The sequence below is a fragment of the Kangiella sediminilitoris genome (assembly GCF_001708405.1).
Taxonomy (GTDB): Bacteria; Pseudomonadota; Gammaproteobacteria; order Enterobacterales; family Kangiellaceae; genus Kangiella; species Kangiella sediminilitoris.
In genome coordinates this window covers 980,416-1,095,758 of record NZ_CP012418.1, presented here as the reverse complement: position 1 = coordinate 1,095,758, position 115,343 = coordinate 980,416, and the positions used below count along the sequence as shown (strand labels likewise).

At 43.0% G+C, this 115,343-nt stretch carries 96 protein-coding genes and 6 tRNA genes (2 of these 102 only partly in view); 39 read left to right on the top strand and 63 right to left on the bottom strand.

Annotated features, from left to right (window positions below):
* On the bottom strand, positions 1-155 hold the start of the coding sequence (gene gltX / locus KS2013_RS05135) for a glutamate--tRNA ligase (protein WP_068990699.1). The gene continues 1,264 nt to the left of window position 1, outside the view; 155 of the gene's 1,419 nt are visible here — the first part of the coding sequence; the start codon lies at positions 153-155; its stop codon lies beyond the left edge, outside the window.
* Positions 156-363: 208 nt separating this feature from the next.
* Between gltX and KS2013_RS05130 the strand changes: the two genes are divergently transcribed.
* The 3 genes from KS2013_RS05130 to KS2013_RS05120 all read left to right on the top strand — a co-directional run bounded on the left by KS2013_RS05130 (position 364) and on the right by KS2013_RS05120 (position 2,731).
* A tRNA-Val gene (locus tag KS2013_RS05130) sits at positions 364-439 on the top strand.
* Positions 440-602: 163 nt separating this feature from the next.
* Positions 603-1,997 (top strand): FAD-binding oxidoreductase, encoded by a 1,395-nt coding sequence (locus tag KS2013_RS05125; RefSeq protein ID WP_068990696.1) that lies wholly within the window; start codon positions 603-605, stop codon positions 1,995-1,997.
* Positions 1,997-2,731, top strand: coding sequence for a hypothetical protein (locus KS2013_RS05120; RefSeq protein WP_068990693.1), 735 nt, complete (start codon positions 1,997-1,999; stop codon positions 2,729-2,731). Before KS2013_RS05125 ends, KS2013_RS05120 begins: the two co-directional genes overlap by 1 nt.
* Here the strand turns inward: KS2013_RS05120 and KS2013_RS05115 are convergent.
* The 12 genes from KS2013_RS05115 to pepN all read right to left on the bottom strand — a co-directional run bounded on the left by KS2013_RS05115 (position 2,728) and on the right by pepN (position 19,518).
* Entirely contained in the window at positions 2,728-6,093 is a 3,366-nt protein-coding gene (locus KS2013_RS05115) for a ligand-binding sensor domain-containing diguanylate cyclase (RefSeq protein ID WP_228703746.1), read from the bottom strand. The genes KS2013_RS05120 and KS2013_RS05115 overlap by 4 nt on opposite strands.
* Complete coding sequence (locus tag KS2013_RS05110) at positions 6,056-6,625, bottom strand: lysophospholipid acyltransferase family protein (protein ID WP_068990690.1); 570 nt, start codon at positions 6,623-6,625, stop codon at positions 6,056-6,058. The genes KS2013_RS05115 and KS2013_RS05110 overlap by 38 nt, the downstream gene beginning before the upstream one ends.
* Positions 6,626-6,648: 23 nt before the next feature.
* Positions 6,649-8,169: an amidophosphoribosyltransferase gene (gene purF / locus KS2013_RS05105; RefSeq protein WP_068990687.1), complete on the bottom strand. Its 1,521-nt coding sequence runs from the start codon at positions 8,167-8,169 to the stop codon at positions 6,649-6,651.
* A gap of 1 nt (position 8,170) precedes the next feature.
* A complete protein-coding gene (locus tag KS2013_RS05100) occupies positions 8,171-8,821 on the bottom strand; it encodes a CvpA family protein (protein ID WP_083217793.1) in 651 nt (216 codons plus the stop codon).
* A gap of 94 nt (positions 8,822-8,915) precedes the next feature.
* Positions 8,916-9,665, bottom strand: a complete 750-nt coding sequence (locus tag KS2013_RS05095; protein ID WP_068990684.1) for an SPOR domain-containing protein — start codon at positions 9,663-9,665, stop codon at positions 8,916-8,918.
* On the bottom strand, positions 9,656-10,972 hold the full coding sequence (locus tag KS2013_RS05090; protein WP_083217792.1) for a bifunctional folylpolyglutamate synthase/dihydrofolate synthase: 1,317 nt from the start codon (positions 10,970-10,972) through the stop codon (positions 9,656-9,658). Before KS2013_RS05090 ends, KS2013_RS05095 begins: the two co-directional genes overlap by 10 nt.
* A 14-nt stretch (positions 10,973-10,986) precedes the next feature.
* Positions 10,987-11,850 (bottom strand): acetyl-CoA carboxylase, carboxyltransferase subunit beta, encoded by an 864-nt coding sequence (gene accD / locus KS2013_RS05085; RefSeq protein ID WP_068990679.1) that lies wholly within the window; start codon positions 11,848-11,850, stop codon positions 10,987-10,989.
* Between the two features lie 88 nt (positions 11,851-11,938).
* The gene (gene truA, locus KS2013_RS05080; RefSeq protein ID WP_068990677.1) at positions 11,939-12,727 is read right to left on the bottom strand and encodes a tRNA pseudouridine(38-40) synthase TruA; all 789 of its coding nucleotides are present in this window, start codon (positions 12,725-12,727) and stop codon (positions 11,939-11,941) included.
* An 87-nt stretch (positions 12,728-12,814) separates the two neighbouring features.
* Complete coding sequence (locus tag KS2013_RS05075; RefSeq protein WP_068990674.1) at positions 12,815-15,127, bottom strand: FimV/HubP family polar landmark protein; 2,313 nt, start codon at positions 15,125-15,127, stop codon at positions 12,815-12,817.
* Between the two features lie 263 nt (positions 15,128-15,390).
* Positions 15,391-16,410, bottom strand: a complete 1,020-nt coding sequence (locus tag KS2013_RS05070; protein ID WP_068990671.1) for an aspartate-semialdehyde dehydrogenase — start codon at positions 16,408-16,410, stop codon at positions 15,391-15,393.
* Between the two features lie 51 nt (positions 16,411-16,461).
* On the bottom strand, positions 16,462-16,785 hold the full coding sequence (locus tag KS2013_RS05065) for a zinc ribbon domain-containing protein (RefSeq protein ID WP_068990666.1): 324 nt from the start codon (positions 16,783-16,785) through the stop codon (positions 16,462-16,464).
* A 51-nt stretch (positions 16,786-16,836) separates the two neighbouring features.
* Positions 16,837-19,518, bottom strand: a complete 2,682-nt coding sequence (gene pepN / locus KS2013_RS05060; protein ID WP_228703742.1) for an aminopeptidase N — start codon at positions 19,516-19,518, stop codon at positions 16,837-16,839.
* 121 nt (positions 19,519-19,639) lie between these two features.
* Here pepN and KS2013_RS05055 point away from each other — a divergent pair, with 121 nt between their 5' ends.
* The 3 genes from KS2013_RS05055 (at position 19,640) to KS2013_RS05045 (ending at position 20,818) form a co-directional block, all read left to right on the top strand.
* Positions 19,640-19,999 carry a hypothetical protein gene (locus KS2013_RS05055; RefSeq protein ID WP_068990660.1) on the top strand — a complete coding sequence of 120 codons (360 nt, stop codon included), beginning with the start codon at positions 19,640-19,642 and terminating at the stop codon, positions 19,997-19,999.
* 14 nt (positions 20,000-20,013) lie between these two features.
* Positions 20,014-20,382: a metal-binding protein gene (locus tag KS2013_RS05050; protein ID WP_068990658.1), complete on the top strand. Its 369-nt coding sequence runs from the start codon at positions 20,014-20,016 to the stop codon at positions 20,380-20,382.
* Positions 20,383-20,509: 127 nt separating this feature from the next.
* The gene (locus tag KS2013_RS05045) at positions 20,510-20,818 is read left to right on the top strand and encodes a hypothetical protein (RefSeq protein ID WP_156768969.1); all 309 of its coding nucleotides are present in this window, start codon (positions 20,510-20,512) and stop codon (positions 20,816-20,818) included.
* Positions 20,819-21,297: 479 nt separating this feature from the next.
* Here KS2013_RS05045 and KS2013_RS05040 read toward each other — a convergent pair whose 3' ends face one another.
* Both KS2013_RS05040 and KS2013_RS05035 read right to left on the bottom strand, forming a co-directional pair.
* On the bottom strand, positions 21,298-21,972 hold the full coding sequence (locus KS2013_RS05040) for a MopE-related protein (RefSeq protein WP_068990652.1): 675 nt from the start codon (positions 21,970-21,972) through the stop codon (positions 21,298-21,300).
* A 12-nt stretch (positions 21,973-21,984) separates the two neighbouring features.
* Positions 21,985-22,587 carry a putative metal-binding motif-containing protein gene (locus KS2013_RS05035; RefSeq protein ID WP_068990650.1) on the bottom strand — a complete coding sequence of 201 codons (603 nt, stop codon included), beginning with the start codon at positions 22,585-22,587 and terminating at the stop codon, positions 21,985-21,987.
* Positions 22,588-22,972: 385 nt separating this feature from the next.
* On the opposite strand from KS2013_RS05035, the gene pdhA reads away from it, so the two are divergent.
* The 7 genes from pdhA to KS2013_RS05000 all read left to right on the top strand — a co-directional run bounded on the left by pdhA (position 22,973) and on the right by KS2013_RS05000 (position 32,644).
* A complete protein-coding gene (gene pdhA, locus KS2013_RS05030) occupies positions 22,973-24,049 on the top strand; it encodes a pyruvate dehydrogenase (acetyl-transferring) E1 component subunit alpha (protein ID WP_068990645.1) in 1,077 nt (358 codons plus the stop codon).
* The gene (locus KS2013_RS05025) at positions 24,049-25,029 is read left to right on the top strand and encodes an alpha-ketoacid dehydrogenase subunit beta (RefSeq protein WP_068990642.1); all 981 of its coding nucleotides are present in this window, start codon (positions 24,049-24,051) and stop codon (positions 25,027-25,029) included. The genes pdhA and KS2013_RS05025 overlap by 1 nt, the downstream gene beginning before the upstream one ends.
* On the top strand, positions 25,026-26,741 hold the full coding sequence (locus tag KS2013_RS05020) for a 2-oxo acid dehydrogenase subunit E2 (protein WP_068990637.1): 1,716 nt from the start codon (positions 25,026-25,028) through the stop codon (positions 26,739-26,741). The genes KS2013_RS05025 and KS2013_RS05020 overlap by 4 nt, the downstream gene beginning before the upstream one ends.
* A gap of 150 nt (positions 26,742-26,891) precedes the next feature.
* Positions 26,892-28,994, top strand: a complete 2,103-nt coding sequence (locus tag KS2013_RS05015; RefSeq protein ID WP_068990635.1) for a prolyl oligopeptidase family serine peptidase — start codon at positions 26,892-26,894, stop codon at positions 28,992-28,994.
* 321 nt (positions 28,995-29,315) lie between these two features.
* Positions 29,316-30,122, top strand: a complete 807-nt coding sequence (gene proB / locus KS2013_RS05010) for a glutamate 5-kinase (protein ID WP_068990633.1) — start codon at positions 29,316-29,318, stop codon at positions 30,120-30,122.
* Positions 30,123-30,527: 405 nt separating this feature from the next.
* Positions 30,528-31,337 (top strand): glutamate 5-kinase, encoded by an 810-nt coding sequence (proB, locus tag KS2013_RS05005; RefSeq protein WP_068990632.1) that lies wholly within the window; start codon positions 30,528-30,530, stop codon positions 31,335-31,337.
* A 20-nt stretch (positions 31,338-31,357) separates the two neighbouring features.
* Complete coding sequence (locus tag KS2013_RS05000; RefSeq protein ID WP_068990629.1) at positions 31,358-32,644, top strand: glutamate-5-semialdehyde dehydrogenase; 1,287 nt, start codon at positions 31,358-31,360, stop codon at positions 32,642-32,644.
* Between the two features lie 91 nt (positions 32,645-32,735).
* Here KS2013_RS05000 and KS2013_RS04995 read toward each other — a convergent pair whose 3' ends face one another.
* A complete protein-coding gene (locus KS2013_RS04995) occupies positions 32,736-33,476 on the bottom strand; it encodes a hypothetical protein (protein ID WP_068990626.1) in 741 nt (246 codons plus the stop codon).
* Between the two features lie 735 nt (positions 33,477-34,211).
* Here KS2013_RS04995 and KS2013_RS04990 point away from each other — a divergent pair.
* A complete protein-coding gene (locus KS2013_RS04990) occupies positions 34,212-34,919 on the top strand; it encodes a helix-turn-helix domain-containing protein (protein WP_068990622.1) in 708 nt (235 codons plus the stop codon).
* Positions 34,920-34,985: 66 nt separating this feature from the next.
* Here KS2013_RS04990 and KS2013_RS04985 read toward each other — a convergent pair.
* From KS2013_RS04985 to KS2013_RS04930, 12 genes are all read right to left on the bottom strand, one after another.
* A tRNA-Lys gene (locus tag KS2013_RS04985) sits at positions 34,986-35,061 on the bottom strand.
* 269 nt (positions 35,062-35,330) lie between these two features.
* Positions 35,331-35,406, bottom strand: a tRNA-Lys gene (locus KS2013_RS04980).
* Positions 35,407-35,529: 123 nt separating this feature from the next.
* Positions 35,530-35,730, bottom strand: coding sequence for a Fe-S cluster assembly protein IscX (iscX, locus tag KS2013_RS04975; protein ID WP_068990620.1), 201 nt, complete (start codon positions 35,728-35,730; stop codon positions 35,530-35,532).
* A gap of 9 nt (positions 35,731-35,739) precedes the next feature.
* Positions 35,740-36,078, bottom strand: coding sequence for an ISC system 2Fe-2S type ferredoxin (fdx, locus tag KS2013_RS04970; protein ID WP_068990617.1), 339 nt, complete (start codon positions 36,076-36,078; stop codon positions 35,740-35,742).
* A gap of 9 nt (positions 36,079-36,087) precedes the next feature.
* A complete protein-coding gene (gene hscA / locus KS2013_RS04965; protein WP_068990615.1) occupies positions 36,088-37,944 on the bottom strand; it encodes a Fe-S protein assembly chaperone HscA in 1,857 nt (618 codons plus the stop codon).
* A gap of 5 nt (positions 37,945-37,949) precedes the next feature.
* Complete coding sequence (gene hscB, locus KS2013_RS04960) at positions 37,950-38,483, bottom strand: Fe-S protein assembly co-chaperone HscB (RefSeq protein ID WP_068990612.1); 534 nt, start codon at positions 38,481-38,483, stop codon at positions 37,950-37,952.
* A gap of 176 nt (positions 38,484-38,659) precedes the next feature.
* Positions 38,660-38,983: an iron-sulfur cluster assembly protein IscA gene (gene iscA, locus KS2013_RS04955; protein ID WP_068990611.1), complete on the bottom strand. Its 324-nt coding sequence runs from the start codon at positions 38,981-38,983 to the stop codon at positions 38,660-38,662.
* A gap of 41 nt (positions 38,984-39,024) precedes the next feature.
* On the bottom strand, positions 39,025-39,408 hold the full coding sequence (gene iscU / locus KS2013_RS04950) for a Fe-S cluster assembly scaffold IscU (RefSeq protein WP_068990608.1): 384 nt from the start codon (positions 39,406-39,408) through the stop codon (positions 39,025-39,027).
* Positions 39,409-39,427: 19 nt separating this feature from the next.
* Positions 39,428-40,642, bottom strand: a complete 1,215-nt coding sequence (locus KS2013_RS04945; RefSeq protein WP_068990606.1) for an IscS subfamily cysteine desulfurase — start codon at positions 40,640-40,642, stop codon at positions 39,428-39,430.
* Positions 40,643-40,678: 36 nt separating this feature from the next.
* On the bottom strand, positions 40,679-41,146 hold the full coding sequence (locus KS2013_RS04940) for an Rrf2 family transcriptional regulator (RefSeq protein ID WP_068990600.1): 468 nt from the start codon (positions 41,144-41,146) through the stop codon (positions 40,679-40,681).
* Between the two features lie 234 nt (positions 41,147-41,380).
* A complete protein-coding gene (gene cysE / locus KS2013_RS04935; RefSeq protein ID WP_068990597.1) occupies positions 41,381-42,163 on the bottom strand; it encodes a serine O-acetyltransferase in 783 nt (260 codons plus the stop codon).
* Positions 42,163-42,936 (bottom strand): RNA methyltransferase, encoded by a 774-nt coding sequence (locus KS2013_RS04930; protein ID WP_068994410.1) that lies wholly within the window; start codon positions 42,934-42,936, stop codon positions 42,163-42,165. The genes cysE and KS2013_RS04930 overlap by 1 nt, the downstream gene beginning before the upstream one ends.
* 236 nt (positions 42,937-43,172) lie before the next feature.
* On the opposite strand from KS2013_RS04930, the gene KS2013_RS04925 reads away from it, so the two are divergent.
* Together KS2013_RS04925 and KS2013_RS04920 are read left to right on the top strand one after the other, a co-directional pair.
* On the top strand, positions 43,173-43,949 hold the full coding sequence (locus tag KS2013_RS04925; protein WP_068990594.1) for an inositol monophosphatase family protein: 777 nt from the start codon (positions 43,173-43,175) through the stop codon (positions 43,947-43,949).
* A gap of 114 nt (positions 43,950-44,063) precedes the next feature.
* Positions 44,064-44,873, top strand: a complete 810-nt coding sequence (locus KS2013_RS04920; RefSeq protein WP_068990590.1) for a DUF1338 domain-containing protein — start codon at positions 44,064-44,066, stop codon at positions 44,871-44,873.
* Between the two features lie 74 nt (positions 44,874-44,947).
* Here KS2013_RS04920 and KS2013_RS04915 read toward each other — a convergent pair whose 3' ends face one another.
* Both KS2013_RS04915 and KS2013_RS04910 read right to left on the bottom strand, forming a co-directional pair.
* Positions 44,948-45,877, bottom strand: coding sequence for an electron transfer flavoprotein subunit alpha/FixB family protein (locus KS2013_RS04915; protein ID WP_068990587.1), 930 nt, complete (start codon positions 45,875-45,877; stop codon positions 44,948-44,950).
* Entirely contained in the window at positions 45,878-46,627 is a 750-nt protein-coding gene (locus KS2013_RS04910) for an electron transfer flavoprotein subunit beta/FixA family protein (protein ID WP_068990579.1), read from the bottom strand.
* A 165-nt stretch (positions 46,628-46,792) separates the two neighbouring features.
* Between KS2013_RS04910 and KS2013_RS04905 the strand changes: the two genes are divergently transcribed.
* Positions 46,793-48,448, top strand: a complete 1,656-nt coding sequence (locus KS2013_RS04905; RefSeq protein ID WP_068990577.1) for an electron transfer flavoprotein-ubiquinone oxidoreductase — start codon at positions 46,793-46,795, stop codon at positions 48,446-48,448.
* Positions 48,449-48,503: 55 nt separating this feature from the next.
* Here the strand turns inward: KS2013_RS04905 and KS2013_RS04900 are convergent, their stop codons facing one another.
* The 6 genes from KS2013_RS04900 to phhA form a co-directional block, all read right to left on the bottom strand.
* Positions 48,504-49,757, bottom strand: a complete 1,254-nt coding sequence (locus KS2013_RS04900) for a DUF3466 family protein (RefSeq protein WP_068990572.1) — start codon at positions 49,755-49,757, stop codon at positions 48,504-48,506.
* A 38-nt stretch (positions 49,758-49,795) separates the two neighbouring features.
* Positions 49,796-50,446 carry a maleylacetoacetate isomerase gene (gene maiA / locus KS2013_RS04895; protein ID WP_068990571.1) on the bottom strand — a complete coding sequence of 217 codons (651 nt, stop codon included), beginning with the start codon at positions 50,444-50,446 and terminating at the stop codon, positions 49,796-49,798.
* Positions 50,447-50,471: 25 nt separating this feature from the next.
* On the bottom strand, positions 50,472-51,455 hold the full coding sequence (locus tag KS2013_RS04890) for a fumarylacetoacetate hydrolase family protein (protein ID WP_068990569.1): 984 nt from the start codon (positions 51,453-51,455) through the stop codon (positions 50,472-50,474).
* A gap of 233 nt (positions 51,456-51,688) precedes the next feature.
* Complete coding sequence (locus KS2013_RS04885) at positions 51,689-52,819, bottom strand: homogentisate 1,2-dioxygenase (RefSeq protein ID WP_068990566.1); 1,131 nt, start codon at positions 52,817-52,819, stop codon at positions 51,689-51,691.
* A gap of 1 nt (position 52,820) precedes the next feature.
* Positions 52,821-53,879: a 4-hydroxyphenylpyruvate dioxygenase gene (gene hppD, locus KS2013_RS04880; RefSeq protein ID WP_068990561.1), complete on the bottom strand. Its 1,059-nt coding sequence runs from the start codon at positions 53,877-53,879 to the stop codon at positions 52,821-52,823.
* Between the two features lie 339 nt (positions 53,880-54,218).
* Positions 54,219-55,022, bottom strand: a complete 804-nt coding sequence (gene phhA / locus KS2013_RS04875; protein ID WP_068990557.1) for a phenylalanine 4-monooxygenase — start codon at positions 55,020-55,022, stop codon at positions 54,219-54,221.
* 331 nt (positions 55,023-55,353) lie between these two features.
* Here phhA and KS2013_RS04870 point away from each other — a divergent pair, with 331 nt between their 5' ends.
* Entirely contained in the window at positions 55,354-57,339 is a 1,986-nt protein-coding gene (locus KS2013_RS04870) for a transglycosylase SLT domain-containing protein (RefSeq protein WP_156768967.1), read from the top strand.
* Positions 57,340-57,412: 73 nt separating this feature from the next.
* Here the strand turns inward: KS2013_RS04870 and KS2013_RS04865 are convergent, their stop codons facing one another.
* Positions 57,413-58,630 (bottom strand): HMG-box domain-containing protein, encoded by a 1,218-nt coding sequence (locus KS2013_RS04865; RefSeq protein ID WP_068990556.1) that lies wholly within the window; start codon positions 58,628-58,630, stop codon positions 57,413-57,415.
* A gap of 192 nt (positions 58,631-58,822) precedes the next feature.
* Between KS2013_RS04865 and KS2013_RS04860 the strand changes: the two genes are divergently transcribed.
* The gene (locus KS2013_RS04860; RefSeq protein WP_068994407.1) at positions 58,823-59,113 is read left to right on the top strand and encodes a DUF6763 family protein; all 291 of its coding nucleotides are present in this window, start codon (positions 58,823-58,825) and stop codon (positions 59,111-59,113) included.
* Positions 59,114-59,372: 259 nt separating this feature from the next.
* Complete coding sequence (locus tag KS2013_RS04855) at positions 59,373-61,118, top strand: response regulator (RefSeq protein ID WP_068994405.1); 1,746 nt, start codon at positions 59,373-59,375, stop codon at positions 61,116-61,118.
* On the opposite strand, the gene KS2013_RS04850 is transcribed toward KS2013_RS04855, so the two are convergent.
* Positions 61,104-62,504, bottom strand: coding sequence for a formimidoylglutamate deiminase (locus KS2013_RS04850; protein ID WP_068990555.1), 1,401 nt, complete (start codon positions 62,502-62,504; stop codon positions 61,104-61,106). The genes KS2013_RS04855 and KS2013_RS04850 overlap by 15 nt on opposite strands.
* 42 nt (positions 62,505-62,546) lie before the next feature.
* Here KS2013_RS04850 and hutI point away from each other — a divergent pair, with 42 nt between their 5' ends.
* Entirely contained in the window at positions 62,547-63,767 is a 1,221-nt protein-coding gene (gene hutI, locus KS2013_RS04845; RefSeq protein WP_068990552.1) for an imidazolonepropionase, read from the top strand.
* 48 nt (positions 63,768-63,815) lie between these two features.
* Here the strand turns inward: hutI and azu are convergent, their stop codons facing one another.
* Both azu and hutG read right to left on the bottom strand, forming a co-directional pair.
* Positions 63,816-64,241 carry an azurin gene (azu, locus tag KS2013_RS04840; protein WP_068990544.1) on the bottom strand — a complete coding sequence of 142 codons (426 nt, stop codon included), beginning with the start codon at positions 64,239-64,241 and terminating at the stop codon, positions 63,816-63,818.
* Positions 64,242-64,364: 123 nt separating this feature from the next.
* On the bottom strand, positions 64,365-65,570 hold the full coding sequence (gene hutG / locus KS2013_RS04835; protein WP_083217790.1) for an N-formylglutamate deformylase: 1,206 nt from the start codon (positions 65,568-65,570) through the stop codon (positions 64,365-64,367).
* 149 nt (positions 65,571-65,719) lie between these two features.
* On the opposite strand from hutG, the gene hutC reads away from it, so the two are divergent.
* Genes hutC through hutH form a run of 3 tightly spaced genes read left to right on the top strand, consistent with a single transcriptional unit; the run spans position 65,720 to position 69,725 of the window.
* The gene (gene hutC, locus KS2013_RS04830; RefSeq protein ID WP_068990541.1) at positions 65,720-66,451 is read left to right on the top strand and encodes a histidine utilization repressor; all 732 of its coding nucleotides are present in this window, start codon (positions 65,720-65,722) and stop codon (positions 66,449-66,451) included.
* A 36-nt stretch (positions 66,452-66,487) separates the two neighbouring features.
* Positions 66,488-68,173 carry a urocanate hydratase gene (gene hutU, locus KS2013_RS04825; protein WP_068990533.1) on the top strand — a complete coding sequence of 562 codons (1,686 nt, stop codon included), beginning with the start codon at positions 66,488-66,490 and terminating at the stop codon, positions 68,171-68,173.
* Positions 68,174-68,195: 22 nt separating this feature from the next.
* Positions 68,196-69,725, top strand: a complete 1,530-nt coding sequence (hutH, locus tag KS2013_RS04820) for a histidine ammonia-lyase (protein WP_068990530.1) — start codon at positions 68,196-68,198, stop codon at positions 69,723-69,725.
* A 54-nt stretch (positions 69,726-69,779) separates the two neighbouring features.
* Here hutH and KS2013_RS04815 read toward each other — a convergent pair whose 3' ends face one another.
* Together KS2013_RS04815 and KS2013_RS04810 are read right to left on the bottom strand one after the other, a co-directional pair.
* Complete coding sequence (locus KS2013_RS04815; protein ID WP_068990528.1) at positions 69,780-70,115, bottom strand: hypothetical protein; 336 nt, start codon at positions 70,113-70,115, stop codon at positions 69,780-69,782.
* 81 nt (positions 70,116-70,196) lie between these two features.
* A complete protein-coding gene (locus KS2013_RS04810; RefSeq protein WP_068990524.1) occupies positions 70,197-70,757 on the bottom strand; it encodes a YceI family protein in 561 nt (186 codons plus the stop codon).
* A 93-nt stretch (positions 70,758-70,850) separates the two neighbouring features.
* Between KS2013_RS04810 and KS2013_RS04805 the strand changes: the two genes are divergently transcribed.
* Positions 70,851-72,359, top strand: a complete 1,509-nt coding sequence (locus tag KS2013_RS04805) for a DUF4139 domain-containing protein (RefSeq protein ID WP_068990521.1) — start codon at positions 70,851-70,853, stop codon at positions 72,357-72,359.
* Positions 72,360-72,416: 57 nt separating this feature from the next.
* Here KS2013_RS04805 and KS2013_RS04800 read toward each other — a convergent pair whose 3' ends face one another.
* The 9 genes from KS2013_RS04800 to sdhC form a co-directional block, all read right to left on the bottom strand.
* Positions 72,417-75,155 carry a M16 family metallopeptidase gene (locus KS2013_RS04800; RefSeq protein ID WP_068990518.1) on the bottom strand — a complete coding sequence of 913 codons (2,739 nt, stop codon included), beginning with the start codon at positions 75,153-75,155 and terminating at the stop codon, positions 72,417-72,419.
* Positions 75,156-75,396: 241 nt separating this feature from the next.
* Positions 75,397-76,269, bottom strand: coding sequence for a succinate--CoA ligase subunit alpha (gene sucD, locus KS2013_RS04795; protein ID WP_068990515.1), 873 nt, complete (start codon positions 76,267-76,269; stop codon positions 75,397-75,399).
* Positions 76,269-77,435, bottom strand: a complete 1,167-nt coding sequence (gene sucC, locus KS2013_RS04790) for an ADP-forming succinate--CoA ligase subunit beta (protein WP_068990505.1) — start codon at positions 77,433-77,435, stop codon at positions 76,269-76,271. Before sucC ends, sucD begins: the two co-directional genes overlap by 1 nt.
* Before the next feature lie 78 nt (positions 77,436-77,513).
* Positions 77,514-78,746, bottom strand: coding sequence for a 2-oxoglutarate dehydrogenase complex dihydrolipoyllysine-residue succinyltransferase (gene odhB / locus KS2013_RS04785; protein WP_068990502.1), 1,233 nt, complete (start codon positions 78,744-78,746; stop codon positions 77,514-77,516).
* A gap of 53 nt (positions 78,747-78,799) precedes the next feature.
* Positions 78,800-81,619 (bottom strand): 2-oxoglutarate dehydrogenase E1 component, encoded by a 2,820-nt coding sequence (locus KS2013_RS04780; protein ID WP_068990498.1) that lies wholly within the window; start codon positions 81,617-81,619, stop codon positions 78,800-78,802.
* 182 nt (positions 81,620-81,801) lie between these two features.
* Entirely contained in the window at positions 81,802-82,500 is a 699-nt protein-coding gene (locus KS2013_RS04775) for a succinate dehydrogenase iron-sulfur subunit (RefSeq protein WP_068990494.1), read from the bottom strand.
* Between the two features lie 34 nt (positions 82,501-82,534).
* Entirely contained in the window at positions 82,535-84,298 is a 1,764-nt protein-coding gene (gene sdhA / locus KS2013_RS04770; RefSeq protein ID WP_068990491.1) for a succinate dehydrogenase flavoprotein subunit, read from the bottom strand.
* Between the two features lie 3 nt (positions 84,299-84,301).
* Entirely contained in the window at positions 84,302-84,649 is a 348-nt protein-coding gene (gene sdhD / locus KS2013_RS04765; RefSeq protein WP_068990488.1) for a succinate dehydrogenase, hydrophobic membrane anchor protein, read from the bottom strand.
* Positions 84,643-85,017 (bottom strand): succinate dehydrogenase, cytochrome b556 subunit, encoded by a 375-nt coding sequence (gene sdhC / locus KS2013_RS04760; protein WP_068990485.1) that lies wholly within the window; start codon positions 85,015-85,017, stop codon positions 84,643-84,645. The genes sdhD and sdhC overlap by 7 nt, the downstream gene beginning before the upstream one ends.
* Before the next feature lie 335 nt (positions 85,018-85,352).
* On the opposite strand from sdhC, the gene gltA reads away from it, so the two are divergent.
* From gltA to KS2013_RS04740, 4 genes are all read left to right on the top strand, one after another.
* Positions 85,353-86,648 carry a citrate synthase gene (gene gltA, locus KS2013_RS04755; protein WP_068990482.1) on the top strand — a complete coding sequence of 432 codons (1,296 nt, stop codon included), beginning with the start codon at positions 85,353-85,355 and terminating at the stop codon, positions 86,646-86,648.
* A gap of 253 nt (positions 86,649-86,901) precedes the next feature.
* Positions 86,902-87,987, top strand: a complete 1,086-nt coding sequence (locus tag KS2013_RS04750) for a tryptophan 2,3-dioxygenase family protein (protein WP_068990479.1) — start codon at positions 86,902-86,904, stop codon at positions 87,985-87,987.
* 267 nt (positions 87,988-88,254) lie between these two features.
* Positions 88,255-90,669, top strand: coding sequence for a sugar-transfer associated ATP-grasp domain-containing protein (locus KS2013_RS04745; protein ID WP_068990476.1), 2,415 nt, complete (start codon positions 88,255-88,257; stop codon positions 90,667-90,669).
* Positions 90,656-92,803: a tetratricopeptide repeat protein gene (locus KS2013_RS04740; protein ID WP_068990473.1), complete on the top strand. Its 2,148-nt coding sequence runs from the start codon at positions 90,656-90,658 to the stop codon at positions 92,801-92,803. Before KS2013_RS04745 ends, KS2013_RS04740 begins: the two co-directional genes overlap by 14 nt.
* 72 nt (positions 92,804-92,875) lie before the next feature.
* Here the strand turns inward: KS2013_RS04740 and KS2013_RS04735 are convergent, their stop codons facing one another.
* Positions 92,876-93,388, bottom strand: coding sequence for a GAF domain-containing protein (locus KS2013_RS04735; RefSeq protein ID WP_068990470.1), 513 nt, complete (start codon positions 93,386-93,388; stop codon positions 92,876-92,878).
* A 206-nt stretch (positions 93,389-93,594) separates the two neighbouring features.
* On the opposite strand from KS2013_RS04735, the gene KS2013_RS04730 reads away from it, so the two are divergent.
* The 4 genes from KS2013_RS04730 to KS2013_RS04715 all read left to right on the top strand — a co-directional run bounded on the left by KS2013_RS04730 (position 93,595) and on the right by KS2013_RS04715 (position 96,741).
* Positions 93,595-93,792, top strand: coding sequence for a DUF1289 domain-containing protein (locus KS2013_RS04730; protein WP_068990467.1), 198 nt, complete (start codon positions 93,595-93,597; stop codon positions 93,790-93,792).
* Between the two features lie 75 nt (positions 93,793-93,867).
* Positions 93,868-95,265: an asparagine--tRNA ligase gene (gene asnS / locus KS2013_RS04725; RefSeq protein ID WP_068990462.1), complete on the top strand. Its 1,398-nt coding sequence runs from the start codon at positions 93,868-93,870 to the stop codon at positions 95,263-95,265.
* Positions 95,266-95,369: 104 nt separating this feature from the next.
* Positions 95,370-95,582 carry a CBU_0585 family protein gene (locus KS2013_RS04720; RefSeq protein ID WP_068990458.1) on the top strand — a complete coding sequence of 71 codons (213 nt, stop codon included), beginning with the start codon at positions 95,370-95,372 and terminating at the stop codon, positions 95,580-95,582.
* Between the two features lie 4 nt (positions 95,583-95,586).
* The gene (locus tag KS2013_RS04715; protein ID WP_068990454.1) at positions 95,587-96,741 is read left to right on the top strand and encodes a C15 family peptidase; all 1,155 of its coding nucleotides are present in this window, start codon (positions 95,587-95,589) and stop codon (positions 96,739-96,741) included.
* Positions 96,742-96,756: 15 nt separating this feature from the next.
* Here the strand turns inward: KS2013_RS04715 and KS2013_RS04710 are convergent, their stop codons facing one another.
* The 4 genes from KS2013_RS04710 to KS2013_RS04695 all read right to left on the bottom strand — a co-directional run bounded on the left by KS2013_RS04710 (position 96,757) and on the right by KS2013_RS04695 (position 99,453).
* Complete coding sequence (locus KS2013_RS04710) at positions 96,757-97,308, bottom strand: nitroreductase family protein (RefSeq protein ID WP_068990451.1); 552 nt, start codon at positions 97,306-97,308, stop codon at positions 96,757-96,759.
* Positions 97,309-97,428: 120 nt separating this feature from the next.
* Positions 97,429-97,971, bottom strand: coding sequence for a hypothetical protein (locus tag KS2013_RS04705; RefSeq protein WP_068990447.1), 543 nt, complete (start codon positions 97,969-97,971; stop codon positions 97,429-97,431).
* 107 nt (positions 97,972-98,078) lie between these two features.
* Entirely contained in the window at positions 98,079-98,654 is a 576-nt protein-coding gene (locus tag KS2013_RS04700; protein WP_083217787.1) for a hypothetical protein, read from the bottom strand.
* A gap of 723 nt (positions 98,655-99,377) precedes the next feature.
* Positions 99,378-99,453 (bottom strand) — tRNA-Glu (locus tag KS2013_RS04695).
* 297 nt (positions 99,454-99,750) lie between these two features.
* Between KS2013_RS04695 and KS2013_RS04690 the strand changes: the two genes are divergently transcribed.
* Complete coding sequence (locus tag KS2013_RS04690) at positions 99,751-100,215, top strand: hypothetical protein (protein WP_068990444.1); 465 nt, start codon at positions 99,751-99,753, stop codon at positions 100,213-100,215.
* Positions 100,216-100,318: 103 nt separating this feature from the next.
* Here KS2013_RS04690 and KS2013_RS04685 read toward each other — a convergent pair.
* Positions 100,319-100,394: transfer RNA gene (locus tag KS2013_RS04685), tRNA-Glu, on the bottom strand.
* A gap of 103 nt (positions 100,395-100,497) precedes the next feature.
* Positions 100,498-100,573 (bottom strand) — tRNA-Ala (locus KS2013_RS04680).
* Positions 100,574-100,700: 127 nt separating this feature from the next.
* Here KS2013_RS04680 and KS2013_RS04675 point away from each other — a divergent pair.
* From KS2013_RS04675 to pyk, 4 genes are all read left to right on the top strand, one after another.
* Positions 100,701-102,746, top strand: a complete 2,046-nt coding sequence (locus KS2013_RS04675; RefSeq protein ID WP_068994400.1) for a S9 family peptidase — start codon at positions 100,701-100,703, stop codon at positions 102,744-102,746.
* A 188-nt stretch (positions 102,747-102,934) separates the two neighbouring features.
* Positions 102,935-104,143: an efflux RND transporter periplasmic adaptor subunit gene (locus tag KS2013_RS04670; RefSeq protein ID WP_068990440.1), complete on the top strand. Its 1,209-nt coding sequence runs from the start codon at positions 102,935-102,937 to the stop codon at positions 104,141-104,143.
* Positions 104,144-104,154: 11 nt separating this feature from the next.
* On the top strand, positions 104,155-107,343 hold the full coding sequence (locus KS2013_RS04665; RefSeq protein ID WP_068990438.1) for an efflux RND transporter permease subunit: 3,189 nt from the start codon (positions 104,155-104,157) through the stop codon (positions 107,341-107,343).
* A 144-nt stretch (positions 107,344-107,487) separates the two neighbouring features.
* Positions 107,488-108,933: a pyruvate kinase gene (gene pyk, locus KS2013_RS04660; protein ID WP_068990437.1), complete on the top strand. Its 1,446-nt coding sequence runs from the start codon at positions 107,488-107,490 to the stop codon at positions 108,931-108,933.
* Positions 108,934-108,972: 39 nt separating this feature from the next.
* On the opposite strand, the gene KS2013_RS04655 is transcribed toward pyk, so the two are convergent.
* The 5 genes from KS2013_RS04655 to KS2013_RS04635 form a co-directional block, all read right to left on the bottom strand.
* Positions 108,973-109,893 (bottom strand): DMT family transporter, encoded by a 921-nt coding sequence (locus KS2013_RS04655; protein WP_068990436.1) that lies wholly within the window; start codon positions 109,891-109,893, stop codon positions 108,973-108,975.
* A 65-nt stretch (positions 109,894-109,958) separates the two neighbouring features.
* Positions 109,959-111,017 (bottom strand): MaoC family dehydratase, encoded by a 1,059-nt coding sequence (locus KS2013_RS04650; protein WP_068990434.1) that lies wholly within the window; start codon positions 111,015-111,017, stop codon positions 109,959-109,961.
* An 18-nt stretch (positions 111,018-111,035) separates the two neighbouring features.
* Positions 111,036-111,941 (bottom strand): HpcH/HpaI aldolase/citrate lyase family protein, encoded by a 906-nt coding sequence (locus KS2013_RS04645; RefSeq protein WP_068990431.1) that lies wholly within the window; start codon positions 111,939-111,941, stop codon positions 111,036-111,038.
* On the bottom strand, positions 111,941-113,584 hold the full coding sequence (locus tag KS2013_RS04640) for an acyl-CoA synthetase (RefSeq protein ID WP_068990428.1): 1,644 nt from the start codon (positions 113,582-113,584) through the stop codon (positions 111,941-111,943). The genes KS2013_RS04645 and KS2013_RS04640 overlap by 1 nt, the downstream gene beginning before the upstream one ends.
* Position 113,585: 1 nt before the next feature.
* Positions 113,586-114,704, bottom strand: coding sequence for an HpcH/HpaI aldolase/citrate lyase family protein (locus KS2013_RS04635; RefSeq protein WP_068990424.1), 1,119 nt, complete (start codon positions 114,702-114,704; stop codon positions 113,586-113,588).
* A gap of 167 nt (positions 114,705-114,871) precedes the next feature.
* On the opposite strand from KS2013_RS04635, the gene KS2013_RS04630 reads away from it, so the two are divergent.
* On the top strand, positions 114,872-115,343 hold the start of the coding sequence (locus KS2013_RS04630; RefSeq protein ID WP_068990421.1) for an HpcH/HpaI aldolase/citrate lyase family protein. It continues 518 nt past the right edge of the window; only the first 472 of its 990 coding nucleotides appear in the window; its start codon is at positions 114,872-114,874; the stop codon falls past the right edge of the window.

Below are 115,343 nucleotides of genomic sequence, written 5' to 3'. Positions count from 1 at the left end.
TCTTCCGTAGAGCGCTCCCTATCCGTATCTTCGATACGCAATATAAATTTCCCCTGATGCTTTTTAGCATAGAGCCAACAATAAAGCGCTGTTCGAGCGCCACCAACATGTAAGTACCCTGTAGGACTTGGAGCAAATCGAGTTTTAACGGTCATAATGTAAATGAGTTATCAAAGTTGGCGCTATTCTACCAAGGGTCAGGCTTTTTCAAAACCTATTTGAAGTAAACGTCTAATAATTAGGCAAGTTCTACATCTATTTCGTTGATTTTAAACTTTTTATAACTTTTTATTAAAAAACAGTTGACCTTCGGCCCTCCCCCTCTTAGAATGCGCCCCGTTCTTGAGGAACACTTTGGAATGTGGGTGGTTAGCTCAGTTGGGAGAGCATCGCCCTTACAAGGCGAGGGTCACTGGTTCGAGCCCAGTACCACCCACCACTTTCCATACCCTTTTAGATTGAAATGTATTCTAGGCCTCTGACTAAGTCAGGGGCTTTTTTTTGTCTGAATGCTTTATCAGCCAAAAGATTAAGTGACAACTCATTTCTTTTCTTTAAAAGCTCTGGCAAAATATGCCTCAGCCTTTTGAAATCAAAGACAAATGGAGCTCTTTGTGCAATCTTCACTAGACGCTTTAAAAAGCATCCTTGACGCTGACTGCTTACTCACAGATAACGACTCACTGCAACAATATGGTAAAGACTGGACCAATAACTACTCCATTTCACCATTAGCCATTGCGTTCCCTAAAACGACCGATCAGGTCGCTGAGATTGTTCGCTGGGCCAATAAAAATCAGGTAGCTCTAGTCCCCTCTGGAGGACGAACGGGCCTGAGTGGCGGTGCTGTGGCCAGTAACCATGAGCTCGTAGTTGCATTTGACAAAATGAATCAGATAGAAAACTTTGAGCAATCCACCCAGCAGGTCACCTGCCAGGCCGGAGTAATAACAGAACAATTACAGCAGTTTGCCATGGATAATGACCTGTACTATCCAGTGGATTTTGCCTCCAGCGGCTCTAGCCAGATCGGTGGTAACATCGCTACCAATGCAGGCGGCATTAAGGTTATCCGTTATGGTTTAACCAGAGACTGGGTTATGGGGCTTACTGTAGTTACCGGTAAAGGTGATATCTTAAACCTTAATTCTGGCCTGATTAAAAACGCAACGGGTTTTGATCTACGCCATCTTTTCATAGGCAGCGAAGGAATCCTCGGTTTTATCACTGAGGCAACCATTAAACTGACACGCCAGCCTACAAGTTTGACGGTTTTACTGTTGGCTATTCCAGAGCTTGAAAAAGTAAAAACCCTGCTTAATCTTTTCCAAAAGGATATTGAGCTGACGGCATTTGAGTTTTTCTCTGACAAGGCGATGGAAAAAGTAATGAAGCATCATAACTTACCAAGACCGGTAGAAAGTGAAGCCCCTTTCTATTGTTTGTTGGAGTTCGATGCAACTTCAGAAGAAATTATCGAAAGAGCCCTGTCATGTTTTGAATCAGGGCTGGAGGATGAAGCAATCCTTAATGGCGTTATGAGTCAAAGCCAGCAGCAAGCTGATGAGCTATGGAAATACAGGGAATATATTTCAGAAACAATATCCTCTCGCAAACCCTATAAAAACGATATCGCGGTAACTCCTGATAAAGTATCCGACTTTCTTCATAAGGTAGATTCGATTGTGTCCGAACACTACCCAGCATTTGAAGTGATTTGGTTTGGCCATATTGGAGATGGAAACTTACACCTCAATATCTTAGCTCCCGAGGATATGGAGTATAAAGACTTTATATCCGCATGTGAAAAAGTTAACCCTCTTATATTCTCCGAACTTCAGAAAATGGGAGGCAGTATTTCGGCCGAGCATGGCGTTGGTCTGTTGAAAAAACCCTATCTTTCTTATAGCCGATCGGAACAGGAAATTGCCTATATGCAGGGTATCAAGTTAGCGTTTGATCCTAACAATATCATGAATCCGGGTAAGGTATTTTGATGCTACTGCTGCTCAGTCTTATCGCGTTATTGATAGGCCCTTTGATGCTCAAGGTAATTGGCCAGAATAGGCGTATGGATGACTTTTTATTCCCGTTCGTCCTGGTGTCAGTTGGGTCGTTGCTTATTTTCGACGTTTTGCCAGTGTTATGGAGTAACATCGGTTTTGCTCTGTTCCCACTGCTTCTACTCGGCTTCTTCGGCCCAGCATTAGCCGAAATAACCTTTAGACGCTTTGCTCACAAGACACATAGTATTGCGTTAATTCTAGGGATTACCGGACTGATGACACATTCGGCAATAGACGGGGCAGCTGTGGTCACTGTGGAGGGAAATGAGATGCTTCCCTATGCAGTTATCTTACATCGTCTGGTTGTTGGACTGAGCTTATGGTGGATTGTAAACCCTCTATGGGGTTCACGACGTTCTGCAATCGTTTTTGGCTTTATGCTTATCGCTACAACAGCGGGTTTTTATATCGGAGAAAAACAACTATTTGGACTTCACAACATTTTTATTGATTACTTCCAGGCAATCGTAAGCGGAACACTTTTACATGTCATTATTCATCGTCCTCATAGCCACGAGCACGGTGAGGGAGAAACTCATGTACATAAACATGAAGAAGCCGCGGAGCAACAATTTATAAGCTCTATTCATCACAAAGGATATTTTATCACCGGACTTTCAGTAGCAGTTCTATTGGTTCTTGTTCTTCACCAGCTTCATCATTAGCCGGTAGTGTCCCAATTAATTTTGTTGGACTTAGGTATTGACGATACATAATCCAGCTGTCCACTGTTCAACAGACTGCTTAAATCGGTTGTTATTTTTGCCCTAATTTCCTGTGGATGAGAAAATTGATTGGTGAAGATGCCAAGCCAGGCATTCCGACTATTACTTTTTGCTACCGACAAAGCACGCCCAATCACATAAATGAGCTGATCCCAGGTTATGACTTCATTAGGATCCTGGAGGAATGGAAAACGCCCGAAACCAACACTACAGGTAACATCAATACTCGCACCATTACCCAGGTCAAACTTTCTAGAGGCAATAATAGAGCGGATTTTTTCAGCCAAAATCATTTGCTCACGCTTTTCAATACCTCGGCTAAGAATTAGCAGCGTAGCGCCCTGCCATCTTACCAGTGTGTCTGTACCATAGCTGATTGTTCTTAGGCACTCTGCAGCCTGCTTTAACACCTCGTTGCCACATAAATGTCCATACTCTTTATTAATCATCGCAAGGTTATCAATATCAACAGCAAAAACACCAAGATATACTCCTGCAATACCATCGTTCTCTACCCAGGTGTTACCAATAATTTCTAACTCTTTCCCAATATGCTGTTTTAAGTAATGTTTAGTTTTGAAACCTGTAAGCTGATCGTTAACCTTAAGTTGCTCAAGTTGATTTTCCAAACGCTCAGACTGATACCGTTGCTCAGATAATGAGTACTGCAAATCTTCTACTTGATAAAGCAAAGCCTTTTTTTCACTCAGTAATAACTGTGACTGAGCTTTTCGTTCTTTTAACTTCCTTTCCTGACGATCAATTCTTTTTGAAAAGTAACTTGAAAGATAAACAGCCACTCCAATAACGACAAAAGTTAACATCATCAAATATAGAAGAAACCCATGCGCGCTTGACCAGAAGGACTTTTCAACAGCTAATAATAACGCAGTTTCTTTGTCGCCCCAGCGACCACTTTTTTGACGTATTTGCGCTCTGATGAGCAGCCTCTCATTTTGTATATCATGAAGATTAATGATGGGGCCATTTGACATGATCCAGTCATCAGAGAAAGCATCAATTTTGTAACGGTACTCTGACTCGTTAATGAAATCAAAGGATGACAGTCGAATTGATACCAGCCCCTCATCACTGACATCAGCGAAATAGGTGTCGCCTTCTTTAGTTAATCCACTGACCAAGCCCTCATGCTTAACAGAAACAACCTTTAATTCTTTCTCTTCTTTCTGAATGCTGATTTCATCTGGATTAAACATAGTGATTCCATTAATACCTCCGAAATATAAATTTCCATCATCATCGGCAAAATCTGCGTTAGTAAAAAATTCGTTATATTGAAGGCCATCCTTATAAGTGAAATTTGCAGGAGTCCCTTTATCCGGATGAAATTTAACTAGACCATTAGCTGTGGAGATCCATAAAAAGCCTGAATTATCTGCCAAAATTGAACAGATAAAGTCATCGACAAATCCATCATGCTGAGTAATACGCTGAAAATAAACCTCGCCTTTAGAATCGTATCTTACTCGGTTTAGACCTGAAACAGTTCCCACCCAGAGTACACCAAGAAGATCCTCGTAGATTACTGTGATATCTGAACTGGATAATGTTTGTGTATCCTCAGGATGACTTTCAAATAATTTAACTTCGCTGTTAATAGGATTAAACCTTACAAGCCCTTTTGATCCCCCTAACCAAAGGTAACCCTGTAAGTCTTCATAAATCGTATATACCCCGTAGCGCGTATCCATAACTACGTCAGGAACAGTATCAGTATAATCAATAAATTTTAGCTTGGAGGTTTGTATATCATTATTATTCGTGTACTCAACTTCAATTTTATAAAAGCCCTCTGCTCCACCTAACCAAATATCACCATTCCTTGCCTCGATAATGCTCGACATATCAGTCAACGTAATCGGTTTACCGTTAGTATCATAAACTTCTTTTAGTAAACTGAAGCCATCTTCTCCAAAAGGACTAAAAAATAATCCGGCTGATGCGATGATCCAAAAGTTTCGGTAACGATCCTCAAGCATTCCAGCAACATAATCCGTTTTAACAAGCTGGTCTCCGACTTTCAGTCCAGCATAGTGCTCTAAGGTAGAAAAATCAGAACTATACTTATAGAGTCCAGACGAGTCCGTACCAACCCAAAGATCGCCCTTATGGTTTTTTAATAAACTGGTTGTGTAGTTGTCCCGTTTAAACTGCATTACTTCACGCTTTTGCAGTAGGTGAAGAAATTGCTGTTCTGACTGCCAGTAATTCACGCCAGATAAGGTGCCCAGCCAGAATAATCCATCTGATGACTTCCATATATCCATGCTGTAATCATTGTTTATAGAATAATGATCGGTAAAGTCTGAAAAGTATTCGACCGTTACCTTTTTCTCTTCATTACTCCAATACTTTAAACCTGAACCAGTAGCAAGCCAGTAGCCATTCTTATGACTGGCCAGATTTAATACTTTAGTTGGGCTGTCAGTACGTCCGTCAAAAATTGGAAAGTGTACAAGCTCTTGCTGCTCTATTGAGTATGTTGCAAACCCCTTAGCTCCAGTAATAAAAAAATGGTTTGGTTCATCCCTGTCAGAAATTAATAACTCAAGTTCGAGGTCACTTGATAAGCACCTGGTCTGTTTACCAAGACCTGATAGAGAAATGGCAATAAGGCAGCTATCCTCTACAAAGTAAAAACGGTCTTCGATGACTAAAGAATTTTTAATGGTGTGCTCATCAACCAAAGACTGAAGCTCATCAATACGAGAAATATCTCCATTATTTACATCAATTTTGGCTATAAATAGATTTGTAACAACTAGCAGGGTGTTGTCTGGCATGAGAGCTATGGACTCTACTTCGAGCTCTACATCCTTACCACCATCTGCTAACAGCTTTAATTCAGACATCCAGTGTGTAACACTCAAGTCATTAACATCTACGCTATCAATACCTTGCGCAGTCAACGCCCACATCGTATCCATAGAGTCATAAATTAACTTTTCAATCGATGGCGAGGCCAAGGATGAGGCATCATTGGGAATGTGTTTTATTTGGTCGAATAAAACACCATCGTAACGGTTTAAACCGTCCTGAGTAGCAAACCACATGTAACCAAAGCGATCTTCAGTAATACTGTTAACGGTGCTTTGGCTCAGGCCATCCTCAATGGTCAATGAGTGGAATCGGATTCTTTCAGAAACTTTTGTTGCGGCTTCAGCAGAAAAATTAAAAAGAAATGAAACGCTTAATAATAGCGTAACAAAAAATAATGACTGAATACGGAAGAACACAGTCATATCATTGTGATTGTCTTTTATCCTCAATTTGTATTTCACTAGCTAACTCTGGCCTTATTCCTGCTTTATCTTTATAAAAGTCCTTGATTTTGGCCATATCCGACCGGATATCTCCAGTCGGTTGTATATACTGACCAACACCTATAGTTTTCGTTTTGGTATCCAAGTAGGTAAAGACAATTGGTACCCCAGCTTGAACAGCGATATGGTAAAAACCACTTTTCCAATGTTGAGTCTTACTGCGAGTCCCCTCTGGAGCTAACGCAAGCTGTATACTTTCCCTGTTTTTAATTTCAGCAACAACCTGCTGTACTACATCATTTTTGCTTGAACGCACCACAGGTATACCACCAACCCAGCGGAAAAACCAGCCAAGCGGCGGTTTAAAAAGGGTATGCTTTCCCAAGAAAGCTACATCCATTTTGAAGCAGAAGCGCGTCATAAGCATAAGCACGAAGTCCCAATTCGATGTATGCGGAGCAAATATAATAACGCACTTGTTAAAGGCAGGAAGATCGCCTTCGATCCTCCATCCTAGTAACTTCAATATAGCTCGCATAATAAAACGCATAAACTGGTACTCTTCAATTCAACTTATTGGTTGTGCAAATCCATAACCATAGCTGAGTTTTCTACTTCACTTGATTCTTTTGATGACTTAGCCATGTCATTACGAAGTTTCTCAAGATCGTTCAAATACTGTTCATCAATATCGCCAGTGACATATTCGCCTGTAAACACAGATAAATCAAATTGCTTGATGTTTGGGTTACCTTCTTGCACTGCATCAACCATTGCATCAACTTCCTGATAGATGATGCGATCAGCTCCGATGATTTGTCCGATCTCTTCCTCTGTCCTACCGTGGGCTATCAATTCTTTAGCTGCCGGCATATCAATGCCATAGACGTTAGGGAATCGAACAGGTGGCGCAGCTGAGGCAAAGTATACTTTTTTGGCGCCAGCCTCGCGTGCCATTTCGATAATTTGCTCCGAAGTAGTGCCCCGCACAATCGAGTCATCTACCAATAGGACATTTTTTCCACCAAATTCAAGGTCAATAGCATTCAACTTCTGACGAACACTTTTCTTTCTCATTTGCTGGCCCGGCATAATAAATGTGCGTCCAATGTAACGATTTTTAATAAAGCCATGACGCATTTTCACATTAAGCTCGTTAGCTAGCTGCATCGCTGATGTGGTTGAAGTATCAGGAATCGGAATAACCACATCGATATCATGATCAGGCCAGTCACGGAGAATTTTCTCGGCAAGTTTTTCACCCATCCTTAAACGAGCTTTATAGACAGAAACATTATCGATCAGTGAGTCGGGACGAGCCAGGTATACATGTTCAAAAATACAAGGTGCAAATGTGTCATCGTCAATGCATTTCTGGGAGTGCAGAGTGCCATCTTCTGAAATGAAAACAGCATGACCTGGGCCTATATCATCTATTAACTCATAACCCAGAGCATCAAGCGCAACAGATTCTGACGCTACCATGTACTCAACACCATTTTCGGTCTGCCGTTTACCATAAACAGCTGGGCGAATTCCGTAAGGGTCTCTGAAACAAAGTAACCCATGACCACTGATTAATGCAACTGCAGCATAAGCACCTTTGCAACGCTTAAATACCTCTCCAACCGCTTTGAATATATCATCTGGGTCAAGATGATTTTTGTCTAAAATTTGAAGTTCATGAGCTAAAACATTAAGTAGAACTTCTGAGTCTGAATTAGTATTCAGGTGTCGACGGTCGGTAGAGTATAATTCTTTTTTCAGACTATCTGAATTGGTCAGGTTACCATTATGAGCTAAAGTAATGCCATATGGTGAGTTTACGTAAAGCGGCTGGGCTTCTGCTGAGGTGGAACTGCCAGCGGTTGGATAGCGAACGTGGCCAATACCAGAATTACCGGTTAGCCGACGCATATGTCGAGTATGGAAAACATCTCGAACCAGACCATTATCCTTACGTAAATAGAGCTTTCCCTGATCACTGGTTACAATACCCGCAGCATCTTGTCCTCTGTGCTGCAATACAGTTAATGCATCAAATAAGCTTTGATTAACGGGGGACTTACCAACGATACCAACAATACCACACATATTAATTTTGCTCGTCTTTTTCAGTTGAAGAATGAGTTTCTGAGGAATCATCCTCATTTTCGGGGATGTCTCTTTGATCCAATGCGTTCATCTTGATCAGCGCTCCAATGGCATCCGACTCAGGATCTATAAGTGGTTCTACAGTCTTTTCCTCTGACTGTTCATTATCCTTTAATTCCGGTACCACTTCTCCCAGCTTTTCATAAAACCAGGCAGCTACCATCCCCATGTGGGGAATTAAGCTGGATTGCCCCCACCATTTATCTTTAGGGACAGGGGTAAATTGTTTTAAACCAAGGACTATTAGCGCCACGATCAAAACACCGCGAAGTGCACCAAAAAACATTCCCAGGAGACGATCCATACCACTCATACCAGCAGCATCGACCATTTTACCCACCATATAATTTATTATTCCGGCTAATACTAAAGTAGCCACGAAAATAGCAGCCCAAGACACTCCTAAGCGGATACTATTTGTTTCGATATGATCAACAAGAAGTTCGGATAGAGGAACGTAGAAGAACTTAGCAAGGAAGAATGCCGCAATCCAACCGGCTAGAGACAATGCTTCTCGCACAAAGCCACGCAATAGACTGATTAGCGCTGATACGCCAATAATCGCCAAAATGACCCAATCAACCCAAATCATTAAAGAGAGTGCCTCGAGGAATTCAGTGCGCATTTTACCAGAGCATTAAGCTCAGAGGAATAACCAATAACAGCTTTATCTGTCAAATCAGACTCTAATGTTCGCCGGCATCAAACTCTATGAGCTTTACAGGCGTGCCGATAATTTTCTCAAGGCCAGGCTGTCGTTCCAGGGCAGCCTCTTTATCTGGATAAGGTCCAACAAAAACTCTTGTGAACTTACCACTTTGGCGCTGGTACGCTCTGTACCCCTGATCTCGTAGGTCAGCAATCAGGCCAGTTGCATTGTCCTTATTTGAAAATGAGCCTATTTGAATCACCCATGGTTGACCTTCAAAGTTTGTTTCGGTCGACTGTGAAGGCGCATTCTCTGTAGGCTCTTTGTCAGCTGCGCGGTTATCTTCTACGACCTGGTCACCAGAATTATCATTTGTGTCAGCGATGGAATCGTTTAGGTTGGATTCAGAGCCACCCTCTGAAGTCGGCTCTTGTTTAGAAATGCCTTCTTGCTTATTAGCTTCCGTAAGTTCTTCTTTAGACTCTTTAGTAGTAGCTTCACTTTGCTCCGTGACAGAACTTGTTTTATCGCCTTCTGTCTCAGACACAGGTTCCTCAATGGCTTTCTGAGGCTCATCCTCATCCAGGTTTATAGTAAGAGATCCAGAATCCTCTGCATTAGAAACTGAAACTTCTGGTTCACTACTTTGCAAAGTGGGGGTTGCTGGAATTTGGCTCTTGATGTCTGAGCGATACTTTTCGCTATCCAATATCATTGGTAAAAAGAATACGGCTAACGCCAATATGACACAGGCACCGACTAGGCGATGTTTAAGTTTTATATCCACGCAAAACCTTCTTTATTCCACTGATCTACAAACAAACCAACTGTTACAAAAGAGCCAAAAACAATCAATGCTTCTGACGACTTAAGGCATGAATGAGTGACACATGACTCATTAAATGCTTTTAGTGATGAATAACATTTAGCGTTATTTTGCGACATTTGTGGAAGTTTTTGCAACAGTTCCTTTGCTTTTCTCCCCCTGGGGGCAGGTAAATCTATAAAATGCCACTGATCGATGGCTGTCATGGCATTAAGACAGGAGTCAGCGTCTTTATCTTTCAACATACCACACAGGGCAACCACTCTCTCAACTCCGCTGGCCTTTAGTTCCAGTAGCTTCTGGTTTAATAGCTTTGCTGAGTCAACATTATGGGCAACATCAACAATGATATGAGGCTGCTTTGATAAAAATTGAAACCTACCTAAAAGAGTTAATGTCTCATAGGACTTATAACACGAAGCGTAAGACAGAGTTTTGTTTAGTAGCTCTTGGTAAACATAACTGAAAGCGGTTAAAGCTGCGGCTAAATTGGGCAAATACAAATCATTAAGAGGCAATTCATAAAACTCTACAGATAAAGCTTGATTACTGTAACTCCAATATTTCTTGTCGAGAACTGCCTTGTAGTCTTTATCAGCGATTATAGGAATACAGCCAATTGCTTCTATGTTCGACTCAAGAAGCTTTTCTATTGCTGAGTCAGCTATAACCAATGGTTTGTTATGCCGGGCAACGCCAGCTTTTTCACGGGCTATAGTTTTTAAGTCGTTACCCAGCCAGTCGGTATGATCTAGCCCTATTGAAGTAATCACGGCAATATCTGCATCAACTATATTGACCGCATCGAGTCTACCGCCCAAGCCAACCTCAAGAACGACTAAATCCAGTTCAAGATGATTAAAAACCCACAGCCCCACCAGTGTGGTAAATTCAAAATAAGTAAGCTCAGCGTCTCTTTTGGCAGTGTATACAGCCTTAAAGCCTTCGACTAATAACTCATCGTTACAGTTTTCCTGGTTAATCCTGATGCGCTCATTAAATTCAACAAGATGGGGGGAGGTGTAAGTGCCTACCGATAACTTGTGACTCGAAGCTAAAGCTTCAATTGCCGCCACGGTAGTACCCTTACCATTAGTACCGGCTACGGTAATTATTTTAGAGGTGGGATGTAATAAATCGAGTCTTGAGGCTACGGTTTTGACTCTGTCTAGCCCAAGCTCTATTTTATGAATAGAGTGTGCTTGCTCTAACCAAGCAAGCCACTCATTAAGATGGGTGAAATGTAGTGGGCTGTCAAAAGATGACAAGGCGGTAATCTCTATTAAGCCGCAGGTTCATCTACTTTCAACAACTTAGCGGCTAAAGAGGCAACTTTATCCCGCATGTCACGTCGATCAACTATCATATCAATCGCACCATGTTCCAACCAAAATTCACTTAAGCGGAAGCCTTCTGGTAGTTTTTCACGAATAGTCTGCTCAATGACACGCTGCCCTGCAAAGCCAATCAATGCTTTCGGCTCAGCGATATGAATATCGCCAAGCATGGCAAGACTCGCGGTAACACCACCCATTGTCGGATCTGTCAATACTGTAATATAGGGCAGGCCGCTGTCAGATAACTTAGCGAGTACAGCGCTGGTTTTAGCCATTTGCATTAAAGAAACTAAAGCCTCTTGCATTCGTGCACCGCCACTGGCAGTAAAACATACAAAAGCGGCACGTTTCTCAATAGCTCGATTTACCGAGCGCACAAATTTTTCACCAACCACTGATCCCATAGAGCCGCCCATGAAATCGAAATTAAAGGAACACGCAACGACGGGTACTCCTTTTACACTGCCTTCAAAAGCGACCAAAGCGTCATTTTCTTTGGTTTTCTTTTGAGCTGCAGAAAGGCGGTCTTTGTATTTTTTAGAATCTCGGAAGCGCAGCATATCAACTGGCTTCATATCAGCAGCAATCTCCTGCCGGGCATCCTTATCCAAAAACAAATCCAGACGCTTGCGCGCATTGATTCGGATATGGCTATTACATTTAGGGCAAACTGACTGATTACGCTCTACTTCAGCGTAATACAAAACAGCTTCACAAGCATTACACTTGCTCCAAACACCTTCTGGGATGGATTTTTTGCGTTCACCATCCGGGTTGCGCTTCGGTAATAATCGTTCTAACCAGCTCATATTCTATCTTTGTTTGATATCAACATTTAAGTCGTTGCATTGTAACAGGTTTCGCCCTAAACGGAACAGACTTCTGGTAAAACCACTTCTAGGTTTTTGGCAAAAAAACAGGTCCTATCGCCAGTCTTGGCAATTCAAACTTTTCTGGGTAATCAACATCAACCAGATATAACCCGTTGGGGCTTGCGGTTGCGGGTGCTGAGGCCCGGTTTCTTTCTTCGATTAGCTCTTTTACCCATGAGGCGGGCTTTAACCCTTTTCCAACTTCAATTAAAGTTCCAGCAATATTTCTGACCATATGATGTAAAAAGGCATTAGCTTTTATGTCTATAACAACATAGTCATGGTAGCGCTCTACAGTAAGATGGTTAATAAATCGAAATGAAGTTCGAGACTGACAACTCGAAGCCTGAAAGGAGGCAAAGTCTTGTTCGCCAGGAAAATATGTACAGGCAGCATTCATTGCTTCAACATCCAACTCTTGTCTACACCATGTCAGACCATGGTTCAATATTGCCGGGCGGGCATGTGTATTGGCGATGATATAGCGGTAACGTCGAGCAGTAGCACTAAATCTGGCGTGAAAATCATCAGGCACCTCATGGGCCCAGCGTACCGCGACGGAGTCTGGAAGTTGAGTATTAGCACCCATTGTCCATGCCTTGAGCGGTCTTTCATTACTAATGTCGAAGCTGACTACCTGACCTGTGGCATGGACCCCCGTATCAGTTCTACCAGCGCAGTTTACTTGAACGGGTTCATCGGCAATTTTACTTAGAACCTCTTCGAGCGTTTGCTGTACTGACTTAGCATGGGACTGCCTCTGCCAACCATAGTAGTAGCTGCCATCATACTCAATTCCTAAAGCGAACTTCATCGTAAAAGTTACCTTTCGTTCTTAACGTCAACTCATTACAAAAACACCGGGTCAACACCCGGTGTTTTTCAACTCTTAATTGAGAACCTACATTTGTGATAATAATTTATCAGCCTCGGCCCGCTGTGAGCTGTTGCCCTCCTGCTTAACTTCTTCGAGGATATCTCGGGCCGCTTCCTCGTCCCCAAGCTCCATGTAAGCTTTAGCAAGATCAAATTTTGTTGCAGCATCATCAGCACTCAGGCCATCACCACTGTCGTCGTTAGCAGTGTTATCTAAAACATCATTTGAAACACTATCATCTTCATGAGTAACTAATGCCTCGTCATCCTGACCAGTTGTAAACTCAATGCTGTTATCATCAGAGTTTGTCTCTGTTGAAGCAGAATCTTCTACCTGCTTCTCAAAGTCACTTAAATCAAGTTCCAGCAGCTCTTCTGAGTCGTCTACATCCTTTACCGTATCAACATCAGATGTTGCCGATTCAAGCTCCTCACTGAGATCCAGATCAGATGGTGAAGATGACTCATCATCACCAAAAATATCACCTTCGCTCGGAAGCTCGAAGTCGGTAGACTCGTCAATTCTAAACTCAGTATCATCTTCTTCTAGCAAGCTCCCCAGGCTGGCCACTTTCAGACCAAGCGCTGAGTCATGATCAAAATCAGAAGGTAGTTCTGCTTTCAGCTGATTAAACTTCTCAGTATTTTGAGAACTAGCCACAACTTCCATTAGCTTTACTCTAACTTCCTGATTATGTGGCTCAGCTGCCAGGGCATCTTCAAGCAGGCTTTCTGCCTGACGCAACTTCCCTCTGGCAATAAGAATGTCAGCCTGACTTAGTGGATCAGCCTCTTCTTCAGGAGCCTTCATTCCACGACCCTTCAAGAATGATTCAGGCTCATTCTGTCTATCCGAATTATTAGAGTCAGACATCATACCAAGCAGGCCACCATCATCCTCGACTCGACTATTACGACGATACAGTAAGCCGCCACCCGCCAATAACACAACTAAAAGACCACCACCCGCATAAAGCCAGAAATTTTCTGACTCATAAAATGCTTTCTTAGTGTTTTGCTCTAAACTATTCACGTCTTTAGGAGCAGGTTCTTCGTTACTGCTTTGCTCAGGAGTAGCAGATGCCGTCTCTGACGGTTCACCTGTTGATTCATCAGCCACTGAACTTTCGTCAACGTCTTCCGCCTTATCTGCAGCACCGGAAAGTACGGACAGAGTTTCGTCTTCAACTGCGACTCCAGACTCTGTATCAGTGCCCGTATCGCTCAAGGTAGATTCAAAATCAGAAGAGGTTTCACCCTCTGTTGAAGCCAAATCAGAATCCGCAGAGCTAGCATCAGAACTGAGCTCTTCTTCAGAGTTGCTATCTAGATCACTACCACCAGACTGCTCTGTGGAGCTTTCTTCTACGCTAGCAATACTCAAGCGGCCTGTTTGCGAGTCAGAACTTTCTACCTCTTCTGTCTCATCAACGCTTTTTCGAACATCGAGAGGTGCGTCAGCACTGACCGTCGAACTCCTTATTTTGTTAATAGCCGCAGCCTGAGAAACGTCACTGATGACACTTCTTTCAGGTACGGTCAAAATTGCGCCGGCTTTTACCCTATTGATATCATTGTTGATAAATGCCTCTGGATTATTATGAAATATAGCTAACAGAGTTTGTTGTACAGAAACACCCTGAGGGCGTACCGACTCAGCGATACTCCACAAGGTCTGCCCTCTTTCAACTGTCCAGTTATCGTCGTTGAATTCTGTTGAAGAAGCTAGTTTGCGCGTTTCTTCTGTAACCGCGGGCTCCTTCGAAGCCTTTGTTACAGGTTCTTCAGTCTTCTTTTCAACCGTTTTTTGTTCTTCAGTCGGAGTATCGAATTTTCTATCAACCTCGGTCGGCTTAAACGGTTTATTTTGCGCGACGTTACTTTGCGCCACCGGCGAAGCTACTGGGGTTTCACTGGGTTGAGGAGTTGGTGTTGTTCTGGCAAAAACTGGAGGGTCAAGTAACAAGGTATATTCACGCATCAAGCGTCCCTGTGCCCAGTTGAGCTCAACTAAGAAGTTAATGAAGGGTTCTTTTATTGGATCGCGACTCTCGACAAGAATGGCTTTACTACCATCCTCTTTCGTGATCACATCAAAAATTAGAGTATTATGATAAGCTTCGCGTCGAACGCCAAATTTACTATAGGACTCATACGAAGCGAGTTTTGCACGTAAATCCTCTTCGCTCACATTACGTGATGATAAAAGCGTAATCTCAGCTTTCAGCGGCTGATTCAATCCCGAATCGGCATCTATATCACCCAACCCCAGTGGCCAGGCAGATGGAGTGATTAGCGCAGTTGACACAGCAACTGTTGCAGCTAATTTACGAAACATAACTTTCCCCTCATTGATAAAAATCGTTGATACTCTAACTTTTTCCTAACGCTCAACTTTTTAATGTCTCAATTTTTAACCAGCGAACTTACCATAATACACCGTGAATCTTGCTAAATAGGTGTAGGCAGACATCCGTTTTGATAAACGCCTCACAAAATACAACAGAAAACAATAGAGTTGCTTCCTTGGGGCGCCTCTAATGCAGCGCCGCATTTAAGAATATACTTTAACTTTTCGCTCGTTAGGTACTAATTTTGCTACTATAAATGATTTTTTACAAGTATCTCTGCAATTTGGACGGTATTTAATGCAGCCCCCTTGCGCACATTGTCAGAAACAATCCACATCGCGAGGCCATTTTCCATCCCCACATCCTCGCGAATTCTACTGACAAATACATCATCTTTACCACTAGCATCAGTAACCGCAGTGGCGTACTCCAAGTTGTCCATATTATCAATAACAGTAACGCCTTCAGCGCGCTCCAGTAATTCTTTTGCCTGTACTGAAGCTAATGGAGCCCGAGTCTTAAGATGGACCGCTTCAGAGTGTCCATAGAAAACTGGTACTCTGACAGCTGTAGGGCTGACCTCGATACTGTCATCCTCAAAAATCTTTTTAGTTTCCCACACCATTTTCATTTCTTCTTTGGTGTAGCCATTTTCTTGAATCACATCTATGTTAGGCAATACATTAAAAGCAATTTGCTTATCATAGACTTCAATACTGGGGTCTTTTGCGTTTAGAAGCTCTGCTGTTTGTTTCGCCAATTCTTCTATGGCTTTCTGCCCTGAGCCGGAAACCGCCTGATAGGTACAGACATTAATATGTTCAATACCCACAGCATCCTGAATCGGTTTTAGAGCTACTAGTAACTGCATGGTTGAACAGTTCGGATTAGCAATAATACCTCTATTTTTATAATCAGCGATTCTATCCGGATTCACTTCTGTCACAACCAAAGGGATGTCATCTTCATAACGGAACTCAGACGTATTATCGACAACCACACACCCTGCTGCTACGGCCTTAGGTGCGTATTCTCTGGAGATAGATCCTCCAGCCGAAAAAAGTGCAACATCAGCCTGTGAAAAATCAAAGTCCTCAAGGTTCTGGACCATCACTGACTTGCCATTAAACATCAGCCTCTCACCAGCTGAGCGCTCACTGGCCAATAAATACAGATTCTCAACAGGAAACTGTCGCTCTTCTAAAATTTCACGAATTGTTACGCCAACTGCGCCTGTGGCGCCGACGATTGCTACATTTGCCTTTTCCAATGAACTGCTCCTATAAAAGACAATTAAATCAAAAATTTAACGTATAAATTATTATTTACGTTTATTCAACATAATCCAGACACGCATAACTACATAGCCCAAGAAGCCCGCTGCCATTAGATATAATGAAACTTTCTCCCAAATATCGACATTGTCTCCTGGACTGAAGAACTTCAATAGAAAGCCTGCAGCAAAAGCAATTACCGCAATGAAAGATAGCGATTGTAAGCGACGGTTTTTCCTCAATCGTTGTAAGTGAGCTGCACGCTCGAGCTGCTCTTCTGTCGTGCCTCGCAATTTAGCACCACAGTGGCTGCAAGACTCCGCTTTATTCGAAATTCTTTTACCGCACACGATACATTGAATTATAGCCATAATATTGTCTCTTAATCTTTACATTTAATCTAAGAATCTAAGGTTATAAGCCTACTTTAAAGCCTTACTGGCAATTTCATAGACATCTTTCGACAGCTCTGGCATCTGTAGTATTTCTTCAAGCTGCTCCCGCATCATCAATTGGCGCTTCTCATCAAATTTACGCCAGCGGTTAAAAGCACCGGTTAGGCGGGCTGCCGTCTGCGGGTTTACCGCGTACAGGGACTTAATTTGACGCGCTAGATACTGATATCCTCTTCCATCAGCACGATGGAACTGAGTGGGGTTGGCGCTGGTAAAGCCACCTATCAGTGAACGGACCTTATTAGGGTTCTTCAGTTCGAATGATGGATGATCCAGTAATGACTCTATTCTGTCAATGGTTTCGTCCGCCGGGTCAGTAGCCATAATCAGTAGCCATTTATTAACTACCAGGTCTTCATTTTGCCACTTCTGATAAAAATCTTCGGCAACGGCTAGCTTGTCATCATACTCCGAGTGCATGATAAGTTTTAACGCCGTACTGGCGTCAGTCATATTATTGGCATCGTCCAGCTGCTGTAATGCCAGTTGGTAAACGGCATCTTTTTCAAGAGTCATAAGGTAACTTAGGCAAGTACCGGATAGCGCCCTTTTGGAAACAGCCTCTTTACTCTGCTCAAACTCCCCAGTCTGATGATTCGTCTGATAATGAAGCAACCAGTCTAGCTCAAGCTCCTCGGCCAGGCGTTGCTTTAAATAGTGTCGAGCCTCTGTCAGATGATCTATATTTACTGAATCAACTTCTTCAATCAGGGTGTTAACGCCTGGGATAGTCAGAGCTAGAGACTTAAACTGACCATCAAGGTCCGGATCATCCAGAATATTCTTTACAGCCTTTATCACCGACTCATTGAAATTTAACGTTTTTCCAGACGCTAACTGCTCACATAAACCAAAAATCACATGACTGAAAAGCTCCTGCCCCGCCTGCCAACGATTAAACGAATCTGTATCGTGGGCGAATAAGAAAATTAATTCATTTAGGGAGTAGTTATAATCAAGTTTTACCGGTGCTGAGAAGCCGCGCAATAATGACGGGATAGTTCCCTCTGGAACATCATCAAAAATCACCGTTTGCTCGGCTTGCTTGAGGTGAACAATATCACCTTCCACAGGAGTATCTCCTTCACCTGTAAGAAGCGGCTTTAACGGGATATTAGCACCCGCAGAATCTAACAAACCAAGCTTTAGGGGAATATGAAATGGAGCTTTTGCTTTTTGTCCTGGAGTTTCAGGGCAGGTTTGCTTCAAATTCAGACTAAGTTGGCGTTTTTCTGCATCATAGTAACTTCTAATATGAACTTCTGGAGTACCAGCCTGTGAATACCAGCGTCTAAACTGTTCAAGATCATAATGATTGGCATCTTCCATTGCCCTTACAAAATCTTCGCAGGTAACGGCTTGACCATCGTGGCGTTCGAAGTAAACATCAAGCCCACGCTTAAAACCGTCACGTCCTAAAAGCGTCTGGTACATACGAATCACTTCCGCCCCTTTATTATAGACTGTGACAGTATAGAAGTTATTCATCTCTATATAGGAGTCTGGGCGGATGGGGTGCGCCATAGGCCCTGCATCTTCTGCAAACTGGTGGGAGCGTATCACCTTAACATCCTCAATGCGCTTCACACCATGATCCGTCTGATCGGCTGTAAATTCCTGGTCCCTGAACACCGTTAAGCCTTCTTTCAAGCTAAGCTGGAACCAGTCTCGGCATGTAACACGGTTTCCGGTCCAGTTATGGAAGTACTCATGACCGATAACCCCTTCAACATCAATAAAGTCCGTATCAGTTGCTGTATCCTGGCTTGCCAGAACATATTTGGTGTTAAAGATATTAAGGCCTTTATTTTCCATAGCGCCCATGTTGAAGTCACCAACTGCCACGATCATATAAATATCCAGATCGTACTCCAGCCCAAATACTTCCTCATCCCACTTCATCGCTTTTTTCAAAGAAGCCATAGCATGATGGCACTGATCAAGCTTGCCCTTATCCACATATATTTCCAGACGTACCTCACGTCCTGACATGGTCTGGAAGCTATCCGTCAATAAATCGTAATCACCCGCGCACAGTGCAAATAAGTAACTTGGTTTTTTAAAGGGGTCTTCCCAGACCGCAAAATGCTTTCCCTTCTCTAATTTACCGTAATCCACACGATTCCCGTTGGACAGTAAGTGAGGAAAATCTGACTTACTAGCTTCAATACGGACCGTAAACTGGCTCATCACGTCTGGACGGTCAGGATAAAAAGTGATCTTTCGGAACCCTTCTGCTTCGCACTGAGTACAGTATTTGCCACTGGACAAATATAATCCCTCGAGACTGGTGTTGGTCTCTGGTGAGATTTTAACTCGTGTTTTTAATTCAAACGCATCCGGAACATTGTGAATCTCCAGCCCATCTTCCACAAAACGGTACTCATCTTCGGTCAGCCCCTTTCCGTTGATTTCAATCGTTAGCAGTTCTAAATCAACCCCATCTAGACAAAGCGGTTCATTGTTCTCAGCATCGGCCTTCCGCTTAATATCCAGTATTGAGCTAACAATAGTTGCATCGGGATCTAACTCAAAGCTCAAGGACACACTATTTATATCAAATGGATAGGCTTTATAATCGCTACGATAATGGACTTGAACGTCCCGGTTAGGCGCTACATTCTCCTGCTGATTCATACTGTCGCTCATGGTATTGGTAAGGTATGGGGTAAGTTTTAATCAATAAAGTCTTGATTGTAGCAATCTTAGACCAGATTCGATATAACAGTGTCCAACAAACAACGACAAAATATTTCAGGGAAAAGAAAACATGAACATCTTAGATAGGCTCTGCTTTATCATCCTGCTATCGCCGGCAACTGCTCTGGCTTCAGATATGGGGGGCATTTTTTACCTGGTGACAATTCCCGCCAGTATTTTTCTTCTTATCGTTGCTCTAAAGGTGGCTTTTAAACAAAACAAACCGTCAGGAATGGTAACGATTATAGGTTTGGCACTGGCCACTATTTTTATGACCCTGTTTATGACTAGCCATACCTACACAAGAACGGATGCCTTCGGTATGCAGGTGGCACTCTGCATAGCTTTTATCATCCCGTTCACGGTTTGGCTGGTGAGAGATAAACACGAAGAAAATGAAGAAAGTACAGACAAAGAGCCAAACGAATAAGAGATAACCACAAGATGTGTCAATGCAATCAATTACCCAACGTATTTTTAGGAAATGACGAAAGCCACCCTTTCGATGACACTCTCGAAGAGCTCGAATGGGCACCACAACGCTGGGCCACTCTGAACCGTTGTCCTGAATGCGGTCAGCTATGGCATATTGATATCGCCAAACAGAATGACATTGGTGTCTGCGCAAAAATTCCAAGTCGGGAAGTCTGGCACCAACTCGACACCACCAACCTCAAAGTCCAACTCATGGTCCAAAACCGCGGCGGCCTCAGCGACGACACCTGCCAATGGAAACAGTGCGAAGAAAAATGTGTTAAAGGACTCGCCTTCTGTCCCAGTCATGCCTATTTTGAAATGGATATAAAGCAGTAAATCAAAAGGTTAAACAATAAATTAAGGATAATAGAAGATATGAAAATACTTGCATTACTTCTTATCGTTATCAACTTAGCCTCCTGTAGCTCCGGAAACACTAGTCCAGACTACAAAAACAAAATTATTGGTAAGTGGGTTATTAATAATACCTGGTATCCCATACTATTACGGTCAAGCCGAATATAAAGAAAGTGGAGAAATGGTGGGCTGGGGTAAAGCTGCTTTTTCGGATGGGACAATTAAAGAAACAAAATTTAATGATTCCTGGGAAATACATGGCAACAAAATAACTTTCAAACCGCTAAAGAAGTATAGAAATGAGGCGATGAATAAAGTAGTAACTGACACTATTATAGATATTAACGATAAAGAAATGATTTTACTGAACGCTGACGAAAAAAAACTAGTGAGAACACGTATGAAGCCAAAGTAGGTCGAGTTGGGCTGAGTTTACGATGCCCAACAACCCTTAAACCACAGCGATATTCTGTTGGGCTTCACATCGTTCAGCACCAACCTGCGGCAAAGGTTACGACCAGTTTCCCTTATATTGAGCTGCGCTATGAACAAAATATAGCAAGCAAAATCAGGACGATTTTGCTAAGAGTTTTCAGCACAAGGAAGTGCTGTAAACTCTGATACCCTGAGGGGCAGACCCTGCGTTAAGTATTTTGAGAGTAGAGCAGGAAGTCATGCTTGCATGACCTCAATATCGGGGTGGACTTCTCTTTGGTTACTTTCTCTTATCCATGTAAGAGAAAGTAACTCGCTGAGGAGCGAAACTATGAGTTAAAAAGCCCAAAACAAATAAAGACGTTAGATTCCCGCCTTCGCGGGAATGACAGGGACTGAAAAGTCTGAACAGCAAACATAGGATGGGTTAGACATCAGTCGTAACCCATCTTAGTTACTTTATCGACACTTCATAGAAATATAACCATCACCGTCAACATCTAAATCACCGACAGTTCTGGCATTACAGTCCTCGTCAATTCCATCTGAGTCACAGATCTCTTTATTACCCGGGCTGCGTCTGGGATCGTTATCGTCACAGTCATCGCCACCGCAGTGCATAGCCTTATAACCATCGCCATCCTTGTCTTCACAAGGCATTTTGCACTTCTTTTCTCGTTCGAAGCATAAGCCATTTTCACAAGGCGGCTTACCTGGTATGCAAGTACCATTACCAGCAGATGAGTTTACACGGTATCTTCCATCTGTACGGCACACCTCTTCACCGTTACAGAAAACACCATCAGAACAGTCAGCATTAGTATTACAGCGGTTACGGTTTCGTTCGGCTTCAACTTTCTCAAGGTAAGTGTTGTAGGCTGAAGTATTCACGCAAGCGCACAAATCAAACCTCATTTTACGATTCCATCGCTTGAGTTCAGTTTCCCTGTTACTACAACGACATCGTTCAACTTGACACCCATACCCAGATTTATCCTCGTAAGCGCTACAGAACTCTCGGGCCTCCTCTTCAGCGTCAGCATAAGCTACCGAAGGGGTAAATATAGAAGAAGCGAATATCCAAAAACCTACAAGAGAAGCTGATGATATAAACGATATTAATAATTTTTTCATGTCCCTTCTCCGTTATTTTACTCGGTCACAGTTTTCATCAATGTTATTACCAGGAATCTCCTGCGCTGAGGGATTAATGGCAGAGCTTCTATCATTACAGTCCCCCCTTCTTTGTGAATATCCATCCGGTAGGCTACAAGCATAGTAAACTTTAGATGCGTCTCCCCATAAATCTGAGTCAGCATCCAAGTAATAGGCTACAGAGACACCTTCATCAATATCACCATTACAGTTGTTATCAATACCGTCGCATATTTCTTGCGCACCTATGTTCACGGCACGCTTAGAATCATCGCAATCATAAGTGGTGGTATCAAATTCGGTATTTTGAGTACGCAAACGAGTGTTAGCCTGAGCGCTCGTCTTAACTGCCTTAGATTTAACTTTCAAATTATGTGCATTGAGTTTCTTTCGATATTCAGATCCAGACAACATTTCGACCTTACCAATGTCTTTGACCTTTTTTATTGCTGTTGGATTGATTGCTTTAACTGAGTTGACTTTAGTCGTATCTATTTTCTTAAATTCCTGAGATGCGATAACACCCGCAATTGCAACAGAACTCAAAACTATGAATCCAAGCACACTCAAGAGAAGTTTCTTTCGTCCAATCATTGTTACCCCCGTATATTTTTCCTTTTTGCCCTCATTGGCATTACTTGTTGTATCATAGCTAGATGCGGTCTTCCCGCAAGGCCGTCACAGTAATTTCATCCAGTTGCGTTATAATTTATACCGCAAAAGAGGTAAGACCAATACGCTTTTGCATAAGTTTTGCTTATCAAAAGCGACTTAATTTAAAATAAAACTAGTAAGGGTTTACGTTAACGTAAATCTCACTATACAAATTAGCCAAAAATACGTACAATCGGCGTCGCTAATTATGAGATTGAACCTTAGGGGAACCCATAGATTCCATCGTTAAATGATTGAAATCTAAAGCTTTTATTGAGTATTTAAATCTTAAAAGTCAGCCCCTTCAATAAAGGAGAATGTAGCCTTGACGACTACAACTGTTGCTTCTTTCGAGATCAAGTATCATCAATATCTTGATGCCAGTGGCAAGCCAGCGAAAGATTTACCGAAGTTTGCCAAAGACATGAACACAATGCGCGAGCTTTACCGTGACATGTATAAATTACGTGTATTCGATGCCAAAGCTTATGCACTTCAGCGTACCGGTAAAATGGGTACATACCCTGCATCACTGGGTCAGGAAGCCATTGGTATTGGTTACGGCGATGTGATGACTAAGGAAGATGTGTTAATTCCATACTATCGCTCAACTGGCGGTCTTTTAAAGCATGGTGTCACCATGGAGGAGATCTTGCGTTATTGGGGCGGTGATGAAGAAGGTGCTAACTACTCTGTAGCTAAAGAAGATTTCCCAATCTGTGTACCAATCGCAAACCAGATTATTCATGCTTCCGGAGTAGCTAAAGCTATCCAAATGCGCAAACAAAAGCGCGCAGTTGTGACAGAGATAGGCGAAGGCGGTACATCGGAAGGTGACTTCTACGAAGGTGTCAACGTTGCGGGGATCTGGAATCTAGGCGCAGTATTCTTTATTAACAACAACCAATGGGCAATTTCCGTACCTACGGACATCCAGACAGCTTGTGAAACCTATGCTCAAAAAGCTATCGCAGCAGGTGTCGAAGGCATCCAGGTCGATGGTAATGACATTATCGCTGTTCGCGAAGTGGCTAACTATGCGCTTGAAAAAGCTCGTAGCGGTGGAGGCCCAACAGTAATTGAAGCTATTACTTATCGTTTATGTGACCACACGACAGCAGATGATGCATCGCGCTACGACGATCCTAAAGTTAAAGAAGAAGCTTGGAAGAATGAACCTCTTGTTCGTTTACGTAAGTACCTCGAAGATAATAAAGCGTGGTCTGATGAAGACGAAGAAAAAATGAAAGAAGAAGTCGCCAAAGAAGTTGAAGCGGCTGTTAAAGCATACGAAGAGGCACCAATGCCTGGTCCAGAAGAGATGTTTGACTACCTGTATGCGGAACTTCCTGAATTAACTAAACCTCAGCGAGAAGCAGCAATCAAAAGAGGTGCAAAATAATGGCGGCGATTACTTTAATTGAAGCTGTAAACGCAGCAATGGCCTACGAACTTGAGCATGATCAAGACGTGGTACTTTTTGGTGAAGACGTTGGTAAAAACGGTGGTGTATTCCGTGCAACAGACGGCTTACAGAAGAAATACGGTAAGGATCGAGTGATAGATACACCTCTGGCGGAATCTATGATTGCTGGTTTAGCCGTGGGTATGGCCGCTCAAGGTATGAAGCCGATTGCAGAAATGCAGTTTATGGGTTTCATCTTCCCTGCAGTTGATCAGATTTTCTGTCATGCAGCTCGTATGCGTCATCGTACTCGCGGACGCATCACTCAGCCGCTAGTAATCCGCGCCCCTTTTGGTGGTGGCATTCACGCCCCAGAACACCACTCAGAATCAACTGAGGCATTATTCTCACACATCCCTGGCTTGAAGGTTGTCATTCCTTCAAACCCATCACGTGCTTATGGCCTGATGCTGGCAGCAATTCGTGATCCTGATCCTGTGATTTTCTTGGAGCCAAAGCGTGTTTACCGTATCGTAAAACACGAAGTTGAAGATAATGGTGAAGAATATCCGCTGGAAGCATGTTTTGTTGACCGTGAAGGTAGTGATATTACACTTATCTCATGGGGCGCTATGATGCATGAAACGCTTCAAGCAGCAGAAAAGCTTGCAGCGGAAGGCATTGATGCCGAAGTTATTGATGTTGCTACTGTTAGTCCTATAGATATGGACACCATTTTAGAATCGGTCGAGAAAACCGGTCGCGCCTGTATCATTCAGGAAGCGCCAAAATCTGGCTCAGTTGGTTCTGAAATTGCTGCTGAAATTGCTGAAAAAGCAGTACTCAGTCTCTTAGCGCCGATTGGTCGAGTTTCTGGCTACGATACGGTTATGCCATACTATCGTTTAGAAAAACAATATATGCCTAACGTCGATCGTATTCTTGACGAAGTGCGCACGATTATGGAGTACAAATGAAACAGTTCAATTTACCCGATTTAGGTGAAGGTTTACCGGATGCGGAAATCGTTCGCTGGTTAGTAAAGGAAGGCGATACTGTTGCTATAGACCAACCAATGGTAGAAATGGAAACCGCCAAAGCCGTGGTTGAAGTACCCTCTCCTTTTGCTGGCCGAATAGCTAAACTACACGGACAGGAAGGTGATGTCATCAATACCGGTGATTTGCTGGTTTCTTTCGGTGATGGCGCAGTCGCAGATGAAGATGAGGCTCCAGCTGAAGAAGCTCCAGCAGAAACCAATGAAGCTGAAGCATCAGCAGAAGTCTCATCCGACGATATTGTTGGTGATACTTTTATGCTTCCTGATCTTGGTGAAGGTTTACCGGATGCAGAAATCGTTCGCTGGTTAGTTAAAGAAGGCGATACAGTCACTGTAGATCAACCTATGGTTGAGATGGAAACGGCAAAAGCAGTGGTCGAAGTGCCCTCGCCTTTTGCTGCAAAAGTTTCCAAGCTATATGGTCAGCCAGGTGATGTTATTAATACTGGCGATCCACTGGTGGAATTTGGCGGCAGCGGAAAATCATCGGCCCCTAAGAAAGAAGAGTCTGGTGAAGAAAAGCGTGCTGATAGCGGTACGGTAGTTGGTGCAGTTGAAGTTGGTAACAACGTTGTTGCTGAAACCACAAATTCAGTAGTCAAAGCACTGGCACGTAAATTAAAAGTAGATCTGACCCAGGTCTCAGGTACTGGTAAAGATGGCGCTATTACGCAAAAAGACGTGCGTGAAGCAGCCAAAAACGGTACTGGTTCTGCAAAAGCAGCAAAGGCTGCGCCGCAACCAGAGTCAGGCTTCGATACAAGCAATCCACTGGCTTATAAAGCTTCTCCAGCGGTTAGAGCACTGGCACGTAAACTGGGTGTTGACCTGGGTAACTGCCAAGCTTCTGGTCGCAAAGGCTCAATCACACGTGATGATGTTGAGCAGGCATCAAAAGGTGGTGGCTCAGCTCCAGCAGCGACTAGCCAAGCACAAGCAAAAGCTTCTTCAACACCTTCCAGCACTGGTGGCCTTCCAACATTGAATGTGGAAGTAAAACCAGAAAGTGTTCGTGGTGTTCGTCGTGCAATGGCAATGGGTATGGCCCATTCACATTCAACAGTCGTACCAACCAGCCTGGTTGAAGATGTTGATATCTCGGCATGGCCAAAAGGTACTGACTCTCTTGCTCGTTACGTTAGAGCGTTGGTTGTTGCAGCAAAAGCTGTACCAGCAGTTAACGCCTGGTTTGACGGTGAGAAGTTCGAGCGTCTATTGCACCCTAATGTCAATGTAGGTATCGCGGTAGATTCTGGCGATGGATTGTATGTGCCTGTGGTGCATAATGCAGACCGTATGAGCATGGCAGATGTCCGTGCCAACGTTCAGGAGCTTCGTCAGAAAATTGAATCAAAATCGTTAAAGCAGGAAGATCAGCAAAACGCTACGATTACCCTGTCTAACTTTGGTTCAATTGCTGGTCGATACGGCACGCCAGTAGTATCACCACCACAGGTTGCAATCCTGGGTACTGGCCGCTTCCGTAATGAATTGAAGTTAACTGATAAGGGAATTGTAAACGCTAAAATGCTTCCATTATCACTGACTTTTGATCACCGTGCCTGTACAGGCGGTGAAGCAGCCCGATTCCTTGCAGCTGTAATGGAAGACCTGCAGAAAGCTCAGTAACACTAAGACTTTTCTGCCACAAAAAAGCGGTGCCTCATAGCACCGCTTTTTTTTGCTTTCCTGTAATACTTTTACACATTTAAGCCCTAGCACCCTTCTCCCCGCTTTGCTATTCTCATTCAGTTAGTTAATCAACGGAGTCTGTTATAAATGAATAAGAAACTGATCACTGGGTTAGCGCTAGCCTCGATGACATCCATGGGAGTGATGGCGAAAACTATGTCTGAAGAACCTAAAAGTAATGATCCTTATATCTGGCTTGAAGAGGTTGAGGGTAAAAAAGCACTTGAATGGGTTGAAAAAAATAATGAGAAGTCATTAGGGTACCTCCAGTCAAAGCCTCTTTATAAAGAGCTATATGCTAAAAATCTTGAAGTCTATAACTCCGATGAACGTATTCCGTATGTCAGCCAGATGGGTGACTTCTTTTATAATTTCTGGCGTGATGATGAAAACCCTCGCGGCCTATGGCGTAGAACCACTCTTGAAGAATATAAGAAAGAGAATCCTGAGTGGGAGATCGTACTTAATCTAGATGAACTGGCAGAAAAAGAAGATGAAAACTGGGTATATAAAGGCACTAACTGCCTCTACCCAGATTATGATCGCTGTTTAATCAACCTGTCACGCGGCGGAGCTGATGCAACGGTTGTTCGTGAATTTGACATGAATAAAAAGTCATTTGTTGAAGACGGGTTTCAGCTACCAGAAGCAAAAAGCAGCTTAAGCTGGATCGATAAAGATACACTTTATGTCGGAACAGATTTTGGTAAAGGCAGTATGACTGACTCAGGCTATCCACGAGTAGTCAAAGTATGGGAGCGAGGCCAGCCTCTAGAAAAAGCCAAGACAGTATTCGAAGGTGAAAAAGACAACGTATGGAACGCTGGAATGGTCATTCACGACGGCGACGAAAAATATCAAATTATATATCAAGGCATCGACTTCTATAGCTCCGATATATATATGTCGACAGACCACGGACTTGTAAAGATGGACCGCCCTAAGGACAGTGACTTTAGTGGAATTATCAACGGGCAATTATTGCTGGAGCTCAAATCAGACTGGACTATCGGTGACAAAACCTACAAGCAAGCCTCTCTTCTTTCTATTTCCATAGATGACTTTATGGCAGGTAAAAAGACATTTACCGAAGTCCTGGTGCCTGATTCTCGTACGTCTATTGCAAGTGTTAGCATGACTAAAGACCATGTACTGGTTACAACATTAAAAGACGTAAGTAGTGAGCTTTATCGTTATACCTATAATGATGGCGAATGGTCCCATGAGCAGATAGATATGCCTGAACTGGGCACATTGTCTGTCACTGGAACTAGCGATGAGCATAATAATTTTTTCATTAATTACCAGAACTTCCTTACTCCAAGTAGTCTTTACTACTTTGATGCTGAGAAAGAATCTACAGCAGTACTGAAAAGTCTGCCTGAGTTCTTCGATGCGTCACCCTACAAGGTAGAGCAGCATTTTGCCGAAGCAAAAGACGGTACCAAGATACCTTACTTCCTGATCATGGCAAAAGATACGGTACTTGATGGTAAAAATCCTACTTTGCTGTTTGGATATGGTGGATTTGAAGTATCGTTACGTCCTAGTTATTCAGCGACAGTTGGCATCGATTGGCTGGAGCAAGGCGGCGTTTACGCCCTGGCTAACATACGTGGTGGTGGTGAATACGGCCCTGCATGGCATCAAGCGGCACTCAAAGAGAATAGACACATTGCCTTTTCTGATTTTATTCGTGTCGCGGAAGATCTTATAGAACGTAAAGTAACTTCAAAAAATAAACTGGGCATCAGAGGTGGCAGTAATGGCGGTCTTTTAGTTGGAACTGTAGCAACGATGCGTCCTGACCTCTATGAAGCCGTTGTGTGTCAGGTTCCTTTATTGGATATGAAGCGTTTTAATAAGCTACTTGCCGGAGCGAGCTGGATGGGTGAATACGGCAACCCAGATAATGAAGACGAGTGGAACTACATTAAAACCTACTCTCCTTATCATAATGTAGATGAGGATACGGAATATCCAAAAATATTCTTTACTACATCCACACGTGATGATCGGGTTCACCCGGGACATGCTCGAAAAATGGTCGCCAAAATGACCGACCAGGGTCATGACCTACTATATTATGAAAACACAGAGGGGGGTCATGGTGGCGCAGCCAATAACGAGCAATCAGCCAAGTTAAATGCATTGGTTTATACTTATCTCGCTGACCAGCTTATGGATTAAATTCCCCTCATCTAACATAAGGCGCCAAATGGCGCCTTTTTGTTTTCCACTACAAGGAACTAACGCATCGATGGAAAATGGAATGTTTAAAATTTTAATTGCGAACTATTCAAAACTGTAGGATATTTAAGACATGAGTGAATTAATAAGCACAGCGTCTAATCCAATCACTGTCCTTCCCGGACAGCCCATACCCTATTGTCTCGAACAAATGCAGGTACGTGCTTATTTATAAATGGTGAGATTAATTTAAACCACGAAAATAGAAAACCAAAAGCCCGCAAGCCCTGCTTCGCGGGTTTTTTTATACTAGGAACAGAGATGAACGAATTTGATTTCACAAAGTACAAGAACATTGTTGTAAAAGTAGGATCAGCCCTAATTGCACCTGATGGTCATTCATGTTCGGCGCGGTATTGCCTACCGATCGCAAACTTCATCAAAAAATGCCAGGAGCTTGGGAAAACCATAACCCTGGTAAGCTCGGGGGCAGTGGCAGCGGGTTATAATACTTTACGTCCTTCAGAGGAAGACTTATCAACGGTCGAAAGACAGGCACTTGCCGCAATTGGTCAGTCAAAAGTCATAAACCACTGGCAACAATTTTTTGATCAGCCTGTCGCACAGGTATTACTGACTGCCGCTGATATTCAAAACCCTACTCGATCCGTTAACGCAAAGAAAACGATTTCCACACTTCACCAACACCGGGTCATCCCTATTGTTAACGAAAATGATACTGTAGCTATTGAGGAACTTATGATAGGTGACAATGATAATCTCGCAGCAAAAGTGGCAGCATTGACTGGAGCAGATTTATTAATTATTTGCAGTGATGTTGATGGATTATTTACTGAAAACCCACACCTTGCCCCCGAAGCGAAATTATTGCATCGAGTGGAAAATATTACACCGGATATAATGCAGATGGGAAAATGTAGTCATAACCCGCAGGCACGCGGCGGAATGCAGACTAAACTCGAAGCAGCCTTAATTGCCGATAATCATGGCATAGATACCATTATCTGTAATGGTCGTAAGGAAGCTTATTGCCGTTTATTGTCCAATAATAATGCAGGAACCTGGATTGGTATTAATAACCAATTTGATAGTGTTACAACACGATAGATTAGTTTTTCTAATTCCAGCCATAAGTTACTGTTATTTCGAATTATTTTTGATATATGCGGATTTCGCTGAGATCGGACGAGATCTAAAGTTGAAGTGCATTCGGTATAACCAACATACCCCCCAGTTGCATAGGGTTAAAGGCGCTAACAGCCGCTCAGAGCGTCTCTCAGATTTTTTCCGAGTCAAATTTGACATATAGATCTGTATATTAATAATGCAAACCGTGCTTAACATTAATCGACTAGACAAATCGACACTATCCACGGCAGGCGAATCAGGCCAGCCAAGTCGTTTATGTCTGCGATTAGAAAACAAGCCTGGCGCTTGGGTAACGTGTTCTAGCACACCACGTCTACTTTTAACTCGTCATTAACTAATCCTTTAAAAGAGAAAGGTCATTTCATGCTCGAACATATTGAATTTGGTAATTACAACAACATCGTCGTTAAAGTTGGATCAGCGCTTATCGCGCCTGATGGTCATTCATGCTCTGCGGAGTATTGCTTGCCTATCGCCCACTTTGTCAGAAAATGTCGTAAAGCAGGGAAACAAGTTACATTAGTTTCTTCTGGTGCGGTAGCAGCAGGTTTCAACTTGCTTAAACCAGACTACGATAAATTAACTCGTAAAGAAAAGCAGCCGCTAGCCGCTGTCGGCCAATCAATGGTCGTTGCACACTGGCAGCGTTTCTTTGATGATGTTGTGGCCCAGGTATTACTGACTTCAGCCGATATTAAAAATCCTGAGCGCGCACAGAACGCACGCAACACATTCAAAACACTAGAAGAACTTGGCGCACTGCCGATTGTTAATGAGAACGATACGGTAGCGACTGAAGAGTTAACGGTTGGTGACAACGATAACCTCGTTGCACAGGTTGCAAAATTAACTAACGCTGATCTATTGATCATCTGTAGTGATATTGACGGTGTCTACGACGACAACCCGAAAACCAACCCTGACGCTGAGTTAGTGAATCAATTTGAAGGCATTAGCGAAGAAGCCTTAGCAATGGGTAAGCAAAGCACAAGTGCACAAGGTACTGGTGGTATGCGTACCAAGCTGAAAGCTGCGAAATTTGCCTCGGAAAATGGTATTGATACGATTATCTGTAACGGTACAAACGAAAGTTACATGCGTCTATTCAATAACCAGAACCCAGGTACTTTAGTTCGCAACACAGCTCAAGATGAAGAAGCAAACGTTGCTTAGGAGATCGCTTAGGAGATAGTATGAATATGAAAGAGAAAACATTTGAAGACCAAGAACAGCAAGAGCTATATGAGTTAACGCTTCGTGCTAAAGAAGCGGCAAAAACTCTTGCTACATTAACCAGTAGCCAAAAGAATGATGTGCTGGCTGCGATGGCTAAACAGCTCAAAGCAAATCAAGCACAGATTCTTGAAGCGAACAAAAAAGATATTGATTACGCGAAAGAAAACGATTTATCAGATGCAATGGTCGACCGTCTTCTATTAGACGAAGAACGTGTAGACGGTATGGTCGCTGCACTGGAAAACGTTATGGCCTTGGCTGACCCTGTTGGTGAAATGGGCCCAAGCTCTTTGCGCCCTAACGGCATCCGTGTCGCTAAAATGCGTATTCCACTTGGCGTTGTGCTGATGATTTATGAAGCACGCCCAAACGTGGCGGTAGAAGCAGCAGCACTGACGCTTAAATCAGGTAACGTGGTTATTCTGCGTGGTGGTAAAGAAGCATGGCACTCAAACAACGCCATTATCGACTGCTGGCACCAAGCGATTGAAGCTTGTGGCTTCAGTAAAGAAATGGTCTGCATCGTGCCTTCACAAAGCCACTCAGCTGTGAACCATCTGCTTCAGTTCCGTGACACCATTGATCTTGTCATCCCACGTGGTGGCGAGCGCTTGATTCAAGCGGTAACGGATAACAGTAAAATTCCAGTAATTCAGCACTTTAAAGGCGTATGTCACTTATACGTTGATAAGTATGCTGACTTGGATAAAGCAGAGAAGCTACTGAAAGACGGTAAAGTATCGCGTCCGGGCGTGTGTAATGCACTAGAAAGCCTGGTGATACACAAAGACATTGCTGACGAATTCCTGGAGCGTGTGAACGCTCTTGGCAACGAATTCGGCATTCAGTTTAAAGCAGATAAAGACTCTGCCAGCAAACTCGACAATGCAGAAGTAGCTAGCGAAGAAGATTACCACAATGAATACTTAAGCCTGGCGATGAGCGTGAAGCAAGTAGACAGCTATGAAGCTGCTGTTGAACACATTCAGAACCACAGCTCAAGCCATACTGAAGTTATCGTAACCAAAGATATTGACCGTGGTAACGAGTTCGTTAAACGCATCAATTCGTCTGTTGTGATGGTAAACGCTTCATCACGCTTCTCAGACGGTGGCGAGCTGGGTCTAGGCGCAGAGATTGGTATCTCAACCAGTAAACTTCACGCCTATGGTCCAATGGGTCTTGTACAACTGACTACTGAAAAATATGTGGTAACAGGTCAAGGCCAAGCGAAGCACTATTAATTATTAGAAAGCGTTCGAGCAATAGGGTTCTACCAAGCCCTATACTCAAAGCCGCGGGTTAACCCCCGCGGCTTTTTTATATTTATCTCCCTCAAAACTCATCACTTATTCCTAAGTTGCTTCTAGCATTACGTTTCATTTCATCACTAATACTTTCAAAATAAAACCTTTCTTCTCCTCTAGCAAATTCAAATATGTGGTTTACTAGTGCTCTTATATCAATTAAACACGAAATATATGACTCAATATTCTCTGCACGATTGACCATACGACGGTCCGGTCTAAACTCATCTGATAAATGAACCATCCTTGAATGATGAACTTGCAACCTGACAATAATATCAGCCAAATATTTTGCTACATCTGGTTCAGCGAATCTTATACAGTCTCTAAAAACCTCTTTATAAACCTCATCAAGCTCTGGGACTTGGTGCTCAAGAGGTTCATTACAATTAGCTCTGCCATATTCACGCACCTTTTGATAGGCTTCAATCAAAAGCTCCGCGCTGTCATCTAAGTATTCACATAAGTCACTAAGTACGTGAGGTAAAAGTGAACTTTCAGCAATAAAATCTCTCTTCCGCTGTACATCTTCTCGATACCTAGTAATTTTAAAAGCCATTAAACTGGTCAGCAATGCCAGTACACCAACATTGAATCCTTGCCAGTGATGCCAAACACCTAATGTGTAATCCCAACTACCTTTACTAGCAAGTAATGGCCATATCCCCATACTAAATATGTAAATAGTGGCTAGGGTGAATAAAATTTTATTTAAGTGTTTATTAAACATCGTTTTAGAGTAATAAGAGGTATGAATTCCTAACTGCATATTTGCTCCTTTATTATTGATTTTATACCCTTTTCTTTGCTTGTCCAAAGAAAAGGGCGAAAAGAAAAGACACCCCGTATCGTTAGGCGCTTCGCACTGCCCTCGCTTTAAAAAGTCATTAACGCGCCGCAAAACGAAACATCCAGTTTCGTCTTTGCTAAATTGGGCTATCCCTGCCCAATTTACACGATGACTTTTGAAACCTTCGGCTAACTTAAAGGGGAAGCTACATAACATGTAACTAAAACTTGTCGGCAACTTCCTAGTTTACTAAAAAGGAAATTGTTTAAGTCATGGTTAACTCCCTTAATATCAAGCTGAGCTTAGTGTTAGGAATAGGAATTCAAATCTGTGACCAACGGAAATGCCTTTAGGTAGAAGATTTGAATAATGAAATTCAGACGGTGACTATAAGGAATCCCTTTAGGCAGACGGGCTGTATTTCATGGTCCGTAAATGATTAACACCATGCGAAGGTAGTCATTTCAATGACCTTGATATTGGGGTGAGCTTCTCTTTGAATACTTTCTATTGCTCACCAAGAAAGTATCTCGGCATAGGCAAAACAACAGCTCAAACAACAAAAGCAAGCCGTGGCATGACAAGAATGACGTTTAACCTCTTCAAATTCCAAAACATTCCTGTATATTCCTAACTATTCCAATCAATTCATCTGGTTATTCTTAGGACTTTTTAAAACAATAATCGTGTCAATAAATCATATGGAGATAAACAATGACACTCGGTGAAAAGTTAAGATCACTACGTTCAATCAGCGGCTGGACTCAGCCTGAATTTGCTCAGAAGCTTGGTATTGAGCAGTCTTATTTATCAAAGCTGGAAAATGATAGAAGCATTCCCTCGGTAGAAATATTCGATAAGCTATGTACTGCTTATGAAGTCACGCCAGATGAAATGATAAAAGATTTAGATAAAGACTATGTGCGACAAAAGCTGATGCATATCCCCCTTATCGCCAACGCGACTAATAGTAAATTTGAGGTTGCTAAAGGAAAACGCAAGGCAGCTGTTATCGTATGCTCAACATTTATTTTGGTTGCTGTACTTTTCTTCTTTATCGCACAGCTGGAGCTATTGTCGAGTAATCAACGATGGGAGTACAGCTCTTCAGGAGTATCTTTTGAAGAGGAAATTGCACATTGTAGTAAAGACAATAGTGTCCAAGAGTGTAATTTAAAATATGCAGGCGATCCCCGGAGAGATATGAACTTTGTAACTAAGTCATTCATTACACCGGTTTATCAGGGCAGTCGCATATACGAGAAGCTGGATGTGGGCTTTAGGCTGTACCATGCTAAGCAATTGGATGACAAAAGAAGCATGGCAAATAATATCTTTCTGATACTGGCCGTATTTCTGATTACTCTGGGCGTACTCGGACTTATTGTCGAAGCTCGGTTCTATAAAATTGATAACCAATAACCCCTGCCCTAAAATCATCCAGACATAAAAAAACCGTTGATATCTCTATCAACGGTTTCTTGGATATGGTGGGTTGCACAGGAATCGAACCTGTGACCACCTGATTAAAAGTCAGATGCTCTACCGACTGAGCTAGCAACCCATATCTCTTCTGAGGCGTGACCTCATCCGATGGCGCGTATAATACCTTTTTTTACTGAAAAGACAACCCTTGATCGTTATAAAAATACAATAAATTTATAGAAATCATATATGGTTGTTTTACACTGTATTAAAAGCTCAAAAAAGACCCTATAACTAGTTATTTTTTAAACAATTATAAGCTATTTGGAGTGCCCGCTTAACAGCGAGAGTTTGGATAAATGGGTAGGTATAAAAAAACCGCTAAGCAGTACTTAGCGGTTTTGAATATGGTGGGTTGCACAGGAATCGAACCTGTGACCACCTGATTAAAAGTCAGATGCTCTACCGACTGAGCTAGCAACCCATTGATTTGGTTATTTTTCTAACCAAACATCACCATCTGTGGTGAGACGCGTATAATACTGTTTTTTACGGAAAATACAACCTTTATACGCGATTTTTTTCCTTTTTTGACGATGTTATAAAGCTATTCTGCTTCTTCTATCCAGGCTGCCTGAATGGCCTCAAGAATACGCTCGCCACTTCGATTTGGCTCATCATCAAATTCTTCAAGTTCCATTACATAATTACGTAGATCGACAAAGTTAATACGCGTCGGATCTACCTCTGGATACTTTTCAAATAGCTCAATAGCTATATCAAGGCTGTCTGTCCATTTAAGACCCATAATTCGCTCCTAGTGACGCTCTGAGACCTGATTAACCGTATACTTAGGGATCTCTACCACTAAGTCTTCATCATCGACCACAGCCTGGCAGCTTAGACGAGATTCAGGCTCTAATCCCCATGCCTTATCTAACATATCATCTTCCAATTCATCACTTTCTTCAAGTGAGTCAAACCCTTCACGTACCACTACGTGACAAGTCGTACAGGCACATGACATTTCACAGGCATGCTCGATAAAAATCTTGTTGTCTAAAGCAACATCCAGAATTGTTTGCCCTTTTTCTGCTTCTACTTCAGCACCTTCTGGACAAAGCTCTTCATTTGGTAAAAATATTACTTTTGGCATCAAATAACCCTATAGTTCATCAACTTCATGGCCCACTAGAGCCTTTGCAATGCTAGCATCCATTCTACGGCTAGCAAACTCATTCGTACTTTTCTCAACAACTTCTATCGCAGACTCAATAGCTTCAACACTATCCCCCTGAGACGTTTGATTAAGTTGCTCAAGCGAAGACTCTATCGCTTGATACTCTTCTTCACTTAATAATTCCTTACCGTTTTCATGCAGAGCCGCTGACACAGCCTCTATAACACGTGCCGCCTCTACCTTTTGCTCACGTAGCATACGCGCCTGCATATCATCTTCAGCGTGACTGAAGGAGCTTTCAAGCATACTGGTAATTTGATCATCACTTAAACCGTATGATGGCTTCACTGTGATATCAGCTTTAACGCCACTGGTCGTTTCCTCAGCCATGACCTGCAATAGACCATCAGCATCAACTTGGTAAGTAACCTTAATTCTAGCAGCCCCAGCAACCATAGGGGGTATACCACGCAGTTCAAAACGAGCAAGCGAGCGGCAGTCATCAACGAGCTCCCGTTCACCTTGCACCACATGAATAGCCATAGCAGTTTGACCATCTTTAAAAGTGGTAAACTCTTGAGCCTTAGCTATTGGAATCGGCGTGTTTCTTGGAATAATTTTTTCGGCTAGACCACCCATTGTTTCGACACCTAAAGAAAGCGGAATAACATCCAGCAATAACATGTCATCATCAGACTTGTTACCAATCAGAACATTGGCTTGAATTGCAGCACCAATTGCCACGACTTTATCTGGGTCGATATCAGTCAGAGGTGGTACTTTAAAATGCTTTTCGACTTTCTCTCGAACCAGTGGAACTCTCGTGGAACCACCCACCATCACGACTTTATCAACTTCACCGACCTTGACGCCTGCATCTTTCAAGGTGCGGCGACAGGATAGCAGTGTTTTATCAACAATAGGTGCAATAATTTCTTCAATTTGCTGGCGTGTGATTTGACCATCCCACTCAAGGAAATTCACCTTAACAGCCTCGGTATCTGTTAATCCTTCTTTAATCTCACGAGCCTTAATCATAGCTAACTGGTAAGCACGACGATCGTCACTATCAACCCCCGCCTGCTCAACTAGATATTGACCAATTGCACGGTCAAAATCATCTCCACCCAAAGCACTATCGCCTCCTGTGGCCAATACTTCAAAAACACCTTTTTGAAGGCGTAAAATTGAAATATCGAACGTACCACCGCCAAGATCATATATCGCATGTATTCCTTCGCTACCAGTATCCAGCCCATAGGCTACGGCCGCAGCAGTAGGCTCATTCAGTAAACGCAACACTTTCAACCCGGCCAGTTTAGCAGCATCTTTTGTTGCTTGACGTTGAGCCTCATCAAAGTAGGCAGGAACAGTAATCACAACTCCGCCAAGCTCACCACCAAGTGTTTCTTCAGCTCTGTCAGCTAATGTTCGCAATATATCACTGGATACCTGGACAGGATTTTTTTCGATACCATTTTCAAGAACGACACCAGGCATGCCAGAGTCTGATTCAACCAATTGGTTAGCACTGAATTCTTTTATTTTGTCCATGTCAGCTAGACCACGTCCCATAAGACGTTTTATAGAGCTGATAACGTTACCTGGTTCTATAGCCTGTTGTTCTTTTGCCTTATAACCTACCTCGAAAGAACCATCGTCATTGTAATGAACAACGGATGGTAAGGTATGCTTTCCATCGGTATCAGGTAGTGTTTGAGCTTGACCGCTACGCACGGTAGCAATCAATGAATTTGTCGTACCAAGGTCAATCCCTGCCGCCAACTTATGTTGGTGTGGCTCAGTACTCTGTCCTGGCTCTGAAATTTGCAATAATGCCATAGTAATCAGTCTATAATTTTGTCTTCTGCAAGCTCAATATCATGCAATGTCTTATGTAAAAACTGTAGCTTATAAATAGCTACCTTCAATGCATCAATATCCCACGCTTCCTGCTTAAATAATTCACCCAACTCTGCTTCCTGCTGTTCAGCCATACTTTCTATTTTATCAGCAAACTCCATCAGTGCGGACGTATCTTTGTCAGCAGTAATATTGTGGAGTTCTTCTCTAAGCTCTAATTGTTGCATCAAAAAATCAGGATCATTAACTGTATGATCTTTTGTGGTGTCAATATCTCTCACGACCTGTAGTAGATACTGAGCCCTTTTGACTGGATGCTTCAGTACCGCGTAGGCGTCATTCAGCTGAGTCGTTTTTTGCATGGCAAGCATTTGCTGTTGGCTACCGCCCGAGGTATGGCGATCGGGGTGGGCACTATGTAAAAGACGTCTTAATTTTTCAGACAACTCTTTTTGGTCGACGAAAAAATTCGGCTCGAGGCCGAATAATTCAAAATGATTTTGCTGCGCACTTGCCATAGCTGAGATTCTTTTAGTGGAGTTAGTTTAGTTAAGGTCTGAAGTCTGACTAACAAGTTAGGATAATTTTTTTAGGACGAGGCAAATCTAAATTAAAGTGAGGGAGTTTATACCCAGTAAATGACCGAATCTTTAATTTAGATTTAACAAAGTCATAAAATAATTAGTCAACTTGTTTAGACGGTGAAGGACTCACCACAACCACACTCACCCTTCACATTCGGGTTAACAAATTCGAAACCTTCATTTAACCCTTCTTTTTTAAACTCAAGGCGAGTACCGTCAAGATACAGCTTACTTTTGGGATCGATAATGACTTTTACGCCTTTATCTTCGTATACAATGTCTTCGTCATTTAAATCGTCTACAAACTCAAGTACGTAAGCCAAGCCTGAGCAACCGGTCGTAGTGACACCAAGACGTACGCCCAGGCCCTTACCACGGTTCTCTAAAAATGACTTTACGCGCTCTGCTGCTGCATCGGATAAAGTGATAGCCATAATGTAATCTGTACCTATCTTCGGTCGTTGGTGTAACTAATTTACTTCTGACTTCTGTCTTTAAAGTCTTTAACTGCTGCTTTGATCGCGTCTTCAGCAAGTACTGAGCAGTGAATTTTCACTGGTGGCAACGCTAACTCTTCAGCAATTTCTGTATTCTTGATTGCTTGGGCTTCATCAACAGTCTTACCTTTAACCCACTCAGTTACCAGTGAGCTTGAAGCGATTGCTGAACCACAGCCATAAGTTTTGAACTTAGCGTCTTCAATGATGCCTTGTTCGTTAACTTTTATCTGTAATTTCATGACGTCTCCACAAGCCGGAGCGCCTACCATGCCAGTACCAACAGTCGTATCATCTTTTTCGAACGAACCAACGTTTCGTGGGTTCTCATAATGATCAATAACTTTTTCACTATATGCCATAATAATATCTCCAACTAAATTAGTGCGCCTGCCATTCAACTTTTGACAGGTCGATGCCTTCTTTATACATATCCCATAAAGGAGATAGCTCGCGTAAACGACCAATTCCTTCACGAACTTTTTCAATCGTGTAATCAATCTCTTCTTCGGTTGTGAAGCGACCGATGCTGAAACGAATTGAGCTGTGTGCCAACTCATCGTCACGACCCAAAGCACGCAATACATACGAAGGCTCCAGGCTCGCTGATGTACAAGCGGAACCTGAAGACACTGCTAAGTCTTTCAGTGCCATAATTAATGATTCACCTTCAACAAAGTTAAAGCTGATGTTTACAATTCCCGCTACACGCTTCTCTTCATGGCCATTAAGATACACTTCTTCCATATCATTAACACCATTCCACAAGCGCTCACGCAAACCAATAATACGTTCGTTGTCTTTTGCCATATCTTCTTTAGCAATTCGCGCAGCTTCGCCCATACCCACAATTTGGTGAGTAGGTAATGTACCCGAACGCATACCACGTTCATGGCCACCACCGTGCATTTGCGCTTCAAGACGCACACGAGGCTTACGACGCACGTATAAAACACCAATACCTTTAGGGCCATACATTTTATGACCAGAAATAGATAACAGGTCCACTTTGGTGTTTTGCACATCGATCGGTAATTTACCGGCACTTTGCGCAGCATCAACATGGAAAATAATTTTACGCTCACGGCATAATTCACCGATCGCATCAATATCCTGAACGACACCCGTCTCATTGTTAACGTGCATGATGCTGACAAGAATTGTGTCATCACGTAGTGCCTTTTTGAACTCTTCCAGGTCAACCAAGCCGTCATCTTTCACATCAAGATAAGTAACTTCATAACCTTCTCGCTCAAGCTGACGCGTGGTATCAAGTACCGCCTTGTGCTCGGTTTTTACGGTAATAATGTGCTTACCCTTTTTGCCGTAAAAGTGCGCTGCACCTTTAATGGCCAAGTTGTCAGACTCGGTCGCACCAGAGGTCCAAACAATTTCACGTGGGTCTGCATTAATTAAATCAGCCACATGCTGTCTTGCTTCATCAACAGCCTCTTCTGCTTCCCAACCGAATTTATGGGAACGAGATGCAGGGTTACCGTAGATGCCGTCAACACTCATGTATTGAACCATCTTCTCGGCAACACGCGGGTCAACCGGCGTCGTTGCTGCATAATCAAGATAGATGGGTAATTTCATTCTCTTCTCCGCTAAATTTTCAAAGCACAAATTAAATTAGCCAAAAGCAATCACGTCTTTGTCTTGGAAACGTGTGTTTTGACGTTCAGCCACTTGCTGAACAAAATCTCTCTGAATAACCTTGTCCAAGGTTATTCCACTTAAAAACTGATAAATCTGATCGCTAAGCTCTGTCCAAAGCTGATGGGATAGACATACATCTCCACCCTGACAGTCGCCTTTACCATTACAACGTGTAGCAGTAATGGGTTCATTCACCGCTAAAACAACCTCTGCAACACTTATTTGTGTTGGTGGTCGCTTTAACTCATAACCACCGCCCGGCCCACGTATACTGTCGACAAGATTAGCCTTGCGCAAACGTGCAAAAAGCTGCTCAAGGTAGGACAAAGAAATATGTTGCCTACCTGAAACTTCCGCCAATGTGATTGGGCCTTCTCCAGAGTGCAATGCTAGGTCCAGCATTGCTGTCACTGCATAACGACCTTTGGTGCTTAACTTCATATCAGTACCTTTACTTCAATGAGTTAATGATCTCATACCCGAGTATTTTAGTCAACTTTAGCAAACAAGCAGGAACAGCTACTGATCAGCCAATAAACTATTGAAATATATAATATTAAATCGAAAGCATTAGTGTATCTAATAGGTGGGCGGCGGATTGATAACTATAAATACCAAGCTCAGCACTGGGTTAAATGCAACTGATTCTCATTATTTGCAAATCAAGGACTTAGATTAAGATTTGTCTCCCGACTCAGGGTTGTCTTCTGTGTCTGAAGGTGGCTGTCCATTTGTATCAAATCGGCGCAACTCTTCGCAGTCAACATCCGGTAATTCAAGCTCTGTGCAATCGATACCTTGCTTTTGTAAAGCACAGGCGATCAAATGCATCTGCTTTTCTACTGCTCTAGAATGCTCATGCAGGCTTCGAATTGCCTGGGAGATAGGATCTTGCTGCTGGGTACTGATACCATAAGCCTCAAAGACCGTTTGCTCAGTATCTTTCTGTTTTGAAACTTGTCTGGCTGGGATACCTACTACGGTCGTATCTTCTGGCACATCTCGATTGACCACTGCATTAGAACCAACTCTGGCACCTTTGTGAAGAGTTATGGGACCCAGCACTTTAGCTCCTGCGCCTATCACAACATTATCTTCTAAAGTTGGGTGTCGCTTTCCTTCTTTCCAGCTGGTACCACCTAAGGTCACTCCATGGTAAAGGGTACAGTCATCTCCCACCTCAGCAGTTTCTCCGATAACCACTCCCATGCCATGATCGATAAAGAACCGTCGCCCTATTTTGGCCCCAGGGTGAATCTCAATTCCTGTTAGCCAGCGGGCTAGCGTGGACAATGTGCGTGCTAGCCACTTCCAATTGGCCTTCCATAACCTGTGGGATAAACGATGAAACCAGATAGCATGTAGCCCCGGGTAATTAGTAAGAATTTCAAAATTGTTACGCGCCGCCGGATCGCGGTGATAGACGCTTTTGATATCTTCTCTGATACGCGTAAACATTACGACTCCCCACTATCCTTCTTGCCTGTGTGATATTTAATGTGTTTTCCCATTGAGGCTAAAAATCCTCTTAATATATTCACTTCCGCTTCTGTTAATTGCGATTTTGCGAATAGCCTGTGAAGTCTGGCTGGTAATAGTTTTGGCTCTTCAGGATCAAAAAAACCAGTTTCAATCATGACACTTTCAAAGTGCTGATACAAACCCTCAGTCTGCTCAACAGTAGCCTTACGCTCACTATCATCAACAGACAATTCTTCAGTAGCAGACTCTAACGAATTTTTAAGCTCGAGAGCTAATAACCGACATTCATAACATATAACCTGAACGGCCGCTGCAAGATTCAGCGACATATAATCGGGATTTGCAGGAATATTGACATGATAGTGGCACAACTGAAGCTCCTCATTCAATAAGCCTGTACTCTCTCTGCCAAAAACAATGGCAACAGGTAATGCAGAGGGTTCATTTTGTACTATGCTCTTTATTTCGCGAGGCTCAACCATTGGCCAGGGTAATGCTCTATTTCTGGAGCTGGTTCCTATGACTAAGCGACAGTCACCTATAGCTTCTTCTAAAGTAGAAACCACTTTAGCATCCTCTAGAATATCTGTGGCTCCTGATGAGCGCGCAGTAGCCTCATAAGATGGATAGTCCCTTGGATTTACCAGCACCAGCTGTTGTAAGCCCATGGTCTTCATGGCTCTGGCTGCAGCCCCAATATTCCCAGGATGACTGGTTTGACAGAGAACGATTTTAATTTGCTGTAAAATTGTGGCTTGGTCTAAATCTGCCATGAGTACAAAAAATTGATAAGATACAAGCGCCTATATTAGCAGAGCGCTCCAAATAACCCTACCAATATGGCTATAAATACTAAAAAAAACCTTCTTTTTGTACTTCTTATACACCAGAACATTTGCTATGATTCGCAACAATTCTGAGCAAGCGCTCAATTTTTGTCCAGACATTGCTGGGCATATCGTTCTTTGACTTTGGTGGTATCAATATGAATGCGTACAAAAACATTGCCGTGCGTGCGGCTAACCGTGCTGGAAGTTTCGTTGCTAAGGCATTTGCAAATAGAGAGAGAATCATTGCTCAGAGCAAAGGTCCTAATGACTTTGTCAGTAATATAGACAAACAGGCCGAAGAAATTATTATTGATGCCATCAAACACAGCTACCCAGATCACGCCATACTAGCTGAAGAAAGTGGCGCACAAGGTGAGAGCGATACAGTCTGGATTATCGATCCTATCGATGGCACCACAAACTTTCTTCAGGGCATCCCCCACTTCGCAATTTCTATCGCCGTAAAGCACAAAGGCAAAACCGTTGCTGGCGTTGTTTATGATCCGATCAAAGATGAGATGTTTACCGCGGAGAACGGCGGTGGCGCCCAACTGAACAATACCCGAATTAGAGTTAGCGAGAAGAAAAGGCTTGATAATGCAGTGCTTGCAACCGGCTTCCCATTTCGCGGTAACCAAAATCTGGAGTCGTACCTTCGTTACTTTGAGACCATTTTCCCGTTATGCGTCGATATGCGCCGTGCGGGTGCTGCCTCGCTCGACCTTGCCTATGTTGCAGCGGGCCGTCTTGACGGTTTCTGGGAGTTCGGTCTCAGTGAGTGGGACACAGCGGCAGGAATACTGATTGTAAAAGAAGCCGGAGGATTCGTTGGCGATGTCAAAGGCAATCCTTACCAGGAAAAATCAAAAAGTATACTTGCCGCAACGCCAGGGGTCTTCAAGCACTTCATGAAAAGTGTAAAAGACCTTTAAATTCTAAAACTCATCTCCATATAAGTCCCTCAAATATTGAAAAGGACAGGCTAAAGATTGTACAATTGGTCTGTCCTCTTACCAGACTCATTAAAACAAGTAGGTTAATTAGTTATGAGCACTCAGAATCACAAAGCTCTATTTGAAGCATTGTGGAACGATTATTTAGCAATTACTCCTGACGCAAAAGCAATTCATGAAGAATTTAAGGCGCTAGGAGATGACACAATTATCAATGATCATATTGCCCTTCGTACTTTCAATGAAGGCGCAATTAACTTAGAGAACATTGGTAACCACCTGGCACAGTTTGGTTATGAACCTGCTGGCGAGTATCACTTTGAAGAAAAAAAGTTGTTCGCCAAACATTTCCAACATAAGACTGATGAGGATGCACCAAAAATTTTCGTCAGTGAATTATTGCTTGAAGAGTTCTCTCCAGAGTTGCAAATGTTTTGCCGTGGCTTGATTGCTGAAGCTAACTGGAATATCAGAAACAATGGATTAAGTTTACCATCCCGTCCGTGGGGTAAAATTACTCGTGAAGCCTATGAGCGCTTACTCGAAGAAAGTGAGTATGCTGCCTGGCTTGCAGCCTTTGGACTGAGAGCAAACCACTTCACCGTGTCTATCAATAAGCTCAGAGGCATGGATAACATTGAGGCTGTTAACCAATTCCTGAAAGATAAAGGTTTCGAACTTAACAGTAGCGGCGGCGAAATTAAAGGCAACGAAGAAGTATGCCTGAAGCAGAGCTCAACTATGGCAAATATTGTTGGCTGGGAATTTAATGGTGGAAAACACCCTATCCGCTCGTGCTTTTACGAGTTTGCTGAGCGTTTCCCAATGGAAAATGGAGAACTGTACCAAGGGTTTGTTGCAGCAAGCGCTGATAAAATCTTTGAGTCAACAAACGCTGCATAAAGATTCTCGACTATCTACCAGACATAAAAAAACCGCCAAATGGCGGTTTTTTTATGTCTTGATTACTTTAGAAGTTACAGGGCTTCAATTAACTCTGGAACTGCTTTAAATAAGTCTTCAACCAGGCCGTAATCAGCAACCTGGAAAATAGGTGCTTCTTCGTCCTTGTTAATTGCCACAATAACTTTAGAGTCTTTCATACCTGCTAAGTGCTGAATAGCACCAGAGATACCAACAGCAATATAAAGTTCAGGTGCAACAATTTTACCTGTCTGGCCAACTTGGTAATCATTTGGCACGAAACCTGCATCAACAGCTGCACGAGACGCTCCGACAGCAGCACCCAATTTGTCAGCTAAGGTCTCAAGCATTTCGAAGTTTTCACCATTACCCATGCCACGACCACCAGACACAACTACATTTGCTGTACCAAGATCTGGCCTTTCTGATTCTGTCAGCTCTTCTCCAACGTAATTACTCAGCTCAGTGTGAGAGCCTGCAGAAACAGTTTCAATCTCTGCTGAACCACCCTCTGTCGATAGAGCATCGAACGCAGTAGAACGAACAGTGATGACTTTCTTGCTGTCATTACTTTTAACCGTTGCGATAGCATTACCAGCGTATACAGGGCGCTTAAAAGTATCGGCAGACTCAACGGAGATAATGTCTGATATTTGCTGTACATCTAGAAGCGCAGCAATACGAGGCATCATGTTTTTACCAAAAGTAGATGCTGGAGCAAGGATATGTGAATAATCACCCTCTTGCGCCATCACTGCTTTCTCTACGTCTTCTGCTAACAGATGCTCAAGGAACTCAGCCTGAGCCAGTAATACCTTATCTACACCTTCAGCTTTAGCGGCCTGGTCTGCTACTGACTGACAATCGTGGCCAGCAACCAACACAACTGTTTCGCCTTCTAGCTGGGAAGCTGCAGCAATCGTGTTATATGTCGAAGCCTGTAATTCGCTATTGTCGTGCTCTGCAATTACTAAAGTCGTCATTTAGATCACCTTTGCTTCATTTTTCAGTTTATCAACCAACTCGGCAACAGTTTCTACCTTTATGCCTTCACTACGCTCTGGTGGGTTCTCTACACTTAGCGTTTCTGTACGATTCGCTGTATCTACGCCCAAGTCTGCCAAAGCAATCTCATCTAAAGGCTTACGCTTGGCTTTCATAATGTTTGGTAATGAAGCAAAGCGAGGCTCGTTTAGTCGGAGATCTGTGGTTATAACAGCTGGAAGCTTCAGCTCGATAGTCTGAAGACCGCCATCAATTTCACGAGTAACTTGTGTTTTGCCTTCTTCCATATCGACTTTAGAGGCAAAAGTACCTTGACCCCAGCCCAATAGTGCTGCAAGCATTTGACCAGTCTGGTTATTATCACCATCAATCGACTGCTTGCCGAGAAGAACCATTTGCGGCTCTTCCTGTTCAACGACTTTTTGAAGAGTCTTTGCTACAGCTAACGGCTCAAGATCATCATCAGTTTTTACTAACACAGCCTTGTCCGCACCTAGCGCCAATGCCGTACGTAACGTTTCCTGACATTGCTGGTTGCCAATCGATACCGCAACAATCTCCGAAGCAACGCCCTGCTCTTTCAAGCGCACAGCTTCTTCAACAGCAATCTCACAGAATGGATTCATAGACATTTTAACGTTAGCAGTTTCTACACCGCTATTGTCCGGCTTTACACGAACCTTTACGTTCGCGTCGATAACACGTTTAATTGCAACTAGAATTTTCATGAAAACCCTATCGTATGTATAATTCTTGCCAAAATAGACGACCAAAGCGCCTATCTTTTGTAAAATAGGGCGTAATGGTGACGTTTTACTGGCGTAAGGTCAATAGCTAATAGTGATTTTGAGCCAGTTTTGAGCGAATTTTAAACAATTTAAGAGGAGATCTAGGTGGAACGCGAATTTATGGAGTTTGATGTCGTGATTGTCGGTGCTGGCCCTTCAGGTCTGTCAGCGGCCATCAAATTACGCCAACTAGCCCAGGAGAATGATCAGGAGCTAATGGTTTGTGTGGTTGAAAAAGGTTCTGAAGTTGGAGCTCATATCCTGTCGGGTGCAGTAGTAGAGCCGAGAGCAATCGATGAGCTAATTCCTGACTGGAAAGAAAAAGGTGCGCCACTTAATACTAAAGTCACTGGCGACTCCATCTATCTAATGAAAAACGAAGAAAAAGCCACCAAAGTCCCAAACTTTTTCGTTCCTAAAACCATGCACAACTCTGGTAATTACATTATCAGTCTAGGTAACCTATGCCGTTGGCTTGCGGAACAGGCTGAAGCCCTTGGCGTTGAAATCTTCCCGGGTTTTGCTGCAGCGGAAGTGCTTTATAACGACGATGGTTCTGTTAAAGGTATCGCTACCGGCGACATGGGCATTGGAAAAGATGGTGAAAAGAAAGATGGCTATATGCCAGGAATGGAACTTCACGCAAAATATACCCTCTTCGCTGAAGGTTGCCGTGGTCACCTGGGTAAAGACCTGATCTCTAAGTTTGATTTAGATAAAGATTGCGAAGCTCAGCATTATGGACTTGGCATTAAAGAGTTATGGAAAGTTCCAGCAGAGCAGCATCAGGAAGGCTTAGTAGTTCATTCGGCTGGTTGGCCTCTGAGTGAGTCAGGTTCAGCAGGTGGCGGCTTCCTCTACCATATTGAAGACAACCAGATTGCAGTAGGTCTGATTACTGACCTATCATACTCCAATCCTCACGTAAGCCCTTTTCATGAGTTTCAGCGCTTCAAGCACCAGAGAGAAATTAAGAAATTCCTTCAGGGAGGCGAGCGGATCTCATATGGCGCCCGAGCCATCACAAAAGGTGGTCTTCAGTCGCAGCCAAAAATGTCCTTCCCCGGAGGTTTATTAATAGGTGACAACGCAGGCACCCTGAACTTCGCTAAAATCAAAGGGACTCATACAGCTATGAAGTCCGGTATGATTGCTGCGGAGACAGTTATTAAAGCAATTTCAGAAGAGCGCAATAATCAGGATTTAACTGAATACGCAGACAATTACAAAGCTTCATGGGCGTGGAAGGAGTTGCACCAGCAAAGAAACTTCGGTCCTGCACAGCATAAATGGGGCAACTTCATTGGTTCGGCCTACGCCTTTATTGATATCAATATTTTTAATGGCAAGTTACCGTGGACCTTAAGTGATCCAAAACCAGATTACTCTGGAATGAAACCCGCTGACGAATGCAAAAAAATTGAGTATCCAAAGCCTGATGGAAAGCTCTCCTTCGATAAACTATCTTCAGTATTTATTTCCAATACAAACCACGAAGAAGATCAGCCTGTTCACTTAAAACTGACTGATAAAAATATTCCGATCGAAGTAAATCTAGAAAAATACGATGAGCCAGCTCAACGCTACTGCCCTGCTGGTGTTTACGAAGTTGTACGAGATGATGACGGGAACAATCCACAGTTTGTGATTAATGCTCAGAACTGTGTTCACTGTAAAACCTGTGATATCAAGGATCCGAGTCAGAATATCACTTGGGTAACACCTGAGGGTGCCGGTGGACCAAATTATCCAAATATGTAAAACTTAAGCCAAAAAAAAAGCCTCCAGATGGAGGCTTTTTTATTTGTTCAATTCTTTAACTGTACTTTCTTCTAATCCCCAATAGCGCCAGTAGTGCTACCATGACGTATGGGAAGCTCCCACCGCCAGAACGTGAATTATCGGTACCACACTCTTCTACAGCTCCACCAGTAGGATCTAGCCGGAATGCACGAACTTCCCCATCAATAGATCCAAAACCAACGATTTGTCCGGAGTCATTGATTGCAGTAGCCTCTGTGAGTTTCCATCCGGTATTACAAGCAATTAACTCATTTAAATTTTTCATCTCGCCACCTTCGTAAAGGAAGGCCGCAAACTCACCTAACGTAGGTGATGAAACTAAAGCACGTCCCACTACCTGCCCGTTATTGTTGATGTCATTTGCTTGTGAATGATTGAACTCAGGCTCAAAGAATCCTAACAAATTAACTTCGGGCTCTGCAGCATTTGAATCAATATAAAAAGCCTCAAACTGATTCCTTGTGCCGTCTATAAATGTATTGCCTACAATTTCACCGCTGGAATTTAAGCCTTGGGCAAAAATTGCACGATTATTAATAGTTGGCAGTTCCGTTAGTTGGCTTAAATCATCGGCTGAAGCAATAAAAGACCTAACGGTATTAACATCGTTAACAATCGCAACAGAAAAACCTATGACTTGGTTGCTATCATTAATGTCCGTTAGCGCAGAAGCTCTGTTTGCACCATCTGAAATAGGGATAGCCATTGAGTAGGTGTCATTATTTCTATCGTAAACAAATCCTCTTTCTACAGGCCCAGTGTCATCTTCCGGATCGACATCGTAATCACCCGAAATCAATATAAGACCATTATTGTTGATGGCGTAGGCAGTTGTTCCGTTCAGTCTATCTTTAGGTGGTATTTTAGTAACAACGCCCCCTTCAAAAATAACGGCAAAGTTACTTGATACTGTATCTACAACACCATTTTCCTCAACTTCAGAAATTTCATTTGAAAGGCCAACAGCAACCATCGCATCATTTATTCCAAATGCATCACTGATCGTCCCATCAGTTAAAACGCCAAAATCAATATTCCCTGATTCGTCAAACTGAACGCCATGAGAATTAAACGTTCTAAAGCCATTATCTTTTAAAGGGCCGTTTGCATAACCAACAGATACCCCAGCTTCATTGATATCTCGCGCAACGCTCGCATTACCATCAAGCCCTCCCAGGTCGACAATTTCATAAGGTGCAGCCTGTAAGTTCGAAAATACTGTTAATAAACTTAGTGTAAGTATAGTTTTTGTCTTTAAAAGCTTCATCAATTCTCTCTTGGCTCTAAATGGTCAGTTTTTTGTGTTCATGACACTGCGTCTGGTTGCGAATCTGGATGCGCGTCTTTAAAAGCGTCCAAAGATAAGCAGTGTTGCTCTATTGCTACCAATCGAGGGTAATCATCCAGTGACACCTCAAATCTGCGTGCATTGTACAGCTGCGAGACTAAAAAGACATCAGCCAAAGTCAGCTCTTCGCCAAAACAAAATGGGCCTTGCTCTTTATACTCAACCAGAGTCGATTCTAAGGCCTTAAAACCTTCATGAATCCAATGCGCATACCAAGTTAGTTTTTGCTCATCACTAACTTTAAGTTCTCCTTTTAGATACTTCAAAACTCTCAAGTTATCTAGAGGGTGAATATCACAGGCTATCACTTGGCATACACTTCTGACTTTAGCCCTCAGAAAAGGTTCACTCGGTAATAGATTTGGTCCATCAAATGCATCTTCCAGGTATTCGCAAATCGCCATCGACTGACTCAGGATCTTGCCATTATCATCCAATAAGGGCACCAGCTCCTGCGGATTCTTTTCGGAGTATTCGGGTTTATGCTGCTCACCGCCATCTTTGACCAGGTGTACTGGTAAAATAGAGTACGACAACCGCTTGATATTTAAAGCGACACGCACTCGGAATGACGCAGTCGAACGCCAATAGCTGTAAAGCTTCAACATAAACCCGCTCCTTATTTAACTCTTATTATGCTTCGTATTTTTCTACAACTTGGTTAATCTGACCGAAAATGCTCTGGTTATTTTCATCAAACATTTCGATTGTCACTTTGTCACCGAACTGCATGAAAGGTGTAGAAGGTTTACCATTCTCGATGATTTCCAGCATACGAACTTCTGCAAGGCATGATGAACCTACAGTACGATCTTTGTTGGAAATTGTACCCGAACCAACGATACAGCCCGCAGATAAAGGACGAGTTTTAGCGGCATGAGCAACCAATGTAGGGAAGTCAAATACCATGTCCACGCCACAGTCAGGGTGTCCCAGTTCTTTGTCATTAAGATGAGTTATTAGTGGTAGGAAGACTTTTTTGCCGTCCCATTTGTCACCTAACTCATCAGGTGTTACTGCAACAGGAGAAAACGCTGATGAAGGCTTAGACTGGAAGAAACCAAAGCCTTTTGCTAACTCACCCGGGATTAGATTACGTAGTGATACGTCATTCACTGTCATCAATAAGCGAATCTCTTTTTCAGCCTGCTCAGGCGTAGCACCCATAGGCACATCACCAGTAATGACGGCAACTTCTGCTTCCATATCAATACCATACTCTTCGCTCGCCATTTTAATAGTGTCACGAGGTCCAAGGAAAGCGTCGCTTCCACCTTGATACATCAACGGATCAGTCCAGAAAGTTTCTGGCATTTCAGCGTTACGAGCCTTACGGACCAGTTCAACGTGGTTGACGTAAGCACTTCCATCAGCCCACTGATAAGCGCGAGGTAACGGTGATTCACATACCTCTTGGTCAAAGTCCATTGCGCCTTCGATTTGACCGTCATTAAGCTCTTGATAGGTTTTTTCTAACTTAGGCTTAAAACTGTCCCATTCGTCTAAAGCAGCCTGTAAGGTTCTAACGTAATCAACCTTCGTCGCTTTTGTTAGATCTTTGCTGACAACCACTAGCTGGCCATCACGAGAACCGTCTCTTAACGTAGCTAATTTCATGTAATAATTTCCTAAATTCTGTATGTATTCTGTTATTGATAGCAGTGATATGGCATCAATAACACTAAATTCAACCGCTTAGGCTATATTGCTTAAGTCACTCAGATTACTAATAGTGTGATTCATTAGCTTAAGCAAGGCATTCAGCGCAGTAGAGTGAGGCCTAAAGATAAGTAATAGACACTCACTGAGTACGCTAAATATCACACTTTGCACAGAAAAGCGGTTAATTGCTATTCCGAAGCTTTCCAGCTATTACAATAATCTGGATTTTCCACTCCTGCCATCGCATCACCCACTTCCAGAGCATCGCGAGTATCAAGCATCACTGCCACTTCATCTGTTTCTTTCTTAGCATATTTTCGACCTGCTTCAAAAGCCTTTGGATGCGGACCATGAGTAAAGCCTGAGGGGTGGAAAGTAACCATACCTGCATCAATGTTATCACGGCTGAAAAAGTCCCCTGCGTGATAAAAAAGAACCTCATCGAAGTCATCGTTATTGTGGTAAAACGGCACTTTTAAAGCCCCGGGATCAGACTCGATGGGTCTTGGTACAAAAGTACAAACCACAAAGCGACTCGCTACAAACGTCGTGTGCGCTGATGGTGGCAGGTGGTATCTATGTGACATTAATGGACGAATATCACGCCAGTTAATACGAACGACTGATAAGTCACCATGCCAGCCAATAGCGTCCAGCGGCGAATAGTTATACTTCACTCTAGATAACTGGCCACGACGTTTTATTTCGACGGACCATGGCGTTTCGTCTTGCTGCGCTTTAAACTTATCGTTTATGCTCGGCACATCCAGCATAGCCGGATCGAAAATAGCCTGAGGCCCCACTAAGCCCTTCTCTGGTAATTGATAGCTATCATTTGTAGCCTCAATTAAGAGCATGGTCATTGGCTCTTGTGGCTCTATTCTCCACATTGTTCCACGAGGAATAACTACATAGTCGCCTTCACGGATTTCCATATGACCATAATCACAAAACAGGTCACCCTGCCCTTTGTGTATGAATAGTAGCTCGTCACCATCACCATTGCGGGCCAGGTTCAACATAGCTTCATTACAGTTCCAGATTCGGAACTTACAGTGAGCATTATAAAGCAGGTTCTCTGCGCCCCATGGGGAGTTAGAGTTTTTATCCAGCTCATTTAAGTCATAGGCACGCGGACGCAACGGCCCTTCCCACTTTTCCCACGCGGTTGGCGGGTTCTTGTGATGGAAGTGAGCCGTTGGACCGAAGAAACCACTTCGGCCCGCTTCACGCTCATACGGTGCCTCTTCAGGCAAGTCCGCATGAGCTTGGCGAGAAATGGTTCCTTCCTTATGGGGGAAAGCAATCCATTTACGCATCTTAAATTACTCCACGTTTCTGCTGATCAAGCTCGATAGATTCAAACAACGCCTTAAAGTTACCCTCACCGAAGCCTTGGTTACCTTTACGCTGAATGATTTCGAAGAAGATAGGACCAATCACAGTATTAGTGAAAATCTGTAGCAAAATTCCTTCTTCATGATCCAGAGAACCATCAATCAAAATGCGGTTTTTTCTAAGCATATCAACATCTTCGTGATGCTCTGGGATACGGCGAGGTATCATGTCGTAATACGTGTCCGGAGTATCCATGAAATCCATGCCGCCTTCACGAAGCTTCTCGATCGTGCCATAGATATCATCAGTTGCCAGTGCGATGTGCTGAATACCTTCACCGTTGTACTCTTTTAAGAATTCTTCGATCTGTGACTTATCATCGGCAGACTCGTTGATAGGAATACGAAGCTTGTTGCATGGACCCGTCATAGCTTTTGAGAATAAGCCAGTTTGCTTACCTTCGATATCAAAGTAACGAATCTCACGGAAGTTAGCGATATTCTCGTAGAAAGTCGCCCATACATCCATACCGCCACGTTTAACGTTATGAGTAAGGTGGTCAAGAGTATGCAAGCCCATACCTTTAGGGAACTTCTCTACGCCTTCATAGAAGTCGAAATCAGCATCATAGATGTTGTCTTCTTTGCCCCATTTATCAACGAAATACAGTACTGAACCACCAATGCCATAAACGCCAGGGTGCGAGCTGTGCTCGTCTCTATCAAAAGGCTTTGCACCTTTCTCTACAGCATACTCGAATGCCTTTTGAGCATCTTCTACACGCCACGCCATAGCACAGGCACATGGCCCATGTTGCTGACTGAACTCATTGAAGTAACCCTCTGATTCACCATTGACCAGAAAGTTGATATCGCCTTGACGATATAAGAAAACTTCTTTTGACTTGTGCTTGGCAACTTCTGTGAAGCCCAAAAGCTCAAAAAGTTCTTTCAGTTTCTTGACGCCAGCTGCATCAGGTGCGGAATATTCAACAAACTCAAAACCATCAGTTCCAAGTGGATTAAAAGTAGTATCTGTCATGTTATTAACTCCTCAATTGTCGAGGTGGAATTAGGTTCCTTTTGGTCCTGCTATCAGGTCATGTCATATTACTAGTATCAAAACAAACCAACTAAATACGCAGTTTAACGACCAAAAGACAAAAATTTACAAGTAACGCTGAAACAAATAATCCTACGCTTTGCTCCACTGAGCGCGTATTTGTGCCGCAACGATAAACGTTGGGATGAGTTGTTTATTAAGATTCAGTAACATATAACCAAATTTTAAAGCAATTTCAAAGCTTTAGTTATCCCCATATTATGCAACAGCCCGCGATATTTCACAATCTCGCGGGCTGCCAATATGGATATTTTGGAATTAGCTTGCCTTCTGCTCTTCCTTCGGAGGATACAGAGGTTCACGCAGTCCTAGACGCTTAGCCTCTTTGACCATGCCCATGACATCGTCATTAGCCAGATCGAATAACTGTTTAAAGTCATCAATGACAAAATATTTTGGTTGCATAATGTCAATTCGATATGGCGTACGTAGCATTTCGATGGGATCGAAAGGAGCACGGATAACGTCCGGGTCTTCCAAGCTATGTGGTGTTTCACCGATAGAAGACAAGATACCACCACCATAGATACGCTGACCTTCAGCTGTGTTAATCAAACCGAACTCAACAGTAAACCAATAGAGTCGGGCCAAATAAACACGATCTTCTTTACTCGCTTCATAACCAAGTTTACCGTAAGCTGCTGTAAATTCAGCAAAATAAGGATTGGTTAACATCGCCGTATGTCCATATATCTCATGAAAGACATCTGGCTCCTGCAAATAATCCATCTCCTCTCGAGTACGGATAAATGTTGCACAAGGGAACTTTTTATCGGCCAACAGAGCAAAGAACTTATCAAAGTTAATCAGAGCTGGAACCCAGGCTACTTCCCAACCTGTTTCTTTACGCAAGACGCTGGAGACTTCTTCCAGCTGTGGAATGCGGTCTTTCGGAAGGTTAATTTTATCTAATCCTTCGAAATACTCAGGGCAGGCACGACCTTGAATCAGCTTTTCTTGACGAGCCATAAGCTCGCTCCAAATCTGATGCTCTTCGTCTGTGTAATGAATAAAACCATCTTCGTCCATTGGACGCGCTTTATACTTTGTACCTTTAGCCATAAACCTACCTAAATATTTTTGTGACTGAATACCATTATAACGTAATGAGGGAGCTTATTCAGTCCAAGCCCCCGCAAAGGCGCACACATTATTACAATTCACTGCAGAAAAACAAGTAAAATCCACTGGATAAACCAGTTTAAGTGGGGAATTAGAATTGCACCAGGGGCAGACAAAGTATAAATTTAGAAGTAGTTATCAGTTTGCTTAATGGAAGAGTGAAATGTTCGATTATCGACCAATATCTTACATTTCTTTACTCAACACACCATAGAAATAGGACATAATAAATGTTCTATCTCTTTTAAGGATTAATCAGGGACCAGAAACTGTGCTAACCAAATCTTTGACCTTTATTTTTATTGCGGTGATTGGTTCAACCGCTTCATTTGCTAACTCTAAGAATAGCCCTGAGCAACTGACATTCCTGGCAGCGGAAAAAGCTTTTGCCAAAGGAGATCTGAAAACTTACTTGCAATTAAAAAAGGCACTTAAGGATTATCCTTTATACCCTTATCTAGAATATAAAGAGCTTTTAAATAAGCTCAGTAGAAAACATCAGAAGGATATAGATAGCTTTATAACAGAATACAGTAACACCCCGCTGGCAAACCGATTGAAATACCGCTTTGCCCAAGAACTAGGAAAGCAGAATCATATTGCCATGATGCAGCAGTACTATAGTTATGGTAGTGATCCCGAACTAGACTGCAAAATTCTCAAACATCAACTGAAAAATGGAAGCTCGATCAAGAGCCTCTCTAACCGTATAGAGGATTTATGGAGCGTGCCAAAGTCACAGGATAAAGCCTGCGATAGTCTGTTCACCCGCTGGATAGACAAGGGTCTGCTAACTGAGGAAGTAGCTTACCACCGCTTTTACAGAACTGCTCAAGAGGGTTCGATTGGTTTACTGAAATACCTAAAACGATTTTTACCTCGCAACCAACAATATATAGCGGACTTATGGATTCGTGTTAAAAAAGATCCTGGTGTTGTTAATAGAACCAACTTCTTCCCTGGTAAAGACCCAAACCTTGAAGCGCCACTGTTAGTTTACGCTATCAAGAAATTAGCCTGGGGAGATAGGGATCGAGCTTACCGGGTATGGCAGCATACAAAAAATCGAATCCCTTTAGCTGAGGGTCACCATGATGATATTGAAAGAACATTATTTTTAGCACTGGCTACTGAAAATAATTCAAAAGCTTTGGACTGGCTGGATAAGAAAAACATCAGCCGCTTCATTAGCGATGATTTAGTTAGCCACTGGAAGCTTGCGGTTTATTTAAGAAACGAACGCTGGAACAATATCAAACAGCTTTTCCAGATACTGCCGAACGATCAGCGCAATAGCAATAAATGGAAATATTGGAATGCCATTGCTCAGGAAAAAACAGGACAGCATGAAGAGTCCGCTTTCATGCTAAAAGAGTTGGCTCAAAAGCGTGATTACTATGGATATCTGGCCGCCTCCAGGCTCAACCAGCCCTTAAAGCTGAATCATGAACCAGTAACTATCGATACAGATGTTATTAAACAGGTAAAAAGCAGCGATTACCTAATGCGAGCAAAAGAACTCTTTGAACTTGAACGATACATCAATGCCACTCGCGAATGGCGCTACTTGCTAAACAACTTGAATTCCGACAGTGAAATAATGGCAGCTTCTAAAATCGCCCACTCATGGGGATGGTATAACCAAGGGATTCTAACCATCGCAAAAACCGGCCATTGGGATGATACAGATATCCGATTTCCTACTGCCTTCAAAAGCAGTTACATCAAAATGGCGAAAAAAGTTAACCTGCCCCCTCAGTGGTTAATGGGGGTGTCACGTCAAGAAAGTGCTTATGGCCCCCTTGCCGTATCTCCTGCCGGTGCCTATGGCCTGATGCAGGTGATGCCCGCTACTGCAAAGGTTTACTCAAATAAGTTTAATATTCCATACAGCTCACGTCGTGATTTATTGAAGCCGGATATTAATATTGAAATGGGAAGTCGCTACCTGGAGCTACGTTATGATCAGTTCAGCAAAAATCCGGTTTATGCATCTGCCGCCTATAATGCTGGAAAAAACAGAATTGATATGTGGAAAAAATTTGGGAGACATCCGACAGATATTTGGATTGAGAGTATTCCTTATACCGAAACACGGATCTATATAAAAAAGGTCATGACTTATAGAGCGGTATATGCTTTAAAGTTAGGAATTGAGGATGACATATTCAATTATATTTTGACCTCCGAGATGGGCGGAGATACAAGCTGCGACCTTGCATCAAATACCAATAACAATTCAATGGCAACCTGCTAAAAAAACAGCAGAGTTAATCCTATAAGCTCTGCTGTTTCTTAAACTCTTTATTAATGTAATGACCAACGCTCAGTTAGAAGTACCGTTCAAAAGTAAGAGATATGTAGTCATCATTACGGAACGGATATAGCTGGCTCTCGAACGGCTGCTGCTCGTCATCAACTGAAAACATTCTGGCTTCAAGAATCATTTTCCAATCATTACCTAACCTACGGCTAGCCTCAAAATTGACAAACTTCTGCCCTTCTCCCTGCGAGTAAACCAATAAAGCTTCGGTTGAAGGAATATCATTCATTGCAAGGCGAAAGCCAGCAACCGCAACATCCTGCTGCTCGAACCCACCCGGTAAAGTGTCCCGAGAATCGTATTGATACTCCAGTATCATTCCTAGATCGGCCCCACTTTCAGTGATTCCAAAGAATGTGTATTCCAAGCCACCCACGGATGCCCAATATCTGTCCTCACCAAATCCAGAACGAGTCATCGCTTCCAATTTCCATAACCAGGCTCCTTTCGTTACCTGAACGTCAACAGCTGTTTGATCAATGGTTACGTAATAGGGTCTTAGTTTCGGTTGCAATGGATTGGAGTCATCAACCACAAAAAGCGGCTCTCTACTCGTGCCTGAGAAATGTGACACACCAATATCCCAATCACCAACCCAGCGAGACCAGCGAACAGCTGCATCCAGACGCTGTTTTCCATCTTCATCGGCATAAATAGGATTATCTTCATCAATAGTCAAAGGGAATCGAAAACGTCCCTCCTCGTCAGCAAAGGTTCTTTCACGAAAGCCTGGCAAGACAAAAAACTCAATAAGTCCGAAATCCTGTTCAGTTGATAATACGACCATCTGCTGCCCAAGTTTGTCTTCTCCATCGATATTTTCAACGAAGTCGGTTTGGTTGATAATATCAACAAGGTGCTGTGACTCCGCGACCCCCCAGAATACTTTACTTACACCAGCCTTTAGTTCCCAGTCATCACCAACATAGCGCAACATTAATTCCCGAATGTCGGCATGAGTTCTTTCATCATCAAGACTATCCCAGCGCAAGAAAGGCTTGAAAACAATACTCCAGTCTGAGTCCTCCCAACGGTGATAAAACTCAGGCTCCAGAGCTACTGAGAATTCGGATTGTTTTTGCCCAAAATCACCCTCTTTAAAAAAATATCGGCCTTCTGAAGAAACAACTCCGCTCCATTCAGCAGCCACTGTGAGTTGGCTAAAGCTTAAGCTGAATACTGTTAGAAAAAAAATACGGAAAAATCCCTGAATTGACACTATCATACCATTTGGTCTGTTGTTTTGGCGTATTGTATGTAAAAGCATAATCAATTGCCACCGCTAGGATATGCAAGCAGTGAAAAAAATCAGAACCAATAGACAAACTCAAACGTGAATCGGTACATTTATTGACCAATATGCTAGTCTTGATAGTACTAAAAAGTAGTTGGAATGTACCAGCTACTGGGAGGTTACATGGGACAAACCATTCATCCAGAAAGAGGGCAATGGTATAAAAGACTAGATTTAGACGCTAGCTTTGAAGTAGTGGCAATTGATCGCGATGAACAATGCATTGAAATTCAATACTATAGCGGTGAAATTGAAGAGATTGATCAAGCAAGCTGGGAGCAGCTGGAACTGACACCAATTGCGCCACCTGATAATTGGTCCGGTGCATTCGGCACTGATAACAGGGTCGAGTTGGAAGACCAAGCTGATTCTCTTGAATCAGTCCTGAGCTTCATGGACGCAAATAATATTTAATGCAGAAAAACATCCTGTAGCAAACCTATACGAACGGCTTAATTTTTTGCTGTTGAGATAAATACGCCTTGGTCAAGAAGTAATGACATAAACTAACTCTTCCACTTCCCCACTTTGCAAACCGAGTTTTTCCTAAATATCAAATACTTGAACTCATAGACAACGGCGGCTCATTTAGGTACATTCAGAAACATACTCGAAAAATATCACAATGAACTGATGCCTTCAGGGTTTGAGGCAGTAGTTGATGGGGCAATCCTTGAAACAAATTAGATTCACTCGCCAATTTAACTTTGCTTATGCGCTAACCTTTTTTATTGTTCTAGCGTCCGTAAATTATATCTTTTATAAATATCAGGAATCTTCACATGATAACCAGCAAAGTAAGCTATGTGAGCTGATTTTTACTAATTTAAGTCCTGGTCTCGAGTATGGATTAAGTTTTGGTAATAAATCAGATTTAGAACAAACCCTATACCCTTTACGCAATAACCCGGATATAGCGTATGTGAAGATAGTCGATAATCAAGACACGACTGTAGCACAGGTCGATAACCGTGGCTTGGTTGGGATCTCGCAAGATGTAGAGCTACAAACTTTGAACAGAGACATTATTCAAAGATCAGGGTATACCCAACAACTCGATTTATCAGAAAGACTACTAAGCCAACAAGAAAGCTCTGACCGAAAGCTGGGGCAGATACAAATTGCTGCTACTCCTTTTAATTTCAGCCACCAAAATAATAAAGCATCACTGATTACCATTAATATCGCTCTTATTTTACCTCTTCTGATTTTCTGGATTTACCTTAAGCTCAGGCAGGGTCATCAGAAAAAAGTCGTGAAGAAACTGATTGATATTCTTAACGATTCTAAGAACTATCAAGCATTCAAAAGCAACCTCAAAACTTCTGAAGGCTCAGAATTACTTCAGGCCGTAGAGCACCAAGTTATAAAAACACAAAACTTGAGGCATCAGCTTAATCTTTTAAAATCAGAGGTTCAGCAAGCTAGACTTGATGCTAACACAGAGCTTCATGAGTTTATTGGCTTTATTACGCAGCAGGACTTCAACACCTCAATTAACAATTTGATGTTATTTTACGACATCATAAAACACCCAGTCCAAAAAGATAAAGACAAAGTATGGTGCCGCGATCTCATTACACAAACGCTGACCGAATTATCCGATAAAGCTAAAGAGCAGAAAACTCTATTGCAAGATTCATTCAGTGGTAATCGAATGAACTATCAAATAGAAACGGATGCAAAAGCATTTAAGCAAATGCTTAAGTTGTTGCTCCAGGAGCTTATAACTATCTGTCAGGGATATAACCTGAATGTACACTTCGATTTAAGGCAAGATTATCAAGTTAGTGCTGTTTTGAGAATTTCTCTTTCATCAAAAGCTCCGGACTTTATCAAGGCAATAAAAGCTCAAAGCTTGTTTCAGTTTGATGAGGAACTTCCAGTAACAGTGTCGAGCAATAATATCCAGCTGATATCGGCCAAACATATTCTTAGAAAATTTGGCGGTGAATACTTCTATTTTAGCGATGAGTTTCGTTTTGAACTCCCACTGACCACTCTTGAGTTACCCGATGATAAAGTTCAACCCGAACCGATCGCACCTCTAAGCGTGAAGTTATCAGTATTAGTCTACGACTCAGATCCTATTGATAAGATGGTTCTCATAGGTTATTTGAATAAGCTAGGTGCAGAAGTTGATAAAGCTACAACTAAGCAGGTTATATTACAAAAACTGCGACACGATAATTACGATGCAATATTAGTTAATTCGGACTTTTTAAAAGACGCTCAATCTTTTACAGTTGATAAATTTCTGCAAGAAATAGAAGAGCTTGAATCGAAGCCTCAAATTATCATAGTGAGCCATAATCACTCTATTACTGAGTCAGAGATATTTCAAAAGCTGGGGACGGCTAAGTTTATTTCTAAACCAGTCGACCCCAAGAAATTAGGAAGAGTACTAAGCTCTCTGTAGCTCTGTCATACTTTGTTTGAAAGCTTGAGTAATGGCTTGTTCAGAATGGTGCTCACCATTCTCTACAACTTTTGTTCCTCCCACCCAGACAGAGGCAATGGCATTGTTATCAGCCTGATTAAAAATAAAAGCATCCAAAAGTTGGCTTCTATTTTTTCCCACAAAAACCAGAGAGTCAGAATTTAACTCAACAAAGTTTGCCTTAGCTCCTACTTCAATTCTACCTACAGGTTGCTGTAAGCTTTGAGCTCCTCCTTCTGCTGCCTGTGTCCACAGCCATTCACCGGTTGAAGAGTGAGCACCCTCGACCAAAACAGTTCTAGAAAGCTGACGTAAACGTTGCTGATACTCTAACCAACGAAGCTCTTCTGTTGAACTAACTGAAATATGACTATCACTACCCACCGACCAGCGTCCATTTTGAGCTTTATAATCCATCATGGGGAAAAAGCCATCCCCTAAATTTGCTTCTGTGGTTGTACAGATCGAAATCACAGCATTTGATTGTGCCACCGTAGCAATTTCACTGTCAGTCATATGAGTGGCATGAACCAGACACCACCTGTTATCTGGAGATAAATGATTGTATAACCACTCCACTGGTCGCTCACCATAATGCGCAACACAGTCATTAACTTCCTTGGTTTGCTCTGCGATATGAATATGAACTGGTGCGGTTTTTGACTGAGAACGAAGCGCTTGAGTTGCAAACTTAATATCGTCCAGTGTAACAGCCCTTAAGGAATGCGGAGCGATGCCATAGCTTTGGTTATATTCTGAAGCCAGTAAATGAACATGCTCCAACAAGCGCCCATAGGCCTCCTGAGAGTGGATAAAGCGCTTTTGCCCCTCGTTTGGCGCCTGAGGTCCAAAGCCACTGTATCGGTAAAATACCGGTAACAGAGTGACGTCAATACCACTGTCTTTGGCAGCTTCAAATATCTGTAAAGACATTTCAGCTGGATTGTCATAACTCTGTCCTGTCCTGTCATGGTGTAAATAATGAAACTCACCAACTGAGGTATATCCAGACTTAAGCATTTGCATATAAAGTGCGCTAGCAATGTTTTTAAGGTCATCTGGATCAATCTTCTCAACAAAACCATACATAGCCTTGCGCCACGTCCAGAAGCTATCCTTAGTTTCACCACTGGCCTCACCCAGGCCGGCCATAGCCCACTGGAAAGCATGAGAATGGTTGTTCACCATCCCTGGGATAACTGCTCCCTCAATACATTTACCACTAAAATTTTCAGGTTTTTTCGTTTGAGGTTTAATTTTTGTGATAAGCCCATTAGAATCATGTTCAAATAACACGTTCTCCTGCCAGCCATCGGAAAGCAGCGCTGTCTTTGCAAAAATCTGCTGAGGGTGGATACTTGTCATAATAAGGGGATGCTAATAGTTAAAGATTACCGAGATCATAATATGAGCCAGAGCGAAACAAAACCTTTTGATTACATTATTCACAACGTTAATATTGCCACCGTCTCGGAAAAGTACTCAGACGAGAATAACAGTTACGGAATTATTGAGGACGGCTGCATTGGCGTCAACGGCGGTATTATCGGCTATCTTGGGGCTTATGATGAGGAACTTGAAGCAGATGAATATATTGATGCAGAAGGCCAGTGGCTTACACCCGGTCTGATAGACTGCCACACTCATATCGTCTACGGAGGCAATAGAGCTAATGAGTTTGAAATGCGTCTGAATGGGGCTGATTATGAAGAAATTGCCAAGGCTGGGGGTGGCATCCTGTCAACGGTAAAAGCCACACGCGAGGCTACAGAAGCAGATTTATTTCGGAGCGCTGCTAAAAGACTAAAAAGCTTTATGAAAGAAGGTGTTACCACTATTGAAATAAAGTCAGGCTATGGTCTTGATACTGACAATGAAATTAAGATGCTAAAAGTAGCAAAAATGCTACAGCAGAAATTCCCGGTGCGTGTTAGCTCCACCTTTCTTGGCGCCCACGCCCTACCCCCAGAGTATAGAGACAGTCCTGATGAATACATTAACCTGGTTTGTAATGAAATGATGCCTAAGATTGCAGAGCTTGGTCTGGCGGAATCTGTCGATGCCTTCTGCGAAAATATAGGATTCAGTTATGAGCAGACAGAAAAGATTTTTAATGCAGCTCAGGAACATGGTTTATCGGTAAAACTGCATGCGGAACAGTTGTCTGATCAATCGGGTGCGGGTCTTGCTGCTGACTACAAAGCACTCTCAGCAGACCATCTTGAATACTTATCCGAAGAATCGATCCAAAAAATGGCTAAAAGCGGTACTGTCGCTGTTTTATTACCTGGAGCTTTCTACTTTTTACGTGAAACAAAACTGCCACCAATAGAAGAACTACGGGTAGCTGGCGTTCCTATTGCCATTGCTTCTGATAGCAACCCGGGAACGTCTCCTGCTCAGTCATTGCTATTGATGTTGAATATGGCCTGTACCTTATTCCGCTTAACGCCACTGGAAGCTCTTCAGGGCGTGACCATTAATGCAGCTAAGGCCTTGAAACTGGATCAGCAGATCGGCTCACTCGAAATTGGAAAAAAAGCGGAACTGGCACTCTGGGATATTGATCATCCCAACCAGCTGAGCTACCAGCTGGGGGGAAGCCCACTAAGCAAAATATTCAAATAAAAAAAGGCGCCACGAGGCGCCTTTTTTCAATTAACATCAAAGTACTATTTACTCAACGATAATTGTTCCTTTCATCATGAAGTAATGACCCGGGAAAGTACAAATATACTCGTAAGTACCGGCTTCATCGATAGTAAAAGAGATAGTATCACTCTCGCCACCACCCAATAATTTGGTGTTAGCAATGACAGCGTCTGTACCTGCAGGGATATACTCAGAATCTTTAGCCTTTTGAGCCTCTTGTGCAAAAGCTTTAACGTCTGTGCCTGCGGCTAATACCACCACGTTGTGACCCATGACGTTTTTACCCATCTTGCCAGTATGATTGAGTGTAAGTTTTATCTCCTCACCGGCCTTTACCTTGATTTCGCTAACATCAAACTTCAACTGATCATTAGCGTTGATAGTGATATCTTTTGCAAACAAAGGCATCGCTAGTAAAGAAAGAAAAACGGTCATTAACAACTTATGCATATTTATCACCTTTTAGTTACTAGTTTTCGTATTAATGATACACCCTATTGACGTGAAAGACCTGTGAAATAGAACCATTTTCGCTGTATATTTAGTATGAAAAAACCAATCGATCGATTAGTTTTATTTATCTAAAACTTCTTTTAAGGCTACTAAGAGTTGACGGATGACATGAGCCACTTTATCCGCCTTTACGGAATCATACAATCGATGCTTTTGATCTAAATACGTTGCTTGAGATAGCTCCAGTTGAAGCGTAAAAACTCCGTTATCAGGGTTGGCATAGTTTCGAGTTATATAACCACCTTTGAAGCGACCATTAATGACTTTGCTATAACTTTCCGTTTCAAAAGATTTCAGCAAGGATTTTATGTCCTGATTAACTGTCTCGCCTTCGTTTGTACCAAAATTAAAGTCCGGTAACTGGCCATCGAAAAACCTAGGAACATGTGACTGAATGGTATGAGCTTCAAATAGCAAACAGTAGCCAAATTGGGCTTTCTTTTCATCCACTAGCTGCTGCAGCTTCTGATGATACGGCTTCCAATAAAGATCTATTCTACGCTGTATTTCGTCCGCATGAGGCTCCTTCCCATCGTCATATAGAGGCTCAAGGTCAAAAGTAGACGTGGGACAAAGCTCTGTATTATCTGCCCCTTTATATAAAACCTCACCACCGCTATCACGGTTAAGATCTATAAGGTAGCGCGAATAATTTGCGTTGATTCGACTGACTCCCAGCTCGTCCAGAAAATCATACAGTCGCACCAGATACCAGTCCGTATCTGCGCTGTCCAACGCAGATGCAGTCATTTGTCTCAAAACATCATGAGGGACAAACTGCCCGTGATGCGGCATCGAAACAATGATTGGCGAACTCTTCTCGGCAACATCGAATACAGGAAGATCAGTCACATCAAACTTTAGGCTAGCTCTGTCTAGCGGCATAATATCAGCCTCAATGAAGCTTTCTTTTGCTGTTGTCGACTGTATAACTTCGTCGCTGTAATAATAACCAACTAAAGTCTTTGCATCTGAAATCAATAATGGACAAGCGCTCTCTACCTCAGCCCAGGACTCTGTATGCAAGTACCATTTAACATGCAAAAGATAGTCAAGGAAAAAGTCTGTCAGACTTCTGTGATATTTATCTTCAGCACCCAGAGCTTTAGTTAATTGAACTAGATCACGGTGAAACTTTTCCTTTGCCAGGTTCAGCTGGTAACTGCAAATATAATGCCATGCTACCTTCAAATGTGCTAAGTGATTGAATTCGTTCGCTTGCAGTTGCTGTTTTTGAAACTTATCAATTAATGACTCTATGCCCATAAAGCTTAATTACCTTTTTTATTTATCTTTTGCTTGAAAAGACTACTGTTTTATTAGTATAGTTCAACTTGTATATACAACCTAGGATACAGGAATTATTCCGAGGTTCAAGCCATGAATGGATGTGAAGTAGTAGATACTAAATAAAAATGTCGGATATAGATACTCGCCTTTATATGGTGGTTAAAAATTTTATAAAAGAAGGTATTGAAAAAACCAGCTGGGCTGAGCACAAACGGGTTCCCTCAGAAAACCAGCTCGTTGAAACCTGTGGTGTGAGCCGAATGACCGCCCGACGTGCGCTGGATGAGCTGACTGAAGAAGGTGTGTTATATCGTGTGCAAGGCAGAGGAACCTTTGTCGCACCAAAAAAACTACACTCGCCAATGCTGGAAATCCGCAACATTGCCGATGAGGTCTCGAAGCGAGGAAATACCTACTCCAACGAGCTTATTCTGCTGCAGAAAGAGCACTGTCCTACGCATCTGCTTAATCGCTTCGAGCTAGAGGAAGGGGAAGATATATACCACTCAATCATGGTTCATAAGGAAAATGATAAGCCTATTCAAATTGAGCAACGCTATGTTAATCCCAAAGCTGCGCCAGATTATTTGAAGCAAAACTTTAATCAGATGACACCCAATGTATATTTATCGGAAGTTGCCCCACTGACTCAGGCTGAACATCAGATTGAGGCAAAAGAAGCCGACCCATTCATGCGCGTCACATTAAAACTTCAAGATAACGAGCCCGTACTTTCAATTGACCGTATCACCTGGTCGAAAGATTTATTAGTCAGTTATTGTCAGTTATTTCATCCTGCCAGTCGTTTTAAGTTAACTGGTAGCTTTACAACCGAACACCAATTGACCGAGCTATAAGCTTGGACACTTTACAACGTTTAGAGAGGAATCAAAATGTCGAACAACTCTTTTGACAAGAAGCGTTTTGATGCAAGTCGTGAAATTCGTGCCCCGCATGGCACAGAACTAAATGCAAAGTCATGGTTAACAGAAGCTCCGCTACGCATGCTGATGAACAACCTGGATCCGGATGTCGCTGAACATCCTCAAGGCTTAGTTGTATATGGCGGTATTGGCCGCGCGGCTCGTAACTGGGAATGCTACGACAAGATTGTAGAAAGCTTAAAAAACCTTAATGACGATGAGACATTATTGGTCCAGTCTGGAAAACCTGTCGGAGTATTTAAAACTCATGCCGATGCACCACGGGTTTTAATTGCTAATTCGAATTTGGTGCCACACTGGGCTAACTGGGAACACTTTAACGAGCTCGACCGTAAGGGGCTGATGATGTATGGCCAGATGACCGCTGGCTCATGGATTTACATTGGTAGCCAAGGGATCGTACAGGGTACTTACGAGACTTTTGTAGAAGCTGGTCGACAACACTTTGATGGTGATACGAAAGGTAAATGGATTTTAACCGGCGGTTTAGGCGGAATGGGAGGCGCACAGCCTTTAGCTGCTACCATGGCAGGCTACTGCATGATTGCGGTCGAGTGTGATGAAACCCGTATCGATTTCCGTATGAGAACAGGTTACGTAGACAAGAAAGCTAAAAGCGTCGATGAAGCATTATCAATGCTTCAGGAAGCATTGGATAATGGCGAAGCTATCTCTATCGGACTGCTTGGCAATGCAGCAGATATATTCCCTGAGTTACAGCAGCGAGGGGTTAAGCCAGATCTCGTCACTGACCAGACTTCTGCACACGATCCTGTTAACGGTTATTTACCCCAGGGTTGGACAGTTGAAGAGTGGCGAGAAAAAGCCCAGTCCAATCCAGAAGAAGTTTCTAAAGCGGCGAAGAAGTCTATGGCAGTTCAGGTTAAGGCTATGGTTGAGTTTGCCCACTCTGGTGTACCCACCGTTGACTATGGTAACAATATCCGCCAGATGGCCTTGGAAGAAGGTGTCGAAAATGCCTTTGACTTCCCTGGCTTTGTACCTGCCTATATCCGCCCTCTTTTCTGTCGTGGGATTGGTCCTTTCCGCTGGGCAGCCCTTTCAGGTGACCCGGAAGATATCTATAAAACGGACCAAAAAGTTAAAGAAATTATCGCTGACGACCCACATCTTCATAACTGGCTGGATATGGCCAAAGAGAGAATCCAGTTCCAGGGGCTGCCTTCACGAATCTGCTGGGTTGGTCTAGGGCTTCGTCATAAACTGGGTTTAGCATTTAACGAAATGGTAAAAAACGGAGAATTAAAGGCACCAGTTGTTATTGGCCGAGATCACTTAGACTCAGGCTCCGTCGCTAGCCCTAATCGCGAAACTGAAGGCATGAAAGATGGTTCTGACGCAGTGTCTGACTGGCCATTACTAAACGCTATGCTGAATGTGGCTGGTGGAGCAACCTGGGTATCACTGCATCATGGTGGCGGTGTTGGAATGGGCTTCTCTCAACACTCAGGCGTTGTCATTTGTTGTGACGGAACTGATGAAGCTGCAGAACGAATTAATCGAGTACTCTTCAATGATCCGGCAACCGGTGTAATGCGTCACGCAGACGCTGGTTATGAAGCGGCCATTGAGTGCGCAAAAGAGAATAACTTAAACCTACCAATGGTTAAGTAACACTGACAATAAGGTTATAAATATGACAACTTATACTCTAACTCCCGGTGAACTGACACTTGCAGACTGTCGAGCAGTTTACTCCAAGCCTTGTCAGATAGAGCTGAATCCAGACTTTTATCCTGTTATCGATCGTGCGGCCCAAACGGTAGCCGACGTGGTTGAAAACAACCAGACGGTTTATGGTATTAATACTGGGTTCGGTCTTTTAGCATCGACCAGAATCCCACGAGAAAAACTTGAGCTTTTACAGGAAAGTCTGGTGTTATCACATGCTGCAGGTATTGGTGAGCTGCTGCCGGACAATGTCGTACGATTGTTGATGGTTTTAAAATTATCCAGTTTGTCACAAGGACACTCTGGGGTGCGTCGTGAAACAGTTGACGCTTTAATACAGCTGGTAAACCATGAGGTTTATCCCTGTATACCAGAAAAAGGTTCTGTTGGTGCTTCTGGTGATTTGGCACCACTGGCTCACATGAGCTGTACCCTAATTGGTGTTGGTGAAGTACGCCACAAGGACAAAATCTTAAGCGCTGAAGAAGGCTTAAAAATAGCAGGATTAAAGCCACTGACCCTGGCTGCAAAAGAAGGGTTGGCACTATTGAACGGCACACAATGCTCTACTGCGTTGGCTTTAGCTGGCTTATTTGGTGCTGAAAATAACTTTGCTGCAGCAACTGTCGCCGGGGCACTGACTGTTGATGCAGTGCTAGGCTCTGTTGCTCCGTTTGACGCACGCATTCACCAGGTTCGTGGCCATGACGGACAGAAAAAGGTAGCGCTGTCACTGCTTAATCTGATTAAAGGCAGCGAGATCAACAAGTCTCACGAAGACTGCGAAAAAGTACAGGACCCCTACTCTCTTCGTTGTCAGCCTCAAGTCATGGGAGCCGCACTTGATCATATGCGTTTTGCGGCGTCAGTTTTATTAACCGAAACAAATGCTGTCTCGGATAACCCTCTTGTTTTCCCGGAAGACGGTGACATTATTTCTGGTGGTAACTTCCACGCTGAACCAGTGGCTATGTCTTCAGATCTATTGGCCGTGGTTATCGCAGAGGTGGGTGCGATCGTTGAACGCCGAATAGCGCTGATGCTGGACAAACATCTAAGTGGCTTACCGGCATTCCTGGTTGAAGATAGTGGTGTCAACTCAGGCTTTATGATTGCTCAGGTCACAGCAGCAGCCTTGGCCTCAGAAAATAAAACTCTCGCTCATCCAGCTTCGGTAGACAGCCTTCCAACTTCAGCAAACCAGGAAGACCATGTATCAATGGCTACTTTTGCTGCTCGTCGCCTGCGCGATATGAACTTTAATACCGCCGGCGTCATTGCTGTTGAATTATTAAGTGCAGCCCAGGGTATTGATTTTAGAGCCCCTTTAAAAACCTCTGAAACATTACTAAAGGCATACTCAGCAATTCGTAAGGAGGTTCCTTACTACGAGAAAGACCGTCATTTTGGTCCTGATATTGAAGCGATACGTGAACTGATTGATAGTGGGTTCTTTAATCAATTTGCGCACGAGTTAGAGTTGCCAAGTCTGTAATTACTAAGTGCAATAAAAAAGCACCTAACGGTGCTTTTTTATTGAGCATAACTTTTACATCCCCAGTGAAATTTCAGCAATTCGCCTCCTTGCCTTTTTTAAATGTGAAATAAACTCATTCTTCTGCAGTAGGTGTTTGTAATTTTCCGACTCATAAAGATGGCTTACAAGTTGCTTTTGTCGTTTATATTCTTCAGGAAGGTAATCGACCCCAACCTTGCACCAGGCTAACCCTTTTAATCTTAACTGCTCAGGGTGTCCCTTGGCTTTTACAAACTTGCAGATAGATACTATTTTATCTGCCATTTGCGAATCAATATCCAGCACCTCTGTCTTGCCAGTTTGTGATATCGCAAACAGCACTATTCCCAACAGGAACGGTTTCTTCATTTTCCTTACTCTAACGCTATATGGTTAATAACTTTAAGAGCTGAAACCTGATCCTATATGTTTATTGTCACTTCCTGTACATTAAGGTTTCAAAGCTACATCAAATTCTACTTCGACTTCATGTCTTACCCAGTCAGGGTTCTTCCAAGAACCCAGCCCTAGGTCAAAATCAAGCCGGTTAATTGTAAGTTTGCCTTCTAAGCGCAACAAGTCGACTAGTTCACGAATTTTTATTTTAAAGCTGTAACGATTTGAAATTCCTTTAATTTTTAACTCTCCTGAAACTTGATATATATTGTCGGAAATGGCTTCTACTGTGTCCGACTTAAAGTAACTTCTAGGAGTATTCTCAACATCAAACCAGTTTTCCTTTTTGAGCATTGAGTCACGCTTTGAGCTACCGCTCTCTACTGAATCCAAATTAATTTCAACGTAAATTTGGGTGTTACTGATATTGGAAGCATCAAAATTGGTAGTGACCATGAACTCTTTAAAATGACCAGTAAAGGCGGTTTTCTTATTCTGAACACCACTAAACTGTATATAGCTGTCACCGGTTACTTTGGAATACTCCTTAGCTCCTGAAGCAAATGCTAAAAAAGTAAGCATTAAAGCCAGACTATATTTAATCTTTACCAACATAAAAAGCTACCTTTCAAATTTTGGCTATGTTAACCCATTTAAGTTACTCTGACGTTTATAGACGGTGTATGGTCAAAACACAAGGATACTCTCATGCTTTATAAACATAGCAGACATAGCATACTAACATTATTAATAACTTCGGCGCTTTATGGAGCTCCTGCCATTACTGGTGCAGAAGATGCTATAACAATATACAGTAGCGCTCAGCCGGGCTCTATATCACCCAGTAGTTACCGTCCAGTTCCCGGACGACATATTGGGAATTATAATATCCCCGGGTATGCCGTCATAAAAAGCACTCAACAATATAAACTGTCAGAAGGTCTGAACCGTGTCGAAGTTAATAATGTTGCCGCTTTAATAGACCCCACCACAGTATCATTCATGTCCTTAACTGATCCTGAAGCTCATGTAGTTGAACAAAATTATCAATTTGATCTTGTAAGCCAACAAAAGCTTTTACAACGTTATTTAGGCAGGAATATTACAGTCGAACAGGAACTGGGGAATGATACGAATATTATTAAGGGCAAGTTAGTCAGCGCCATGGGTGGCCTTGTACTGGAGGATGAACGGGGTAACGTATACAGTATCAATAGTTACAGAAATATTAAATTCCCAAGCCTACCGGGAGGGTTACGTACCAGACCTACACTAGTCTGGGACTTAAAAGCAAACAAGGGCGGAAAGCACGATATTGAGCTTAGCTACCAGACCGAAGGGGTCACCTGGTGGTCTGATTATAATATTGCCTATAGCGAAGAGGACAAGTGCCAGCTAGATCTTTCTGCATGGGTCAGTATCATTAATCAATCAGGCACAAGCTATGAAAATGCAAAGCTTAAGTTAATTGCCGGGGATGTTAATCGCGCAAAAGCTCCTTCTGCAATTAGAAGCAGTCAAGTCATGTATGAAAAAGCAGCTATGGCTGATAGCACAGGGTTTGAAGAAAAATCCTTCTTTGAGTACCACCTATACACACTGGGGCGCCCAGCGACACTCCCGGATAACTCAACTAAGCAGCTTGAACTATTCCCTTCTGTTAACGCTATAAACTGCGATAAGGAGCTGGTGTTCGATGCCTCAAATCATTATGGCTTTAGCGGGCTGAATACAAATCAGAATTATGGCCAGAAAAGTGAGGGCGATGTTAATGTCTACCTCCGATTTAATAACAGTGAAGACAATAATATGGGCATACCTCTGCCTGCAGGTAGAATCCGAGTTAATCAAAAAGACTCTGATGGCAGCATGGAATTTATAGGCGAGGATATTATCGACCATACCCCAAAAGATGAGGATGTACTTATAAAAGTGGGGAACTCATTTGATATAAAGGGTGAGCGAACGCAAACAGACTACCGAGTTAATACAAAATCAAGGACTATGAGCGAAAGCTTTGAAATTACATTGAGTAATCACAAAACTGAAAATGTGCAGGTAGTCATCCGGGAGAAACTTTATCGTTGGTCACAATGGGAAATTAAAAGCAATTCTCATGAGTTTTCTAAACAGGATGCAAGACACATCCATTTTAATGTTAATGTCCCAGCCAGTGGCGAATTAAAAGTTAACTATACCGTAAATTATCGCTGGTAATTAATGGAAATAAAAAAGCCGCAGTATTAACTGCGGCTCTTACACTCAGTCACCATATTACTCAGCTTTAGTCTTGTCTCCAGCTTTTACGATGGAGATATTATCCAAGCTAAGGTGCTTCCGAAATGCCTGGTTAATATCCTCAACCGTCAATGTCTTAAGAGCTTGTTCAAACTCTTCGTCCCACTGCATTGAACGATCTAGATCCAAATTAGAAGCGAGGGTTCCTACCAGACGATTGTCTTTAGCTCGATCGATTCGACGATTCTGGATCATGCCTTTAACCGCTGCATCCAGCTCATCTTTAGTAAAGCCCTGTTCAATGACCTTTTCGAACTCTTCTTTGAAGCCCTGCTCTACTTTTGCCAGATTTTCTGGCGCACATATCGCGTAAGCACCAAAAATAGCTTTATCATCCTGAGAGCTTACTCTTAAGAATGAACCGGCACCATAACTTAAACCATCTTTTTGACGAAGTCTTGTAGCCAGGCGGCTGTTTAGGAAGCCACCCCCAAAGATTTGGTTGGCGACAATCAATGCTGGATGGTCAGGATGCTCATCACTGACCGGAATTTGCGTCATGGCACCAAAGGCAGCTCCAGCTTTATCCGGGGTATCAACGAATTTATTAATGGACTCGACGTCTGACGCAGATGTTTTGATGCGCTCATATTCTACTTCTGATTTCCAGTTACCGAGAGTCTCCTCAAGAAGCTCTTGCATCTCGTCCTTATTAAAGTCACCCACCAGAGCAATATCAGCGTCCTGTGCGCCCATAAAACTGTCATGGAAACTTGCCAGCTGTTCTGGAGTCACCTTCTTGATGGCTTCAATTTGCTCATCGATGCTCATACTGTAAAAAGGATGGGAGCTATCATATGGATTCAAATGACGTCCAAGTTGCATAAAGACCTGAGTGCTTGGTTGCTGCTTTTGCTGCTCTAAACTAACGATGCGTTCACGCTTTAATACTTCTAACTCTTCTTCACTGAAACGAGGATTCTTTAAAACTTGTTCAACCAGACGAATCACCTCAGCAAGATTTTCCTTGTTTGTCTGTATTCGAGCAGTAACGGTAGTACTATCACCACTGACGCTGACGTTTGCTTTCAAACGATCAAACTCAGACTGAAGCTCTTCGCGGCTCAAATCTTTTGTGCCTCGATCTAGCATTCCGGCCGTTAGTGATGGGATGACACCACTATTACGTAAATCATTAAGGTTGCCTATATCCAGTCGAATCTGGGCAACAACAGACTCGCCGCGAGTTTTCTTAGGCAAATAAACAACTTTTGCACCATTACTTAAAGTCGACTCCACAGTTCTTTCATCAATATTGTCATGAGAAGGGTCAAAGTCCTCACCCTGCGCAACTGCTTTTCGACCTTCATAGCCTTCGAGCATGGCATCAATTTCCTCGTCACTCATTCTAACGATGGAATCAGCTCTGTCTGGCTTCTGCTCTGGCAAAAATAAACCTAAAGTGCGATTATCATTAACAAGGAACTCTTCAGCAGCTGCCTGAACATCATCAACAGTTACTGCTTCAAGGCGATCTCGGTTGAGGAACAATAGCCTCCAGTCACCCATACCAACCCACTCAGTAAGCTCGAGAGCGATACTTTGAGATGAGTTAAAGCTAAGCTCTATTTGCTTTAATAGCTTCGCCTTAGCCTGCTTTACTTCTTTCTCTGTAATCGGATTACTTTTAATATCTTCTAAAGTTTTCAGCATTTCCGATTCTGTTTTAGCAATATCCTTTCCTTTGGCAACCTGGGCTCCAAATAGTAGGGCTCCGGGCTCACCCAGCTGGAATGGGAAACCAAATGTAGAAGCTGCTAACTCATTCTTTACCAGGGCATCATGTAATCTACCAGTCTTATTATCACCTAGAATCTGATTTAGCACCTGAACGGCAGCGAACTTTTCTGATGGACCTGCTGGAGTTTTATAAAGAACGCCGACCATTTGTACATCACCGGGACGTCGTACTACAACACGGCGCTCACCATCCTGAATAGGTTCTTCGGTGTAAAGCTCGGCTATGGTTCTATCCGGCTTGGGGATATCACCAAACTCTTCATCAATAAGCTCGATTAACTGCTCTTCATCGATTTTTCCTGAAACAATTAAAGTAGCGTTATCTGGCTGATAATATTTACGGTAAAAAGCCTGTAAATTGCTGATATCCACATTCTCCAGATCCGAGCGAGCTCCTATTGTTGATTTGCCATAATTATGCCAATCAAAGGCTGTAGACATTAAACGTTGCATCAAAACACGGAATGGACTGTTCTCACCATTCTCAAGTTCATTTCTAACTACCGTCATTTCGCTATCAAGATCTTTTTTCGCAATAAATGAGTTGATCATACGATCAGCCTCTAAATCCAAAGCCCACTCGATATTTTCAGGAGTAGCGGAAAAAGTCTCAAAATAATTCGTTCTATCGTACCAGGTCGTTCCATTTGGCTCTGCGCCGTGGTCAGTTAACTCTTTGGGAATATCTTTATGGTCCGGTGTTCCTTTAAAAACCAGGTGCTCCAATAAGTGAGCCATGCCAGTTTCGCCGTAATTTTCGTGCTTAGATCCGACGTGGTATGTAACGTTGACTGTGACCGTTTCCTGGGTTGGATCCGGGAATAGTAGCACCTGCAAACCATTGTCCAGACGGTACTCTGTAATACCTTCAACCGACGTTACTTTCTCAACCCCTTCAGGCAACTTTGCGTATGCTGCTCCCATTCCAGTAGCTAAAGCCATTGCTAAAAAGGTTTTCTTAAATTTTAAGACCATAGATATCCCTCTATTCTTTCACTCTACTACGCGTAGTAGTTAACTGTATTAATCTGCTTTTAAATAAATGAAACAAGCTACGGCATAAACATAGCTTTTCTCAGCTAAGCAGTATCATACAAAGCTTTGTAACTGTATAGGGAGTAAATGTTAATAAATATGACAAACATAAGAATCAATGCTGCAGATACAAAAAAGCCGCAGACAAGTGTCTGCGGCTCTGAAGAAAGTCAGGTTGGAATTACCAGCCTGTTATTTCTTTCATAGCTGAGCCAATCTCTGCCAAAGAACGTACGGTTTTAACACCCGCGTCTTCAAGGGCAGCAAACTTCTCAGCTGCAGTACCTTTACCACCAGCGATAATCGCACCAGCATGACCCATACGTTTACCTGGAGGTGCTGTGACACCTGCAATGTATGAAACAACTGGTTTAGTAACGTTTTCTTTGATGTATGCTGCGGCTTCTTCTTCAGCAGAACCACCGATTTCACCAATCATTACGATTGCTTCAGTCGCCGGATCTTTTTCAAACATCTCAAGGATGTCGATGAAGTTAGATCCTGGGATTGGGTCACCGCCAATACCAACACAGGTTGACTGACCAAAACCATAATCTGTCGTTTGCTTTACTGCTTCATAGGTCAAAGTACCAGAGCGAGAAACAATACCCACTTTACCTGGTTTATGAATATGGCCAGGCATAATACCAATTTTGCTCTCTCCCGGAGTGATGACACCCGGACAGTTAGGACCAATCAGACGAACACCTAGACGATCACAAACAATTTTTGCATCCAACATATCGAGTGTTGGGATACCTTCTGTGATACAGATAACTAGTTTGATGCCAGCATTAGCAGCCTCAAGAATAGAGTCTTTACAGAATGGCGCCGGAACATAGATAACGGACGCTTCAGCACCAGTTTCTTGAACAGCTTCTTTCACGGTATTGAAGACAGGAAGACCAAGGTGAGTTTGACCGCCTTTACCAGGAGTCACACCGCCAACCATGTTTGTACCGTACTCTATCGCCTGCTCAGTATGGAAAGTACCTTGTGAGCCAGTGATGCCCTGACAAATAACTTTTGTTTCTTTATTTAGTAGGATACTCATTATTTGCCCTCCGCTGCAGCAACAACTTTCTTCGCTGCGTCAGTTAAGCTTTCCGCTGCAATGATGTTTAGACCTGATTCAGCCAGAACCTTCGTTCCAAGCTCAGCATTGTTACCCTCCAGACGAACAACTACTGGATCTTCAATACCCACATCCTTAACTGCACCGATGATGCCTTCTGCGATAAGGTCACAACGAACAATACCACCAAAAATATTAACCAATACAGCCTTAACGTTTTCATCAGAAAGAATGATTTTAAAGGCTTCAGTAACACGCTCTTTTGTCGCGCCGCCACCAACGTCAAGGAAGTTAGCTGGCTCACCGCCGTGTAGTTTGATGATATCCATTGTACCCATTGCAAGGCCGGCACCATTAACCATACAGCCGATGTTACCGTCAAGCGCAACATAGTTAAGTTCAAATTTAGCGGCATGTGCTTCACGCTCATCTTCCTGTGAAGGGTCGTGCATCTCAGCTAATTTGTTATGACGATATAGAGCATTGCCATCGATATTAATTTTTGCGTCCAGACAGTGTAGATCGCCGTCTTCTTTAATCACTAAGGGATTAATCTCAAGAAGCGATAAATCTTTTTCAACAAACATTTTAGCAAGCTGAATGAAGATGTGAGTAAACTGCTTAACCTGCTTGCCTTCAAGACCTAATTGGAAAGCGAGCTCACGACCTTGATATGGTTGTGGACCAACTAGCGGATCAATCGTTGCTTTAAGAATCTTCTCTGGAGTTTCTTCTGCAACTTTCTCAATCTCAACACCACCTTCGGTAGAAGCCATGAAGACAACACGACGCGAAGAACGGTCAATGACTGCGCCCAGATAAAGTTCTTTATCAATATCAGTGCATGACTCAACTAAGATTTTACTGACAGGTTGGCCATTAGCATCAGTTTGATAAGTCACTAAGTTCTTACCTAGCCACTGTTTAGCAAACTCTTTAACTTCTTCTTTAGTTTTAACAAGCTTTACGCCACCTGCTTTACCACGGCCACCGGCATGTACTTGAGCTTTAACAACCCACATGTCACCACCGATTTGGCCAGCAGCTTCAAAAGCAGACTGAGGGTTATCAACAGCATAACCTTCAGATACTGGTAAACCGTATTCACGGAATAGTTGTTTACCTTGATACTCGTGTAGGTTCATTTGATGTTCCTAATTTCACGTTAATTAAAAAGACAAAAGCCGGATAGAATTTATCCGGCTGTACTTGATACTTACTGATTAAACATCCAGTAGAATGCGAGCCGGATCTTCAATAAACTCTTTAATAGTTTTCAAGAAGCCGACTGATTCACGACCATCAATAATTCGGTGGTCATATGAAAGCGCAACATTCATCATTGGACGAATCACAATTTCTCCATCAATAACTACTGGACGATCTTCCATTCGATTCATACCTAAAATACCACTTTGAGGTGGGTTAATGATTGGCGTAGCCATTAGCGAGCCAAACACACCACCATTAGAGATAGTAAAGGTACCGCCTGTCATCTCTTCGACAGTCAATTTATTATCACGAGCTTTAACACCAAACTCGCGAATTTTTGCTTCTATCTCTGCAAGGCTCATAGTGTCCGCATCACGTAGGACAGGAACGACAAGACCTCTTGGAGAAGAAACCGCAACACCAATGTCGTAATAACCATGATATACAATGTCATCACCATCGATTGAAGCGTTAACAGCAGGATAACGTTTTAATGCTTCTACTGTTGCTTTTACAAAGAAAGACATGAAACCCAAGCGAGTTTCATGAACTTTTTCGAACTGTTCTTTATAACGCGCTCGCAATTCAACAACTTCTTTCATGTTGATATCGTTAAACGTCGTTAATAGAGCTGCATTTTGTTGAGCTTCCACCAAGCGCTCAGCGATACGCTTACGTAAACGAGTCATTGGTACACGCTTCTCTTCGCGTAAACCAGCCGAGACTGGAGCATCAGAACCTTTTGATGCTGGAGCTTCTTTTTTACCACCGTTCTTGATGAAGTTTTCAACGTCTTCTTTAGTCAGACGTCCCCCCTTCCCAGTTGCAGGAATTTGGCTGGCATCCAGGTTATGCTCTGCTACAAGGCGACGAACAGCAGGAGATAGAACATCAGAATCTTTCGATGGTTCCGCAGGTTTATCTTCTGACTTAGCTTTTTCTTCCTCAGACTCATCTTTCTTATCAGAAGAATCGTCTTTGGACTCAGAGCTAGTATCACCACCGGCTCCAGCTTCAAACTTAGCAATCGCCTCTTCTTGAAGAACGGTGTCGCCTTCTTCTTTTAAGATTTCAGAAATAGCACCATCTTCCGGAGCTACAACTTCCAAAACTACTTTATCAGTCTCAATATCGACCAAGTTCTGATCACGCGATACTGCTTCCCCAGGCTTAACGTGCCAAGTAGCAATCGTTGCATCCGCTACAGATTCAGGCAACACAGGAACTTTAATTTCGATAGCCATGTTATAACCTTATTTACCTTAAATTATTTCAAATTCTGTTATTGGATACGTTGTTATTCGATACCCAACGCATCGTTGACCAATTTATTTTGCTGCTCATTATGAATACTCGCATAACCAACAGCTGGTGCTGCTGAAGCTGCACGACCCGCAAATATTACAGGGTCGTTAGTTGGAGCCGCTTCATCTAAATTATGACGACTACAATACCACGCACCCTGGTTTTGCGGCTCTTCCTGACACCACACAAACGTCTTAGCAGCCTTGTATGACGCTAAGATTTTTTCCACTTCCTCATGCGGGAATGGATACAGCTGCTCAATACGAACAATAGCAACATTATCTAACTTTTCGTCACGACGCTTTTTGAGCAGATCATAATAAACCTTGCCGGAGCACATGACCACCCGTTCAACTTTCTTTTTGTCTAACTGATCTATTTCATCAATGGCATTCTGGAACTGACCCTTAGTCAACTCATCGATGTTAGAAACAGCGTCTCTGTGGCGCAACAAGCTCTTTGGTGTCATTACAATCAATGGCTTACGTAACTTACGCACCATTTGACGACGAATCATATGGAATGCCTGAGCTGGCGTTGAGGGCACTACTACCTGCATATTCTGCTCAGCAGATAATTGCAGGAATCGTTCTAAACGTGCGGAGCTATGCTCCGGACCCTGGCCTTCATAGCCGTGAGGCAAAAATAAGGTTAAGCCAGACAGTCTGCCCCATTTCTGCTCTCCAGAGCTGATAAACTGATCGATAACAACTTGCGCACCATTAGCAAAATCACCAAACTGGGCTTCCCAGATGACCATTGAATTAGGTTCATTTGTTGAATAGCCATACTCAAAGGCCATAACAGCTTCTTCTGACAGCACTGAGTCAATCACAGTGAAGCTGGGTTGATCTTCTTTAATATTCTGTAGCGGAATATAAACTTCAGCATCATCCTGGTCATGCAAGACAGCATGACGGTGAAAGAATGTACCACGTCCACTATCCTGACCACAGATGCGAACTTCATAATCTTCATCAAGCAGTGATGCATAGGCCAGAGTTTCAGCAAAACCCCAGTCCATTGGCTTTTCACCTTCTGCCATTTCTTTACGTAGACCCATCAGCTTTTTAACTTGACGTTGCAAAGGTAGATCTTCTGGGTAATCACAAATGCGCTCAGACAAAAATTTAAACTGTTTTTTCGTGATGGCCGTTTTAGCTGGTGACTGCCACGACTGATTTTCAAAAGGAGTCCAGTCAACACTGTACTCGTTTTTGTGTGTCGGAATTCGGTTTAGAACCACCGAGTCTCCTTTATCCAGCAAATCACGATAATCATCTGTAAACTTCTTAGCTTCATCGGCAGACAATGTGCCCTCTGAAGTTAATTTGTCTTCATAGATTTTGCGTGTCGTTGGGTGCTTTTTAATTTTTTGGTACATAACTGGCTGGGTCGCGTTAGGCTCATCAGCTTCGTTATGTCCATGACGTCGGTAACATACTAAATCGATCACCACGTCCTTTTTAAACTTATTACGGAATTCCAGGGCAAGACGTGTGACATAAAGGACCGCTTCTGGATCATCACCATTAACGTGGAATACTGGGGCTTCGACCATTTTAGCAACATCAGTACAGTACGCTGTTGAACGAGTGTCCTGTAGTTTTGATGTGGTAAAGCCTACCTGGTTATTAATAACAATATGGACTGAGCCGCCAACATAAAAGCCACGCGCCTGAGACATATTGAAGAGTTCCATGACCACGCCCTGGCCTGTTACAGCGGAGTCACCATGGATCAATACAGGAAGCACCTGTTCACAGTTTTCGTCATTACGGCGTTCTTGACGTGCTCTGACCGAACCTATGACTACTGGGCTTACAATTTCTAAGTGAGAAGGATTAAAAGCCAAAGCCAGATGGACCGGCCCACCTTCTGTCTCTACATCACTGGAATAACCCATATGGTATTTGACGTCGCCAGAGGAGCCCTCTTCAACCACGGCATTCTTTCCGGCAAACTCATCAAATAGCACCTGTGGCTTTTTACCCATGACATTTACGAGCATGTTAAGGCGTCCACGGTGAGCCATACCAATGACAATCTCTTTGGTACCCTTTGAGCCAGCCTGGTTGATAAAATCACGCATCATTGGAATGAGGCTATCCCCACCTTCCAGAGAGAAACGCTTTGCGCCAGGGAATTTTGAGCCTAGATATTTTTCAAGACCTTCTGCTGCAGTCAAACCTTCTAAAATATTTTTCTTGGTTTGATCTCGGAAATCATGAGAAGAACCTGCCGCTTCAAGTTTTTCTTGAATCCAGCGACGCTCTTCGAGGTCATTAATATGTAAGAATTCTGCACCGATAGAATGACAGTAGGTTTCTTTAAGTCTTTCTTCTATCTCTTTCAAAGATTGCTGTTCAGGACCAGCAAGGTTGCCAACATGGAATTTTTTGTTTGGATCAACGTCGCCAAGATCATAGCTGTCCAGGCTTAGGTTTGTTGGGTATGGGTGGCTCCATAAGCCGAGTGGATCGATATTAGCATGATGATGACCACGCGCACGATAGGACTCGATTAAGTGAAGGACTTTTACTTGCTTTGGGTCTGCTGTAGAGTCTCCCCCACCCTGACTGAAAGCAAGCTTCTGACGGTTTAAGCCAATTTGGCGAAAATGTTCACGAATGGCGCCATGAGCTACCTCTTTCTTATCGTTAACTTTTTCGTATGCATCGAATTTTTCGCGCCATTCGGCATCGACTGATTGAGGATCTTCTAAATATTGCTCGTAAAGTTCTTCCAAATAGGCGGCGCTCCCTCCTGAAAGGTAAGCACTGTCAAACATCGCCTCTAAGCCGTTCTTCATTTTAATTTAACACCAGTTCTCGGTATTTGTACCGCTATGATAACCAAAAATCGCAACTCTTAACACAGTAACGTCTGTTTAATTTACAAAGAGTTACTGCAAGAGTTGCGACTCATGAGCCAAGAGAGCAAAAAATATTCAACTCTCAAGGCATTTCGATTAATCAACTTCAAGATCGTGGATTATACACCACTTTTTAATAGCATAGAACGTATATGGCCGATAGCTTTTGTTGGATTCAAGCCTTTCGGACAAACGTCCACACAGTTCATAATGCCACGGCAGCGGAATACGCTGTAGGCATCATCTAAGTCGGACAAACGCTCTTCAGTGCGAGTGTCACGACTATCAATCAGGAAGCGATATGCTTGTAATAAGCCAGATGGGCCTACGAACTTGTCTGGGTTCCACCAGAACGATGGACAGGCTGTCGAGCAGCAAGCACATAAAATACATTCGTATAAGCCATCAAGTTTCTCACGATCTTCAGGTGACTGAAGTCTTTCTTTAGCTGGCGTTTCAGTATCAGCAATCAAATAAGGCTTAATTTTCTCATACTGTTTATAGAACTGTGCCATATCAACTACAAGATCGCGGATAACCGGTAGACCGGGTAATGGACGAATCACCACTGGCGACTTCAAGCTTGAAATAGGCGTAATACACGCCAAGCCATTCTTACCATTGATGTTCATACCATCTGAACCACATACACCTTCACGGCATGAGCGACGGAAAGATAAAGAAGGTTCCTGTTCTTTCAGCTCAACCAGTACATCCAATAACATTTTGTCTGAGCCCTCTGGGATATCCAGATCAAACTCTTGCATGTACGGCTTTTTGTCCGTTTCAGGGTTATAACGATAAACTTTAAATTTCATATATCAATTACTCCGTATTCTTTGACGTTACGGATTAATAAGTACGAGCTTTCGGAGGGAAAGCGTCGACTTTTTCAGGATGCATATTAACATCGCGAGTACCCATTTCTTCAGTTTCTGGGTAATACACTGAGTGTGCTAACCAGTTTTCATCATCACGATCCGGGTAGTCTTCACGACTGTGTGCACCACGACTCTCTGTACGGAACTCTGCAGCCATGGCCGTTGCGTAAGCAACTTCCATTAAGTTTTCAAGCTCTAGAGACTCAATTCTCTGAGTGTTAAAGCTCTTAGACTTATCTTTAAGTACTGCATTCTTAAGTCGTTTACGCAAGTCTTTAACCTTTTCGAGACCTTCCTTCATCAAATCGCCAGTACGGAATACACCAAAGTGATTCTGCATGGTTTGCTGAAGTTCTTTACGCAAATCAACAACGTCTTCACCGTCTGTTGACTCTTCCCAACGGTTATAGCGAGCCATTGAGCGCTCAGCATCCGCGTCATCGAAATCAGAGAATGGTAGTCCTTCTCTTAACGCTTCTTCCAGGTGTAAACCAGCTGCTCGACCAAATACAACAAGGTCAAGTAGAGAGTTACCGCCCAAACGGTTAGCACCATGCACAGATACACATGCTACCTCACCCACGGCGTAAAAGCCTTTTACGACTTTCTCTTCACCATTAGGTTTACGGTCAATTACCTGGCCATATTTATTAGTAGGAATACCACCCATCATGTAGTGACAGGTTGGAACTACAGGTATCGGATCTTTTGCCGGGTCAACGTGAGCAAAGATTTTGGAAAGCTCACTGATGCCAGGCAGGCGCTTGTTCAATACCTCTTCACCCAAGTGATCTAGCTTCAAGAACACATGGTCACCGTCCTTACCACCGCCTCGGCCAGCAAGAATTTCCTTCATCATAGAACGTGCTACAACATCACGAGATGCCAAGTCTTTGGCATTCGGAGCATAACGCTCCATGAAACGCTCACCATCTTTATTGATGAGGTAACCACCTTCACCACGACAACCTTCTGTTACCAGGGTACCCGCTCCAGCAATGCCTGTTGGGTGGAACTGCCACATCTCAATATCTTGTACAGGTAAGCCGGCGCGTAGTGCCATACCAACACCATCACCTGTGTTAATAAGGGCGTTAGTAGTAGATGCATAGATTCGACCAGAGCCACCTGTAGCGAATACAGTGGCGCGAGATTTAAATAACGCAACTTCACCTGTCTCAATAGACATAGCAGTTACGCCACACACATCGCCTTCCTCATTACGGACGATGTCCATCGCATACCATTCATTGAAGAATTGCGTCTGAGCAGCCAAGTTTGCTTGATATAGAGTGTGAAGCAATGCGTGGCCTGTACGGTCAGCCGCTGCTGCTGTACGTGCTGCTTGCTCACCACCATATTCTTTTGACTGACCACCAAATGGACGCTGGTAGATTTTACCATTGTCCAGACGTGAGAATGGTAAGCCCATGTGCTCCAGCTCATAAACAGCTGCAGGGCCATTTTCACACATATACTCAATCGCATCCTGGTCACCGATATAATCCGAACCTTTTACAGTATCAAACATATGCCAGCGCCAGTCATCCGGGTGAGAGTTACCCAGTGCTACAGTAATACCACCCTGAGCAGAAACTGTGTGCGAACGAGTAGGGAAAACTTTAGAAATCAATGCGACTTTCTGACCGCTTTTTGCTAACTGCAACGAGGCACGCATACCAGCGCCACCGCCGCCAACAATCACGGCATCAAAAGTGTAAGTAGGTATAGACATGCTTTATAAGCTCCACAATATCTGGATGCCCCACACAATAAGTGAAAGACATATCACAATAACAATCGCCTGGAAAACGATACGAATGCCTACTTTAGGCATATAGTCCGTTGAAACGATCCACAACCCAATCCAGGCATGAACCACAACTGATAACAAGGCTAATAATGAAAACACCTTCATAAAGGTGCTGTCGAACAAGCCCTGCCAGGCAGCAAACGTAATCTCTGGTGTTGTTGCAAAAAAGTAGCCCAGGTAAATAACGTAGGCCAACATGATTACCGCTGAAAGGCGTTGCAACACCCAGTCGTGCAGGCCAGAGCGGCCCAAGCTCGTAACGGCAGTTACCATACCCATACTCCTAATAATACTGCTGAGATGACAGAAAGTAACAACACAGCCCAAGCGCCGCGTCGGCCACCCTCAAGCGTTTCGCCAATGCCCAGATCCATTAACAAGTGACGAACACCTGCAATGACGTGATAAGCAACAGACGTCAAAATAGCCCAAAGGATAAACTGCCATACGATAGATTCTGAAAACATAGCCTGTAGTTCGGCATAACCGGCACTATCAAGCGACTTTTGCAGCATCCATAAAAGAATTGGCACAGCGATGAATAGAACAACACCTGTAATACGATGCAAGATTGATGATATTGCAGGTACAGGGAAACTTACCGTAGTAAGGTCTAAGTTTTTAGGTCTCTTTTTAATCACAACGTATCTTTTAAATTTGTGCCTTGGTCGAAAGAGGCGTGAGTTAATGTTCTCGTCGGGATTTTCTACAACAGTAAAACATATGTTCGACCCAGAAAAAACGATTTACCCGACGAACTCCCCAGTGATACATAGTTCAGTTCGAAATTATATAAGTGCTTGTCGCCGATTACAATTATTTCCCCTACCAATTTAATGGTCATTGTTATTTCTTATGGCTTAATAGAAAACTGCATAAAATTAATTTATGAAAATGATTCAAAATTTTGTAGAATGTGTGGCCTCTCTAGCTTTTAGATTAAAAAGTAAGCAATTTATTGTCCCGAGGAGACTATATGTCGGATAAAACAGCTAAACTTAGCCTACCAAATGGCGAAGAACTCACCCTAGAGGTACTTTCACCGAGTCTAGGTAAAGATGTCGTTGCCGTTGGTGCATTAGGGAAAGCGGGTTATTTCACTTACGACCCGGGCTATGTATCTACTGGTGCCTGTGAATCAAAGATCACTTATATTGATGGCGCCAAAGGACAGCTACTTTATCGCGGTTATCCAATCGAACAGCTAGCGGATAACTCAAACTTTGAAGAAGTTGCCTATTTATTGCTCAATGGCGAACTGCCGAGTAAAGAGCAATACGAAGAATTTGTGGCTAAAATCAACAACCACACCATGGTTCACGAGCAAATGATGAGCTTCTTTAACGGCTTCCGTCGTGACGCTCATCCTATGGCAATCATGGTATCTGTAGTTGGTGCATTGTCTGCGTTCTACCACGACTCGCTGGACATTAACGATCCTAAGCACCGTGATATCAGCGCCCTACGCCTGATTTCTAAAGTGCCAACTATCGCTGCAATGTGCTACCGCTACTCAGTAGGCCACCCTTTCGTTTATCCAAATAACGATATGAGCCTAGCAGAAAACTTCTTGAACATGATGTTCAGCATGCCGTCAGAGAAAGATTGGAAACCAGATCCAGTTCTAGTTAAAGCAATGGATCGTATCTTCGTACTGCATGCCGATCATGAACAGAATGCTTCTACATCGACAGTTCGTCTAGCAGGTTCATCAGGTGCTAACCCATTCGCAGCAATTGCATCAGGCATTGCCTGTCTTTGGGGGCCAGCACATGGCGGCGCCAACGAGGCTTGCTTGAACATGCTGCGTGAAATCGGTGATGTTAAGAACATCCCAGAATATGTAGCTCGTGCGAAAGACAAAAATGATCCATTCCGCCTAATGGGCTTTGGTCACCGCGTATATAAAAACTTCGACCCTCGGGCTAAAGTTATGCGTGAAAGTGCTCACGAAGTATTAGAGCTATTAGGTAAGAATGACGACCCAACATTTAAGGTTGCTCTAGAGCTTGAAAAAATTGCTTTGGAAGATCCTTATTTCGTTGAGAAGAAACTCTATCCAAACGTAGATTTCTACTCTGGCGTTATTCTGGACGCTATTGGAATCCCAACCAATATGTTCACGGTTATTTTTGCTCTATCTCGTACCGTAGGCTGGGTATCACAGTGGAATGAAATGATGGGTGAATCAAGTCGTAAGATTGGTCGTCCTCGTCAGTTGTACACTGGTGAAAAAGCAAGAGATTATGTTGATATTAATTCGAGAAAATAAAGGCCGGGGCTTAACTCAAAAAAGTTAAAATCTTTGCTGACATTATTTTTTTGAAATGTCTATAATCAAGCGGGAGTGGTTAATAATCACTCCCGTTTTTTATTTTGGGTGCAATTTACTTTGCCTTGTTAGGGATGATACTTGTCGAGCACACACTCTAAACAACTATCCATAACCTTGCCTGTTATAAAGTAGCAACCAAAACATAAATATCGATACAGAATAACTCAGAAATAATTAAAGCTGGTGGAATATGCAAAAGAACGTTAAGCCTTGTTATTACTCGGAATATTTACAACTTGATAAATTATTGGATGCCCAGCACCCTGAGAGCAAAAACTATGGTGATGAAGCTCACGATGAAACCCTGTTCATCATTGTTCATCAGGCCTATGAGCTGTGGTTCAAACAAATACTACACGAAATTCATGCCATCCTGCCCGTGCTTTCCAAAGATCATGTTGGTGAGGATAAACTCAGTACTGTTAACTTACGCATAGAAAGAATTCACCGTATTCAAGAAGTGCTGGTCGATCAAATCGATATTCTCGAAACAATGACCCCGCTGGACTTTCTGGATTTCCGTGATTATTTAATCCCTGCTTCCGGCTTTCAAAGTATTCAGTTTAAGGAACTCGAGATTCTTTTAGGTTTGAAGTCTGAATTCCGCATCAATTTTGATAAGAAGTCATTCTATAATCGTCTTAATGAAAAAGACCGTAACTATCTCATGGATCTTGAAGAGCAACCTAGTCTGTTCGACGCTATAGAGAACTGGCTTGAACGTATGCCTTTCCTTGAGTTTGGCGACTTTAAGTTCTGGCAGATGTATAAAGATGCCGTCGAGAAAATGCTTAATCACGATGAAAAAGTTATCAAAGACGCAGACTACCTGACTGACGCCGAAAAAACATTCCAGCTCAATGACCTCGCCAATACCCACGCAAACTTTGATGCTCTGTTTGATAAAGATAAATACCAGGAATTAAAAGACCAGGGCAGATTCCGCCTGAGCCAGGAAGCCACTTTAAGCGCTCTATTTATCAATCTATATCGCGAGCAGCCGATGTTAAACTCCCCTTTCCGCTTGTTACAGGGCCTGGTAGAAATTGATGAGAACTTTACTACCTGGCGTTACCGCCATACCACTATGGTTCATAGAATGCTGGGCACAAAAATTGGTACAGGGGGCTCATCAGGGCACGACTACCTGAAGCAAACAACTCAAAATAACCGCTTCTTCAGGGATTTGTTTAATTTAACCACCTTCCTTATCCCACGCTCTTCTTTACCAGAGCTTCCTCCAGAAGTTTTAAAAGCCGTTAATTTTCATCTGTAATGGAATCTTCAACGCCCGGTACAATATCGGGCGTCTTTTGCAAAACAGTGTAGAATGGAACTAATATGGCTTAGTAGCGTCAAAGCTCAGATTTGGTGTGATTTCGTAAAGTTTCTATGGAGTTAATAGAATGATACGGTTAGTAACTTGTGAGCTTTTTCACATTCATATCGCTCTAATGCTTTAAAATTGCGCCAGCATTAAATTTACACTAGTAGAAAGGTCAAGGATGCGCCTGCTATCTAGTCAACCTGTGGCTATTAGTGAATGAGTATAGTAAGACAATTAAATAAACCTTCTGTATGGTTTGCCCTTATTGGGCTTACCTTGCTGGCCTTGCATTTCTGGTGGCAGCCATCACATGTTAAACAGCTGGGAGCAGAGTTGCTCCACCGCTACTCATTGACTATGTCTTTTGATGCGGCGAATGAGGATATTGTTACTCGAACCTATTTGCCTCTGACCAATGATCGCCAGGAAGTTATCAATGAGTCTTTACAGTCGGGAACACTGGAATTTACCAATGACGAATCCTTAATTGGCCGACAGGGAATCTGGAAAGGATTTTCTACGACACCCATTCGCTACAATGCGATTATTTCTTCGCGTGAACAAAAGTATGAAATTGATCCTGAGCTGGATATTCCTACCGACTATCCTCCTCATCTCAAGCGATGGCTGGAACCCACAGAATTTATTCAGGTGAATGATCCTCGAATTCTAGAACTGTGGATGAACATACAACCAAAAGAAAGAAAGCTACTTTCTACTCTCGAAGCCATACACGACTATACTTATAACGAAATTGAAGGCGCCCCCTTTAAAGGCACCACAGACGCCATTACCACCATGATTCTGAAACGAGCCAGCTGTAATGGCAAAAGCCGACTGTTTGCAGCTTTAGCCCGTTTGAACGGCATACCGACTCGCTTAGTTGGTGGCGTCATACTGGAAACAACCAAAAAGAAAACCTCTCATCAATGGGTCGAAGCATATATTCAAGGACACTGGGTCCCTTTTGATCCCTTGAATGATTACTTCGCTCAGATACCTCATCATTATCTGGAGCTATACATTGATGATCAGGCATTGTTTAGTCATACCCGCAACATCAACTTTGACTATATTTTCGATATTAAGCGTGAGCATATAGCCGCACCACTCCTGCGTTTTGATAATGACGAAGGAGCATTCTTTAATGCAGCTTCACTGTTAGCCAAAATTGGTATCGAAAACAAAACGGCAGGGATATTCTTATTGTTCCCATTTGTCGCATTCTTGATTTCCTTCGCGCGTAATGTTTTAGGAGTAAAAACGTTCGGTATTTTCATGCCAATGCTGGTCTCAGCAGCCTGTATCTATACTGGCTTCTGGATGGGACTGGGAGGATTTGTCGGTGTCCTTTTGACCGCGTGGCTAGGCCAGCTTTTCTTTGATAGACATAAGCTACTCAAAATCCCGAGACTCGCAGCGATTATCACCTTAAACACCATGCTGTTTATTGCTATTTTCATGGTGCTAGGCGATCAGACACCATTACAGATGGGTATGATGACCCTGTTCCCAGTCGTCATTATCTCCTTCATCGCAGAACGTCTGAGCAATATGACTCAGGACAATAATTGGCGGGAACTGTTCATAACCAGCCTCGGTAGTGTCGTGATGATATCGCTGTGCTATCTGGCATTCTCATCAATTACGCTGCAGAGCTTTTTTGCACTTTACCCTGAAAGCTTACTACTTGTGATGGCCGCACAAATCTTTATTGGCCAGTGGACAGGACTTAGGATTTCTGAGTATTTACGCTTTAAAAAGATCAATACTCAAAATAATACGCTGGGTATTAACAAGCGCAACAGGGATTATGTCTATCAGTTGAACGAACGTAAATTGCTTCAACTAGCCATTGATAAAATAGAAACCAAAAAAGTGTTACTACAGCAAGGCGTCCCTGTGCCACAAACCTTGGATATGTGTGATAGTTTCAGGGATTTGGACGACTTTGTGGAGCATTTACGAGACTTCAAAAGCTTTGTCGTAAAACCCAATAGAGGATCACAGGGTAACGGTATTCTGGTCATTGTGAATAACGATGATGGCACCTTTGTTACTGCCTCTGGCAAACGCCTTAGCCTGATGGATATTCGTTATCATGTTTCAGAAATTATTACGGGTAACTTCGCCCAGGACGGAGCGCCTGACACGGCTTACATTGAGCCGTTACTGATTGAGCATCACCGAATCTCTGAAATTGCTAATCTTGGGTTAAGTGATATCCGGGTCATACTATGTAATCAGGAAATTATCAGCTGTATGCTGCGTGTTCCTACCAAGTTGTCTGAGGGCAAAGCTAACCTGCATCAGGGAGCCATAGGCCTTAGTGTTGATATCGAAACCGGCTTAACAGCAAAATGTAGTTTCAAGGGCAAGCAGCTGGATAAACATCCAGACTCAGGCTCCCAACTATTAGGCCATCAGATACCTTTCTGGAACAAGATAAAAGAAATCGCTCAGAACGCTCAGAAGGCGATCCCACTGGGATATATTGGAGTAGATATCTGTATTGATGAAAAACTGGGACCAATGGTACTGGAAGTGAATGGCCGTCCGGGTCTTGAAATTCAAAATGTCCAGCACAAAGGTTTCTCTGGAGAGATGGAGACAGCTCGTGACCGAATATAAATACAATAAAGGGATCTCCGCACCCGCACTCTGCCTAATAGCGCTCGCTCTGACTGTAATTCTAGTCTTGGTCGAGCACAATGAGCGTGAAGTCTTAAACGAAGGAACTTTGATTCAGATTGAAGTCGATGACAGTACCAGTGAAGGCGTTGACTCGACCAATGACAATGATGAATACGATGTTCCAGCTCCTGCTCCTGGTAGTAATGGCAGCGATAAAAATATTACCGATGAAGTGGTTAAGGAAACGACCTTGGTTTTATCTAAAACCGATGTCTACAAAAAAGTTCTTTGGCGAATCCATCGAATTGATCCATTAAAAGGCTTTAGTGAAAAAGACAAAAATGAAATTTTGTTTAAAGCTGCTTTAAAGCTATTTGCCAAAGGTGATTATGAACGCACTCATAAAATCATCGGCAAGTTGCCAAGGGAAGTACGTCATGAAGAGAGACCAGGCTTCTACTATGCCCTAGCTTTAACCAAAGACAATGAGAATGATGAAGCAATCAAAGCCTACCAGGAACAGCTTGAGAGATTTCCTCATCACCAGGCAAGTGCTATTAACTATGGCCTGCTGTTACTCGAAGATAAACAGTATGAAAAAGCCGTCACAGCATTCAAGTATGCAATCAGCACCACAAGCAGTCGACGAAAATCCAAGTCATACCGTAATCTTGGCCGAGCCTATTATGAACTTGGAAAGTATGAAGATGCAGTTAAAAGCTACACCAAAGCGATTGAGTATCAGCCTAACAACAGTACTAGCTGGTTGAAACTTGCTGAAGCACAGCAGGAGTTACCAAAATATTCTCAGAAAGAAGTGCTGGAAACGTATCAGAAATCCATTTCCTTAGCTCCCAATCGTTATCTGCCGGCTTTAAAGAGAGCGAATTACCTGTTTTCAGAACTGATGTTCGCCGATGCAGCTAAGGATTATAAAGAAGCTCGTAAACGCTCCAGCGATCTTGCCGAGACAGCCTTAATGCAGAGTATTAACTATCTGGCTGCGGGCGATCTGGAAGCCGCGGACAAATCACTTGGCTCGGTTAAACAATCAAACGATGATGAAGAAATGTTGATTGATTTAGTCAAGGCATTAAGTAATGAAAAATATGACCGGGCTGAATCCCTTGTTAAGGATATCGGGGACGAAAAATCCTTTAAGTATGATGAACTGTACGACTATTTACGTATAAAGCTAGCCGTCATACAGAATGAGAAAGACATCGTTCGCTCATTCGATCAGGACTTATTCGAAGATCCTCTGGTTGGCTGGCCTTGCCAGCTTGAGTACACACGCATTCTGTTCCAACAGGAAGCGTACAAAAAAGCAGAAGAGTTTTCTTCAGAGCTTGCTTCTAAACTTCCTAACAGTGCCGAAGCACACCTTATTAACGGTCAAGTTCAGCTTAAGAACAAGCAAATAACCTCAGGATTCCAGAGCCTTAAGCATGCTTATAACATTTATCCGGAAAGTCGCCGCGTGGCATTTATTTATGCTCAGTCACTTTTTGAATATGAACGTTATGCGCAAGCCGTCTCCGTAACTGACTCGCTGATAAAGCAGCACCCTAAGTTCGTTGCAGCTTATGAACTTAAAGCGCAGACGCACAAGGCGATGAGTCAGTATGATTTAGCCAAGGAAGCCTACAGACAGGCTTTTGAACTTGATGATAAAAACCTACACTCGGCGTATGAGCTAGCTAAGCTAGAATCTGAGCTTGGTAATGATAATCAAAGCCTCGACATTCTCAATGAACTGATTGAGCGAGATTCAACATACCTTGAAGCGCGACAGCTAAAAGCCATTTTACTGTGTGACGCCAGACGTTATGCCGAATGCGTTGATGAAGCAGAAAATATCGTTAAGCTCGACGAGAATAACCAGGGTGCCAAAGCTTTGATAAAGGAGTACGAATCTTTAGTCGAGAAACCCAAAGAGACTGCGCCTGAAGAAGAACCTGAAAATGGTGGAGATTCCTCGGATGAAGACCAGGATCAGTCTGAGCAAGAAAACGATCAGCCAGATGAGTCAAATGAGGAAATACAAACTAGTGACACCTCGCAGCCATCGGACGATAAAGAAGCTGATAGCGATGAGACCAGCTCAAAGGAAGCAGACAGTAATAACTAGTCCATCACACCAATTTATAAAAAACTCCCATTATAGGGAGTTTTTTTATACCAATAACTAGTTATGTAAATCCTAAGCCAAATTGGTTTTATCTAGGAAGACCTTGGCCAGCAACTCAAAACCCTGGGCATCTTCCATATCAAACCGCCCTTTTACGGGACTGTCGATATCCAGTACTCCTTTTACCTGTCCATCAACAATCAGGGGAACCACAACCTCGCTTTGAGATTCTGCGTCGCAGGCTATGTGTCCCTCAAATTGATCGACATCTCTGACTAACTGCGTCTGGCGTGTTTCAGCAGCAGTACCGCAGACACCTCGACCAAATGGAATATGCACACAGGCGACTTTCCCCTGATATGGCCCTAATATCAGGCTGGCAAATTTTTCCGGGTTAGTCAGGTAGAAGCCCGCCCAATTGAGATCCGGCAACATCTGGAATATAAATGCCGAGACCTGGGCCATATTGGTCACCATATTGGTATCCTCCCCCAATAGTGCCTCTAGTTGTGCACCCAAAAGGCGGTAATAAGCAGGCTTATCTTCTCGATATTCTTCAATTTGACTGGGCTCTAACTCAAACATGGACTTTTAGACGTTTAAATAGATATTTTGCGCACAATAACTTACAAACTACCCCAATACAAGTGCATTCTTGGCCTTCGCATATAACCAGCAGAAATAACTAGATATAGTGTCAAAATCAGCTAAAGACCACTAGCAATACGCCAATTCTCACGGTAACATAATGCCAGTATTGTTAATAAAATAAGTATTGGAGATCTAAAGAAGTGTCAATTTCGGCCAAAGGCAAACGTAGCCCCACCGCTTCACCTTGCATCGGTACCTGTAGCACGGTTCTGGGCGATGAAGTCTGCCGAGGATGCGGGAGAACCTTTGAAGAAGTACTAAACTGGCATAATTTTACCGATAACGAAAAAAAAGCAGTCAATTTTCGCCTAAAAATGGAAGGCAAATTAAAGTTCTAATACAATACCCCTTCTTTTTTGAACGTATAACACGTAACCACAATAACCTAATAAGCCGAAACGGAGCTTAACACTATGTTAGTAACTATTGTCGATGCCCTTGCGGGGAAACCAGGCATTGGTGAAGAGGTCACCGTCCAAGGGTGGGTTCGCACTCGTCGCGACTCAAAAGCTGGGTTGTCATTCATCAACGTGCATGATGGCAGCTGTTTTAATCCTATCCAAGCCGTAGTCGACAATAATATTGAGAATTATAATTCTGAGGTTATTAAGCTGACTGCTGGCTGCGCCGTAAAAATTACGGGTAAGCTGGTCGAGTCGCAAGGTAAAGGTCAATCTTATGAAATCCAGGCGACTCAGGTTGAAGTCGTTGGCTGGGTTGAGGATCCTGACACTTACCCTATGCAGCCAAAACGTCACAGCATGGAGTTCTTGCGTGACAACGCACACTTGCGTCCAAGAACCAACATTACAGGTGCGGTGACACGTGTACGTAACTCCATAGCACAGGCAATACACCGCTTCTTCCATGAAAACGGTTTTAACTGGATTCATACTCCGATCATTACCGCTTCTGATGCAGAAGGTGCCGGTGAAATGTTCCGTGTCAGTACCCTGGATCAAATGAACCTGCCGAAAGACGACAAAGGCAATATCGATTACAGCAAAGACTTCTTCGGTAGTGAAGCTTTCCTGACGGTATCAGGTCAGCTAAACGTTGAAGCATATGCAATGGCTATGTCTAAGGTTTACACCTTTGGTCCAACGTTCCGAGCAGAGAACTCCAATACCAGCCGTCACCTGGCAGAGTTCTGGATGGTCGAGCCTGAAATTGCATTTGCAGATTTACACGATAACGCCGATTTAGCGGAAGAGATGATGCGCTATGTGTTTGAAGCCGTATTAAACGAGCGTGAAGACGATATGGCCTTCTTCCAGCAGCGTGTCGATGGTGAATGTATCAACCGCCTACGTAACGTTATCGATAACAAGTTTGAACGCCTGGATTACACCGACGTTATTGATATCCTGAAAAAGTCGGGTAAGAAATTCGAGTTCCCTGTCGAATGGGGTATCGATTTACAATCTGAACACGAGCGCTTCATCGCAGAAGAGCATGTCGGCCGTCCGACCGTAGTCATGAACTACCCGAAAGACATTAAAGCCTTCTACATGCGCTTGAATGACGATGAGAAAACCGTTGCCGCAATGGACGTACTGGCACCGGGTATCGGCGAAATCATTGGTGGCGCACAGCGTGAAGAGCGACTGGATGTTCTGGACAAGCGAATTGCAGAAATGGGATTACCGGCTGAACATTACTGGTGGTACCGCGACCTGCGTCGCTACGGTACGGTTCCACACGCAGGTTTTGGTCTAGGCTTCGATCGTTGCGTGTCCTACGTAACAGGCGTAGCGAATATTCGTGATGTCATTCCATTCCCTCGAGTACCGAATAACGTTAAGTTCTAAATAGTGTTATTCAGTTACATTGAGTAACAGTTTAAGGGCTGCATTTTTGCAGCCCTTTTTATATGCTGATATAGTCATCATAGACCAACCGGGGAGCCTTCACTATGAGCACAGGAAAGAAGTCGAAAAAAAACAAGACCATAACTAAATCTGGTTATAAAAGTGAAATTACCCAATTCCTAGAAGAGCTGGATGAGACCATTCATCCGGACTCCCCTGCCCGCCAAGCTGAAAAAAAGAAATACGACGAGATTAACGAAAAGCGTGACAACCCAGACTACGAAGAAAAAACATCCAAAATTTGGAAGGGCTTTTAATCAGATGAACAATATTCTTCTCGCCGCCGGTTTAATGCTTGCGGCAGCCAGTTCCTATGCCTCTATCGACATTACCGTTGAAGAAATCCGCTTGTATAAAGCCGATGACGTAATCCCTGAAATCGTGAACCGCTATGATGAACAGGCAGAGTCTTTCTCTAGCCAACTTCAGGAGACCGAAAACTTTTCTGCGGCAAAAGAGCTTACCGTAAAGTATGCAGAGGCTCTATGGGATAAGGCCACTAGTGACTTACAACATACAGAGTCAAGTTATGACGATCGTCCGCTTTATTGGGCTCGGTTGAAAATGACCAAGGCCCTACGATTACGAGGAGAGTCTCTAGGTTTAACATCAAAGCAGGTTCAACAACTCATATCCATGGTTGAACACCATTCTCGTGGCTACAACGATATTAAGTTTCAAAATGACTCTAATGTTAAAATTTTAATTACAGGTTTCGACCCTTTTCTTCTGGACAGAAATATCAAGCAAAGTAATCCGTCGGGAGTTGCTGCACTGCGACTGGATAACCAACGGATCGAACATGACGGTAAAGTCATCGAAATCCAGTCAGCCATGTTCCCAGTTCGCTACCAGGACTTTGATGATGGCTCAGTTGAAACAGTTGTTGAGCCCTACCTCAAGAATAACTCAATTGATATGTTGGCGACTATCAGCATGGGACGGGAAAATTTTGATTTGGAGCACTTCCCCGGCCGACGTCGCTCAGCTTCAGCGCCAGACAACAACAATCTCTACTCAGGTGGTTCTGACGAATCCCCTCTCATTCCTAAACAGGGAAAAGAGCTTTTGCAGGGACCCGAGTTCGTTGAGTACTCGTTACCCTATGAAGCGATGATGAAAGCTGACGGGCCTTATGAAATTAATGATAACCGCAAAGTTACGACCTTAAATAAAACCTTTGAGCCAAACACTCTTGATGAGCTTAAGGGGGAAGTTGCCGTTCGTGGCGGCGGTGGCGGCTATCTGTCCAACGAAATCTCCTACCGAACCGTGAATCTTGGAAATAAACTGGGAACAACCGTGCCTACCGGGCATATCCATACCCCAAGAATTCAGGAATATGATAAAGACGTGATAAAAGCGATTGTCGAGCAGATTAAAAAGATGCTGGTAATCGGAGTTACCAATTCATAAATTGTGAAGGAAGGCTCAACCCTTCCTCACAAAATTCTCAACCTCAGGAATAGGCTTCGTCTTAAGCTCTACCGATGGAGTGCCAAGATAAATAAAACCAACGATCGTATCCTCGTAATCCAGTCCTAATGGCGCTTTCATGTGGTCATTGAAGGCCAAACTACCTGTACGCCAGTATGCGCCATAACCAAGGTCATAAGCTCCCAATATCAGGTTTTGAACTCCGGCACCTGTAGACAGCACTTCTTCGATGTGCGGAACCTTAGGGTGGTTATTTGCTTTAGCTACTGCCACAACAACCATCGGCGCTCGGTGAGGTTTTTTCTTTAACTTCTCTTGGGCAGCTTCATCTAATTCAGGATTATCTTTTAAGCTCGCCTGAAGCATGTAATCGCCAAAACGATTAAGCGCTTCCTCTCCTTCAAAAACAATATACTCCCAAGGCTTCAACCCTTTATGATCAGGCGCTCTCAAAGCGGCCTTGAACATCAGCTCTAAATGCTCTTCTGAAGGAGCTGGCGCTTCCAGACGTCCGCATGAAACACGGTTAATAATAGACTCGATCATTGTGAATGATTCTCAATTAGAATTTATGAGTGAATGATACAATATGTGAAAAGAATAGGCTAATTAATAGTTGGTTAGGGATATTTTGATAGGAGTAACGCGTCCGTCTTCCGTGACTTGTTATGGCTTTAAATCCCCAGACCAACCTGAGGCGCAGGTCAGAATCCCATTTTCTTGGATAGCCGGATTTCGATATATCATTTTTTCGAAAGCATCCACCTGTTCATAAATGCTAGTCACCTGCTCAGGCGTTAAATAAGGATCCCATTCATTCGCCAATAACTGATCAATTTCTGCCAGCGAGGCGATTTCTCTTTCCCTTTTTATTGGCTTAGCGTGAGCCATGCGGTCCCTGATCATCTTTAGCTCTTTGAGCGTTTTAAAAGGCTCCTCAGATTCATTAAATTTATAGCCCAAATTCTCACAAACCTTTCTGAGCTTGACATGATACTTATCTCGTTCATCCCATGAAGGAACGACCGCCTCTCCTGAAAAATTGATCAACGCTTCTACGGTCAAACCCAGCGCCAACAGACAGCTCATACAATCCAACGCGATAGAGTCCGGCGTTTCTGCATGCTGCTTCTGTTCAATAACTTGAAGATGGTAGTAGGCCAAATTGAATAAGTCGTGATGAGGATAAATTTCTGCCTCGTGTGCCATATCCTTACCTCTTTACTATCCGTATGCCATAAAGACAGGTTTAGTGGCGGCTGAAGCGCAGCGTAAGTCGTCCCAGCCGTGCTCTTCGCGGCGCCTACAACCGTTTGTTAGCTTTGACCACATTTTGCTATCTTAGCCAAAGACTCTTCCCAAGTAACTTCCGCATCGAAACTTTCTACAAGGTCATCATTTGTGCTTTGGCCGGTAAAGGCGCCCATGCCATGTTGAAGCATATAAGTTGGCTTATATTCAGGAGCGCCTAAACTAGATAGCTTTTTACAGAGCTCAGCATTGCTTGACAAAATATTTGTTATTTCTGATTGCAATTTTTCCATAGATTCTTGTGATTGAGAGCTAAAAGTATTCATACGCAGAACACTGATTGCCTGATGCGCTGTTTTATCGGAAACTCGCTTAGTATCAAAGTAACCGTAAGCCATGCCAGCAAAATACAGTTCCGCCGCATTTTCATAGTTATTTTGAGATAAGCAGATATTTAGACCAGTAAAAATATCTACCGGGTTTTGCTCATTTGAAAGCTTGCTAATTTCTACACAACCAGATGGCTTAGGTGATTCTAGATTACCTTGTGCCTGGTAGTTGGTGACGCTTCTAGTCGGTGTTGAACTACAGGCTGCCAGCGCTAAAGCCGATAAAGTAGTAACTATAATAAATTTGCCCATTTTTTTTATGATTCTCCTATAGAAGCTAACATAAGAATACAGCGCATGGCTTGTATCTTATTGAATTAATTGTTTTTTATTTTTAATGTTCTGTTTGGCGGGAAATACCCCTATAAAGCGAACATTAACAATATACTTGTTTTTATGAATACTCGCAAAATCAATGGGTTGTGGGAAGTGAGTGAAGAGCGTCCCCTAATATTCTTATATACATAAAAATAATTTCTGAGAATTAAGAAGGCAACGGCAAGCCCCCCCTTTTAAGTTAGCCTCATGGCACAAAATTGCCGTGTAAATTGGGCATGGACAGCCCAATTTAGCAAGACGAAACAGGGAAGTTTCGTGGTGACTGAAAGGAATGCCCGTGGTGCGGCACGAACAGTAATTTTGTGGCATGAGGGAAACGCGTAAGCGTCTAACTTTTGGGGCGAGTTTTTTGGTTCGTTTTTTGCTCGTATAAACGACCAAAAGGAGCCCCTTCAGGGGAAATGAACATTAAATTAAACCGCAGATTATAGACAGTGATAGAAAGCTGCCGTAGGGGAGGCCGAAAATTGCATCCATGCATTTTCGGCACTTCCGCTATCTGACCGCCAGGGATGGCGGGAATACTGTGTTTGTTGGGAACAAACTCAGTGCATGGCGGTCATCGAATGTTTAAAAGCTCCGCTACGGGAAATGTAGACATAAAAAAACCTGGCATATAGCCAGGTTTCTTTTATGTGGCATCCCGTAGGGGAGTCGAACCCCTGTTACCGCCGTGAAAGGGCGGTGTCCTAGGCCTCTAGACGAACGGGACACAAAACTTGTTGTTGTTGGCGTTTGTTACTGTATGCCTCCAACGCGGGCGAAATAATAATGTTATCAGGGACGTTTGTCAAAGCATAATTGCACTTTTTTTTAGTTTTCGACGTTTTTTTTTATTTTTTGTTCTAATATCAATCACTTTGGTTATTTTTCATTCTGTAAACGGTCTGTTGCCTATGTAGAAGGAAAACTTGTGATGTAATTTACTTGAGCCAAACTACTCCATCAGAATTATATGCACTGTGACTCTCAGTAGTCATATATCTATTTATTGAGATATAGTAACTGTATGAGCAGGCATAAAACGTTTACACAACAACTGAAGAATAACAGCTTGGCGATAATTGGTCTGGTTATCGCAGTCATTGCTTTAACCTATAATACCTGGCGAAGCTCCACCAGTGAGCTCAATAGAAATTTTCGCAATGCTGCGTTTGAGCTTATTCTGCAACTGGGTGAGCTGCAAAGTATTACTAATGACCTGCACTTTAATGCCCCTGACGTTAAGTCACAAGAATGGCAGCGACATTATGATAAAAGTTTAATTGAGGGCTGGGGGAATATAGCACTAATTGAAGATCTATCGGCCCTTCTTCCCGAAAACTTCGCTGAACAAGCCACAACGCTAAAATCCGCATGGAGTTTCCATCATTCGAAGCTGGGTAATAGAGATACCCGCTCGGAGGAAGAAATCAGCTCTCAAATCAAAAAATTAAGAGAACTAACGCGCGAATTTATTAAAGAACTCGACTAAAAAGATATGTCGTAGCCTGAACAGCTTTTTAGGAAACAGTCCACCCCCATACAGAATATACAGACATAAAAAAAGCCCGACCAAGTGGTCGAGCTTTTTAATGTGGCATCCCGTAGGGGAGTCGAACCCCTGTTACCGCCGTGAAAGGGCGGTGTCCTAGGCCTCTAGACGAACGGGACACAAAACTTTTAAAACTAATGTATTTTTAGTTAATGCGCGGCGGATACGAAGGAAGTTTATTAAAATAAACGACTGAGTATCCAACAAAGCAGTAATAAAAATTGGTGGAGCTAAGCGGGATCGAACCGCTGACCTCTACACTGCCAGTGTAGCGCTCTCCCAGCTGAGCTATAGCCCCAAACAGGCGCGCATTTTAGCATGAGGTCGGGTCCTGTCAACTGCAATTTGAGCAAAAATATCGACTTGCCCGACAAAGCTTTGTATAGTTTTGTCACAATATGAATAAATGAGCATAGTTGATGAATATGAAATACTTAGCGCTGCTAGCAGGTGCTTTTATGGCTGGATATCAGCCGTCCATTGATGCAAAAAACTTTACCGCCGAGGATCTTGTTACTCTTAATAGAGTAAGTGGCGCCACCCTATCGCCTAACGGCTCAACTGTCGCCTATCAGTTGCGAACCACGGACTTAAAAGCCGATAAAGCCCTTTATGACATTTATACAGTTCCTGCCAACGGTGGAGAGACGGTTCAAATAACACAGCACCAGGCGGCCGATACCACACCAATCTGGTCGGCTGACGGTCAGTCGATATATTTTTTATCAAGCCGAAGTGGTTCTAATCAACTTCACCGCTATGACTTAAAGACAGATAACATTGTCCAGGTATCTGATCTTCCAGTTGATATCAATACTTACAAACTATCAAAGGACAATAACTATATCGTATTCAGCGCAACAGTATTTCCTGAGTGTAAAACACTATTGTGTAGCCAGGAAAACTTCGCAGAGGCAAAGGAACGCAAAGCTACTGGCAAGCTTTACCACAAAACCTTTGTCCGTCATTGGGATAAATGGCTAGATGGTACACAAAGCCGTTTATTTAGCGCCAAGCTATCTGATAAAGGTACAACTGGCGTCACTCCCCTCTCCCATCAGCTCGATGGTAATGTTCCATCCAACCCTTTCGGTGGCGCTGAAGAATATACCATCAGTCCAGATAGTGAGACTGTTGTTTTCACTTTACGTATTGCAGATGAAAAAGAGTCTCGCTCAACTAACTTTGACCTGTATCAGGTTTCAATCGATGGCGGTGAAATAACAAACCTGACATCAGACAATAAGGCCTGGGACACTCAGCCGGTATTTAGTCCTGATGGCAGCAAGCTGGCATGGCTTGCTATGGATCGCCCAGGCTTTGAAGCAGATCGATTACAAGTACACATTAAAGACCTGGATTCTGGTGAAGTTTCTAACGTTACTGCTGAATGGGATCGCTCGGTTTCTTCTTACGCTTTTAGTCATGACGGAAAGAAATTATTCATAACAGGTAATAATATTGGCAAAAAATCATTGTGGTCGTTTGATATTGAAGGTCGTGAACCGACACTCTTAACCGAAAAAGGCTATGTCGGCGCTGTTAGTGTGGGTTCTGACAAGCTGATATATCAGTATGATGACTTAAAGAATCCAGCCGATCTGTACCACATGGACTTAACAACGGGTAAAAGCTCTCAAATTACTCAGGTTAATAAAAAGGCCATGTCTGATTTACAACTTGGCGACTATGAGCAATTCAGCTTTAAAGGTTGGAACGATGAAACTGTTTATGGTTATGTCGTCCAACCGGCAGACTTTGACCCTGAAAAAGAATACCCACTTGCCTTTTTAATTCACGGCGGTCCTCAGGGAAGTTTTGGTGATCATTTCCATTACCGTTGGAATCCTCAGACTTATACTGGGCAGGGCTTTGTTGCGGTCATGATCGACTTCCATGGCTCGACTGGTTACGGTCAGGAGTTCACAGACTCGATTACTGGCGACTGGGGTGGAAAACCATTTGAAGATCTACAGAAGGGTATGTCTTACATAGAAGACACCTACTCTTTCATTGATACTGAAAACAGTTGCGCACTTGGTGCCTCTTATGGCGGTTACATGATTAACTGGATCGCTGGTAACTGGCCGGAACAATTTAAATGCCTGGTAAACCACGACGGCATTTTTGATAACCGCATGATGTACTATGCGACTGAGGAGCTATGGTTTGTTGAATGGGAAAATGGTGGCACCTATTTTGACGTACCTGAAAACTATGAAAAATTTAACCCAGTACATCATGTTGATAAATGGCAAACACCAATGCTGGTGGTTCAAGGGACAAAAGATTTCAGAGTTCCCGAAACCCAATCTCTGGGCACGTTCACTGCTCTACAGCGTCAGGGTATACCAAGCCAACTGTTAGTATTTGAAGATGAGAACCACTGGGTACTCAAACCAAACAACAGCATTCAATGGCACCATGTGGTTAATAATTGGTTGCACCAATGGCTTAATGAAAAACAATAGCAAAAACACATAACTCAGTAACCATCTGATTTAAAGGCGCTTTTAAGCGCCTTTTTTTATGTCATGACGTGTCAGCTGTAACATTTGTTAACCTTTTGTCATTACAAATGATTAGTTTCTGATATATCAAAAGCCTATAATGATTGTATCAAATGGTATGAGTACAGAAACGTACATTGCGGGGCTTTATGACAAAACGAATATTAATTGGACTATCAATGGTTGGGACTTCAATAGCGCTAATCGCAGCGCTTATTATGATGAAGCCAGAGCCACCCAAAAAGAAACCTTTTGTTCAAGCTGTTGTTGTTAACACAAAGAAAATTGAGGCCAAAGACATTCAGTTTATTGTCGCGAGCCAAGGCCCGGTACTGCCAGTAGAAAACTCTACACTGGTGGCAGAAGTCAGTGGTCGTGTAACCAATGTGTCTGACAACTTTAGAGTGGGCGCCTTTATTAAAAAAGGAGAAGTTCTATTTAACATCGATTCTGCAAACTATGTGGCTAATGTAAAAAGCAGAGAAGCTGCTTTAGCCCAGGCACAAGCGAATCTACAAGACGCACAAGCCCGAACTAACCAGGCCCGCAAAGACTGGAAAAAAATTGGTAAAGGGGAGCCCTCTCCTTTAGTTCTTAAACTTCCACAATTAAACCAAGCCAAAGCAGCAGTTCAGTCTGCTGAAGCGGACCTTATGCGAGCAAGGAGAGACCTGGAAAGAACAAAAGTAAAAGCTAGCTTTGACGCTTTAGTCCAAAGTAAAACAGTAGGCTTGGGACAGTATGTAAATGTTGGCAGCCAAGTGGCGACATTATACGGCACTGAGTTAGCGGAAATAAGACTACCAGTACCCGACCAGGAACTAGCATTCCTATATCTGCCAGATATGATTGACTTCAAGCAACCACCAGAGGTTCGCTTAACAGGAACTTTTGCCGGTAAAGAAAGGCAGTGGTTCGGGAAAATAATCAGAACTGAGGGTGTGGTAGAAAAGAGTAATCGCCTGACATATCTTGTGGCACAAGTTGAAGACCCATACAACCTGGACAGTGAAATTGAAACGCCGCCACTTAGGTTCGGAGCTTTTGTCAAAGCTGAGATAGCAGGCATCGAAAAAGAAAACTTAATTGCTCTACCTCGTCAGGCATTATACTTCGGAGATACAGTCCTGGTTTTAGAGAATGAGAGCGAAGTAAAGCTTCAGAAAGTTACATTAGCAAGAACCGAGGCAAACACCATTTATATTGAAAGCGGTTTAGAGTCTGGTGATGAAGTAATTACGTCTCCTGTCCACAACCCTGTAAATGGCATGAAAGTTCAACGCGTGGACTCTCAGGTCGATGCTACTGATGCGGCAAACAACGAAACTGCGATGCAAAGCAGTAACACCAATCAATAAGGAATTCGCATATGGTTAAGCAATACGACACACATAGCGGAATTATTGCATGGTTTGCTCGCAACCCTGTTGCTGCGAACTTATTAATGATATTTATAATTGTCACTGGTGTAATGGCTCTATTCGGTTTGCGCCAGCAGGTCTTTCCTGACATCGTGACTAACTCCGTCAGTGTCCAAGTCCCCTACCCTGGAGCAGCACCACAGGAAGTAGAAGAAGGAATCGTCATACTGATTGAGGAAAACATCAAAGAAATAGAAGGCATCAAAGAGATCCGCTCTACAGCCAGTGAAGGCTCAGGGAGTATCAACATCGAAATCGAAGATAACTACGAGGTTTCAGATGTAATGGACGAAATCAAAGTAAGGATTGATGCCATCCCTAACTTCCCAGACCTTGCCGAGCGACCTGTAATTTATGAAAACCGTATGCAGCGGCAAGTCATGCGACTCAATGTTTTTGGAGATGCTAACGAAAGAACGCTGAAGGAATACGCAAATGATATTCGTGACGAGCTTCTTACATTACCTAACGTTGGTCTTGTTGAGGTACAAGGTGCCAGACCTTATGAAGTTGGAATTCAGGTCAGTGATTATCAATTAAGAAAATATGGTTTAACGTTACAAGATGTATCGAACGCTATTCGCAGTCACTCTTTGGACTTACCAAGCGGAACCATTAAAACCTTAGGTGGAGATATCCTGGTAAGGACCAAAAACCAAGCTTATGATGCTTATGACTTCGCTAAGATACCTTTAATCACTCGTGAAGACGGAACAACACTTCTATTAGCCGATATCGCTGCTATTGATGATGGCTTTGCTGAGTGGAATTTCTTATCAAGGTTTGATGGCAAACCAACAGTAAGCTTGCGAGTTCGTTCCTCTCTAGAGTCAGACGACTTACTCATAGCCAATCAAATATACGATTACCTTGATCAAAAAACGCAGACACTTCCCGCAGGTATTTCCGTGGATGCATGGGCGGACGGCACCTATTATCTCGAAGGTCGTCTAGATTTAATGCAAAGAAATATGTTTGCAGGTGTACTTCTAGTATTTTTGGTCCTGGCTTTATTCTTAAGATTCAAGCTCGCATTCTGGGTAATGATTGGTATCCCCCTATGCTTCCTGGGTTCATTCGCTTTAATGTATATCTATCCTGGCTTCGCCATGACCATCAACATGATCACCCTGTTCGGATTCATACTGGTCCTGGGGATTGTGGTCGATGACGCCATTATTATTGCTGAAAGCGCATGGGCATCCATCGAGGAAAAAGGTCACAGTATTGACAGTGTGGTGGAAGGTTCTAAACGAGTCGCCGTTCCAGCAACATTTGGTGTCTTGACCACGATAGCAGCATTCTATCCTATGCTTTCGCTTAGTGGGCCCTGGAGTAATGCGATGGCCTCGATAGGTCTGGTCGTCATGTTCTGCTTAATATTCTCATTGGTTGAGTCAAAGCTGATTTTGCCGGCTCACTTGGCTCACATGAAGCTAAACAAAATTGAGGATACTAAAAATCCGAAAATTAAAGCAGTTAAAAACTTCTTCCGCACAATAAGACTGAAAGTTAAAGAATCGCTTTCGCGCTTCATCAACAACGTCTATAAACCAGGGTTAACACGCCTGCTTAAATATAGGGGCTTAACCATCATAGGCTTTATCTGTCTGCTATTTGTTTCAACTGTCGGATTCATAGGTGGTGGTTGGGTCAAAACCTCTATGTTCCCTCAAATACCAAATGATGGGGTATTCGTAGAAATAAAAATGGCTGAAGGTGCAACAGCTGAACAGGCGATGGATAACATTCAAGTTGTATGGGAAAAGTTGAACGAGCTTCATGAAGAAGTAGAGGCTGAGCACGGTATCGGTGTTTACCAGCATGCATTTATGTGGACTCGTGAGAATACTGGAGCCTACATGTGGACTGAGCTGGTTAAGAGTGAAAACCTCCCTATTCATCAGTACAAGCTTATCGACCAATGGAGAGATATGGTTGGTACTCTTCCCGCCATTGAAGAAATAAGTTTTGGTGGCGGTGGCGGCGGTCCCGGCGGTGATGGTGTGGGCTATCGACTGATTGGTACCGACATAGATGAACTTCAAATTGTCACTGAGAAAATCAGAGCTAAGCTTGCTGAGTATGATGGTGTTTATGATATTAGTGACAATCTATCAGGCGGCAAAGAGGAAATTGTTGTAGAGGTTAAGCCTCATGGCTACAACTTGGGCCTAACTACTCAAGGTCTATCGCAGCAGGTTCGAAATGCATTTTATGGCTCAGAAGCACAGCGCTTCTTAAGGGACAATGAAGAAGTTAAGGTCTTTGTTAGATACCCATTAGAAGACCGTCGCTCAATCGGTAACTTGGAGCAAATGCCTATTCGTACTCCTTCAGGAGAATATGTAACTTTTACTGATGTTGCAGACTATAAAGTTCAAGAAGGTTTTTCTAGAATTTCGCGAATAGACGGAGTCAGAGCCAATGGTATCAGCGCGGATGTCAGCCCCCAGGCTACGATTACATCTGGAGAAATAAACGAAGATATGATGCAGAATGTTATCCCTAAAATTCTTGCGCAGCACCCTACTGTAAAATTAGAGTTGGGAGGTTCAAGCGAGGATGCACAAAAAATTCAGACTGAACTTTTTGTCGGAGCCATTATTGCACTTATCCTAATTTATGGGTTGATGGCCATACCTCTACGCTCTTACTCGAAACCAGTTGTTGTTATGTCAGCAATACCGTTTGGGATTATCGGAGCCATGGTGGGTCACCTTATCCTTGATTTAAACTTGAGCATGTTCTCTTTCTTTGGCCTCATTGCTCTATCCGGAGTTGTAGTAAACGACAGCTTACTGATGGTCGACTTTATTGGTCGAGCAAGAGCTGAAGGTATGTCGAGAATTGATGCAGCAGTAAACGCAGGTACTCGAAGATTCCGCGCGATCATTTTGACATCGTTAACTACATTCTTTGGCTTACTTCCAATAACAACAGAAACAAGTTTACAAGCACAGCTTGTTATACCAATGGCAGTATCATTAGCCTTCGGTATCGTATTTGCTACGGTAATTACATTGATTTGGGTTCCTTGTCTTTACGTTTTCCTTGGTGGAATAAAAGACTGGTTTTTAAAACGCGACCCTAAAAGTCTAGAAAACAAGCAAAAAGAAGCTTACGAAAGTAACTAGCTTCATCATTAAAATCAAAGGGGCTTCGGCCCCTTTTTTCTTTGTCTGTAATAAGCTTTAAAGTCTGGTTACAAGATACAAAATATAGTTGTTTTCAATCTTAATACCTTTACACTAAGGGTAAGATCCTTACTTGTAAAAACTATGCTTAAAAGAACTAAAATTGTTGCTACTTTAGGCCCTGCAACAGACACTGAAGAAGCTATTCGCTCATTAATTGAAGCGGGTGCAAATGTCTTTCGACTAAACTTCTCTCATGGCGAAGCCAATGACCATATTGAACGAGCCAATAAGATTCGAAAAATAGCCAAAGACATGGATCGGTACATCGGCATATTAGGCGATCTGCAAGGCCCTAAAATTAGAATCTCAAAGTTCAAAGACGGAAAAGTTAACCTTAAAGCAGGCGATACATTCACACTAGACGCTGAACTTGGAGTTAACGATGGTGACAGCACCACGGTAGGGATCGACTATAAAGATCTACCTCGTGATGTTACCGTTGGAAACCACCTGATGCTGGACGATGGTCGTATTCAATTCGAAGTCACGGAGACAACTGGCACAACCATAATCTGTAAAGTCATTGTTGGCGGTGTGTTAAGCAATAACAAAGGTATCAACTTACTTGGCGGAGGTTTATCAGCCCCTGCTCTGACACAGAAAGACAAAGATGATATTTATACCGCTGTTAGCATGAGCGTTGACTATCTGGCAGTATCATTCCCACGAAGCGCAGAAGACATGGAGTACGCACGTCATTTGCTTTATGAAGCTGGTGGTAGCTGTGCACTGGTCGCCAAAATTGAGCGAGCAGAAACAGTCAACGACGATGCTATCTTAGATGAAATTATTCTGGCATCTGATGCAGTGATGGTTGCCCGAGGTGACCTTGGCGTAGAGATTGGCGATGCACAGCTTATTGGCGTTCAGAAAAAAATTATTGATCGGGCACGAACACTAAATCGTGTCGTAATTACCGCTACCCAGATGATGGAGAGCATGATTCATAATCCAATTCCAACTCGAGCAGAAGTATTCGATGTTGCTAATGCTATTCTCGATGGCACTGATGCTGTCATGTTAAGTGCAGAGACAGCTACGGGTGATAACCCAGCGAGAACAGTTGATGCCATGGCGAACGTATGCATGGGTGCGGAGAACCAGTCACTGGCAAAAACCTCCAGTCATCGAATGGATATTTCCTTCGATAGAATTGACGAAACTATAGCTATGGCGGCCATGTACAGCGCCAACCACCTGAAAGGCGTTAAAGCGATTATTGCCCTAACCGAATCTGGCTCGACAGCCCTTTGGTTATCCAGGATACGCTCAGGAATTCCTATTTTCGCCTTAAGCCGCAACCTGAGTACCTTACGGAAAGTATCTTTGTACCGAGGAGTGGAAGCTCTTGAGTTTGACCCGACCGTACTCGCCAGACATGACGTAAATCGCCTCGCAGTAGAAGAACTGGTGAGTCATGGCTATGTTAACCACAGTGACCTGGTTATTATCACTAAGGGTGACTCCATGGGAACTCTTGGCGGAACCAACGCAATGAAAATTGTTCGTGTTGGCGAGGTAGTCTAATGCAAGTTAATCTAGCCAGAATAAAACTTTTCTGGAAATTTAATAGCTAATAAAAACTGCCACACCAACAAACGCCAGAACAATACCCAGAAGCTTTCTTCTGGGTAGCTCTTCTTTCAGGAATAACCAGGCAAAAACGACGATAAAAACATTTGTCATCTCATTTAGAATAGAGGCAGTACTGGCGTCAGTATATTTATAGCCAGCCAGCCAGAACATCATTGTAATATAGGTTGCTAAAACGCTAGCAGTAATCAACATCCCCCACCCTCTGGGTTCTTTAATTTCCTTAATTACTCCCACCAGCTTATTTGAAACTATAAGCAACATGATAGTCCCTGCAATTCCGCCCAGCAGTCTTAATGTGATTAACCAGAAAAATCCGTCTCCCTCCAGAATACGCTTAACCATAACGATGCCAACCGCATTGAGGAAAACAGCACCAACGGCAAAAAACAATCCTTCAACGAAAGTTTTCGCATCTACATGTTTACGATTCTTTTGATAGGTAACAAGGAAGATGCCTAGCAAAACTAGAACAAAAGCCATTATTTGCATAATGTTCAGACTTTCGCCCAAGAAAAGAACAGAAAGGCCTATGACGAAGGGGCTGTAGAGACTGGCGACAATAGCCGTATTACCGGCACCGACCTTTTTCAGGGCCAGGAAGTACCAGGTATCAGCAATTGCAATACCTATAAATCCACTGGCCAGAGTAATGAACCATTCCCACGAGGTCAGTTGAGGCATTGTCAGCCCTTCCATGAACATGGCGGTAGGGATGAGCAGAGAAGCCCCAAGCATATTTTTAAAGAGATTAAGCGATGTGGCGCTGAGAGTCTCCCCCGCGACTTTAAAAATAATGACCGCCGTTGCCCAGGTCAGCGCACTGGCCAGAGCAAATAGCTCGCCAATACCAATATCAACAGTGTTAAGAAAAGCTAATACCACAGCAGACATCCGCCCAATCTTAGAATAGGAACGGTGAAATTAGCACATAAAAAGCAACTAAGGTAGTAACAAAATTAGCTTGGGATCAGGACGGTGTAATCCAAATCCAAAACAAAATCAGAGGACAGCTTACTTTTGGATTCAACAGCTTTTTCATAAAGCGGTTTTAATTCCTCCCAGTCAGCATTTTTAAAACCCAAAGTTCTTAGGCGTAAAGCGCCAATACCACTTCCCAGCTCCTGCTTCTTTAATACTTGAGAAACGGCATAAATAGTATCACCCGCATAGCTTGGGTTTAGATGTGATCCACCATTTATCGCTGCAATCCACTGAGCATTAGCTAACCCGTTCTGTGTAAGGTTACGGCACAAAGAAATAATATGTCCGCCGTAGACCAGACGTTGCTGGTGTGGCGTGTTTTCCATCTGATGATTATTGAAGTGTACTTTGGCATCATTTTGATAGAGCTTAGTCGCCATGGTGTGTTCGCTATTATCAATCGTCAAACCATTTTTATGATCAATCCACTCTCTATTGTCATAGTCATCCAACCGATAGGCCTCCCCGCTATATCGATCATCATAAGACTGGATATTTAATTCTTCAGGGATACTAAGCGCACCAAAACCAACGCTATTTTTTAACTGGGGTTCAACGGCATAAGTATTGTGCATACCCTTTTCTTTCTTGTGAACCATGACCCAACGTTTCCAGCTTAATACAGGATAACCTTCCTGATTCATGGCTCTAGAGTGGACATAAACAATTCCGGTCTTTCCGTTAGAGTTTTCTCTGAGACCGATAACTTCGGATACGACGCTGAGAGTATCCCCGACAAAAACCGGCAGTAGAAACTCAACTTCCGCATAGCCCAAATTCGCTACTGCATTTAACGAAATATCGTTGACGGTTTTTCCGAAAGCAATATGGAAAACAAGCATATTGTCCAGAGGTTGTTTGGAGTAACCTAACTGAAAAGCAAACTCTTTATTACAATATAAACTGAAACGGTTCCCCGTTAGTGCCAAATATAAACTGGCATCTGCTTCGGTAATGGTTCTTGGAATTGGATGCTCTAAGACTTGTCCCAGAGAAAAGTCTTCGAAAAATCGTCCAGTATTTGCCTTGTTCATTCACACCCCAAATTAAATCTATCGAACAGAGCCTAGCAGTTCGTTTTGTCCCAGCTCTTTAACTGTATTGTATAAAGCGATAACCCTCTCAGCCCACTCCCTTAGAGATGGCTCGATCAGCCTATCATCAAGTACCGCGACATTACGACCTTCGGCGTTCGCTTTTTCGATTGCCTCAATAATATCTTTGGCACGACGTATATCAACCTGCTTTGGAGTGAAAGCATCATTAGTATAGTCTAGCTGGATAGGATGTACGACAGCTTTTCCATCAAAACCCAGATCTCTTGCCTGACGACAAGAATACTCACAGGCTTCGACACTTTTCAGATCAAAATGAGGACCATCAATGACACACTTTTTATAGGCTCGCCCCGCCAGCATAACAATAGACAGACTCGGTAATAAACCCAGACGATCTTTAGTTTGATTAACTTTTAACTCATTCGATAAATCGGTCGTACCAATAACAATAGCCACAAGGCGATCGCTCGCAGCACAAATCTCTTCTGCATGAAGCACACCGAGAGGACTTTCGATGTTAACCATAATATCAACTTTATCCGGCCGGCTTTGATCAATAACGTCAATTGTTTCTAATAGCTGTGCTGCTGACTCAACTCTAGGAATTAATACCGCATCTATTTTCAAGTCAGCAATAGCTTCAAGGTCGCCCTTGCCCCACTCTCCATCAATCGGATTAATTCGAACCACCAGCTCTGAATGGTTATAATCGGTCGATTGTGATAACTCTCTGCGTAATATGTCGCGTCCAGCCTCTTTATACTGTGGCGGAACGGATTCCTGAAAATCAAAAATTATACTGTCGGCATCCAGTGTGCGAGCCTTTTCCATGTAACGGTCAACATGTGTCGGTACGTACAACATGGTGCGACGTGGACGATAACTGATTGACGATTCCATTAGAGTGCCTCTTTACTGTGTAATTGTTGAATCAATTGTTTTCGCAAAACTTTGCCATTTTTAGTTCTAGGATAATCTTCCATGAAATGAACCTTTTTCGGTGCCTTATATTTAGCCAGATGCTTCAGACCATATTGGATAAGCTCATCCTCTGTTACTGTGCTGCCGGGATCTCTGATAATACAAAGCGAAACCAAGGTCTTATCGGGACCAATGGTTTCCCCCACGGCAACACAGTCAGCAACCCCCGGATGAGCTTTAAACACGCGCTCAACTTCATGCGGTGACACACGAAAGCCGAACGTATTAATGATGTCGTCTTTGCGACCTAAAAACCAAATATACCCCTTCTCATCCTGTCGGGCATAATCGCCCGTAAAAAACCAGCCGTCATGTCGAGCTGTTTTTGTTTCTTCTGGTAACTGCCAGTATTCTAAGAATAAGCCGGGGTCCTGATCGTTTATGCATATCATTCCTTCCTCGCCTTGTTCTACTGGCTCCCCCTCACTATCCAACAGATCCACATAATGGCCCGGCTGAACAAACCCCGCGGCACCCGGTACCACTTCTTCGTTTTTATTCTGTGATATGTAATAGGAAACCTCAGACATACCAATGGCTTCATAAATCGGTGCACCAAAACGTTTTGTCCAGACCTGCTGCATTTCATCAGAAAGATGCTCACCTGCACTCATGCAATGTTTTAATGATGGCAGGTCACTACCGCTATAATCTGTTTTCTGAACGATTTGTCGATAAATGGTAGGAACACCGATGAAAATCGAGCACTCGTGCTTCGCGATCAAAGTCGGCCAGGTATTGGCATCATTGGTGCCCTCATAGGCAATAACGGTATGGCCATGCAACAGAGGGTCCATCAGCGCAGAACCTAAAACATAGGTCCAGTTAAATTTACCCGAGTGCATGATGCGCTCATTGCTGCTGTCATCAAGATCAAACCAATAACGGCTTGCCGGTAATCGTCCTAACAAAGCACGCTGGGCATGTAGCACACCCTTCGGATAGCCCGTCGTACCAGAGGTATAGACAAGATAGGCTGGATCATTGATTTGACTGGGGAAAATATCAAAATCACTGGACTGTTTCTGAAGCGCCTGTGTCATGTCAATTAACCGGATGTTACTACTTTGTGGCAACTCCCCTTCCCCGCACAGTAAAACAGTCTTGACGTCGGTGTCTTTCAGCTCTGATGAAAGTTCTGGCCACATCGACTTGTCGGTAACCAGTATCGTCGCACCAGAGTCTTTAGCTAAATAGGCGACTTCGCTGGCTGATAATAAAGTGGAAGTTGGCACTGATACCGCACCAAACTTGATACAGCCAAAAAATGCGACAGGATAGTCAATCGAGTTAGGCAGACGAATTAATACTCTTTCACGAGCCTTAAACGATAGCGACTTTAAAAGGTTCGCAAACTGAGAGGTATAGTCACTGAGCTGCTGGTAGGTAGCCGAGTGTTCGCCCGTTGTCTCGTTCTCAATAATCATTGCCTGACGGTGGGCAATGTCAGTATCTGTATGTTGATCGATGCAGGCTTCGCAGATATTGAAGCTTTGTGGAAGATTCCAGTTCCACTTCCCACTGCTGTCCTGCTGTAGAATATCTTCAAACTGGTACTTCATATCACACCATGCCGTAAGGCCAGTTCTCGCGAATAACGTGGACAGGCATTTTCTTGATAACCTCTATCGCAAAAGCCTTATCTTTATCGCCTAATGATTTCAGCGCATATGCACGAAGCAATGACTGCAGTGCCTTACCAAACATTGGGGGATCCAGCATCTCCCCTTCAAACTTAATCGCACCGCCAAGTAACGCGTCTGCTGCAATTGCTGCTTTAAGAATATCAACATTACGCTGAATTTGTAGCGGCGACGGTGTAAAAGCAGTTTTACACAGGTGAACATGGAATGGGTGAATGACCTGCTTACCAGTCAAACCCATTTGAGCTTCGACCAGGGCATGTTGATGTACCACGTGCGACTCACGTTCTCCGTGCAGATCCAGCCAACGTCGAACTTCATTGGGCTCAATGTAGGATTCAGGCATCGGTGTTTTATTAATTAACACTTCGACACCACCAATTACACCCTTACCCGCAATACGTGCCTCAAGCAACAACATGCGCAGGTAAGTCTTTAATTCGTCAATCCAACCTTCCGGAGTCAGGTGAATCGCCATGGCTTTCGAGAAATCGTGAATACCAAAAACCACGTGACGTACCGTTGAGTACTGCATAAGCTCGGGCGAAATCTTAAGCGAACGCGGATGCTCGATAATCGGCTGAATTTCAATCTTTGGATTAACGCCAACCAACCAGGCCGATAGATCACGAATCTCTGCGGCTCCGTAGACTTCGCCTGCTTTGGCCAAAATAATCACATCAATATATTCGGAGCATTCTTTGATGAGTTTTAAATCTTCTTCGTACTCGTCGGTACGGAAAGGGTTAATACGGAGGGCGATCTGAAAGTTTCTGTCTTCGAATAGCGGGAGTTCTTTTCTCAGTAACTCACGGCTCATTTCCTTTTGCCGACAACCATCTTCCAAATCAAATAACAGTGTATGGGCGTTAGTATTGTGGGCATATTTTCGCATTCGGTGCGATGCCTGCTCCATTGTCTCGTAAATTCCATCGGCAGGAGAATACTTTACAGGTGGATAATACAGCTGAATCCCCGGCCAGAATCCTCCCAATACCATTTGCTCATCGACTTTTTCCAAAAAAGAATGTTCTTGCATCACTTTAACTAATCCGACCAGTGTTGAGTGATAAATAAACCATATTCAAACGCTTATTTCAAATTATTGTTTGAATTTTTCTTATCAATCGTTACTATAAACTCAAATAAAGCTAATGATGACATTTAAAGTCACTAGCTATCCCATTGAATTAAAAGGAGAAAATTGTGAGCTCTAAGGTTCATCCAAACGAAGCATTATTTAACGCTGAGAAACAATTTCCCGTCATTCCTTCCTGTGAACATTTCGCCGGAAGTGAAAAACTTATTAACAAGGCATTAGAACTACAGGACAAATTGGGTCCTGTGTTTGATATCACCTGTGATTGCGAGGATGGAGCTCAGGCAGGTAAAGAAAAAGAGCATGCAGAAATGATTGCGCGAATCTTATCCAGCGATACAAACAAGCATAATATGGCTGGGGTTCGTATTCATGACTATACCCACCCCCATTGGCAGGCAGACGTGGACATTCTGGTCCCAGCAATCGGTGATCGGGTAGCCTACTTCACCCTTCCGAAAACCTCATGCGCCGCACATATTCAGGAAATGGTGGACTACATCAAAGCCAAGGCTAAAGACGCCGGCATAGACCGTAAAATACCTATTCATGTGCTGGTAGAAACTCATGGGGCTCTAA

Excerpts from the sequence above, each read along its gene's own strand:
- KS2013_RS05125 (WP_068990696.1), top strand. The coding sequence starts at position 603 with ATGGAGCTCTTTGTGCAATCTTCACTAGACGCTTTAAAAAGCATCCTT.
- KS2013_RS05120 (WP_068990693.1), top strand. The coding sequence starts at position 1,997 with ATGCTACTGCTGCTCAGTCTTATCGCGTTATTGATAGGCCCTTTGATG.
- KS2013_RS05110 (WP_068990690.1), bottom strand. The coding sequence starts at position 6,625 with ATGCGTTTTATTATGCGAGCTATATTGAAGTTACTAGGATGGAGGATC.
- purF (WP_068990687.1), bottom strand. The coding sequence starts at position 8,169 with ATGTGTGGTATTGTTGGTATCGTTGGTAAGTCCCCCGTTAATCAAAGC.
- KS2013_RS05100 (WP_083217793.1), bottom strand. The coding sequence starts at position 8,821 with ATGATTTGGGTTGATTGGGTCATTTTGGCGATTATTGGCGTATCAGCG.
- accD (WP_068990679.1), bottom strand. The coding sequence starts at position 11,850 with ATGAGCTGGTTAGAACGATTATTACCGAAGCGCAACCCGGATGGTGAA.
- truA (WP_068990677.1), bottom strand. The coding sequence starts at position 12,727 with ATGAAGTTCGCTTTAGGAATTGAGTATGATGGCAGCTACTACTATGGT.
- KS2013_RS05075 (WP_068990674.1), bottom strand. The coding sequence starts at position 15,127 with ATGTTTCGTAAATTAGCTGCAACAGTTGCTGTGTCAACTGCGCTAATC.
- KS2013_RS05065 (WP_068990666.1), bottom strand. The coding sequence starts at position 16,785 with ATGGCTATAATTCAATGTATCGTGTGCGGTAAAAGAATTTCGAATAAA.
- pepN (WP_228703742.1), bottom strand. The coding sequence starts at position 19,518 with ATGAGCGACAGTATGAATCAGCAGGAGAATGTAGCGCCTAACCGGGAC.
- KS2013_RS05055 (WP_068990660.1), top strand. The coding sequence starts at position 19,640 with ATGAACATCTTAGATAGGCTCTGCTTTATCATCCTGCTATCGCCGGCA.
- KS2013_RS05050 (WP_068990658.1), top strand. The coding sequence starts at position 20,014 with ATGTGTCAATGCAATCAATTACCCAACGTATTTTTAGGAAATGACGAA.
- KS2013_RS05040 (WP_068990652.1), bottom strand. The coding sequence starts at position 21,972 with ATGAAAAAATTATTAATATCGTTTATATCATCAGCTTCTCTTGTAGGT.
- KS2013_RS05035 (WP_068990650.1), bottom strand. The coding sequence starts at position 22,587 with ATGATTGGACGAAAGAAACTTCTCTTGAGTGTGCTTGGATTCATAGTT.
- KS2013_RS05025 (WP_068990642.1), top strand. The coding sequence starts at position 24,049 with ATGGCGGCGATTACTTTAATTGAAGCTGTAAACGCAGCAATGGCCTAC.
- KS2013_RS05020 (WP_068990637.1), top strand. The coding sequence starts at position 25,026 with ATGAAACAGTTCAATTTACCCGATTTAGGTGAAGGTTTACCGGATGCG.
- KS2013_RS05015 (WP_068990635.1), top strand. The coding sequence starts at position 26,892 with ATGAATAAGAAACTGATCACTGGGTTAGCGCTAGCCTCGATGACATCC.
- proB (WP_068990633.1), top strand. The coding sequence starts at position 29,316 with ATGAACGAATTTGATTTCACAAAGTACAAGAACATTGTTGTAAAAGTA.
- proB (WP_068990632.1), top strand. The coding sequence starts at position 30,528 with ATGCTCGAACATATTGAATTTGGTAATTACAACAACATCGTCGTTAAA.
- KS2013_RS05000 (WP_068990629.1), top strand. The coding sequence starts at position 31,358 with ATGAATATGAAAGAGAAAACATTTGAAGACCAAGAACAGCAAGAGCTA.
- KS2013_RS04995 (WP_068990626.1), bottom strand. The coding sequence starts at position 33,476 with ATGCAGTTAGGAATTCATACCTCTTATTACTCTAAAACGATGTTTAAT.
- KS2013_RS04990 (WP_068990622.1), top strand. The coding sequence starts at position 34,212 with ATGACACTCGGTGAAAAGTTAAGATCACTACGTTCAATCAGCGGCTGG.
- iscX (WP_068990620.1), bottom strand. The coding sequence starts at position 35,730 with ATGGGTCTTAAATGGACAGACAGCCTTGATATAGCTATTGAGCTATTT.
- fdx (WP_068990617.1), bottom strand. The coding sequence starts at position 36,078 with ATGCCAAAAGTAATATTTTTACCAAATGAAGAGCTTTGTCCAGAAGGT.
- hscA (WP_068990615.1), bottom strand. The coding sequence starts at position 37,944 with ATGGCATTATTGCAAATTTCAGAGCCAGGACAGAGTACTGAGCCACAC.
- hscB (WP_068990612.1), bottom strand. The coding sequence starts at position 38,483 with ATGGCAAGTGCGCAGCAAAATCATTTTGAATTATTCGGCCTCGAGCCG.
- iscA (WP_068990611.1), bottom strand. The coding sequence starts at position 38,983 with ATGGCTATCACTTTATCCGATGCAGCAGCAGAGCGCGTAAAGTCATTT.
- iscU (WP_068990608.1), bottom strand. The coding sequence starts at position 39,408 with ATGGCATATAGTGAAAAAGTTATTGATCATTATGAGAACCCACGAAAC.
- KS2013_RS04945 (WP_068990606.1), bottom strand. The coding sequence starts at position 40,642 with ATGAAATTACCCATCTATCTTGATTATGCAGCAACGACGCCGGTTGAC.
- KS2013_RS04940 (WP_068990600.1), bottom strand. The coding sequence starts at position 41,146 with ATGAAGTTAAGCACCAAAGGTCGTTATGCAGTGACAGCAATGCTGGAC.
- cysE (WP_068990597.1), bottom strand. The coding sequence starts at position 42,163 with ATGTTTACGCGTATCAGAGAAGATATCAAAAGCGTCTATCACCGCGAT.
- KS2013_RS04925 (WP_068990594.1), top strand. The coding sequence starts at position 43,173 with ATGAATGCGTACAAAAACATTGCCGTGCGTGCGGCTAACCGTGCTGGA.
- KS2013_RS04920 (WP_068990590.1), top strand. The coding sequence starts at position 44,064 with ATGAGCACTCAGAATCACAAAGCTCTATTTGAAGCATTGTGGAACGAT.
- KS2013_RS04915 (WP_068990587.1), bottom strand. The coding sequence starts at position 45,877 with ATGACGACTTTAGTAATTGCAGAGCACGACAATAGCGAATTACAGGCT.
- KS2013_RS04910 (WP_068990579.1), bottom strand. The coding sequence starts at position 46,627 with ATGAAAATTCTAGTTGCAATTAAACGTGTTATCGACGCGAACGTAAAG.
- KS2013_RS04900 (WP_068990572.1), bottom strand. The coding sequence starts at position 49,757 with ATGAAGCTTTTAAAGACAAAAACTATACTTACACTAAGTTTATTAACA.
- maiA (WP_068990571.1), bottom strand. The coding sequence starts at position 50,446 with ATGTTGAAGCTTTACAGCTATTGGCGTTCGACTGCGTCATTCCGAGTG.
- KS2013_RS04890 (WP_068990569.1), bottom strand. The coding sequence starts at position 51,455 with ATGAAATTAGCTACGTTAAGAGACGGTTCTCGTGATGGCCAGCTAGTG.
- KS2013_RS04885 (WP_068990566.1), bottom strand. The coding sequence starts at position 52,819 with ATGCGTAAATGGATTGCTTTCCCCCATAAGGAAGGAACCATTTCTCGC.
- hppD (WP_068990561.1), bottom strand. The coding sequence starts at position 53,879 with ATGACAGATACTACTTTTAATCCACTTGGAACTGATGGTTTTGAGTTT.
- phhA (WP_068990557.1), bottom strand. The coding sequence starts at position 55,022 with ATGGCTAAAGGTACAAAGTATAAAGCGCGTCCAATGGACGAAGATGGT.
- KS2013_RS04865 (WP_068990556.1), bottom strand. The coding sequence starts at position 58,630 with ATGATAGTGTCAATTCAGGGATTTTTCCGTATTTTTTTTCTAACAGTA.
- KS2013_RS04860 (WP_068994407.1), top strand. The coding sequence starts at position 58,823 with ATGGGACAAACCATTCATCCAGAAAGAGGGCAATGGTATAAAAGACTA.
- KS2013_RS04850 (WP_068990555.1), bottom strand. The coding sequence starts at position 62,504 with ATGACAAGTATCCACCCTCAGCAGATTTTTGCAAAGACAGCGCTGCTT.
- hutI (WP_068990552.1), top strand. The coding sequence starts at position 62,547 with ATGAGCCAGAGCGAAACAAAACCTTTTGATTACATTATTCACAACGTT.
- azu (WP_068990544.1), bottom strand. The coding sequence starts at position 64,241 with ATGCATAAGTTGTTAATGACCGTTTTTCTTTCTTTACTAGCGATGCCT.
- hutG (WP_083217790.1), bottom strand. The coding sequence starts at position 65,570 with ATGGGCATAGAGTCATTAATTGATAAGTTTCAAAAACAGCAACTGCAA.
- hutC (WP_068990541.1), top strand. The coding sequence starts at position 65,720 with ATGTCGGATATAGATACTCGCCTTTATATGGTGGTTAAAAATTTTATA.
- hutU (WP_068990533.1), top strand. The coding sequence starts at position 66,488 with ATGTCGAACAACTCTTTTGACAAGAAGCGTTTTGATGCAAGTCGTGAA.
- hutH (WP_068990530.1), top strand. The coding sequence starts at position 68,196 with ATGACAACTTATACTCTAACTCCCGGTGAACTGACACTTGCAGACTGT.
- KS2013_RS04815 (WP_068990528.1), bottom strand. The coding sequence starts at position 70,115 with ATGAAGAAACCGTTCCTGTTGGGAATAGTGCTGTTTGCGATATCACAA.
- KS2013_RS04810 (WP_068990524.1), bottom strand. The coding sequence starts at position 70,757 with ATGTTGGTAAAGATTAAATATAGTCTGGCTTTAATGCTTACTTTTTTA.
- KS2013_RS04805 (WP_068990521.1), top strand. The coding sequence starts at position 70,851 with ATGCTTTATAAACATAGCAGACATAGCATACTAACATTATTAATAACT.
- KS2013_RS04800 (WP_068990518.1), bottom strand. The coding sequence starts at position 75,155 with ATGGTCTTAAAATTTAAGAAAACCTTTTTAGCAATGGCTTTAGCTACT.
- sucD (WP_068990515.1), bottom strand. The coding sequence starts at position 76,269 with ATGAGTATCCTACTAAATAAAGAAACAAAAGTTATTTGTCAGGGCATC.
- sucC (WP_068990505.1), bottom strand. The coding sequence starts at position 77,435 with ATGAACCTACACGAGTATCAAGGTAAACAACTATTCCGTGAATACGGT.
- odhB (WP_068990502.1), bottom strand. The coding sequence starts at position 78,746 with ATGGCTATCGAAATTAAAGTTCCTGTGTTGCCTGAATCTGTAGCGGAT.
- KS2013_RS04780 (WP_068990498.1), bottom strand. The coding sequence starts at position 81,619 with ATGAAGAACGGCTTAGAGGCGATGTTTGACAGTGCTTACCTTTCAGGA.
- KS2013_RS04775 (WP_068990494.1), bottom strand. The coding sequence starts at position 82,500 with ATGAAATTTAAAGTTTATCGTTATAACCCTGAAACGGACAAAAAGCCG.
- sdhA (WP_068990491.1), bottom strand. The coding sequence starts at position 84,298 with ATGTCTATACCTACTTACACTTTTGATGCCGTGATTGTTGGCGGCGGT.
- sdhD (WP_068990488.1), bottom strand. The coding sequence starts at position 84,649 with ATGGTAACTGCCGTTACGAGCTTGGGCCGCTCTGGCCTGCACGACTGG.
- gltA (WP_068990482.1), top strand. The coding sequence starts at position 85,353 with ATGTCGGATAAAACAGCTAAACTTAGCCTACCAAATGGCGAAGAACTC.
- KS2013_RS04750 (WP_068990479.1), top strand. The coding sequence starts at position 86,902 with ATGCAAAAGAACGTTAAGCCTTGTTATTACTCGGAATATTTACAACTT.
- KS2013_RS04745 (WP_068990476.1), top strand. The coding sequence starts at position 88,255 with ATGAGTATAGTAAGACAATTAAATAAACCTTCTGTATGGTTTGCCCTT.
- KS2013_RS04735 (WP_068990470.1), bottom strand. The coding sequence starts at position 93,388 with ATGTTTGAGTTAGAGCCCAGTCAAATTGAAGAATATCGAGAAGATAAG.
- asnS (WP_068990462.1), top strand. The coding sequence starts at position 93,868 with ATGTTAGTAACTATTGTCGATGCCCTTGCGGGGAAACCAGGCATTGGT.
- KS2013_RS04720 (WP_068990458.1), top strand. The coding sequence starts at position 95,370 with ATGAGCACAGGAAAGAAGTCGAAAAAAAACAAGACCATAACTAAATCT.
- KS2013_RS04715 (WP_068990454.1), top strand. The coding sequence starts at position 95,587 with ATGAACAATATTCTTCTCGCCGCCGGTTTAATGCTTGCGGCAGCCAGT.
- KS2013_RS04710 (WP_068990451.1), bottom strand. The coding sequence starts at position 97,308 with ATGATCGAGTCTATTATTAACCGTGTTTCATGCGGACGTCTGGAAGCG.
- KS2013_RS04705 (WP_068990447.1), bottom strand. The coding sequence starts at position 97,971 with ATGGCACACGAGGCAGAAATTTATCCTCATCACGACTTATTCAATTTG.
- KS2013_RS04700 (WP_083217787.1), bottom strand. The coding sequence starts at position 98,654 with ATGGGCAAATTTATTATAGTTACTACTTTATCGGCTTTAGCGCTGGCA.
- KS2013_RS04690 (WP_068990444.1), top strand. The coding sequence starts at position 99,751 with ATGAGCAGGCATAAAACGTTTACACAACAACTGAAGAATAACAGCTTG.
- KS2013_RS04675 (WP_068994400.1), top strand. The coding sequence starts at position 100,701 with ATGAAATACTTAGCGCTGCTAGCAGGTGCTTTTATGGCTGGATATCAG.
- KS2013_RS04670 (WP_068990440.1), top strand. The coding sequence starts at position 102,935 with ATGACAAAACGAATATTAATTGGACTATCAATGGTTGGGACTTCAATA.
- KS2013_RS04665 (WP_068990438.1), top strand. The coding sequence starts at position 104,155 with ATGGTTAAGCAATACGACACACATAGCGGAATTATTGCATGGTTTGCT.
- pyk (WP_068990437.1), top strand. The coding sequence starts at position 107,488 with ATGCTTAAAAGAACTAAAATTGTTGCTACTTTAGGCCCTGCAACAGAC.
- KS2013_RS04655 (WP_068990436.1), bottom strand. The coding sequence starts at position 109,893 with ATGTCTGCTGTGGTATTAGCTTTTCTTAACACTGTTGATATTGGTATT.
- KS2013_RS04650 (WP_068990434.1), bottom strand. The coding sequence starts at position 111,017 with ATGAACAAGGCAAATACTGGACGATTTTTCGAAGACTTTTCTCTGGGA.
- KS2013_RS04645 (WP_068990431.1), bottom strand. The coding sequence starts at position 111,941 with ATGGAATCGTCAATCAGTTATCGTCCACGTCGCACCATGTTGTACGTA.
- KS2013_RS04640 (WP_068990428.1), bottom strand. The coding sequence starts at position 113,584 with ATGAAGTACCAGTTTGAAGATATTCTACAGCAGGACAGCAGTGGGAAG.
- KS2013_RS04635 (WP_068990424.1), bottom strand. The coding sequence starts at position 114,704 with ATGCAAGAACATTCTTTTTTGGAAAAAGTCGATGAGCAAATGGTATTG.